Below are 90,431 nucleotides of genomic sequence, written 5' to 3'. Positions count from 1 at the left end.
CGTACTGGTCCTGCCCGTACGGCTGCTGCACCGGCTGCCCGTACTGGTCGTACTGGTCGTACTGCTGCCCGTGCTGCTGCTCGTAACCGCCACCCTGCTGCGGCTGCCCGTACGGCTGGTAGGCCTGCTGGTACTGGTCCTGGCCCTGCCCCGGGTAGGGCGCGTACTGGTCCTGCCCGTACGGCTGCTGCACCGGCTGCCCGTACTGGTCGTACTGGTCGTACTGCTGCCCGTGCTGCTGCTCGTAACCGCCACCCTGCACCGGCTGCCCGTACTGGTCGTACTGCTGCCCGGGCTGCGGGTACTGCCCGGTGGACCATTCGTCCTGCGGTCCCCTGCGATCGCTCATCGGTCGGCCCCTCCGGGGATCAGGTCCCGTGCGGCGCGTAGAGCGCCCGCTTGTCGATGTAGCGGACCACGCCGTCCGGGACGAGGTACCAGACCGGCTCGCCCTTGGCGACCCGGTTGCGGCAGTCCGTGGAGGAGATGGCCAGCGCCGGGACCTCCACCAGGGAGACCCCGCCCACCGGAAGCCCGGCGTCCGAAAGAGTGTGCCCCGGCCGGGTGCAGCCGATGAAGTGGGCGAGCGAGAAAAGCTCCTCCGAGTCCCGCCAGGAGAGGATCTGGGCGAGCGCGTCGGCGCCGGTGATGAAGAACAGGTCGGCGTCCGGGTGCATGGCGCGCAGGTCGCGCAGGGTGTCGACGGTGTACGTCGGGCCCTCGCGGTCGATGTCGATCCGGCTGACCGAGAACTGCGGGTTCTCCGCGGTGGCGATGACCGTCATCAGGTAGCGGTCCTCGGCCGGGGTGACGTGCCGGTCGGTCTTCTGCCACGGCTGCCCGGTCGGAACGAAGATCACCTCGTCCAGGTGGAACGCGCTCGCCACCTCACTGGCGGCGACCAGGTGCCCGTGGTGGATCGGGTCGAAGGTGCCGCCCATCACGCCGAGGCGCTTCTTCACCGGTGCCGGTCCGCCGGGATTCCCGGCCTGCTCTCCCATGGCGTCACACCATACGCGACGCCCGTTACGGTGCGGGAACGCCCGGGTGCGAGCGCCCTGGAGATGCGTGAGGGAGCGGCCGGCACACCTGCCGGACGCTCCCCGAGCGGACCCGAATCGAGGGCCCCGCGTCCCCGAGTGCGAAGACCCGCGGCCCCGAGTGCGAAGGCCCGCGGCCCCGGAACGAGGCCGGGCGGTCCCGGAGCGCGGCTCAGCGGTCCCGGTTGAAGCGGGTGGTCACGTAGAGCAGCAGCAGCAGGATGAACAGCGCGGCGCCACCCGTCAGATACGGGTTGAGGCTCTCGTGGTTGCCCCCCTCGCCCTCGGAGGCGAGCAGGTTCAGGACGGGAAGTGCGGCGGCAGTGCTCATGGTCGGCGGACCTTCTCGGCTCGGATGACGGACCAGGGGGTGTGCGGGCCTGTGAGGGCCCACCCGTCATCGTACGGGGGCCTGCAAGGCAACCGCTCGGCGGCCCACCGCGTCTGATCCGGTGTGAGCCGGGCCCCGGCGGCGAGGCGGGGCGCGGACGCCCGGAGAGCGCGCGGAGCGCGGGGAGGATGCCCGGTGGGGTGCTCAGTTGTTGCGGCCGGCCCGCAGCAGGATCCAGGCCAGCAGGCCGACACCGACGAACGAGGCCACCACGATGACCCGCAGGAAGAGCCCCGGGCCGTTCTCCGTGGAGATCGGGCCGGCCAGGCTGACAAGGGCGTCGGTGGACATCTGCGGGCTCCTCGGACTGCTCGGTACCGCGGCCAGGTCTGGTCTCGGCTCTCCAGGGCATTCAGGGTAAACCGGCCTCACACCCGCGCCGCCCACCGCCCCCTCGGGCCCCGGCCGCGCCGCACCGCGTCCGCGGCGCGGCGGGGGCCGCTCCGGGCCGCGTTCCGTGCCACGTAGGGTGAGCGCGGGGACGAGTACGCAACCACGGACGTTGCACAGACAGTCGTTGCAGGCGAAGACCAGCGGGGGCCGGCCAGCGGCCGGGGCCGCCGTTCGACCAGGAGGTACTCACACCAATGACCGACATCACCGCGAAGACCCCCAGCCGGCGCCGCCAGCGCTTCCCGGAGATCTCCACCAGGGCCTGGGAGCACCCGGCGGACCGCTCCGCCCTGGTCGCGCTGCGCAAGCTGACCGGCTTCGACGACGTGCTGAAGAGGCTCGCCGGCCTGGTCTCCGAGCGCGCGATCCGGCTGATGTTCCTGGCCACCGCCGTGAAGACGTCCGAGCGGCAGTTCCCCGAGCTGTACGAGATGGTGCGCGACGCCGCCTACGTGCTGGACCTCGAGAAGGTCCCGGACCTCTACGTCAGCCAGGACCCGACGGTCAACGCGTACTGCATCGGGATCGACACCCCGATCATCGTGGTCACCAGCGGCCTGGTGGAGCTGCTGGACGAGGAGGAGCTGCGCTCCGTCATCGGCCACGAGGTCGGCCACGCGATGTCCGGCCACGCGGTCTACCGGACGATGCTGCTGATCCTCACCAACATCGCCGCGCGGATCGCCTGGGTGCCGCTCGGCAACCTGGCGATCATGGCGATCGTCACCGCGCTCAAGGAGTGGTTCCGCAAGGCCGAGCTCTCCAGCGACCGCGCCGGGCTGCTCGCCGGACAGGACCTCCAGGCGTCCATGCGGGCCCTGATGAAGCTGGCCGGCGGCCACAACCTGGCCGAGATGAACGTCGACGCCTTCCTGGAGCAGGCCGAGGAGTACGAGAAGGCCGGGGACCTGCGCGACGGCGTGCTCAAGCTGCTCCAGGTGCTGCCGCAGAGCCACCCGTTCGCCGTGGTGCGGGTCGCCAAGCTGAAGAAGTGGGCGGAGAGCGAGGAGTACCGCTCGATCCTGGCCGGTGCCTACCCGCGCCGCACCGACGACGCCGACACCTCGGTCGGCGAGCAGTGGAAGGCCGCCGCCGACCACTACAGCAGCTCGGTGAAGGAGAGCAAGGACCCGCTGATGGGCCTGATCCGCGACGTCGCCGGCGGCGCGGCCACGGTCGGCGGCAAGCTCCGCGACACCTTCGCCGGTGCCGCGCGCGGCACCAACTCCGCGCCCCGCGACGGGCAGGACGGCCGCGACCAGGGCTGACGCCGCTCCGCCCGACGGCCCCCGGCTCCCCGCCGGGGGCCGTCGGCGCGCCCGGGCGCGGAACGGGACCGCTCAGCCGCCCGCCAGCACGCCGCAGACCTGCCAGGCCGGCCGGGCATGGTTGCCCGGGTCGATCGCCGTCGGGCTGGGCGCCGGGGTGCCGTCCGGCCCGGCCAGCACCGGCTGGACGAAGGCCGCCAGCGAGCCGGTGCACGGCACTGGTCCGGCCTGCAGCACCGAGTCCACCAGCCGCAGCTGGGCGGAGGCCAGGTCGATCCGGTCGAACTGGAAGGTCAGCTGCCGCCGCACGGTCTCCAGCGTCACCGGTGCGCCGCTCGGCGCCCCGGCCGGCTTCAACGCGTAGACGAAGGTGTGGTCGGTGGTGATCTGCAGCGTCCCGCTGTCCGCCTCGTCGATCCGCATCGCGCCCGCCACCTTCACGGTGTCGGCCGCCAGCGCGACCTGCGCCGGGTCGAAGCGGACCACCCAGCCGGTCAGCGCGTGGTGCCGGTCGTCGACCGGCCGGGCCACGCTGGTGTCGAACTGGGCCTGCTCGCCGGGTGTGACGAAGACCCGCACGTCGGCGGTGGCCCCCTGGACCAGCGCCACCGGCGCCAGCGAGGAGGCGACCAGGTAGCGCTGCACGGTGTCGAGCGCCTTGGTCACCTCGACCCTGCTGAAGTGCCCGGTGGCCGCCCCCGTGGGCGTCCCGAGACCGAGCGCGCCGTCGCCGTAGCCGGCCGGGAGCCCGGCGAACGGACTGGCCGGGTCGGCAACCGGCCGGACCGTCGAAGCCGGGCTCAACGCCACCAGACTGACGGTCAGTTGGCTGCCCTCGGGACGCGCGGACTGCCGGTTCGGCGCACTGATGCCGAAGTAGACGGCGGCGGAGAAGGCCACCAGGATCAGCAGCAGCAGCGCGAGCGCCTGCCGCGGCACGGTGCCCAGCGGCCCGAGCCGCACGCGCGGGCGGGTGGCCCGGCCGAAGGACCCGGCCAGCCGCTCCCGGGCGGACAGCTCCTGGATGCGGGCAGCCCGGACGAACGATTCGTCGAACACGACGGACCGGTACTCGTCCTCGTTTCCGGAACCACCGTCGGGCGCACCCTCCGGAGGCTCTCGCGGGTCACCCATGACACCAGGGTAAGACGCATCCGCACCCCGCCACGAGGGTCCCCGCGCACATTCCCGGGGACGGTCCGCGACCGCCCGCCCCGGGGCGCACCACCCCCAGAGATCAGCCCGCCGGAGCGGTGACCACGAGCGACGGCTCGGCCGGCGAGGACGCCGGGTCGGCCCCCACACTGCTGCTGCCGGACTCGGGCCGCCGGGGCGTACCGCTGCCGGCCCCGCCCACGCCCTGGTAGACCGCCGCGACCGCCACCGCGACCAGGCTCACGCCCATGATCACGGCGAGCACCCAGGCCACCGGCCGGTGCCAGCGCTGCTGGGCGACGTAGCGCCCGCTCGGCGCCCGCACCGGATCGTAGCCGCCCGCCCGGCCCCACCGGCGGGTCCGGCGCCCGGCCGCCCGGCCGGGGCCCGACCACGGGTCGGGGTAGAGGCGGTCGTCGTCGAGCCCGCTCGGGTACGGGCGCAGCTCCAGCGGGAGCCCGTCACCGACCGGGACGTCATAGCCCCAGCCCGCTGTCGCCGTGTCCGGCTCGAACCGGGCCTCGGCGGCGGCGAGCTGCCGCTCCTTGGCCGTCGGCTCGTGCACGGCGGCGGAGCGGACGAAGGCCTCATCGAAGACCACGGTGGCGAACTCGTCGTCCGCACCACCGTGGTCGGCGCCGTCGGGGTACGGCAAGCCCCCCACATCCTCAGCCACGGATTCAGCGTATTACCGGGCGGGCGTTTTGTCTGTGGCTCCTCGCAGTTGGTCCGTCACACGTGTGACGGAGCCCGTCGCGAAGGGGCTCAGCCGGCGTCGGCCGAGCCGCCCACGGTCTGCGTCGCCTCGCCCCGGACATGGCCGTCACCAGTGACGATGTACTTGGTGCTGGTCAGCTCGGGCAGTCCCATGGGGCCGCGGGCGTGCAGCTTCTGGGTGGAGATGCCGATCTCGGCGCCGAAGCCGAACTCACCGCCGTCGGTGAACCGGGTCGAGGCGTTGACGGCCACCGTGGTGGCGTCGACCAGCTGGGTGAAGCGGCGGGCGGCGGCCTGCGAGGTGGTGACGATCGCCTCGGTGTGGCCCGAGGACCAGCGGCGGATGTGCGCGACGGCGGCGTCCAGCGAGGGCACCACGGCGGCGGCGAGGTCGTAGGAGAGGTACTCCGTCTCCCAGTCCTCCGCGGTGGCCGGCACCACGGTGGCGGGCGAGCCCTCGGCGGCCTTGAGCACCGCGTCGTCGCCGTGCACCGTCACCCCGGCCCCGGCCAGCGCGGCGAGCGCGAGCGGCAGGAAGGTGTCGGCGATGTCCTGGTGGACCAGCAGGGTCTCGGCGGAGTTGCAGACGCTGACCCGCTGGGCCTTGGAGTTCAGCAGGATGCCGACGGCCATCGCCGGGTCGGCCTGCGCGTCCACGTAGACGTGGCAGTTGCCGGTGCCGGTCTCGATCACGGGGACGGTCGAGCCCTCGACCACGGTGCGGATCAGCGAGGCGCCGCCGCGCGGGATCAGCACGTCCACCAGCCCGCGGGCTCGCATCAGCTCCTGCACGGAGTCCCGGCTCTCGCCGGGGACGAGCTGGATCACGTCGGCGGGCAGGCCGGCCGAGGCCACGGCGTCGCGCAGCACGGCGATCAGCGCGGTGTTGGAGCGGTACGCGGAGGCCGAGCCGCGCAGCAGCACCGCGTTGCCGGACTTCAGGCAGAGGGCGGCGGCGTCCACGGTGACGTTCGGGCGGGCCTCGTAGATGATGCCGACGACGCCGAGCGGCACCCGGACCTGTCGGACGTCCAGGCCGTTGGGCAGCGTGTAGCCGCGGACCACCTCGCCGACCGGGTCGGGCAGCCCGGCCACGTCGCGGACGTCGGAGGCGATCGCGGCGATCCGCTCGTCGGTGAGGGTCAGCCGGTCGATCACCGACTCGGCGGTGCCGGCCTCGCGGGCCCGCGCGACGTCCTCGGCGTTGGCTGCGGTGATCTCGGCGCTGCGGGCCACCAGGGCGTCCGCGACCGCCAGCAGCGCGGCGTCCTTCGCCCGGCGCGGCAGCGGGGCGAGCACGGCGGCGGCCTCCCGGGCTCGGCGCGCTACGGCGAGGACGGGGCTGTCGGCGGTGGCGAGGTCGCTGGTCATGCGCCAAGGGTAGCGACTCCGCAACCGCCGCCCTCCGGGCATTTCGCCCGGTGAGACGGAGGCTGGACGGGCCGGCGGGCCGGGGCCCCGGAGGTCAGTACGGGTGGACGCCGCCCAGGTGCGGCGGCGGATCGCCGAAGCCCTCGGCGACCCGCTTGTGGTACGTCGCCCGGTCGACCACCTCCAGGCCGACGATCTCCCACGGCGGCAGCTTCGCCGTCGCCTTGTGCTCGCCCCACAGCCGCAGGGCTATCGCCGCCGCGTCGTGGAGGTCGCGGGCCTGCTCCCAGTAGCGGATCTCCGCGTGGTCGGCGGCGTAGCGGGCGGTCAGGAAGAACGAGTGGTCGTGCGCCAGCCGCTCCAGCCCGGCCCGCAGCTCGGAGAGCGGGGTGACCTGCCCGGAGACGCTCAGCACCACGTGCCAGAGCCGGGCCTGCTCGGGCACGGTGGGCGGCTCGGTCTCTCCCCGCCGGTCCGGCCGGGCGCCGCGTACCGCGCCGGGCCCGTGCGGTGGCGGACCGGCCGGCTCGGCGGCGTCGTCGCTCCCGCGTCCGCCGTCGATGCTGGTCAGCCGCCGGCCCGCCGTTCCTCCGGTCAGCGCTGCCTCGCGCCTGCGTTCCACCGGCGGCCTCCTGTTCGGCGATGTCGTGTCGTCGTACCCGCCGGCCCCGGCCCGGCGCGTACGGCTGAGCCCCTCCTCGCCCGCGGCCTGGCGTGCACCCCGTGCGGAGCCGCCCGTGCCGCCCGCGGCCCGGTCAGCCGCGCAGGACGACCAGGTCGTCGCGGTGGACGACCTCCCGCTCGTACGCGGCGCCGAACTCCTGGGCCAGGTCGCGGGTGGACCGGCCGAGCAGGCGGGGCAACTCCCTCGCATCAAAGTTGACCAGTCCGCGCGCCACGATGTGGCCGTTTTCGGCAAGAAGGTCCACCGGATCGCCCGCGGCGAACTCGCCGTCGACCTTGGTGACCCCGGCCGGCAGCAGCGAGGCGCCCCCGGAGACGACCGCCTCGACCGCGCCGTCGTCCAGGTGCAGGGAGCCGCGCGGACTGCTGGCGTGGGCCAGCCAGAGCAGCCGGTCGGAGGAGCGGCTGCCGGTGCGCAGGAACAGCGTGCCGGTGGGCCGGCCGGCGAGTGCGTCGGCGGCCTGGCTGGCGGCGGTGAGCACCACGGGGATGCCCGCGCCGGTGGCGATCCGGGCCGCCTCGACCTTGGTGACCATGCCGCCGGTGCCGACGCCGGCCTTGCCCGCGCTGCCGATCTCGATGCCGTCCAGGTCGTGCGGGCCGGTCACCTCGGAGATCCGGCTGGTGCCGGGGCGGCTCGGGTCGCCGTCGTAGAGGCCGTCCACGTCGGAGAGCAGCACCAGCAGGTCGGCCCGGACGAGGTGGGCGACCAGGGCGGCCAGCCGGTCGTTGTCCCCGAACTTGATTTCGGCGGTGGCGACGGTGTCGTTCTCGTTGACGATCGGCATGGCGCCCATCGCCAGCAGCTGGTCGAGCGTCCGGTAGGCGTTGCGGTAGTGGGCGCGGCGGCTGGCGTCCTCGGCGGTGAGCAGCACCTGGCCGACGCGGATGCCGTACCGGGCGAAGGAGGCGGTGTACCGGGCGACCAGCAGGCCCTGGCCGACGCTGGCGGCGGCCTGCTGGCGGGCGAGGTCCTTGGGCCGCCTGTCGAGGCCGAGCGGGGCGAGGCCGGCGGCGATGGCGCCGGAGGAGACCAGCACCACCTCGGGGGCGTCCGGGCGGCTGCGGATCTTGGCGAGGGCGTCGACCAGGGCGTCGACCCGGTCGGCGTCCAGGCCGCCGGCCGCCGTGGTGAGTGAGGAGGAGCCGACCTTGACGACGATCCGGCGTGCGGTCAGCACCTCCTCCCGCAGTGAGTCCTCGCTCATCTCGCTGTACGCCCTTCCGGTGTGGTGCGGGTACGACGGGCCGGAGCCCTGCCGTTATCCGCAATCTACGCGATCGGCGCACTCCGCCCGCAGGGCATTTCACCGGCTGGACCCGGCCCGGTCACGGCCTCGCCACAGGGCGTGCGGCAATCCGGCCGACTGGTATGGTCCCTGACCGAAAGCCAGATCGGGGGACGGCTTCTTGCCCGCTGTACCCATGTCTCCAATCATTCGTGGATCGGGCACCGCCGCATGGGCAGGCCGGGAACGGTTCGCGGGCGCGTGCCCAGGAGTTAGCGCACAGATGCGTTCGAACAGCATGAAGCTCACCGTCGCCGTCCTGGCGGCGGCCACCGCACTCTCGCTCGCCGCCTGCGGCCCGGACAACTCCGACGCCGCCGGCGGCGCTGCGGCCGCCACCACGCCGGCCGGTGCCGCGGCGGCCGGCGGGGCCACCGCCGGCGGTGCCGCCACGGGCGGGGCCGGCGGTACGGCCACCTCCCCTGCCGCCGCGGGCGGTGCGGCCGGTGCCGCCGGCGGGGCGACCACCGCTCCGTCCGCGGGTGCGACCGGCGCCGCGGGCGGTGCCGCCGCGGGTGGCGCGGCTGCCGGCGGCGGCGGCGCCGCCGGCCTGCCGAAGGCCGCCACCGCGGTCAAGGTCGGCCAGCCGGCCACCGTCGAGTACATCGACAAGGCGTTCGACATGAACAACAAGCTGGAGATCACCGTCACCGGCTACGAGACGGGTTCCATCGAGGACCTCAAGGCCGCCGGCGTCAGCACCGCGGGCCTGGAGGGCCGCACCCTCGTGTACGTCAGCTACAACATCAAGAACCTCGGCGACAAGAAGCTCTCGTTCAGCGCGCCGAACTCCAAGTTCCTGGTGTTCGACCAGGAGGGCAAGCAGGGCTCCTACGCGGGGAACTCCGCGAAGCCGCTCCCCAAGTGCGCCGCCCCCACGTTCCAGGGCGCGGGCAAGGGCATGGAGGTCAAGGGCTGTGACGTCGTGAGCCTCCCGGGCAAGGCGCCGGCCGCCCTGGTCGCCTACACGGACAACGCCGACCGGACCAAGTACCAGGCCTCCTGGTCGAAGTAACGTTTCGTCACGCCGGAAACGCGCCGCGGCCCCCGCCACCTCGGAAGGTGGCGGGGGCCGCGGCGTTCAGGCTCGTCAGTCCTCGTCGTCGTCGCCCTCGATGGCGGCCTGGCGGCCGCTGGAGAGCGCCTCGAAGGCGAGGAACTCGGACTCGGCCGCGTCCCGCCCCTTCTGCTTCTCGCGGCGGCGGTCGACCGCCGGGCGCGGGTTCTCGAAGCGGTGGTCCTCGCCGCGGCGGCCGAGCATCTCCGCACCGGCGGCCATGGTCGGCTCCCAGTCGAAGACGACGGCGTTCTCGTCCGGGCCGATGATGACGGTGTCGCCCTCGTGGGCGCCGACCTTCCAGAGCTTGTCCTCGACGCCGAGGCGGGCCAGCCGGTCGGCGAGGTAGCCGACGGCCTCGTCGTTGGAGAAGTCGGTCTGGCGGACCCAGCGCTCCGGCTTGGTGCCGCGGATGCGGAAGGCGCCGTCCTCCTCGGTGATGGTGAAGCCCTCGTCGTCCACGGCCTTGGGCCGCAGCACGATCCGGGTCGACTCCTCGACCGGCTTGGCGGCCCGCGCCTCGGCGACGATCTGCGCCATCGCGAAACCGAGCTCGCGCAGGCCCTTGCGGGAGGCGGCGGAGACCTCGAATACGCGGTAGCCGCGCTCCTCCAGGGAGGCACGCGTGAGGTCGGCGATGTCCTGGCCGTCCGGCACGTCGACCTTGTTGAGCGCGACCAGACGCGGCCGGTCGTCCAGGCCGCCGTACTCGGACAGCTCGGCCTCGATGGTCTCCAGGTCGGTCAGCGGGTCGCGGCCGGGCTCCAGGGTGGCGCAGTCCAGCACGTGCACCAGCACCGAGCAGCGCTCGACGTGCCGCAGGAACTCCAGGCCGAGGCCGCGGCCCTGGCTGGCGCCCGGGATCAGGCCGGGGACGTCGGCGACGGTGTAGACGGTGTCGCCGGCGGTGACCACGCCCAGGTTGGGGATCAGGGTGGTGAACGGGTAGTCCGCGATCTTCGGCTTGGCCGCGGAGAGCACCGAGATCAGCGAGGACTTGCCCGCGCTCGGGTAGCCCACCAGGGCCACGTCGGCGACGGACTTGAGCTCCATGACGATGTCGCGGGTCTCGCCGGGCTCGCCGAGCAGCGCGAAGCCGGGCGCCTTGCGGCGGGCCGAGGCCAGCGCCGCGTTGCCCAGGCCGCCGCGGCCGCCGGCGGCGGCGACGAAGCTGGTGCCGTGGCCGACCAGGTCGGCGAGCACGTTGCCCTGCTTGTCCATCACCACGGTGCCGTCCGGCACCGGCAGCACGAGGTCCTGGCCGTCGGCGCCGGTGCGGTTGCCACCCGCGCCCGGCTTGCCGTTGGTCGCCTTGCGCTTGGGCGAGTGGTGGTACTCCAGCAGCGTCGTCACCTGGGCGTCCACGGTGAGGATGACGCTGCCGCCCTCCCCGCCGTTGCCGCCGTCCGGCCCCCCGAGCGGCTTGAACTTCTCCCGGTGCACGGAGGCGCAGCCGTGGCCCCCGTTACCCGCGGCGACGTACAGCTCGACGCGGTCCACGAAGGTGGTCATGGGTGTGCCTCCAGTGCGAAGAAAGTGTTGACCTGCTGTAAAGCAAGAAGGGTGGACCGGATCATTCCGGCCCACCCTTCATTGTGAGTCTTGTCGGACTCAGGCCTCGACGGCCACGATGTTGACGACCTTGCGGCCGCGACGGGTACCGAACTGCACGGCACCGGCGGTCAGCGCGAACAGGGTGTCGTCGCCACCACGGCCGACGTTGGCGCCCGGGTGGAAGTGGGTGCCACGCTGGCGGACGATGATCTCGCCGGCGTTCACGGTCTGACCGCCGAAGCGCTTGACGCCGAGGCGCTGGGCGTTCGAGTCACGGCCGTTACGGGTAGAGCTTGCGCCCTTCTTGTGTGCCATCTCGCTATCCCCTTACTTGCTGACGGAGTCGATGCTCGTGATCCGCACAGCGGTGTGCTGCTGGCGGTGACCCTGGCGACGACGGTAGCCGGTCTTGTTCTTGTAGCGCAGGATGACGATCTTGTCGCCCTTGGTCTGGTCGACCACCTCGGCGTGAGCCTTCACGCCGGCCAGCACCCACGGGTCGGAGGTGACAGCGTCACCGTCGACGACCAGGATGGTGGAGAGCTCCACCGAGTCACCCGGCTTGGCCTCGATACGGTCGATCTCCAGCACGTCGCCGACGGCGACCTTGTGCTGGCGGCCGCCTGCGCGAACGATCGCGTACATGCGGTACCCACTTTCCTAACTCGGTCGGAGCTCCTGATGCCAGCCACCTGGGTACGGACACAGGGACCTCTCCCCGGCATCTCTGACGAGGGCCCGGGAGGTGATGTGCTCGGGAGCAAGGCGTAGACACGCCGAGGGTCAAGAATACGGACCGGCCGCCGCGGGGGCAAACCGGACCGTACGGGACCGGGGGCGGGCGGTCGCCCGCCCCCGGTCCGCGGGCACTACTCGGCTGCCGAATCACCCTCGGCGGCCGCGGCCTTCTTGGCCGCCGCGCTGGTCCGCTTGGTGGCGGTCTTGCGGGCGGTGGTCTTCTTCGCGGCGGCCGCCGTGGTCTTCTTGGCGGCCGTCTTCTTCGCGGCGGTCTTGCGCGCGGCCCGCTTCTTCGGCGCCGGCGCCTCCTCGGCGGGCTCCTCGGTCGCGGCCTCGGCCGGAGCCTCGGTCTCGGCAGCGGCCTCGACGGGAGCCTCGGCCACCGGCTCGGCGACCGGCTCGGCCTCGGCGGGAGCCTGCGCGGGGGTCCCGGCCTCCGCCTCGGCCGGAGCCGGCGCGGGGGTCTCGGCCGGCGTCTCGGCGGCCGCGAAGGCCGCCTGCAGCGCCGCGTCGGCCCTGGCCTGGAGCACCACGATCTCGGCCTCGGCGGGCGCACCCGCCGGAGCCGTCGCCTTGCGCACCGCGCGGCGGCGGGTGCGGCCGGCGGGCGCCGCGGCGGCGGCCGGGATCTCGACCAGGCTCGGGCGGTCGGGCGCCTCGGCAGCGACCGCGGCGGCCTCGGCCTCCGGCTCGGCGACGACCTCGGCCTCCGGCACCTCGATCGCCAGCTGGCCCTCGATCTCCTCGCGCTCGAGCACCTCGGTGAGATCCTCGGCGGCCTCCACGACCGCCTCGGCGGCGTGCGGCTCCTCCTGGCCCGCCCCGCCCTTGCCCCGGCGACGGCGCTTGCCACTGCCCGCGCCCGCCTCGCCGGCCGGAGCCGCCGGAGCGTGGACGTGGGTGCTCGGCTGCTCCATGTGGACGATCACGCCACGGCCGTTGCAGTGCACGCACGGCTCGGAGAAGGACTCCAGCAGGCCCTGGCCGACCCGCTTGCGGGTCATCTGCACCAGGCCCAGCGAAGTGACCTCGGCCACCTGGTGCTTGGTCCGGTCCCGGCCCAGGCACTCCAGCAGCCGGCGCAGCACCAGGTCGCGGTTGGACTCCAGCACCATGTCGATGAAGTCGATCACGATGATGCCGCCCAGGTCGCGCAGCCGCAGCTGGCGCACGATCTCCTCGGCCGCCTCGATGTTGTTCCGGGTGACGGTCTCTTCGAGGTTGCCGCCCTGGCCGACGAACTTGCCGGTGTTGACGTCGATGACGACCATCGCCTCGGTGCGGTCGATCACCAGCGAACCGCCGCTGGGCAGCCAGACCTTGCGGTCCAGCGCCTTCATCAGCTGCTCGTCGATCCGGTAGGTGGCGAACACGTCCACCTCGGAGGTCCACCGCTGGAGCCGCTCGGTGAGGTCCGGGGCCACGTTGGAGACGTAGTCGTGGATGGTGTTCCACGCCTCGGTGCCGGAGACGATGACCTTGGTGAAGTCCTCGTTGAAGATGTCGCGGACGACCCGGACGGTCATGTCCGGCTCGCCGTACAGCAGCGCGGGCGCGTTGCCGGTCGCGGCCTTCTTCTGGATGTCCTCCCACTGCTGCTGAAGGCGCTGGACGTCGCGGGTCAGCTCCTCCTCGGAGGCGCCCTCGGCGGCGGTGCGCACGATGACGCCCGCGTCGTCCGGGACGATCTTCTTGAGGATCTGCTTCAGACGGGCGCGCTCGTTCTCCGGCAGCTTGCGGGAGATGCCGGTCATCGAGCCCTCGGGCACGTACACCAGGTAGCGGCCGGGCAGCGAGATCTGGCTGGTCAGGCGGGCGCCCTTGTGGCCGATCGGGTCCTTGGAGACCTGCACCAGCACGGACTGGCCGGACTTCAGCACCGACTCGATCCGGCGCGGGCCGCCGTGGCCGCCCAGCGAGCCGAAGTTGACCTCACCGGCGTACAGCACCGCGTTGCGGCCCTTGCCGATGTCGACGAAGGCGGCCTCCATCGACGGCAGCACGTTCTGGACCTTGCCCAGGTAGACGTTGCCGACGTACGAGGTGGCCTGCTCCTTGTTGACGTAGTGCTCGACCAGCACGCCGTCCTCGAGGACGCCGATCTGGGTGCGCTGGCCGTTCTGGCGCACCACCATGACGCGCTCGACCGACTCGCGGCGGGCCAGGAACTCGGCCTCGGTGATGATCGGCACCCGGCGGCGGCCCAGCTCGCGGCCCTCACGGCGGCGCTGCTTCTTGGCCTCCAGGCGGGTGGAGCCCTTGATGGACTGCACCTCGTCCGGGTCGAAGGACGGCTCGGTGGAGCGGCGGCGCGGCTCGCGCACCTTCACGACCGTGCGGACGCCGTCCTCGGTGGTCTCGGCGGCCTCGGTGGCGCCGGCCTCACCGCTGCGGCGGCGACGGCGGCGACGGCGGCGGGACGAGGCCAGGCCGGCGGACAGGTCGTCCTCGTCCTCCTCCTCGTCGTCGGCAGCGGCGGCCGGCTCCTCCACGGGCTGCTCGGCCTCGGCGGCCTCGGCCTCGAACTCCTCGGCCTCACCGCGACGGCGGCGGCGGCCACCCCGGCGGCGACGGCGGGACGGACGGCCGTCCTCCTCCCACTCGCCCTCGGCCTCGGGGCCGGTGGCGGCGGGCGCCTCGACGGCGGCGGGCGCCTCGACGGGGGCGGGGGCCTCGACGGCGGGCGCCTTGACCGGCTCCTCGACGACGGGGGCGGCCTGGACGGCCTGGGCCGCCGGAGCGGCGGCCTTGCGGCGGGACGGGGTCTGGACCCGCACCTGGGTGCGGGTACGACGACGACGGCCGACGCCGCTGTACTCGAACTCGTCCTCGTCCGCGGAGGCCGGCACGGCCGGGGCCGGCGCCTGGGCCTGGGCCGGAGCCGCCGCGGCGGCGGGCTGCGCGGCAGGCTGGGCGGGCTGGGCGGACGTGGCGGTGTAGGGGGCCGGCTCCTGGAAGACCGGCGCCTGGAAGATCGCGGTGGACGGGCGGACCGCGCGGCGGCGCACCCGCTGCGGCGGCTCGGCCTCGGCGGCGACGGGGGCCGGGGCGGGCTCCGGGGCGGGCGCGACGGCCTCGGCCTCCTCCTCGGCGCTCTCCTCCTCGGCGGCCGGCTCCTCGACCGGGGTCTCCTCGACGACCGGCGCGGCCTCGACCACACGGCGGCGGCGGGCGCGGCGGGCCGGCGCGGCCGGGGCCTCCTCGGCGGGCGCGGCCTCGACGGCGGCGGGCGCCTCCGCGGGCGCGGCGGCGGGCTCCTCCGCGGCGGCGGGCTCCTCCGCGGCGGCGGGCGCGCTGACCGGCGCCTCGGCACGCTTGCGGGCCCGGCGGGCCCTGGCGGGCTTCTCGGCGGCCGGCTCGGCCTCGGCGGGCGCGGCCTCGACGGCGGCGGGCGCCTCGGCGGCCGGTGCGGTGACGACGATCGGGGTGGCCTCCGGCGCCCCGGCGGGGGCCTCGGCGCGCTTGCGGGTCCGGCGGGCCCGGACCGGCTTCTCGGCGGCCGGCTCGGCCTCGGCGGGCGCGGCCTCGACGGCGGCGGGCGCCTCGGCGGCCGGCGTCTCGGCCGGGATCACCGTCTCGGCGGCCTCGGCGGCCGCCCCCTGCGGGGTGCCCGCCGGGCGGGACACCGCACGGCGACGGCGGCGCGGCGGCGCGGCGGACGCGCCCTCGCCACCGGTGACGGCGGATTCGTTCTGTTCCGTTGCCGCAGACTGCTGCGGATCGGTGTTATCGAGCATGCGGGTGGATCTCCCGTCAGGCCCCCGGGCTCCGTATCCGGGCACGGCAGGGCACCGGTGGCCGGCCGGCATCGCGACGGATGCTCGGGCCGGACCCTTTCTCGGTGCCGCCGTGCGGACGCGAGGCCGCACAGGGGCTCGTAGTCTCGCTCGGCGCCCCGCCCTCGGCGGGGTGTCGAAAGTCTTCTGGTCTGACCAGTCTTCTGAGGTTTTCCCAAGCTGCGCCGTCCCCCAACCCCGGGTGGCTCCCGGACGGGGTCCTCGGGCCCACCGACCATCGGGGTCGGCGGGCCGCAAGAGGCCGGCCTGTGCTTCGACGACGCTCGCTCCCCTGGGGAGCCGCGGGGGCCTGGAGGAACAGCGGGCCCAGTGGGTACTGGCCCCGGCCTCCGCCCGCTAGGCGGACGCGGTTGCGCGCGGCTCGCCGGCCGCCACTGGGCCGGCCGGGGCCGCGGCGCGGTCGAGCGCCAGCGGGTCGGTCACCGTGCCGGTCTCCTCGTCGAGCGGCCCCTGCGCCAGCCTGGTCACCTCTGCGGGGACCGGCGGCGCCAGGTCGGCCGTCGCACGGAGACCGGACAATACGTCGTCGGGTCGTACGGCGGGTGTGGCGTGTCGTACTACCAGGCGCAGTATCGCACAGGGACGGCCGGTCCGAACATCGCGGGCCCCTTCGCCGTCCGTGTCCGCAACGCCGTCGACCTGCGGCGGGAGGATTTCCAGTGCCGCCACAGCGCCGCGCGCGTCGAAGACCCGCACGCCGTTCTTGGTGAGGCGTTCGACCTCGACCCGCTCCTCGGCCAGGAAAAGACCGGCCGCGCGGACCGCCTCCTCCCGGGTGACACCGTCCAGCCGGACCTGCCACTCGGAGGCCTCCAGGCGCTCCACGAAGTTCGGCGTCCGGACCTCGACGGCGTCGATCACGTCCAGGCCGTTCGGCAGCGACTCGTCGAGCTGCGCACGCAGCTCCTCCGGGTCGCGGACCGCGGCGAGCCCGATCTCCAGGTACTCCGCCTCGCTCGCCACCCCGGTCGGAGCGGCGTTGGCGTACGAGACCTTGGGGTGCGGGGTGAAGCCGGCCGAATAGGCCATCGGCACGGCCGACCGGCGCAGGGCGCGCTCGAAGGCGCGCTGGAAGTCGCGGTGGCTGGTGAAGCGGAGCCGGCCGCGCTTGGTGTAGCGGAGACGGATCCGCTGCACCGTCGGCGCGGGCGGCGGACCGTCGGGCGTACGGCGTGCCAGGGTCGCTCAGTCCTTAGTCAGTTGTCCCCGTCCGTCGTGGCGTTTTCGCGCCACTGTCCGGACTCTGTCACCTCAAAGGGTACGCGCCCCGCCGCCCCGCTCGCTCCGCCCCTGGTCAGCCAGGACGCGACGACCCCCGCCCGGAGGGGTCCGGACGGGGGTCGCAGGAGGCGCGGGAACTACTTGACCACGGTCAGCGGCAGCAGCTTCTTGCCGGTCGGGCCGATCTGGATCTGGGTGTCCATCTGGGGGCAGACGCCGCAGTCGAAGCACGGGGTCCAACGGCAGTCGTCGACCTCGACCTCCTCGAGGGCGTCCTGCCAGTCCTCCCAGAGCCAGTCCTTGTCGAGGCCGCTGTCCAGGTGGTCCCAGGGCAGCACCTCCTCGTAGGTGCGCTCACGGGTGGTGTACCAGTCGACGTCGACGCCGGTGCCGGCCAGGCCCTTCTCGGCCGAGGCCATCCAGCGGTCGTACGAGAAGTGCTCGCGCCAGCCGTCGAAGCGGCCGCCGTCGTCGTAGACCGCGCGGATGACGGCGCCGATGCGGCGGTCACCGCGGGAGAGCAGGCCCTCGACGATGCCGGGCTTGCCGTCGTGGTACCGGTAGCCGATGTTCTTGCCGTACTTGCGGTCCCCGCGGATGGAGTCGCGCAGCTTGGCCAGGCGGGCGTCGGTGGCCTCGGCGGAGAGCTGCGGGGCCCACTGGAACGGCGTGTGCGGCTTGGGCACGAACCCGCCGATGGAGACGGTGCAGCGGATGTCGTTCTGGCCGGTGACCTCGCGGCCCTTCTGGATGACGTTCTTCGCCATCTCGCCGATCTGGAGCACGTCGTCGTCGGTCTCGGTGGGCAGGCCGCACATGAAGTACAGCTTCACCTGGCGCCAGCCGTTGCCGTACGCGGTGGCGACGGTGCGGATCAGGTCCTCCTCCGACACCATCTTGTTGATCACCTTGCGCATGCGCTCGCTGCCGCCCTCGGGGGCGAAGGTGAGGCCCGAGCGGCGGCCGTTGCGGCTCAGCTCGTTGGCGAGGTCGATGTTGAAGGCGTCGACGCGGGTGGACGGCAGCGACAGGCCGATCTTGTCGTCGGTGTAGCGGTCGGCCAGGCCCTTGGCGATGTCACCGATCTCGGTGTGGTCGGCGCTGGACAGCGACAGCAGGCCGACCTCCTCGAAGCCGGTCGCCTTGAGGCCGCGCTCGACCATCTCGCCGATGCCGGTGATGCTTCGCTCCCGCACGGGGCGCGTGATCATGCCGGCCTGGCAGAAACGGCAGCCGCGGGTGCAGCCGCGGAAGATCTCGACGGACATCCGCTCGTGCACGGTCTCGGCGAGCGGGACCAGCGGCTGCTTGGGGTAGGGCCACTCGTCGAGGTCCATGACGGTGTGCTTGGAGACCCGCCACGGCACGCCGGGCGCGTTCGGCACGACGCGGGCGATCCGGCCGTCGGCCAGGTACTCCACGTCGTAGAACCGGGGCACGTAGACGCCGCCGGTGCGGGCCAGGCGCAGCAGGATCTCGTCGCGCCCGCCCGGGCGGCCCTCGGCCTTCCAGCCGCGGATCAGCTCGGTGATGTCGAGCACGGCCTGCTCGCCGTCGCCGACCACCGCGCAGTCGATGAAGTCCGCGATCGGCTCGGGGTTGAACGCCGCGTGGCCGCCGGCCAGCACGATCGGGTCCTCGTCGGTGCGGTCCTTCGCCTCCAGCGGGATGCCCGCGAGGTCGAGCGCGGCCAGCATGTTGGTGTAGCCGAGCTCGGTGGAGAACGAGAGCCCGAACACGTCGAAGGCCTTGACCGGGCGGTGGGCGTCCACGGTGAACTGCGGGACGCCGTGCTCGCGCATCAGCGCCTCGAGGTCCGGCCAGACGCTGTAGGTCCGCTCGGCCAGCACGCCCTCGCGCTCGTTGAGCACCTCGTAGAGGATCATGACGCCCTGGTTGGGCAGGCCCACCTCGTAGGCGTCGGGGTACATCAGCGCCCAGCGGACGTCGCAGGCGTCCCAGTCCTTGACGGTCGAGTTCAGCTCGCCGCCGACGTACTGGATCGGCTTCTGGACGTGCGGGAGGAGGGCCTCCAGGCGTGGGAAGACCGATTCGACAGTCATGTACTAGGAACCCTTACGACGTTGAGAGGTGTCGCGCGCATCGAATCCCGGTCGGGGGGTGCTGTGCGACGTCTGGGAGGGGTGACCCTCAAGGGTAGCCGAATCCCGGAGCCGCCCGGCCAGCCTCTCGCAGCGCCGCCGGCGGGCTCCCGGCCCTGCTCACCGGCTGTTGACAGCCCCGGACGGACCGTGCCGTACTTGCTGGGCTCCGCCGCCAGGCCCAGCACACCATCGGGACAAGGAAGTTGACCATGCACGACGGCACCGGCACCGGTCCTCGGGCGTTCCGGACCGGAGCGCCGCGCCAGGACACCCCGGGCTACCCCACGGCGGCCCGTGCCGAGGCCGCCGCCCGCCGGCTGGCCCGGCTCCACCCGGACCGCTGCCGGCTGCGCGAGGCGGGCCGCTCCCGGGAAGGCCGCCCGCTGCTCCTGCTCTCCGTCGACGACGGCGGGCGCGCCGTCCTGGTGGTCGGCGGCCCGCACCCGAACGAGCCGGTCGGCCGGGCCGCCGCGCTGCGGCTGGCCGAGCGGCTGCTGGAGCTGGCCCCGCGCCCCGGCGTGGCCTGGCACATCCTGCTCTGCCTCGACCCGGACGGCGCGGCCCTCAACGAGGGCTGGCTGGACGGCCCGCTCACCGCCGCCCGGCACTACGAGCACTTCTACCGGCCCGCCTTCGAGGAGCAGCCGGAGCAGTTGCCGCCCGCCGGCCGGTGCCGCGCCCCGATGCCGGAGAGCCTGGCGCTGACCGGCCTGATCGACGAGCTGCGCCCCGTCCTGCAGTGCTCCCTGCACGGGGTGGACTTCGGCGGCGCCTTCGTCCAGCTGACCAGGCCCGTCCCGGGCCTGCCCGAACGGTTCTCCGCCTCGGTGGCGCGCGGCGGCCTCCCGCTGGACGTCGACTCCTACGACGCGGTGGGCTGGCACAGCCCGGCCCCGGGGACGTACGTGATGCCGGTGCCGGGCGGCGGCGGCTCCCGGGTGCTGCCCGACCGGCCCGAGCTCTCCACCTGGTCGTACGCCGGGCGGTACGGCGGGGTGACGGCCGTGCTGGAGGTACCGATGTGGGCCGTCGACGCGGTCGGCGACGCCGGCCGGCACCCGGCGCCCGGCCCGGCCGTCGCGGCGGCCGCCCGTACCCTGCGTGAGCGCGCCGAGCGGCTGGGCGCGCTCCTGCCGCTCGTCCCGCCGCCCGCCCGCGCGGCGGGCGGGGCGCTGCTGCGCACCGCCGAGTTCAATCTGGGGGTCTGCCCGCCGCTCGCGGACGAGTGGCTCGCCGACTGGCACGGCCGGCCGCTCTCGGTCTCCCGGGTCACCGCGGCCGGGATCGCCGCCGAGCGGATCCCGCTGCGGGTCGCGTCGGTGCTGCTGCGCCTGCTCGCGGACGCCGGCGGCCCGGCGGCCGGGGCCGCCCGGGAGGAGGCCCGGGCCGTCGTCACGGCGGGCCTGGACGGCCTGCACCGGCTCGGCACCCGCTGGGTGCCGGTGGAGACCCAGGTGGCCCACCAGGTCCGGGCGGTGCGGGCCGCCGCCGACTGCCTGCTGCCCTGACGCGCGAGGGCCGGCCCGGGTCATCCCGGACCGGCCCCGTCCACCGCCTCAGGCCGCTATCGGCCGCTGACTCTGCACCGCCTGCAACAACCCGATCGCCACCCAGGTCGAGAACATCGACGACCCGCCGTACGAGACGAACGGGAGCGGGATGCCGGCCACCGGCATGATGCCCAGGCACATCCCTATGTTCTCGAACCCCTGGAAGGCGAACCAGGCGACCACCCCGGCCGCCACGATCGTCCCGTACAGGTCGGTCGCCTGACGGGCGATCCGGCAGCCCCGCCAGAGCACCACGCCGAGCAGCACGATGATCGCCATCGCCCCGAGGAAGCCCAGTTCCTCACCGGCCACCGTGAAGACGAAGTCGGTCTGCTGCTCCGGCACGAACTGCCCGGTGGTCTGCGTCCCGTGGAACAGCCCCTTGCCGGTCAGCCCGCCCGACCCGATCGCGATCCGGGCCTGCGCGGTGTTGTAGCCCACGCCGGACGGGTCGAGCGCCGGGTTGGCGAAGGCGGCGAAGCGGTCGATCTGGTACTTGCTCAGCACCCCGAGCTTCCAGATCGCCACACAGCCGCCGACCCCGGCGAGGATCAGCCCGAACACCCACCGGTTGGCCGCGCCGGAGGCCAGCAGGATGCCCAGCACGATGACGGCCATCACCATCACCGAGCCGGCGTCCGGCATCAGCATCACGACCGCCATCGGCAGCGTCGCCCAGACCAGCCCGCGGAAGACCGCCCGGTTGGAGGGGAACTCCCGCTCCCCCGCGTCCACCTGGTCCGACAGGACCACGGCCATCGCCAGCACGATCGCGAGCTTGGCGAACTCGGCCGGCTGGACGGAGAAGCCGCCGCCCAGCTGGATCCAGGAGTGCTGGCCGTTGATGGTCGAGCCGAGCGGGCTCAGCGTGGCCGCCAGCAGGAGGATCACACCGGCGTACAGGAACGGCACCACCGTGCGGAACCGGCGGCTCCCTATCCCTATCACCAGCGCGCACAGCACCATCCCGATCACCACGTTGGTGAGGTGCCGGAAGAGGAAGTACTGCGGATCGCCGTGGGTCAGCGAGTCCCGCCCGCGGGTGGCCGACCAGACCAGCAGCGAGCTGCCCAGCGACAGCACCAGCGCGGCCAGCAGCAGTATCCAGTCGATCCGCCAGAGGGGGGAGTCCTTGGCGAGGGCCTTCGAGACCCCGCTGCGCTGCGGGGCCAGCCGCAGCTGCCGGTACGACCCGTAGGAACTCATGCGCCCGCCTCGCTTCGCCCGGCCGGGGCTTCCGCCCACGCGCGCCCTGCAACGACCCGCTCGCTCATGCCCGGCCCCTTCCCGTGCTCCGGACCGGTTCGAGCGCCGTGTCCGCCGCGGTGAACAGGGTCGTCGGGCCGGACGGCTGTGCCGGGTCCAGGAAGACCCTCGGCGAGCTGCCGGTCACGCCCGCGTCGCCCGAACCGGCCGCGGAGTACGCGGCCGGCTTGATGATCGCGGTGCCGTCCGGGTTGAACTTCGGCAGCTCGGCCTGCGGCTTGGGCAGCAGCGCCTTGCCGCCGTCGACGTTGCCCTTGTCGTCCACACCGTACAGCGACTGGTAGATCCGCCGGATCGCATCACCGGAACCGCCGGAACCGGTGCCGCCCTGGCTTATCGTCATCACGACCGCGTAGTCGCCGCTGTAGGTGGTCAGCCACGAGGTGGTCTGCTTGCCCTCGACCTCGGCGGTGCCGGTCTTGGCGTGCAGCTCGATCTTGCCCTGCGGCCACCCGGCGCCGGTGAACTTCCACGCGGCGGTACCGCTGGTGACGACGCCCGCGGTGGCCTGGTCGATGTAGCTGAGCAGCTTCTGGTCGCCGGGGAACTTGGCGTCCTCGTGCGGGGCGATCTCGCGGACGAGATCCCCGCTCGGGCTTATCACCGCCTTGGCCACGGTCGGCCGGTAGAAGGTGCCGCCGTTGGCGAGCGCCGAGTAGATCCGGGCCATCTGGATCGGGGTGACGAGCGTGTCGCCCTGGCCGATCGCGAAGTTGACCGAGTCACCGGCGCGCATCTGGTAGCCGTCGACGCAGTTCTCCCGGGCGATCTGGTCGGAGAAGGTGTTGCCGCCCTTCTCCGCCTGCTTGCACCAGGCGTCCTTGTTGTTGTCGTAGAAGGACTGCTTCCACTGCCGGTCCGGCACCCGGCCGGTGACCTCGCTGGGCAGGTCGATGCCGGTCTTGGCGCCGAGGCCGAACTGGTGGGCGGTCTTGTAGAACCAGTCCGCCGTCTCCTTCTTCGGCTTGATGCCGCCGTCCTTCATCCACTGGTCGTACGCCAGACCGTAGAAGACGGTGTCGCAGGAGACCTCCAGGGCCTTCTCCAGCGTGATCGAGCCGAAGTTCTCGCTCTCGAAGTTCTTGAACTCACGGCCGCCGATGGTCAGGCTCTTCGGGCACGGGTACGTCCCGTCCAGCGAGTAGCCGGCCTGCACGGCGGCGGTGGTGGAGATGACCTTGAAGGTCGAGCCGGGGGCCGACTGACCCTGTATGGCCCGGTTCAGCAGCGGGAAGTTGGACTCCTTGCTGGTCAGCGCCTGGTAGTCCTTGCCGGAGATGCCGCCCTGCCAGAGGTTGGGGTCGTAGGTCGGGGCGCTGGCCATCGCGACGATCCGACCGGTGTGCACGTCCATCACGACGGCGGCGCCGGAGTCGGCCTCGTAGTTGCGGTTGGTCACCTTGTCGAAGGTCTTGCGGGCGTCGTTCATGGCCTGCGCCAGGTTGTCCTCGACGACCTTCTGCACCCGGGCGTCGATGCTGGTCACCAGGTTGTTGCCGGTCTGCGGCTCGACCGCGCCGGCGGTGCCGATCACCCGGCCGAGGTTGTCGACCTCCAGCTTGGTGATGCCGGCGGTGCCGCGCAGGTCGCGGTCGTACACCGACTCCAGCCCGGCCCGGCCGATCTGGTCGGCCGGCAGGTAGCGGTCCAGGCCGCTCTTGTCGGCGGTCTTGGAGACCTCCTCGTCGGTCACCGGCGAGAGGTAGCCGAGCACCTGGGCCATGTTGGCGCCCTCGACGCCGGTGTAGTGGCGTACGGCGGTGGGCTGCGCGGTCACCCCGGGGAAGTCCTCGCGGCGCTCCATCATCTGCAGCGCCTGCTGGGTGGTCGCCTCCTTGGTGACCGGGATCGGCTGGTACGGCGACCCGTTCCAGCAGGGCTGCTGGGTCTTGGCGTCGCAGAGCCGGACCTTCTCCTGGACGTCCTTGGCCGGCATGCCGAGCACCTCGGCGAGCCGGCCCAGCACCGCCTTGCCGCCGTCCTTCTGCTGGAGCAGCGAGGTGCGGCTGACCGAGACCACCAGGCGGGTCTCGTTGCCGGCCAGGATGCGGCCGGAGGCGTCCAGGATCTCGCCGCGCACGGCCGGCTCGACCACCTCGCGGATGTGGTTGCCGGTCGCCTTGGCGGTGTAGACGCTGGCGTTGCGGATCTGCAGGTACCAGAGCCGTCCGCCGAGGGTGGCGAGCAGCGACAGCACCAGGATCTGCAGCACCACCAGACGGATCGTCACCCGCCGGGTACGGCCGGTCTCGGGGATGTTGCTCACGTCTCGTGCGCTCCAGAGTGCGGGGTTCCGGACAAGAGGGTCGGGGTCTTGCGGGCGCCGGGTGTCGCGGGCGCGGGGTGTTACGGGCGCCGGTGTTACGGGCGCTTGGCGAAGCCGAGCGAGCGCTTCTTCTTGTAGCTCGGCCCGGACGACGCCTCACGGGTGGTGCGGTAGCGCGAGAGCGTGCCGAGCCCCGGGCCGCCCTCGTCGTCCCCGGCGGCGGCGGCCACCGGGTCCTTCCCGAAGCGGCGCCCGATCAGCATCACCGCGGGCACCACGAACGGCGCCAGCAGCAGGTCGTACAGGAGGGCGGTGACCACCAGGCTGCCGAGGCCGACGTGGCGGGCGGCGGTGTCGCCGACCAGGGCGCCGACCATCGCGTACAGCAGCGTGGAGGCGACCGCCGCGACGGCCACCACCAGCAGCGCGCTGGAGACCGAGCGCTGCCGGCCGTGGTCGGGGCGGAGCAGCCCGGCGGCGTAGCCCATCAGGCAGAGCACCAGGGCGTAGCGGCCGATGGCGTGGTCGGACGGCGGCGCGAGGTCGGCCAGCAGGCCGGCCGCGAAGCCGACCAGGCAGCCGCCGGTCGGCCCGTAGACCATGGCGAGGCCGACCACCACGAGCAGCAGTATGTCCGGGGTGGCGCCCGGGAGCTGGAGCCGGCCGAAGACGCTGACCTGGAGGATCAGGCCGAGCAGGACGAGGACGGCGGTGACGGGGACGCGGGCGAGGCGCATGGCTCAGTTCCCCCCGGAGGGCTTGGCGGGCGGTGCGGCGGCGGCCGGTACCGCCGGGGCGGCGGGCGCCGCGGGTGCCTGGCCCTGCGCGGCGGGCGCGGGCGGCAGGACGGCGTCGCGCGGGTCGGTGCGCGGCGGCACCACCACCACGCCGACCAGGTCGAGCCGGGTGAACTGGACGAAGGGCTCGACCAGGATGGTCTTGGTGAGCTGGCCGGGGTTGGCCTCGACCTGGACGACCTTGCCGACCGGGACGCCGGGCACGAACGGGCGGCCGCTCTGGGAGCCGAAGGTGACCAGCCGGTCGCCCTCCTTCACCTGGGCCTTGCCGTTGAGCAGGGAGACCTTCATGGCGCTGGTGCCGCCGCCGGAGGCGAAGCCGATCTCGCCGGTGCCCTCCAGCCGGGCGCCGGCGCTGAAGCCGGGGTCTGAGGCGAGCAGCACGGTGGAGGTGGTCGGGGCGACGGTGGTGATCCGGCCGACCAGGCCCTGCCCGTTGATCACGGTCATGTCCCGGGTCAGGCCGTCGTCGCTGCCGGCGTCGACGGTGATGGTCCAGGAGAAGCCCTGAGCCGGGCCGATCGCGATGACCTGGGCGGCCTTGACGGTGTATCCGCCGGCGCCGGCGGTGCGCAGCAGGTCGTCGAGCTGCTTGGTGCGGGCGCCGGCCGCGTCGGAGGAGGCCAGTTTCTGGCGCAGCTCGGTGTTCTCGCGGGCGAGCTGGTCGGTGCGGCCGCTGTGGGTGGCGGCGTCGCGGAAGGCGCGGACGGTGTCGGCGACCGGGTCGACGACCGTGGCGGCGCCGCGCTCGACCGGGCCGAGGACGCCGGCCGCGGCGCGCCGGGCGCCGCCGAGCGGGGAGCTCTCACCGCCCTTGATGTCCACGGTGATCAGTGCGAAGGCGACGGCCACCAGCAGGATGAGCAGCAGCCGGCTCTCTCGTGTGTCCCTCACGGTGCTGGTACTGCCCCTTCGTACCTGGCCGCCCACCCGGGCTGTGGGGCCCGGGCGGGGGGCCGTTTCAGTTTGCTGTCCGGTGTGACGGTCTGTCGGTTGTGCTAACGGCGCGGCTGGGCGTCGAGTACCTGCTGGAGCGCCTCGAACTCCTCGACGCACTTGCCGGAGCCGAGGGCGACCGAGTCGAGCGGGTTCTCGGCGATGTGGATCGGCATGCCGGTCTCGCGGCGCAGCCGCTCGTCCAGGCCGCGCAGCAGGGCGCCGCCGCCGGTGAGCACGATGCCGCGGTCCATGACGTCACCGGCCAGCTCGGGCGGGCACTGGTCGAGGGTGGTCTTGACGGCGTCGATGATCGAGTTGACCGGCTCGTCGATGGCCTCGCGGACCTCGGCGGCGGAGATCACGACGGTCTTGGGCAGGCCGCTGACCAGGTCGCGGCCTCGGATCTCGGCGTGCTCGTCCTTCTCGCCCTCCAGGGCGAAGGCGGAGCCGATGCTCATCTTGATCTGCTCGGCGCTGCGCTCGCCCAGGAGCAGCGAGTACTCCTTCTTGATGTGCTGGACGATGGCGTTGTCCAGCTCGTCGCCGGCGACCCGGATGGACTGCGCGGTGACGATGCCGCCGAGCGAGATGACGGCGACCTCGGTGGTGCCGCCGCCGATGTCGACGACCATGTTGCCGGTGGCCTCGTGGACGGGCAGGCCGGCGCCGATCGCGGCGGCCATCGGCTCCTCGATGATGTGCACCTGGCGCGCGCCGGCCTGCGAGGAGGCCTCGATGACGGCACGGCGCTCGACTCCGGTGATGCCGGAGGGCACGCAGACCACGACCCGGGGGCGGGCCAGGTAGCGGCGGCGGTGGATCTTGAGGATGAAGTAGCGGAGCATCCGCTCGGTGATCTCGAAGTCGGCGATCACGCCGTCCTTGAGCGGGCGGATGGCGACGATGTTGCCCGGGGTGCGGCCGATCATCTTCTTGGCCTCGGCGCCGACCGCCAGGATGCCGCCGGTGTTGGTGTTGACCGCGACGACGGACGGCTCGTTGAGGACGATCCCCTTGCCCCTGACATACACCAGCGTGTTGGCGGTTCCGAGGTCGATCGCCAGGTCGCGGCCGATGAACGACAGGTTGGTTGCCATGGGGTGTAGGTGCCTTCCCGGGCTCGGAGTCATTAGCGGGGGTGGACGAGAAGCGTGCGCCCACGGCTTGGGCGGAAACCAGCTGACCAGCCGTACCGGGCCCTAGAGTCGCGTCCATCGTAGTCACGCCGGCCAGTACGGACGTCGACGTGGGGCATACCGTCCATTGTCCGGAGCGTGATCGCTTCTCCGAGCATTGGGACGCCGTGTCGGCGGCCCCAGTTCCCTATTTCACGATAAGAATGCCCCGGCCGGGCCAATGGTCCCGGCCGGGGCACCCGAAGGTCCCTCGGGCGTGTCGCCCGGGGCGGTGCTTACGCGTGGGCCGGGAAGAAGATCTTGATCTCGCGCTCGGCGGACTCCGGGGAGTCGGAGGCGTGGATCAGGTTCTCGCGGGTGATCGTCGCGTAGTCGCCGCGGATGGTGCCGGCGCCGGCCTCCAGCGGGTTGGTGGCCCCGGCCAGCATCCGGATGCCGGGGATGACCTCCTCGCCCTCGACGATCAGGGCGATCGACGGACCGGAGGTCATGAACTCCAGCAGCGGCTCGTAGAACGGACGGCCGACGTGCTCCGCGTAGTGCTGCTCCAGCGTCGCCCGGTCGAAGGTGCGCAGCTCGACGGCGGTGAGCTGCCAGCCGGCCTTGCGCTCGATGCGGCTGATGATCTCGCCGGCCAGGCCGCGCTTGACGGCGTCGGGCTTGAGCAGGACGAGAGTGCGCTGGGACACGGTGCGTCTCCTGGGGAATCGGTTCGGCATGCACTCGGATCGATGCGCGGAGTGCGACTACCGCAGAGGTTACCTTGCGTGAGCAGGCAGGCCGCCGCCTGGTCCGGGGTCCCGTCCGGCCGTGCGGACACCCGCGTCCCGTCCGGTCGATCCTGCGTCGCGCGCCCGGCAGGACCGACCGGCTGGGCCTACGCCGCAGGTGCCGCCTGGGCGGCGGCGCGGGCGGCCTTGAACTCGTCGATCCTGCGGCCGTAGTGCACCGAGCACCACCAGAGGCCGGCGAAGACCACGCCCAGGCCGAACATGGTCGGCAGGACGAAGCCGCTGGCGATCAGACCGAGCTGTAGCGCCCAGCCGATCGCCACCGCGCCGGGGCGGGTGATCATGCCGCAGAGCAGGACACAGAGCGCCATGGCGATACCGCTGACCGTCCAGACGGTGGCGGTGGGGACGTCGGAGAGCTGCATGGCGACCAGGGCGGCGAACATGATCAGCAACGCCTCGCCGATCAGGGTCGAGGAGCAGAGCGTCCTCATCGTGACTTCCTCCCGAGGAGCAGGCGGGCCTCGCCCACCGTGATGACCGAGCCGGTGACCAGCACCCCGGCACCACCGAGGTCGCCCTCCTCCTCGGCGAGGGTGACGGCGGCGGCGATGGCGTCGTCGAGCCGGGGCTCGACCTGGACGCGGTCCTCGCCGAAGACCTCGACGGCCAGGGCGGCCAGCGCGTCCACGTCCATCGCGCGGTGGGTGGAGTTCTGGGTGATCACGACCTCGGCCAGGATCGGCTCGAAGGCCTCCAGCAGACCGGCCACGTCCTTGTCGCCGCTGGTGCCGATCACGCCGACGAGCCGGGTGAAGCCGAAGGCCTCGCCGATCGCGGCGACGGTGGCCTGGGCGCCGTTCGGGTTGTGCGCGGCGTCCAGGAGGATCGTCGGGCTGCGGCGCACGACCTCCAGCCGGCCCGGCGAGGCGACGCCGGAGAAGGCCTGGCGGACCTTGTCGACGTCGAGCTGGCCGCCGCGCGCGCCGCCGACGCCGAAGAAGGCCTCGACGGCGGCCAGCGCCAGCGCGGCGTTCTGCGCCTGGTGGGCACCGTGCAGCGGGACGAAGACGTCCTCGTACTCCTCGCCGCCGAGCCCACGCAGTGTCATCAGCTGGCCGCCGATGGCGACCTCACGGCGGATCACGCCGAACTCCATGCCCTCGCGGGCCACCGTGGCGTCCACCTCGACGGCGCGCCGCAGGATGGTCTGGGCGGCGTCCAGCTGCTGCTGGGCGACGACGGCGACGGCGCCGGTCTTGATGATCCCGGACTTCTCGACCGCGATCTCGCCGGTGGTCCCGCCCAGCTTGTCGGTGTGGTCCAGGCCGATCGGGGTGATCACCGCGACGGCGGCGTCGATCACGTTGGTGGCGTCCCAGGAGCCGCCCATGCCGACCTCGATCACGCCGACGTCCACCGGGGCGTCGGCGAAGGCGGCGTACGCCATGCCGGTCAGCACCTCGAAGAAGGACATCGGGACCGGCTGCTGCGTGTCGACCATCTGCACGTACGGCTCGATGTCGCGGTAGACCTCGACGAACAGCTCGGGGCTGATCGGGACGCCGTCCAGGCTGATCCGCTCGGTGACGGACTCCACGTGCGGGCTGGTGTAGCGGCCGGTGCGCAGCTCGAAGGTGTTGAGCAGCTGCTCGATCATCCGGGCGGTGGAGGTCTTGCCGTTGGTGCCGGTGACGTGGATGGAGGGGAAGGACCGCTGGGGCTGGCCCAGGATGTCCATCAGCGCCTCGATCCGGTCGAGCGAGGGCTCCAGCTTGTTCTCCGGCCAGCGCTTGGAGAGCTCGGTCTCGACGTCGCGCAGGGCGTCGCCGGTGCCGGCGTCGGCGGGGCGGAGGGTGTACGGGTTCGGGTCGGCCTTGTCGCTCACGTCCACAGTCTACGGAGCCGCGGCCGACGCTCCCCACAGGGCGCCCCGAAGCCGCGGCCGGGCGAGAACGGCCACTTTGCCCTGACTTTCGGATTTAGTCCGTTTACTATTTATTTAGTGAGTTTGATCGCAAAGAAGCATCGATTCGCAAGCCCAGGAGCCACATCGCCTTTGATCGCCAGGAGGACCGCCTCATGCCCGACGCCCTGCACCAGTACGTCCTGGCCCGCCAGGAGGGCTTAGCCCGGGCCGCCGAGCTGCTCTCCCTGGCGCTCCTCGCCTACATGGTCCTCGTGTTCGGCCGCTTCCTGCTCTACTGGGCCGGCTCCCGGCACGCCTTCCGGCACAACCGCGCCGCCGAGCCGGGCGATCCGGCCGCCTTCCAGTGGCACCTGGTGATCCCCTGCCGCGACGAGGAGGCCGTCGTCACCCAGACCCTCGCCGGGCTGCGGCGCTCCGCCCCGGGAGCGCACCTGTGGGTGATCGACGACGACAGCGAGGACGACACCCGCGCCCTGGTGCTCACCGCCGCGCAAGCGGACGACCGGATCCACCTCGTCCAGCGCCGCCGCCCGCACGCCCGGATCGGCAAGGGCGCCGCACTCAACGCCGCCTACCGGGCCATCTCCGACCGGCTGCCCGACACCGCCGACCGCTCCCGGGTGGTGATGGTGGTCCGGCGTCAGCTCCCCGGCGGGCCCGCCCGGGCCGCGCTGCTCGCCCGGCGCGGGGTCGGGCCGGACGGCTACGTCCTGGCCACCGTGCACCGGCCGGAGAACACCGACACCGCCGAGGCGCTCGGCGCCGTCCTCGCCGAGCTGGACCGGATCGCCCGGGCCGGCACCCCGGTGCTCTTCCCGATGCACCCGCGCACCCGCGCCGCCGTCGAACGGTTCGCGCTGGACGGCCTGTTGGCGCGGCTCGCCGTAACCGAGCCGGTCGGGTACGCGGAGTTCCTGGGCCTGGCCCGGCACGCCGCGCTGCTGGTCTTCGACTCCGGCGGGGTGCAGGAGGAGTGCACCGTGCTCGGCCGCCCGCTGCTGGTGGTGCGCCGCTCCACCGAGCGCCCGGAGGCGGTGGACGCCGGATTCGCCGCCCTGGTGCGGCCCGGCGCCGAGCTTGGCGAGTCGGCCCGCGCCTGGCTGGCCGACTCCCCCGAGCGGCTCGCCCGGCTGGCGGCCGCCCCGAGCCCGTACGGGGACGGGCTGGCCTCGGCCCGGATCGCCCGGCTGACTGCGCGGCTCGCCGGGGAGCCGGCGGAGCTGCTCGCCGCCTGAGTGGCCGGTCCGCGTGGCCGGTCCTCTTGACAGCCGGATTGGTCTACTCCACCTTGTGAGGCAAGTCTCCTACCCCGACAGGGACTTGAGTTGTCGGTAGCTCCCGCACGCACACCCATCGACACCCGGACGGCTCCCCGCGCACGCGGGACACCCGAGCCGCCCGGCCTCCCCCACAGGAGATGGAGCCATGCCATCTGCCCGACACGCGCGCCCGCGCGCCGTCCACAGCCTGCTCGCCGGGGCCGGCGCGATCGCGCTGGGCCTGAGCGGCCTCGCCCTCGCCGGCGGCGCCGGCGCCCAGGCCGCCGACATCGACCTGATCACCAACGGCGGCTTCGAGTCCGGCAACCACCTCGCCGGCTGGACCTGCTCCGCCGGCGCACCCGAGACCGCCACCGTCCACTCCGGCTCGTCCGCGCTGCGCTCCACCCCGGGCGCCGGCGACACCGGCGAGTGCGTCCAGACCGTCACCGTGAAACCGTCCTCGACGTACACGCTGAGCGGCTGGGTCCAGGGCTCCTACGTCTACCTGGGCGCCCGCGGCACCGGCGGGACCGACCCCAGCACCTGGACCACCTCGACCGGGTACTCCCGGCTGAGCACCACCTTCACCACCGGGGCGGGCGCCACCAGCGTCACCGTCTACCTGCACGGCTGGTACGGGCAGCCGGCCTTCCTGGCCGACGACGTGTCACTGATCGGCCCGGGCGACCCGAAGCCCTCCCCCAGCTCCACCTCCCCGACCCCCACCCCGACGGCGACCACCACCGCGACCGCCTCGCCGACCGGAACGGCGTCCCCCACCGCCACCCCGACCGGCCGGCCGCCGGGCCTGCCCAGGCACATCCTCACCGGCTACTGGCAGAACTTCGACAACGGCGCCACCGTCCAGCGGATCAGCGACGTCCCGGCCGCCTACGACGTCATCGCGGTCTCCTTCGCGGATGCCACCAGCACGCCCGGGGGCCTGAGCTTCACGCTGGACAGCACGCTCTCCTCGCGACTGGGCGGCTACACCGACGCCCAGTTCAAGGCCGACATCGCGGCCAAGAAGGCGGCCGGCAAGAAGGTGGTGCTCTCCGTCGGCGGCCAGAACGGCACCGTCTCCGTCAACAGCTCCGCCTCCGCCACCACCTTCGCCGACACGGCCTGGGCGCTGATGCAGAGCTACGGCTTCGACGGGATCGACATCGACCTGGAGAACGGGGTCAGCGCCACCTACATGGGCCAGGCGCTGCACACACTGGCGGCAAGGGCGGGCAGCGGGTTCGTCCTCACCATGGCGCCACAGACCATCGACATGCAGTCGACCGGGACGGAGTACTTCAAGCTGGCGCTGAACGTGAAGGACGTCCTCACCATCGTCAACATGCAGTACTACAACTCCGGCACGATGCTCGGCTGCGACGGCCAGGTCTACGGGCAGGGCACCGAGAACTTCCTGACCGCGCTGGCCTGCATCCAGCTCAAGGGCGGGCTGCGGCCCGACCAGGTCGGGCTCGGCGTGCCGGCCTCCACCAGCGCGGCGGGCGGCGGCTACGTCAGCCCGGGCGTGGTCGACAACGCGCTCGACTGCCTGGCCTCCGCCACCAACTGCGGGAGCTTCAGGCCCGACACCACCTGGCCCGGGATCGGCGGGGCGATGACCTGGTCGACCAACTGGGACGCCAAGGCGGGCGGCGGGATCGCCGGCACCATCGGCTCGCACCTGCACGCGATGCCGTAACCGGCCCGGGGGCCGGGTACCGGGGTGTCAGACCCCGGCCCGGGCCTCGGGGATCTCCGGACACGGGCCGCAGTGCCGGCGGCGCAGCTCGGCGGCGATCTCGGCGAGCTCGCCCTCGGGCAGGAACGGCAGCATCATGGCGACCCCCTGGAGCAGACCGCCGAGCAGGAAGGTGGTGTCGGCGGTGGCCGCCACCAGCCCGCGGACCTCGGTGACCCGGCCGCCGGCGACGGCCTCGATCAGCCGGGCCGCGTCGGCGGTCTCCTCGTCCACGTCCACCGCTGCGGTGTCGGCCGGGGCGCGGCGGGCCATGGCGCGCAGCACCCGGTCGCCGACCTCGGGCGCGTACGCCTTGCGGACCGCCTCGGCGGCGATCCACGTGAGCAGGGTGGTGACCTCGCGGTGCGCGTGTTCCTCGAAAATCCGGTCCAGCTCGTCGTCGAACGCCAACTGGTTTCCGTGCCGGAACGCGAGCAGCAGCGTCGCTGCCCGGGCTTTGGCCTCCTCGACCGCCTCAGCAGGCAGTTCGTCGGCCAACTCCTTGGTCACCACCACGCCATGCCCTCCCGTTCGGTGCCGTCGGCTCAGCGGAACTCCTGCACACCGTACACATCCCACCTGCTAACTTCCGCGAACCCGCGCGGGCAAGACCGGAATGAATTCGGGCGGAATAGGACTTCACCCGGTCCAGGATGAATATTCGCCGGAACAGAGCAATGACCGTGCGCTATTCGGGGCAGGAACCGCGGAAATGGCCGTCGCCACGGGGCACCGCCGCGGGCCGCCCCGGAAACGCCGAGGGGCCGCACCCCGCGTCGGCGGGATGCGGCCCCTCGGGAGCTGCGGTCCGTCAGGCCTGCGGCAGCGCCGCGAGCTGAGCGGTGATCCGGGCGATGTCGGCCTCGGCGGCCTCCTGGCGGACCCGGATCTTGGCGACCACGTCGTCCGGCGCCTTGGCGAGGAACGCCTCGTTGCCGAGCTTGGCGGTGGTCTGGGCCTTCTCCTTCTCGGCGGCCGCGAGGTCCTTGGCCAGGCGCTTGCGCTCGGCCGCGACGTCGATGGTGCCGGAGAGGTCCAGCGCCACCGTGGCGCCGGCGACCGGGAGCGAGGCGGTGGCCGTGAAGCCGTCCTCGGGCAGGGTCAGGCGCAGCAGCGAGCGGATCGCGTCCTCGTGGACGGCCAGGACGGTGCCGTCCAGGCCGAGCCGGGCGGGGACCTTCTGCGCGGGCTGCAGGCCCTGGTCCGAGCGGAACCGGCGGACCTCGGTGACCACCTGCTGGAGCGTGGCGACCTCGGCCTCGGCCTCGGCGTCCCGGAAACCGCTGTCCTTGGGCCACTCGGTGACCACCAGGGACTCGGCACCGGTGAGCGTCGTCCACAGCGTGTCGGTGACGAAGGGGACGACCGGGTGGAGCAGCCGCAGCGTGACGTCCAGGACCTCGCCCAGGACCCGGCGGGAGGCGTCGGCCTGCGCGCCGCCCTTGGCCAGGGTGGTCTTGGAGAGCTCGACGTACCAGTCGAACACCTCGTCCCAGGCGAAGTGGTAGAGCGCGTCCGAGACCTTGGCGAACTCGTAGTCGTCGTACAGCGCGTCCACCTCGGCGACGGTGGCGTTCAGCCGCGACAGGATCCAGCGGTCGACCGCGGTCAGCTCCTCCGGCGCGGGCAGCGGGCCCTCGACGGTGGCGCCGTTCATCAGCGCGAAGCGGGTCGCGTTCCAGATCTTGTTGCAGAAGTTGCGCGAGCCCTTGACCCAGTCCTCGCCGATCGGCACGTCGGCGCCGGGGTTGGCGCCACGGGCCAGGGTGAAGCGGACGGCGTCGGCGCCGTAGGCGTCCATCCAGTCCAGCGGGTCCACGGCGGTGCCGGAGGACTTCGACATCTTCTTGCCGAACTCGTCGCGGACCAGGCCGGTCAGGGCGACGGTCTTGAACGGCGCCTGACCGTCCATCGCGTACAGGCCGAACATCATCATCCGGGCGACCCAGAAGAAGATGATGTCGTGGCCGGTGAGCAGGACGTCGGTCGGGTAGAACTTCGCCAGGTCCGGGGTCTTCTCCGGCCAGCCGAGGGTGGAGAAGGGCCAGAGGCCGGAGGAGAACCAGGTGTCCAGGACGTCCGGGTCCTGGTGCCAGCCCTCACCGGTCGGCGGCTGCTCGTCGGGGCCGACGCAGACGACCTCGCCGTCCGGGCCGTACCAGACCGGGATCCGGTGGCCCCACCAGAGCTGGCGCGAGATGCACCAGTCGTACATGTTGTCGACCCAGTCGAAGTAGCGGCGCTCCAGCTCCTTCGGGTGGATCTCCACCTTGCCGTCGCGGACGGCGTCGCCGGCGGCCTGGGCCAGCGGGGCGACCTTGACCCACCACTGCAGCGACAGGCGCGGCTCGACCACGGTGTGGCAGCGCGAGCAGTGGCCGACGGCGTGCATGTACGGGCGCTTCTCGGCGACGATCCGGCCCTGCTCGCGCAGCGCGCCGACCACGGCCGAGCGGGCCTCCAGCCGGTCCAGGCCGAGGAACGGGCCGTGCACGGTGATCGCGCCGTGCTCGTCCATCACGCTCAGGTTCGGCAGGTTGTGGCGCTGGCCGATGGCGAAGTCGTTCGGGTCGTGCGCCGGCGTCACCTTGACGGCGCCGGTGCCGAACTCCGGGTCGACGTGCTCGTCGGCGACGACCGGGATCTCCCGGTCCGTCAGCGGCAGCTTGATGGTCCGGCCGACCAGGTGCCGGTAGCGCTCGTCCTCCGGGTGGACGGCGACGGCGGTGTCACCGAGCATCGTCTCGGCGCGGGTGGTGGCCACGACGATCGAGTCGTCGCCCTCCCCGTAGCGGATCGAGACCAGCTCGCCGGGGACCTCCTCGTGCTCCACCTCGATGTCGGAGAGCGCGGTGAGGCAGCGCGGGCACCAGTTGATGATGCGCTCGGCCCGGTAGATCAGGCCGTCGTCGAAGAGGCGCTTGAAGATGGTCTGGACGGCCTGCGAGAGGCCCTCGTCCATGGTGAAGCGCTCGCGGGACCAGTCGACGCCGTCGCCGAGACGGCGCATCTGGCCGAGGATCCTGCCGCCGTAGTTCTCCTTCCACTCCCAGACCTTCTCGACGAAGGCCTCGCGGCCCAGGTCGTGGCGGGAGAGGCCGGACTCGGCGAGCTGCTGCTCCACCTTGTTCTGGGTGGCGATGCCGGCGTGGTCCATGCCGGGCAGCCAGAGCGTCTCGTAGCCCTGCATGCGCTTGCGGCGGGTCAGCGCGTCCATCAGCGTGTGCTGGAAGGCGTGGCCCAGGTGCAGGGCACCGGTGACGTTCGGCGGCGGGATGACGATGGTGTACGGCGGCTTCTCGCTCTTGGCGTCGGCCGTGAAGTAACCGCGCTCCACCCAGCGCTCGTACAGCTCGCCCTCTACCTCCGCCGGGGCGTAGGTCGTCGGGAGGGTGGCTGCGTCGTCCCCGGCATGGCTGCTCACGGGGCGCTGGTTCTTGTCGGTCACGACGCACAGTTTACGTAACCGGGGACCTGGGTTACGAACCGCTTTCGGTCCGCGCGCTGCGCGCGTCCGGTCCGGACGGCCGTCGGCCCGGTGCGGTAGCGTGCCCGCACACTCGTCCGGTCCTTCGTACGGACACGGACGACTCCAGATCGCGACAGGCCGCAGGTGCGGCGGGGGAGCACAGAGGCAGATGTACGGCCAGGGTCAGCAGTATCCGCAGGGTCAGCCGCAGCAGCCCTACGGGGCACAGCCGCCGTACGGGGCGCCGCAGCCGCAGCCGCCGTACGGGGCGCAGCCCCCCTATGGCGCGCCGCAGCCGCAGTACGGCTACCCGCAGCAGGGCGCCCCCGCTCCGCAGTACGGCGCGCCCCAGCCGCAGTACGGCGCCCCGCAGCCGCCCTACGGGGTGCCGCCGCAGCAGGCCCCGTACGGCCAGCCGGGCTACCCGGTGGCGCCTGCGCCGAAGAAGGGCAAGGGCGGGCTGGTCGTCGGCCTGGTGATCGGCGCCCTGGTGCTGGGCGGTGGCGGCTTCGGCCTCTACAAGCTGCTCGGCGGGGACTCCGGCGGCAAGTACAAGATCACCGCCGCGCAGTCGCTGCCGGACGGCTACACCCAGAAGTCGGCCAAGGAGCAGGCGGCCGACCCGAGCAAGGCCGAGACGTCCAAGCTCGGCTCCGACCTGAACGTGCTGGTCGCCAGCTACGCCAAGGGCTCCGACGCGCTGGACACGATCAGCGTGATCGGCGTCTACGGCAACCTCAGCGACCCCGACAAGATCATCGAGGACTCCAAGAAGCCCAGCGAGGGCGGCAGCTGGGCCACCCCGCTGACGGACTTCCCGGCCCAGGACAGCCACAACTCCTCCGGGAAGCTCTCCTGCGGCGTCTTCAGCGTGCTCGGCGGCAAGTCCCAGTCCACCGTCTGCGTCTGGGCCGACAAGTCGACCACGGCCCGGGTCACCTTCTTCAAGTCCAGCCTCAGCGGCGCCGCTTCGACGCCGCTCACCCCGGCCCAGGCCGCCGACAAGACGCGGGCGATCCGTTCCGCGATGGTCGTCGCCAAGTAGCCGGCGCCACCGTCACACCCGCGCGCGGTCGTCACACCCGCGCCACCGTCACACCCGCGCGCCACCGTCACACCCGCGCCACCGTCACGCCCACGCGGCCGCCGCGACTGCCGCCCCGTCCCGGGCGGGAGTGCGCCGCGGCCGCAGGTCGGCTCCCGTCCGTCCCGTCCGTCCCGCCCCAGAAAGGGCCATCGTGACCGAGCAGAACCCCTACGGCACCCCGCCGCCGCCCGCCGGCCAGCCGTACGACGGCGCGCCCGTGCCGCCCCAGCAGCCCGGCTACGGGGCGACGCCCCCGCCGCCCGCCGCCGCACCCTACGGTGCCGTGCCGCCGCAGGGCCCGCCGCCCGGCGGCCAGCCCGGCCTCCCGGGGTACGGCGCCTACGCCCCGGTGCCGCCGCGCAAGTCCCGTAAGACGCTCTGGATCCTGCTCAGCGTCTTCGCCGTGCTGCTGGCGCTGATCGGCGGCGCCGTCGCGTACTTCGTCTTCGACGTGACGTCCAACGCGGGCACCCAGAAGATCGTCCTGCCGGCCAAGTTCAAGGACCTCTCCAAGGACGACGACAACGAGATCGCCCGGAAGATGGAGGAGGAGATCACCTCCGAGTTCGGCAAGGGCGACGGCGCCTGGCACCCGACCGGCGTGAGCGCCGTCTATCTGGACCCGTCGGACGACCCGAAGCTCATCGTGGTCGGCGGCTACGGCAAGGTGCTGCTGCCCAAGCAGGAGCTGGACGCCATGTTCAAGGGCTTCTCGGCCGGTGGCCCGACCGTCAGCAACCGGCACGCGGTCGACGCCGGCCCCAAGGGCGGCACCATGGAGTGCGCCAAGGCCACCCAGGAGGGCACCGACCTGGGCATCTGCGCCTGGGCCGACAACAGCAGCCTGATCCTGATGATGCAGGCGCCCGAGGAGGGCAAGCAGCCGGACCTCGACAAGCTGGCCGCCGACGCCCGCGACCTGCGCGCCGCCTCCGAGGTGCCGAAGTAAGTCCGGCGGCACCCCGTGGAACAGCGAAGGGCCCCCGGAGACCGTGGTCTCCGGGGGCCCTGTCACATGCGCACCGACGCCGGGGGCGCCGGCCGGGTCAGGCGCTCTTCTCGCGCCGCTCCCGCTTGATCATGTCCCGCGGGACGAGCGTGGGGATAGCGTGCTTGGAGACGACGTCTCCGGTGACCACCACGCGGGCGACGTCCTGGCGCGAGGGCACCTCGTACATCACGGACATCAGCACCTCCTCCATGATGGCCCGCAGGCCACGCGCGCCGGTGCCGCGCAGGATCGCCTGGTCGGCGATGGCCTCCAGCGCGTCGCGGGAGAACTCCAGCTCCACGCCGTCCAGTTCGAAGAGCTTGCGGTACTGCTTGACCAGCGCGTTCTTCGGCTCGGTGAGGATCTGCAGCAGCGCCTCGCGGTCCAGGTTGTGCACGCTGGTGATCACCGGGAGACGGCCGATGAACTCCGGGATCATGCCGAACTTGACCAGGTCCTCCGGCATCACCTGACGGAAGTGGTCGCTGGCGTCCAGCTCCCGCTTGGAGCGGATGTTGGCGCCGAAGCCGATGCCCTTGGCACCCGCGCGGCCCTCGATGATCCGCTCCAGGCCCGCGAACGCGCCGCCCACGATGAACAGCACGTTGGTGGTGTCGATCTGGATGAACTCCTGGTGCGGGTGCTTGCGGCCCCCCTGCGGCGGCACCGAGGCGGTGGTGCCCTCCAGGATCTTCAGCAGCGCCTGCTGCACGCCCTCGCCCGAGACGTCGCGCGTGATCGACGGGTTCTCGCTCTTGCGGGCGACCTTGTCGATCTCGTCGATGTAGATGATCCCGGTCTCGGCCTTCTTGACGTCGTAGTCGGCCGCCTGGATCAGCTTGAGCAGGATGTTCTCGACGTCCTCGCCGACGTACCCGGCCTCGGTGAGCGCGGTGGCGTCGGCGATCGCGAACGGCACGTTCAGCATCCGGGCCAGCGTCTGCGCCAGCAGCGTCTTGCCGGAGCCGGTCGGCCCGAGCAGCAGGATGTTGGACTTCGCCAGCTCGATGGCGTCCTCACGGCCGTTGCCGCCGCTGCGGCCCGCCTCGCCGGCCTGCACGCGCTTGTAGTGGTTGTAGACGGCCACCGACAGCGCCTTCTTGGCGAGGTCCTGGCCGACCACGTACTGGTCCAGGAACTCGTAGATCTCGCGCGGCTTCGGGAGCTCCTCGAAGCGCACCTCGGAGGTCTCGGCGAGCTCCTCCTCGATGATCTCGTTGCACAGGTCGATGCACTCGTCGCAGATGTACACGCCTGGGCCGGCGATCAGCTTCTTCACCTGCTTCTGCGACTTGCCGCAGAACGAGCACTTGAGCAGGTCGCCACCGTCTCCGATGCGTGCCACGAGGTGCTTCCCCTTCGCCAGGGGCCCCGCGGGGGTTCCGGGGCCTGGTGCTGTGGACCGTCAACGCCGACGGCGATCGGTCTCGCTATCCGACGGTACTCTGCCGGGCCCCTGATTCCGTCCTCTTCGCCAGGTCTGCCCTACGCCCTGGGCGAATTGATACCGAACAGATGCCGTCGCCGGTTCCGCCGATGTGCCGGGGGCGGGGCGCGCAACGGCGTGCGCGCCCCGCCCCCGGCAGGGTGCCGACCTCAGGAGGTCAGCGAGGCCTTGCGGGTGGAGATGACCAGGTCGACGAGACCGTACTCGACGGCCTCCTCGGCCGTCAGGATCTTGTCGCGCTCGATGTCGTCGCGGACCTGCTCGACGGACTTGTTCGAGTGCTTGGAGAGCATCTCCTCCAGCTGCTCGCGCATCCGGAAGATCTCCCTGGCCTGGATCTCCAGGTCGGACACCTGACCGCGGCCGGTCTCGGTGTACGGCTGGTGGATCAGGATACGGGCGTTCGGCAGCGCCATCCGCTTGCCGGGGGTGCCGGCGGCGAGCAGCACGGCCGCGGCGGAGGCCGCCTGGCCCATGCAGACCGTGGTGATGTCCGGCTTCACGTACTGCATGGTGTCGTAGATGGCCGTCAGGGCCGTGAACGAGCCGCCGGGCGAGTTGATGTACATCTGGATCTCGCGGTCCGGGTCCATGGACTCCAGGCAGAGCAGCTGGGCCATGATGTCGTTCGCGGAGACGTCGTCCACCTGCGAGCCGAGGAAGATGATGCGCTCCTCGAACAGCTTGGCGTACGGGTCGTACTCGCGGATGCCCTGCGAGGTGCGCTCGACGAAGCGCGGGACGATGTAGCGGCCCTCGGCACGCATGTCCTCGACGCGTGCCTTGGCGCTGGACAGGCTGGGGATGTTCATGGGGGTTCTAGTCCTCCGGAGCGATGGGGCTGTGGTCTCGTGGGATCCGGGGCCGAGGCTCAGGCGCCCGTGCCGCCGCCGCCCGGAACGTCCGCGGCGCTGTGCATGATCGCGTCGATCAGGCCGTACTCCAGGGCCTCCTCGGGCGTGAACCAGCGGTCGCGGTCGGAGTCCGCGGTGATCTGCTCGAAGGACTGGCCGCTGTGGAAGGCGATCAGCTCGGACATCCGCTTCTTGGTGCGGAGCAGCTGCTCGGCCTGGATGCGGATGTCGGTGGCCGAGCCGCCGAGACCGGCGGACGGCTGGTGCATGAGGATGTTGGCGTTCGGCAGCGAGAAGCGCTTGCCCTTGGCGCCGGCGGTCAGCAGGAACTGGCCCATCGAGGCGGCCATGCCCATCGCGATGGTGACGACGTCGTTCTTGATGTACTGCATGGTGTCGTAGATCGCCATGCCGGCCGAGATCGAGCCGCCCGGGGAGTTGATGTAAAGGAAGATGTCCTTGTCCGGGTCCGCGGCCAGCAGGAGCAGCTGGGCGGTGATCTTGTTGGCGATGTCGTCGTCGACCTGCTGGCCGAGGAAGATGATCCGCTCGTTGAGCAGCCGGTTGTAGACCTGGTCGCCCAGGCCGCCGAGCACGTCACCAGAGGCGGCGTGCGGCGCCATCGGGCCAGGCATCTGCATCTGCGGGAACGTCACTTAGCCACCTGCTCAGTCGATTTGGACGGTCGCTCCGCGGCCGTCACGGTGTCGCACAGCTTCCGGGTATCACGTCGTGATTGTTGCTGTCCATGGACCCTAACGCGCAGGCCGGGCCGCAGAATCCCTCACGCAGAACTGTTCGCTGTGAGCGCAGGGTTCGCGGCGGGCCCCGCCCGCGACCGCGGGGAACACGGCGGGCCCGGACACCGTGTACGGCGTCCGGGCCCGCTGCTGCGTCAGGGCGACCGGGGCGGTCAGGCCTCGGTCTTCTCCTCGGCCTCGGCCTCGGCGGCCGGGGCCTCGGCGGCGACGGTCTCGCCCGACTCGTCGGTCTCGTCGTCGTCGAAGTTGATCTCGTTGCCCTCGGTGTCGACGACCTTGGCGGCCTCGACCACGGTGGCCAGCGCCTTGCCGCGGGCGACCTCGCCGACCAGCAGCGGCACCTGGCCACCCTGGACGACCTGCTGCGCGAACTGGTCCGGGGTCAGGCCCGAGCCGGCGGCGCGGCGGATGAGGTGCTCGGTGAGCTCCTCCTGGTTAACACCCAGCTCCTCGTCGGCGACGATCTGGTCCAGGACGAACTGGGTCTTGATGCCCTTCTTCGCCTGCTCCTCGGTCTCCGCCAGGAACTCCTCCTCGGTCTTGCCCTGGGTCTCCAGGTACGTCGCGAGGTCGAGGCCCATCGGCTCCAGCTGGTGGTGCTCGAGGTTGTGCTTGCGGGTCTCGATCTCGTCCTTGAGGAGCTTCTCCGGGAACTCGATCTCGACCAGCGCCAGCAGCGCGTCGAGCACCTTCTCCTGGGCCTGGGTGGCCTGGTCGTACTCCTTCATGCGCTCGAGGCGCTTGCGGGAGTCGCCGCGCAGCTCCTCCAGGGTGTCGAACTCGCTGGCCAGCTGGGCGAACTCGTCGTCCAGCTCGGGCAGCTCCTTCTCCTGGACGGCGGTGACGGTGACGGTGACCTCGGAGGTCTTGCCCGCCTGGGTGCCACCCTTGAGCTCGGTGTCGAAGGTCGCGGTGCCACCGGCCTCCAGGCCGACGACGGCGTCGTCGATGCCGTCGATCAGACGGCCCGAGCCGATCTCGTAGCTGACGCCGGCGGCGGTGCCGTCCTCCGGCACCTCGCCGTCGACCTTGGCCTCGAGGTCGACGACCACGATGTCGCCGGCGGCCGCGGCGCGCTCGACGTCCTTGACCGAGGAGAAGCGCTCACGCAGCTGCTCCAGGGACTTGTCGACGTCCTCGTCGGTGACGACGATCGGGTCGACGGTGACCTCGATGGTCGAGAAGTCCGGGAGGGTGATCTCCGGGCGGATGTCCACCTCGGCGGTGAACTTCAGGTCACCACCGTCGGCGATCTTCTCGACACCCTCGATGTTGGTGATGTCGGGCTGTCCGAGAACCTCGATCTTGCCCTCGTCGACTGCCTGCGTGTAGAAGCGCGGGAGGGCGTCGTTGACGGCCTCCTCCAGCACGGCGCCACGACCGAAACGCTGGTCGATGACCCGGTTCGGGATCTTGCCCTTGCGGAAGCCCGGGACCGAGACCTGCTGGTTGATCTTCTTGTACGCCGCGTCGAGGCTGGGCTTGAGCTCCTCGAAGGGCACCTCGACGGTGAGTCGAACCCGGGTCGGGTTCAGAGTCTCGACGGCGCTCTTCACGGTTTGGTCTCCTATGGGCTTGCGGTCAGGTTGCCTCCGCCCTCCCCATGCCGCCGGCCGGGGCCGGTACGGGCGGGTCGGGCGAGACGGGCGATGGGCGGTTGGAGCTGCATCTCCCGTGGGGGGTGGACGGTGAGCGTGACTCCTCGCCCTCGTGCGGTTGACCTGGGTGGACGCCACAGGGACTACCGCCAGCGCCCCATCCTACCGGTACCACGAAAGGCGGATGCCAGGACGCCGCCGCCTGCGGCCGCTCAGGCCGCCCCGGCGGGCTCCGGGGCGGCCTCCGCGGACGGCTCCCCGGTACCCCCCGCCGGTACCGGGCGCATGGTGGCGGCGGCGTCGGAATCCCGTACCAGCAAGGCGATCGCGGCCGCCACGAGGGCCAGGACGGCCGCGGTGAGGAAGGCGGCGCGGTACGCGGTGAGGTTCGCCACGGGCGTACCCGAAGCGTTCACGGTGAGGGGTCCGACGGCGGTCAGCACGGTGCCGAGCACCGCGACGCCAAGCGCGGAGCCGAGCTGGCGCTGCGCGTTGTAGAGGGTGGAGGCGGCGCCGGTGGCGCGCGGGGTGATGGTGGCGAAGGCGGCGGTCTGCGAGGGCATGAAGACGTGCGACATCGCGTAGCCGGTGACGAACATGAGGGCCCGCACCGCCCAGAGGTTGCTGTCGGGCCCGATGGTGGCCATCAGGGCGAGGCAGCCGGCCACCACGGTGGCCCCGGCGACCAGGATCCGGCGCGGGCCGATCCGCGGGTAGAGGCGGGCCGCCACCTGGGAGGCGAGCATCACGCCGAGCGCCTCGGGGAACACCATGAGGCCGCTGTGCAGGGCGTCCATGCCGAGCGCGTCCTGCATCAGCAGCGGGAAGAGGTAGAGCATGCCGAGGAAGGCGGCGCCGGAGAAGAGCGAGAGCAGGTTGGTGGTGCGGAAGATGCGGTCCCGGAAGAGCCGCAGGTCGAGCATCGGTTCGGGGCGGCGCAGCTCGACCACGACCAGGACTGCCAGCGCGAGCAGGCCGCCGAGCGCCGAGGCCAGGATCCGCGCGCTCCCCCAGCCCTCCGACGCGCCCTCGGAGAGCGCGTACATCGCGGCACCGAAGCCGGCCGCCGCGAGCAGGAACCCGGCCGCGTCGAACCGGCCGGCCCGCTCGGCGCGGTAGTCGGGCAGGAAGAGCAGGCCGAAGACCAGGGCGGCGATGCCGACCGGCACGTTGACGATGAAGACCCAGTGCCAGGACCAGCCGTCCACCAGCCAGCCCCCGAGCACCGGCCCGGCAGCGGGCGCGACCGCGGTGGGCAGCATCAGGACGCGGGTGGCCCGCATCCGCTCCTCCTGCGGGAAGGCGCGGAAGAGCATGGTCATCCCGACCGGGGTGAGCAGGCCGCCCGCCGCGCCCTGGAGGATGCGGTAGAGGGTGAGCGAGGTCATCGAGCCGGCCGCGCCGCAGAGCAGCGAGGCGACGGTGAAGAGGGTGAGGGCGGCGAGGAACACCCGGCGGGTGCCGTAGCGGTCCCCCAGCCAGCCGGAGAGCGGGACGAAGACGGCCAGGCTGACCAGGTAGCCGACGTTGATCACTCCGACCCCGGCGGGATCGGTGCCGAAATCGCGGCCGATCGCGGGCAGCGCCACGTTGACGATCGTGGTGTCCATGATCGACATGAACAGCGAGGCGACGAAGACGACTCCGACCGCGATCTTGGGGTTCATCCTCATCGGGGCTCCAGCTTTGGGTGAAAAATCAACCACCCACCATGCCGGACCCGCTCCGAAGATGCCAACGGAGCCCGGAGACGCCAACAGGGCCCCGCCGAGGACGAGACCCTGCCGCACTGTCGGGGTGACCGGATTCGAACCGACGGCCTTCCGCTCCCAAAGCGGACGCGCTACCAAACTGCGCCACACCCCGTGGTGCCGAGAGGAAGCGTACACGCCGGGCCCTGCCGGTTCGCCGACATATCCGAGGCCCTCACGACGAATCCGGTGTGCACGGAGCCGACCGGACCAGGTACGCTGTTCCCGACCTTCCGTCCGGCAACGGCCGGGGGATCACGCGGGCGTAGCTCAATGGTAGAGCCCTAGTCTTCCAAACTAGTCACGCGAGTTCGATTCTCGTCGCCCGCTCCAACCGTCCGGCCCCGGAGAGACGTCACCGTCCCTCCGGGGCCGTTCGCTTTCCGGGAGACACCCCTCGACGGACCGTCAGCCGGTCAGAGGCCGAGCCGTCCGGCCCGGGCGGCGGCCCGGTCGAGCAGGCGGTGGACGTCGGCCTGGCGGGTGGTCGGGCGGTCGTTGTACTCGTCCGGGGAGTTCGCCGGGCGGCCGGTGGCGTGCAGCACCTCCATCAGCTGGACCCGCGCGGTACGGACCGTCAGCGGGGTCCCGTAGCCGTGTGCGAGGACGGCGGCCTGGGCGCCGAGCAGGCAGACCCGGCCGGCCTGGTCCCACATCGCGCCCTGCAGCCAGCCGTGGGCGCCGATGTAGCGGGAGGCGAGCCGCAGGTGGTCGGCGGCGGTGACGGGCACCGGGCGGGCCGGGCGGCGCAGCGCCCGGTCCAGCAGGGTGGCCTGGGGCAGCGGGTGGCCGGCGTGCCAGGGCTGCAGGGTGGAGCCGTGCAGCGGGACGTACGGGACCGGCGTGCGCGCCGGGGCGGGCAGCGAGGCGAGGTAGGCCTCGATCTCGGCGACCAGGCCGGAGCCGTCCGGGGTGAGGAGCAGTGGCGGAGGGGGCGTCAGGTCGGTGAGGGGCATGCGGTTCTCCAGGCGGTGGCCTACGGTTGCCGCTACCCAAACTGGGGCATTCAGGACATTCTCGCGACCGGAGAGGCCGGGGGCCCGGCTCCGGGGCGGTTTCCCGGCAGGGCTCCGGGCCGATAGCCTCGGCGGCGTTCGAGCGCAGTTTCGAGAACACTGCGAGCCGAGGCGGCTGCGAGCCCTAGGTGGAGGAGTACCCGTGCGTCCCCAGGACCGACTGGCCGTCATACAGCGCTGTGTGGTCCAGGAGATGGCGCGCTTCGGGCAGGTGTTCACGGTTGACGGCGAGGTGGTGCGCGGCCCGGGCACGACGGCGGTGGCCGTCCGCGAGCACCCCGGCCAGGACGGCGCCGGCCACGTCGACCTGGGCTACGTCCTCCAGCTCGGCCGCGCGGACGCGCCGGTGGTGTGGGACTGCGCGGCCGGCCTCGGCAAGACCGAGGAGGAGAAGCTCGCCAACGCGGTGCGGATGTGGGCGACCACCACGGCCTCGGCGCTGGTCGAACAGGAGCAGGGCCGGGGTGAGCACGGCGACCACGCCGACCACCCGGAACTTCCGGGCTGGCACGCCGTCCAGGGGCCGGCGGCGGTGTTCGGCTTCGGCAACGAGAGGCTGGCCGGCTGGCTCGCGGAGCACCGGGTGCTGCCCGCGCTCGCGCCCGCGCTGCTGCCGGACCTGGCCGGGGGCGGGCCGAACGGGGTGAAGCTGTTCCTCGGCGGCAAGGCGGGGGACGACGTCGCCGAGGTCCGGGTCAACGGCGAGGTGTCGGAGGCCGCCTCGGCGGCGCTGCGCGCGCTGGACTGGCCGCGTGGCGAACGCCTCTGCTGGGCCCGGCTGTTCGTGCTGCTGACGGCCCGCGGGACGACGCTGCGGCCCGCCACGCCGACGGGCGCCGCGGCGCCCGCGGCGGTCCGGGCGCCGGCCGTGGCGGCGGCGCGGCCCCGGGGGCTGTTCGGGCGCTGGCGGCAGGCCAGACGGGCCGACCGGTGACAGCCGGCTTCCGCCGCACCCGCCCCGGGCCCCGGACGAGGCCCCCGGGGGTCAACTGGCGATGCTGGAGATGCTCTTGGCGATCTGGGTCAGGAAGTCCTGGATCGGCTTGGCGGCCGTGCTCTGGTTGAGCATGAAGCCGAACAGGGCGGCCAGGATGAAGTGCCCGGTCTTCAGCTGCTTGTTGCGGATGAAGATGAAGCAGATGATGCCGAACAGGACCAGCGCGGAGACGGAGAGTGCCACCCGGACTCACTTCCTCGTTTCATAGCGGGGTGCCAGCGCCTGACAGCCCCTGCGAAGCCGGACCCCGGTCTGTCCGACGGTCCCGAGGCGGAACAGCAGTTCGTCCGGCCTGTCCCGGCCGGAGGGAGAGCCCGCTGCGGCCGCACGGTGCCCGTCGTGCCGCACGTGACGCCCCCCATCCCCCGAATCCTGACCAGTCCCGCCCGGACTCAGTGTGGTCGACCGTGCCGGTTGCGTAAAGGTCTGGCCGTCAGCCGAACGCCGATATCCTGCGATGCGAGACGAGTTTCCGCCGACCGAGACCATAGCCGAGACGTTCTGACGAATCGTCGGCGGGGCCGCGCTGAGCGGCGGGGAAACGCCCGGCGGGCGGGAGCGGAAGCGGCAGGTCCGGTCCGGTGACGGCAGGTCCGAAATGGCCGAAGATCAGCTCCCCGGCTTGACAGCACCTGCCCGCGGCATGTGCCGGGGCGGAAGCGGCCCGTCAGGACGGCCGGCGGGTGGTCAGTCGCGCCAGAGCAGCAGCACCGCGCGGTCGTCGTTGATGTCCCGGGCGACCGTCTCGATCAGCCGGGAGGCCGCGCCGACGCCGGCGCCGGGGCCCGCGCCGGGGACCAGCCGGTCGGCCTCGCCCATCAGCCGGTCCATGCCCTCGGAGAGGTCCCGGCCGGGGGCCTCGACCATGCCGTCGGTGCAGAGCAGCAGGACGTCGCCGCGGTTCAGCCGGCCGCGCACGCCCTCGAACTTGGCGCCGTCGTAGATGCCGAGCGCCGCGCCCTCCGAGGCCTCCTTCATCTCCCAGCGCCCGGCGCCGGCCAGCCGCTGCATGCCCGGCAGGTGGCCGGCCGAGAGCAGCTCGTACTCGCCGGTGTCCAGGTCGAGCACCAGGTGGACGGCGGTCGCGAAGCCCTCCTCCCAGGACTGCCGGAGCAGGTAGCCGTTGGCGGCGGGCAGGAAGTCGTGCGCGGGCAGCGAGCCGAGCAGGCCGCCGAAGGCCCCGGAGAGCAGCAGGGCCCGGGAGCCGGCGTCCATGCCCTTGCCGGAGACGTCCGCGAGGACCACCTCCAGCACCCGCTGGCCGGGGCCGGTCCGGGCGGCGACCACGAAGTCACCGGAGAAGGACTGCCCGCCGGCCGGGCGCAGCGCCATGTCGGCGTGCCAGCCGTCCGGCAGCCGGGGGACGCGGCTCTGCACCCGCAGCCGCTCGCGCAGGTCGAAGAGCATGGTCGAGCCGCCCCACCAGGGGACGCCGACCCGGCTGCGGAACTGGGCCAGCAGCAGGCCGCCGACCCCGGCCGCGCCGACCACCAGGGCGGCGCCGGGGGTGACGCCGTAGGTGTAGGCGTCCGGGTCGGCGCTGGCGACCCGCTGGCCGGTGTGGATCACGGACTCGGCGGAGAGGCCGAGCGCGGCCAGCGCGTACAGCACCACCAGGCTGCCCGGGCGCAGCAGCAGCGCGGCGGCCAGGATCGGCAGGACCAGCGAGGTGGGCGGGGCCCAGGCGGGGATCCAGATGTTGAGCAGGATCAGCAGTGGGACGAGCAGGGCGAGCGCGCAGAGCACCGGCCAGTCGGCGGCGCCGCCGCGGAAGTAGTCGACCCCGGCCGTGCGCAGCCTTCGGCGGACCCGGCGGATCCTCTTGCGCAACCGGGCCGTCACGGGGTCGGACGCCGTGGCGGCGCCGGGCCTCGTCGCAGTCGTCTGGGGCGGTGTGCCCGGCGCTCTGCCAGCCATGGGGACCGACCATATCCACGGTTGCGGCCCGGCGTCGACGGCTCGGGCACGGGCGGCGCCGCCGTGGCGCGGGCGCGTCAGCGGGTTTCGGCCGATTGCGGCGGGCACCGCCCGCTGCGTCAGGAAGCCTGTGCCGGTTGGGCGTACGAACCACGCGGGCGGCGCATGCGCCCCGCACACAGGGCGGTTCGTACGCCGGTCGGACGGGGCGGGCGCTGTGGCCGATCACACAGGGGCGCACGCCCGCACAGACGCGCCGGCCGGCCGCGCTGCGGGAGCGCGGCCGGCCGGCGGGAGGGTTCGACGGAGGTGGCTCAGCCCTGCTGCGGGTGGTGGGCCGGGATCGGCGGGAGCTCGCCGGTGGTCTCGTACTCGCTCAGCATGGCGATCCGGCGGGTGTGCCGCTCGTCGCCGCTGTACGGGGTGCTGAGGAAGATCTCCACGAACTTGGTGGCCTCCTCCTCGGTGTGCATCCGGCCGCCGATGGAGATCACGTTGGCGTTGTTGTGCTCGCGGCCGAGCGAGGCGGTCTGCTCGCTCCAGGCCAGCGCGGCACGCACGCCCTTGACCTTGTTGGCGGCGATCGCCTCGCCGTTGCCCGAACCGCCGATCACGACGCCCAGCGCCTCCGGGTCGGCGGCGGTGCGCTCGGCGGCCCGCAGGCAGAACGGCGGGTAGTCGTCGAGGGCGTCGTAGATGTGCGGACCGCAGTCGACCGGCTCGTGGCCGGCCCCCTTCAGCCACTCCACGAGGTGGTTCTTCAGTTCGTATCCGGCATGGTCGGAGCCCAGGTAGACGCGCATGCCACGAGTGTGGCATGCGCGGTCACCCGGGCCGTGCAGGGGGCAGCGCCCGCCTTCAGCGGCGGCCGAGGAGCTTCCAGGCGAGCGGCAGGGCGCCGGCCGCGAGGGCCGCCTTCAGGGCGTCGCCGACCAGGTACGGGTAGAGGCCCAGCTCGGCCGCGCGGGCCAGCGGGACGTCCAGCGAGAAGGCGAGGTAGGGCACGCCGACGGCGTAGATGGCGAGGCTGCCGAGAACCATGGTGACGGCGGTGTTCGCCGGGGTGCGGTCGGCGCCGCGTCGGGCCAATGCGCCGGTCAGGGCGGCCGCCACGACGAAGCCGAGCACGTAACCGAGCGACGGCATCGACCAGCCGGAGGTGCCCTCGGCGAACCAGGGCAGGCCCGCCATACCGGCCAGCAGGTAGAGGCCGAGCGAGGCGACGCCGCGGCGGGCCCCGAGCGCGGTGCCGACCAGCAGGGCGGCGAAGGTCTGGCCGGTGACCGGGACGGGCGAGCCGGGGACGTTCACCGAGAGCTGGGCGGCCAGGCCGGTGAGCGCGGCGCCGCCGGCCACCAGGGCGAGGTCGCGGGCCTGGGCGCCGAGCCGGGTGGAAGCGGCGGGCAGCAGGTCGGCGAGGACGCCGCGGCCCAGTGTCGGGGTGCTGGCGGTCGGGGTGCTGGCAGTGGCCATCGGGGATTCCTCTGATGATCAGGTGAGTGAACACCTGTGAACCTACGCGGTGATCGCCGCCGGCACCGCCGGGGAACCGGACAAAGCCCGGAAGTCGCTCCTTGTCGGGTCCGACCCACCGAGAGCGACGGAACGTGAGGGTTCCGGCCATTCTCCGTCACGATCCGGTCCGCATTCTGGGCCCGGGCCGGACATTCTTGGCACGGGCAACCGCGTCCCCGGATATTGGGCAACTCGCACCGCCATCCGAACAGTCTGGATCCCCACCCCATGGCCCGTACCTCCGCGCCCCCGGCGCCCGGGACGACCTCCCCCGCCGACACCCCCGCCGACGGCGGCCGGCAGCTCTCGCACGGCCTCAAGCAGCGCCACCTCTCGATGATCGCGCTCGGCGGGGTCATCGGCGCCGGTCTCTTCGTCGGCTCCGGGGCGGGCATCGCGGCGGCCGGACCCGCCATCATCCTGGCGTTCACCCTGTCCGGCCTGCTGGTCATGCTGATCATGCGGATGCTCGGCGAGATGTCGGCCGCCCGCCCGGCCTCCGGCTCGTTCTCGGTCCACGCCGAGAAGGAGATCGGCACCTGGGCCGGGATCACCGCCGGCTGGATGTACTGGGTGATGCTCTGCTGCGGCGTCGCCGCCGAGGCCACCGCCGCCGGGAAGATCGTCAACGGCTGGGTCCCCGGCGTCTCCGCCTGGGTCTGGGTCGGCCTCTTCATGGTCTTCTTCTGCGCCAGCAACCTGACCGCGGTGAAGAACTTCGGCGAGTTCGAGTTCTGGTTCGCCGCGATCAAGGTCGCCGCGATCATCGCCTTCCTGGTGCTCGGCTCGCTCGGCGTGGCCGGGGTGCTCGGCGACGGCTCCCCCGGCACCACCAACCTCACCGGCCAGGGCGGTTTCCTGCCCACCGGCGTCAGCGGACTGATCGTCGGCCTGCTCGCCTCGGTCTTCGCCTACGGCGGCCTGGAGACCGTGACCATCGCCGCCGCCGAGTCCGACGACCCCAAGCGCAACGTCGCCAACGCGGTGCGCACCGCGGTCTGGCGGATCGCGATCTTCTACATCGGCTCGATGGCCCTGGTCGTCACCCTGGTCTCCTGGAAGGACCCGTCGGTCGTCGAGAACGGCCCGTACGTGACGGTCCTCCAGCACCTGGGCGTGCCCGGTGCCGGCACCATCATGGAGACCGTGGTGCTGATCGCCCTGCTCTCCGCGATGAACGCCAACATCTACGGCTCCTCCCGGATGGCGTACTCGCTGGTCTCCCGCGGCCAGGGGCCCAAGGCACTGGCCAAGGTCAGCGGCGGGGTGCCGCGGGCGGCCGTGCTGGCCTCCTGCCTGTTCGGCTTCGGCGCGGTGCTGGCCTCCAAGTTCTGGCCGGACACCGTCTTCACCTGGCTGATGAACACCACCGGCGTCGCCATCCTGGTGGTCTGGTTCTTCATCTGCGTCGTCCAGCTGAAGATGCGCCGCCGGCTGGAGCGCGAGGCGCCCGAGCTGCTCACCGTCCGGATGTGGGGCTACCCCTACCTGACCTGGATCGCGATGGCCGCCGTGGCCGGCATCCTCGCGCTGATGACCACCACCGAGGGCAACCGGCAGCAGCTGTACGCGGCCGGCGTGCTGGTCGCCCTGCTCATCGGCGCGGGCCTGCTCAAGCAGCGCCGGGACGCCGCGCGCACCGCGTAGCGCACGCGGGAGGGCCCGGTACCGCCGAAGCGGTACCGGGCCCTCCCGTTCGCGCGGAGCCGCGCGGTCTTCCCGCGGACCCGCGCCGCGTCACTACTCGAAGGACGGGCCGGCGGTGCGGGTGCGCTTGATCTCGTAGAAGCCCGGGGTGGAGGCGACCAGCAGGGTGCCGTCCCAGAGGCGGGCGGCGGCCTCGCCGCGCGGCGTCGGGGTGACCACCGGGCCGAAGAACGCGACCTGCTCGCCGTCCGCGCCCTCGACGGCGATCACCGGGGTGCCGACGTCCTCGCCGACCAGGGTGATCCCCTCCTTGTGGGACAGGCGCAGGGCCTCGTCGTACACGTCCGTGCCGGCCGCGTCGGCCAGCTCGGCCGACAGGCCGGCGGCGACCAGCGCCGCCTCGATCGTCTCGCGGTTCTGCGGCAGGCCCTGGTTGTGGAACCGGGTGCCCAGCTCGGTGTAGAGCCGGCCGAGCACCTCGTCGCCGTGCTTCTCGGCGGCGGCGATGCAGACCCGGACCGCGCCCCAGGCGTTGTCCAGCAGCGTGCGGTAGTGCTCCGGCAGGTCGCGGCCCTCGTTCAGCACCGACAGGCTCATCACGTGCCACCGCACGTCCACCGGGCGCACCTGCTGGACCTCGATCAGCCAGCGGGACGTCATCCAGGCCCACGGGCAGGCCGGGTCGAACCAGAAGTCGGCGGTCTTGCGGTCAGCGGCAGTCGTCACAGCGGTGGTCTTCCTCGGAGGTGGGGCGGCAGAGAGAGGGGGCGGTGCCCCGCACGGGGCTCCCCCGCTCCCAACATCCACTCGGCGCCGCTGATTCCGGGCCCACACCGCGACTTGTGCAATGGTACCGGCGCAAAGGGCGTGAAAGGATGCCCCCGCAGCACTACAGCGCAGCACCTGACCGCAGCAGCGAAGACCGCACCACCGTGCGTGCCGGACAAAGGAGTACCGCCGTGCCGGGCAAGAACCTGAGCCGCGACGAAGCCCAGCAGCGGGCCAGCATCCTGGCCGTGGACAGCTACCAGGTCCGGCTGGACGTGACCTCGGCCCCCGACCCGGCGGCCGCCACGTTCCGCTCCACCACCACCCTCGCCTTCCGCTGCGCGGAGCCCGGCGCCTCGACCTTCCTCGACCTGCTGGCCCCCGCCGTCCGCTCGGTCACCCTGAACGGGCGCGCGCTCGACCCGGCCGCCGCGTTCGACGGCGCCCGCGTCCACGTCGACGGCCTCGCCGCGGAGAACGTCCTCGTGGTCGAGGCCGACTGCGCGTACAGCCGCACCGGCGAGGGCCTGCACCGCTTCACCGACCCGGTCGACGGCGAGACCTACCTCTACACCCACTACGAGCCGGCCGACGCCCGCCGGGTGTTCGCCACCTTCGAGCAGCCCGACCTGAAGGCGCCGTTCTCCTTCACCGTCACCGCTCCCGCCGCCTGGGACGTCCGCTCCAACGCCGTCCACGAGAGCGTGACCGAGGACGGCAGCGGCGACGACGCCGCGCGCACCTGGCAGTTCGCGCCGACGCAGCCGATCTCCACCTACCTCACCGCCGTCGTGGCCGGCCCGTACCACGTGGCCCGCGACCACTACAGCCGCGCCCTCGCCGACGGCACCGTGCTGGAGATCCCGCTCTCCGCGCTCTGCCGCAAGTCGCTCGCCCCCTACTTCGACGCGGACGAGATCCTCGGCGTCACCAAGGCCGGGCTCGACTTCTTCCACGAGGTGTTCGACTACCCGTACCCGTTCGGCAAGTACGACCAGGCGTTCGTCCCCGAGTACAACATCGGCGCGATGGAGAACCCGGGCTGCGTGACCTTCCGCGAGGAGTTCGTCTTCCGCTCGAAGGTCACCGAGGCCGCCTACGAGGGCCGGGCCAACGTCATCCTGCACGAGATGGCGCACATGTGGTTCGGCGACCTGGTCACCATGCGCTGGTGGGACGACCTCTGGTTGAAGGAGTCCTTCGCCGACTTCATGGGCTCCTACGGCCTGATCGGCGCCCGCACCCGCTACTCCTCGGCCTGGATCACCTTCGCCAACCAGCGCAAGGCCTGGGCCTACCGGCAGGACCAGTTCCCCACCACCCACCCGATCACCGCCGACATCCGGGACCTGGAGGACGCCAAGCTCAACTTCGACGGCATCACCTACGCCAAGGGCGCCTCGGTGCTCAAGCAGCTGGTGGCGTACGTCGGTTCGGAGGCCTTCTTCGAGGGCGCCCGCCGCTACTTCAAGCAGCACGCCTTCGGCAACACCGAACTGGGCGACCTGCTGGGCATCCTGGAGGAGACCAGCGGCCGCGACCTCACCGCCTGGGCCGCCGCCTGGCTGCAGACCGCCGGCGTCAACGCGCTCACCCCGCAGGTCACCGTCGACGCCGAGGGCCGGATCACCGAACTCGCCGTCCTCCAGGACGCCGGCAACGGCAACGTCCTGCGCCCGCACCGGATCGCGGTCGGCCTCTACGACCGGGACGCCGACGGCGCACTGGTGCGCACCGACCGGATCGAGCTGGACGTCACCGGCGCCCGCACCGTCGTCACCGGGGCCGCCGGCCGCGCCCGGCCCGCCCTGGTGCTGCTCAACGACGACGACCTGACGTACTGCAAGATCCGTTTCGACGGCGAGTCGCTGGAGACCCTGCGCACCGGCCTCGGCGACATCCGGGACGACCTGGCCCGGGCACTCGCCTGGTCCGCCGTCTGGAACCTGACCCGGGACGGCCTGATGCCGGCCCGCGACTACGTCGCCCTGGTGCTGCGCTTCGCCGGCCAGGAGTCCAACATCGGCGTGCTGCAGTCGCTGCACACCCAGGCCAAGAGCGCCGTCGACCTGTACGCCGCGCCGGCCTGGCGCGGCGAGGGCGGCCGGCTGCTGGCCGACGGCGCACTGCGCGAGCTGCGCGACGCCGCCCCCGGCAGCGACCACCAGCTGGCCTGGGCGCGTTTCCTGGCGCAGACCGCCAACGGCTCCGAGCACCTCGGCCTGGTCCGCGGCCTGCTCGCCGGCACCGCCCGGATCGACGGCCTGGACGTCGACCAGGAGCTGCGCTGGTCGCTCTGGCTGACGCTGGCCGCGGCCGGCCAGGCCTCCGACGAGGAGCTGGCCGGGGAGCTGACGGCCGACAACACCGCCAGCGGCAGGCGCCAGTACACCCAGTGCCTGGCCGCCCGGCCGACCCCGGAGGCCAAGGCCGCCGCCTGGTCCGCCGTGATCGACTCGGACGAGCTGCCCAACGCCCTGGTCGAGGCGAACATCGCCGGCTTCGCCCTGCCCGCGCACCGCGACCTGACCGCGCTGTACGCGGCGCCGTACTTCAAGCTGCTGGAGCGGGTCTGGTCCGAGCGGACCATCGAGATCGCGATGCGGATCGTCGGCGGCTTCTTCCCGCACGCCCAGATCAGCGAGGCGACGCTGGCCGAGGCGGACGCCTGGCTGAGCGGCCACCCGGACGCGGCGCCCGCGCTGCGCCGGCTGGTGCTGGAGCGCCGGGACGACCTGGCGCGGGCGCTGCGGGCGCAGGCCTGCGACGGGATCTGACGCCCCTGCGGAGCAGAACGGCCGGGGCCCGCCGCGATCACTCGCGGCGGGCCCCGGCCGTTTCTCCGGCCCGCGTTCCTTCGGTGTGCGCGCCTGCGGTGGGCGCGCCTTCAGCGGTGTGCGCGCCTGCGGTGGGCGCGCCTTCAGCAGTGCACGCGCCTTCGGTGGGCGCGCCTGCCGTCAGCCGCGCTGGAGGCCGCGGTCGATGGCGGCGACCATCGTGCCCTTGGCGTCGTCGCCGTCCAGCGCCCAGACCATCACGCCGCCCAGGTCGTTCCGCCGGGCGTAGCGGGCCTTCTGGGTGACCACCTCGGGGGTGTCGTAGCTCCAGAAGGTGGTGCCGTCGTACTTCCAGCTCGCGCCGTGGTCGCGGTCGGTGTGGACCGTGCCGGGCTGCGCGGCGACCTCCTTGTAGGTGAGGTCGGCGGTCGCGGCGCCGGCCGGCTGGTACAGGCCGTTCCGGTCGCCGGCCGGCACGCCCGTCCAGCCGTGGGCGTAGAACGGCACGCCGAGCACGAGCTGCTCGGAGGGCAGGCCGCGCTCGATGTAGTGCTCGACGGCCGTGTCCGCGCTGCGCCGGCGCGGCTCCGGGTCGGTCGGGTCGGAGTAGAGGTTGGCGTGGTGGTTGGTCGGGCCCTTGCCCTCCCACGGACCGTGCAGGTCGTAGGTCATCAGGTTGAGGAAGTCGACCGAGCGGGACAGCTGCGGCAGCTCCAGCCGGTCCGCGACGGTCTCGTTGGCGGCCACGGCCGCGGTCAGCAGGTAGTGCGGGCCCCTGCGGCCGCTCAGCTGGTCCAGCTGGCGGCGGAACTCCTGCATCAGCAGGGTGTAGTTGCGGCCGTCCTCGGGGCGCACGACGTTGCCGGCGTCACCGCCGCCGCCCGGGTACTCCCAGTCGATGTCGATGCCGTCGAAGACGCCCGCGCCCGCGCCGGTGCCGCCCTCGGAGGAGCCGGCGAGCTTCGGCAGGTTGCCCTTGATGTACAGGTCGATGCAGGAGGAGACGAACTTCCGGCGGGAGGCGTCGGTGGCGGCCGCGTCCGAGAAGTACTTGGACCAGCTCCAGCCGCCGAGTGAGATGACCGCCTTCAGCTGCGGGTTCTTCGCCTTGAGCTTGCGCAGCTGGTTGAAGTTGCCCTTGAGCTTCTGGCCGGCGGTGTCGGCCACGCCGTCCACCGACTGCTCGGCCCCGTACGGGCGCTGGTAGTCGCTCAGGGCGTCGCCCAGGCCGGCGTCATTGGTCTCGAAGCAGGTGCCGTCGGCGGAGACGTTGCCGAAGGCGTAGTTGATGACGGTGAGCTTTCCGGCCTGGCCGGACTCCTGCACCCGCTTCGCGGAGCTGTCGGCGCCCCACTGGGTGAAGTAGCCGACCCGCTGCCCCTTCAGCTTCGGACCGTGGCCGTGGTCGTGGGCGGACGCCGTGGGGGCGGCGATCGCGGAGGCCACCGTGACGGCGGCGAGGAGGGCGGCGGTACGACTGAGCATGCGCATACGAGAAGACCCGTGGCTTTCTCTGAGTCAGCATCAAGTGGTCTGGACCAAGCTGAGACAGAGGTTTAGTCCATTTGGTCTGGACATACAAGAGGCCGGACCGCGTGGACGCGGTCCGGCCTCTTGGCGCTACTGCTCGGCTCAGCCGATCAGGCTGCGCAGCACGTACTGCAGGATGCCGCCGTTGCGGTAGTAGTCCGCCTCACCGGGGGTGTCGATGCGCACGACCGCGTCGAACTCGACATCGCCGGCCTTGACCTTGACGGTCGCCGGGGTGCGGCCCTCGTTGAGCTCGGTCACACCGGTGAAGGAGAAGGTCTCCTCGCCGGTCAGGCCGAGGGACTCGGCGTTCTGGCCCTCCGGGAACTGCAGCGGAAGGACGCCCATGCCGATCAGGTTCGAGCGGTGGATGCGCTCGTAGGACTCGGCGATGACGGCCTTGACGCCCAGCAGCGCGGTGCCCTTGGCGGCCCAGTCGCGGGACGAGCCGGAGCCGTACTCCTTGCCGGCCAGGACGACCAGCGGGATGCCGGCGGCCTGGTAGTTCTGCGAGGCGTCGTAGATGAACGACACCGGCGCGTCGGCCTGGGTGAAGTCGCGGGTGTAGCCGCCCTCGGTGCCCGGCGCGATCTGGTTGCGCAGGCGGATGTTGGCGAAGGTGCCGCGGATCATCACCTCGTGGTTGCCACGGCGCGAACCGTACGAGTTGAAGTCGCGCTTCTCGACACCGTTGGCGGTCAGGTACTGCGCCGCCGGGGTGCCCGGCTTGATGTTGCCGGCCGGGGAGATGTGGTCGGTGGTGACCGAGTCGCCCAGCTTGGCCAGGACGCGGGCGCCGGCGATGTCGGTCACCGGGCTCGGGGTCTTGGCCATGCCCTCGAAGTACGGGGGCTTGCGGACGTAGGTGGACTCGGCGTCCCACTCGAAGGTGTTGCCGGTCGGGACCGGGAGCGACTGCCAGCGGTGGTCACCGGCGAAGACGTCCTGGTAGCCCTTGTCGAACATGGCCTCGTCGATGGAGCCGGCGACGACCTCGGCGACCTCCTTCTCCGACGGCCAGATGTCGGCGAGGAAGACGTCGTTGCCGTCGGCGTCCTGACCCAGGGCGTCCTTGGTGATGTCGACGTTCATGTTGCCGGCGAGGGCGTAGGCGACCACCAGCGGCGGGGAGGCCAGGTAGTTCATCTTGACGTCGGGGTTGATCCGGCCCTCGAAGTTGCGGTTGCCGGAGAGCACCGAGACGACGGCCAGGTCGGCCTCGTTGACGGCGGCCGAGACCTCCTCGGGCAGCGGGCCCGAGTTGCCGATGCAGGTGACGCAGCCGTAGCCGACCAGGTTGAAGCCCAGCTTCTCCATGTACGGGAGCAGGCCGGCCTTCTCGTAGTAGTCCATGACGACCTTGGAGCCCGGCGCCAGGGTGGTCTTGACCCAGGGCTTGACGTGCAGGCCCTTCTCCACGGCCTTCTTCGCCAGCAGGGCGGCGCCCAGCATGACGGAGGGGTTGGAGGTGTTGGTGCAGGAGGTGATCGAGGCGATCACGACCGCGCCGTTGTCGATCTGGTAGCTCGAACCGTCGGGGGCGGTGACGGTGGTCGGCTTCGAGGCCTCGGCCGAGTAGGTCGGCAGCGCCTCGGCGAACCTCTCGGCGGCCTCGGCCAGGATCACGCGGTCCTGCGGGCGCTTCGGGCCGGAGATCGACGGGACGACGGTGGAGACGTCCAGCTCGAGGTACTCGGAGTAGACCGGCTCGACCGACGGGTCGTGCCAGAGGCCCTGCTCCTTGGCGTACGCCTCGACCAGGGCGAGCTGCTGCGCGTCGCGGCCGGTGAGCTTCAGGTAGCTGATGGTCTCGGCGTCGATCGGGAAGATCGCACAGGTCGAGCCGAACTCCGGCGACATGTTGCCGATGGTGGCGCGGTTGGCCAGCGGGATCGCGGTGACGCCCTCGCCGTAGAACTCGACGAACTTGCCGACCACGCCGTGCTTGCGCAGCATCTCGGTGATGGTGAGCACCAGGTCGGTGGCGGTGGTGCCGGCCGGCAGCTGGCCGTTGAGCTTGAAGCCGACCACGCGCGGGATCAGCATGGAGACCGGCTGGCCCAGCATCGCGGCCTCGGCCTCGATGCCGCCGACGCCCCAGCCCAGCACGCCCAGGCCGTTGACCATGGTGGTGTGCGAGTCGGTGCCGACGCAGGTGTCCGGGTAGGCCTGGCCGCCACGGACCATGACCGTGCGGGCCAGGTGCTCGATGTTGACCTGGTGGACGATGCCGGTGCCCGGCGGGACGACCTTGAACTCGTCGAAGGCGGTCTGGCCCCAGCGCAGGAACTGGTAGCGCTCCTTGTTGCGGCCGTACTCGATCTCGACGTTCTGGACGAAGGCGTCCGGGGTGCCGAACTTGTCGGCGATGACGGAGTGGTCGATGACCAGCTCGGCCGGGGCCAGCGGGTTGATCTTGGCCGGGTCGCCGCCCAGCTCCTTGACGGCCTCACGCATGGTGGCGAGGTCGACCACGCACGGCACACCGGTGAAGTCCTGCATGATCACGCGGGCCGGGGTGAACTGGATCTCCTGGCTGGGCTGCGCGGTGGCGTCCCAGTTGCCGAGGGCGCGGATGTGGTCGGCGGTGATGTTCGCGCCGTCCTCCGTGCGGAGCAGGTTCTCCAGCAGCACCTTGAGGCTGTACGGCAGCCGCTCGGAACCCTCGACGGCGGAGAGCTTGAAGATCTCGTACGACTCGTCGCCCACCTGCAGCGAGCTGCGGGCGTCGAAGCTGTTCGCGGACACGACTGACTCCTTCTAGGTGCTTCGTGCGGTATCCGGCCGCCACGGTGGTAAGGTCAGCCTTACTTAGGCTTACCTTGCCCGCACCGCCGGTGAGCGCCTCTCGGCAAGTATCTTGATGTCGAGATATATCGTAAGGGGCAGTTATCTCGATGTCGAGATAAACCATAGTGCATGGCGCTGCGGACACCACCGCAGGCATGCCCCTCAGGACTGTCCTACCGCGTGTGACCGGCCCGGCGCTCGTCGGGGGGTCTCACCCCCCGCCGGGACCGCGCTTCTTGCGCTCCAGCCGGATCAGCCAGACGGCCCCCGCCACCACGGCGGCGGCCACCAGCAGCACGGCGATCAGACTGCCGTCGGAGCCGCTGGGCTCGGGGGCGATGTCGGCCAGCAGGGCGGTGGTGCCCGCGGTGATGGATGCGGTGGTCATCGGGTCTCCTCGGTCGGGTCGGTCGGTCGGGGTCGGGTCGGGGTCGGTGCTGTCGGGGTCGGGTCGGCGTCGGGGTCGGTGCTGTCGGGGTCGGGGTCGGGGTCGGTGCTGTCGGTGCTGCCGGAGTCAGCTCCGCCGGGCGGCGGGTCCGCCGGCGTCAGGTCTGCCCGGTCGGTGGGGCGGGCGGCTCGGCCCGGGTGCTCCCCAGACCGAGAACGAGCATCAGCAGCACCGGGAACTCCAGGTAGGCGTGGTAGCTGGCCAGCGCCGCGTACAGCGTCCGGCCCTGCGCGTAGTCCGCCGCGAACAACACCGCCAGCAGGCCGCCCGCCACCGCGCCCAGCAGCCAGGCCCGCGCGCCACGCAGCGCCGGCAGCCGCTGCTCGAACGCCCCGGTCGCGTCCGGCGCGTACCTCGGCAGGAACCAGACCCAGACCACGTAGTGCATCGACTGGAGGAAGGCGAAGACCGCCAGGAAGCGAAGCCCCACCCCGGGCGTCAGCCACCCCGGCGGGGTGTACGCCACCGTCAGCTTCGCCGTCCAGCCCGACCAGCCGGCCCCCGGCGACAGCCAGCCGTCCAGCGCCCCGGCCAGCAGCAGCACCGGCACCAGCACCACCCAGCCGCACTGCAGCACCAGGAACGCCGCCCGGCCCCGCACCAGCCGGCGCGACCACTCCCACAGGAACAGCAGCGGCACCACGTTGTGCAGATGCGCCAGCACCACGAAGTGGTACGCCGGGAACGCCAGCGAACCGGCCGTCGCCACCGCCAGCACCGCCCCGCTCCCGGCCAGCAGCAGCGGACGGCGGCGCAGCGCGAACCAGCAGGCCGCGGCCAGCAGCCCGTAAGCCAGCAGGATCTCCGCGTCCTGGGCGACCGGGTGCGGCACCAGCGAGGGAGGCACCAGGCGGCAGAACACGATGCCGGTCACCAGGACCAGCAGCAGCCGCAGCAACGGCCCTGCCAGTACGGCGGCGAACCGGCCGGCCACATAGCGCAGCTCCAGCACGTTGTGCAGCACCCCGAACGTGGCCAGGCCGAGCACCGCCAGCCCCGCGGGCGCGCGCAGCGCCAAGGCCAGCGCCAGCACCGCCGTCAGGGCGAACCCGGCCAGCGGCGCGGCTCCCAGCCGGACGGCCGGGCCGGCGACGGTCCGTGCGGCCGTCCCCTCCACGGTGGCGATGGCCACGCTCCCCCTCCTCGTGGCACGATCCGCGCCGTGCCCTATCCCCTGGCCCTCGCCCTCACCCTGCTGGTCGAGGTACCGCTGTACACCGCCGCCCTCACCCGGGCCGGCGGTGTCCGCCCGTCCCGTGCGGTGGCGGCCGCCGTCCTGGTCAACCTGGCGACGCACCCGCTGCTCTGGTGGTCCTTGAGCCACGGCTCCTGGTCCACCGGATCCGCCGCAGCGTACTGGACGGCCTTCGGGCTGGGCGAAGCCGCGGTCTGCGCGGTCGAGGCGGCGCTGCTGCGGCCGCTCGCCGGGCTGAGCCTGCGCGGGCCGCTGCCCTGGGCGGCCGCCGGGACGGCCAACGCGGCCTCGGTGCTGGCGGGGCTGCTCGTCGCCGCGGCGTCGTAGGCCGCGGCTTTCTCCTCGGGGCCGTGGACCGACGCCCCCACGGCGTCGTAGACCGCGGGTCCCCCCTCGGGAGCCGTGGACCGGCGGACTTCCCACCGCGGCGTCGTAGTCCGCGGCTTTCTCCTCGGGGGCCGTAACGCGGTCGGCCGGCTCGGGCGTCTAACCGTGAGCAGGCGGCGAACAGCCACGACGAGACGGTTTTCGGGGGCAGCGGTGATCGGTAAGGCGCGACGGGCCGTGGAGTCCGCGGAGTTCGAGACCTTCGCCTACAGCCGGGGGCACCACCTCTTCCGGACCGCCCTGCTGCTCTGCGGCGACTGGCACCTCGCCGAGGACCTCACTCAGGTCACCCTCGCCAAGCTCTACGCCGCCTGGTCCAAGGTCCGCCGCGCGGAGAACCAGGACGCCTACGCCCGCAGCGTGCTCGTCCGCAGCCACCTCTCCCACCGGCGGCTGCGGCGCAGTGGCGAACAGCCGGCGCTCGGCGACCTTCCCGAGGGCATCGCCCCCGAGGGCGACCCGGCCCTGCGGGTCACCCTGCTCGCCGCCCTGGCCGAACTGCCGCCCCGGGACCGGGCCGTGCTCGTGCTGCGCTACTGGGAGGACCGCAGCGTCGAGGAGACCGCGGCCGAACTCGGCGTCAGCGCGGGCGCGGTGCGCAGCCAGGCGCTGCGCGCCCTCGGCCGGCTGCGCGCCGTCCTGAAGGCGCAGGGTTCGGAGCAGCCGGCCGCGTTCTGACGGGCCGCCGGACCGTCCGCCGGCCCGCCGGCCGTGCGCGACGTCACGAAGCATTTCGACACCACTCTCAGCTGGAAGGAACCAGGAGCATGGACGAGCTGGAATCCGACGGCCGACGGCTGTCCACCACCTTCGACCGGGCGATGCGCGGGGTCGGCCCCGAACTGGGAACGCTGGTCGCCGGCGCCGCCGAGCGCGGACGGTCGATCCGACGCCGCCGTCGGGCCGCGGTGACCGGTGCGGTCGCCGCCGTCACCGTGCTGGCCGTCGGCGGCGCGCTCGCCCTGCAGCCGGGGGGCGGCCCCCGTGCCGCCGCCGGGCCGGCGAGCGGGACCGCATCGCCGTCCGCCGCTGCCGCCACCGCGTCACCCTCACCGACCGCCGTCCCCACCACCACCAGGAAGCCCCGCTCCACCTCCACCCGGGACCCGCAGGCCGACGACGGCCCGGAGAAGCGGTACCCCGGTGACGGAGCCAACGCCGGCAGGGTCGCCCTCACCGGCCACGCGGCCGTCCTGGCCGTGGTCGAGGGCCTGCCGAAGGGCGGTACGACCGGCGGCTACGCCGGCTACCACGGTCCGGTGGGCTGGAAGGGACCGGAGCCGGTCGACGTGCTGTCCGCGGGCACGCTCAGCTACGACGACGGCAAGGGCCCGGTCCAGGTGGACGTCAAGTTCGAGGGCGGGCTGGGCGCGCTGTTCCGCCCCGGGTCCAACCCGCCCGGGCCCGGGCGCGACCCGTACACCATCGGTTACGACGACCGCTACACCTGCGAGAAGGTCAACGTCTCCCGGCAGTACAGCCACTGCGAGGTGGGAAAGCTCCCCGACGGCAGCACGCTGATGCTGACCGAGCGCTCCGACGACGGCTTCCGATCCCGCACCGCCGACCTGCTGCGCAAGGACGACAACCGGATCACCCTGACCGTCTTCTCCGGTGGCGTCCTCGGTGACCCGCGGGAGCTGCCGCTGAGCCTGGAGCAGCTGAAGGCCGCGGTGACCGGCCAGGGCCTCCAGGAGTGGATAACGCCGGAGCGGGCCGACCAGGCGGACCGGGCGATCCGGCCGTTCCACGACGACACCCCCGGACGCGACGCGCCCGACCCCACCGCCTCGGCCACCGCCGGCTGAGCCGGTCGCGGCCGGCCCGGGTACGGTGGCCGGTGAGCTGACACGCTGGGACAGGCCGGGGGCCGACTGATGATCGTGGTGGACGCGTCCGCACTGGTGCTCGCGCTGGCCGACGAGGGCGAACGCGGGGCCGCAGCCCGGGCCGAACTCGACACGGGCGGCGAGTGGGTGGCCCCCGAGCACATCGTCATCGAGGTGATGCAGTCGCTGCGCGGCCTCTACCTGGCCAAGGAACTGACCGCCGAACGGGTCGGCGAACTCGCCGCACAGCTGCCCGGGTTGGCCATCCGCAAGGTCGAGGTGGCGCCGCTGCTCGGCCGGATCTGGGAGCTGAAGGACAACCTCACCCCGGACGACGCCGCGTACGTCGCGGTCGCCGAGCAGTACGGGGTGCCGCTGGTCACGGCGGACCTGCGGCTGATGCGGGCGAGCGGGCCACGCTGCGAGATCCGGGGGATCCAGGGGGCCCACCGCCGGACCGGGTGACCAGGTCCCGGCGAGGTGAGCCCAGGGCCATCGGGTCGAGGTGGGCCCGTCAGGGCCATCGGGCGGAGGTGGGCCCGGCAAAGGCATCCGGCCGAGGTGGGCCCGGCAAAGGCATCGGGCGGAGGAATGTCCGACAGGAGCCATCGGGCCGAGGGGTGTCCGTCCGGGCCCGGCGGCGTTGAGCAGGGCGTCCGCCGCACCGCCTCGGAAGGCCCCTGCCGATGTCCGCTCCGTTCGCCGCCACCGCCCTGATCCCGCTCGCCCTGCTGACCTCCGCCTCCGTACCGGCGTCGGCCGCTCCGGCCCCGCCCGGCACGCCGGCCGCTCCGGTCTCGGTCGTGGACGCCGACTTCGACCCGGCGACGGCATTCGTCCCGCCGGCCGCGATCAGTCACGCGCCCGACCTCGTCCCGTACGGCTCGCACGTCCGGGTGGTGGTCGACCGCACGGTGCCCGGCCGGACGGTGCTGACGCTGACCGCGGCCGGGCTCGCCGCCGACCACGCGTTCCCGGCACACCTGCACACCGGCTCCTGCGGAGCCGACCCGGCCGCCTCCGGCCCGCACTACCAGGACGCCGTGGACCCGGTCCGGCCGTCCACCGACCCCGCGTACGTCAACGACCGCAACGAGCTGCGGCTGACGCTGCGCACCGACCACCGGGGCGACGGCGCCACGGCCACTGCGGTGGCCTGGCAGCCACGGCCGGGCGAGGCCCGCTCACTGGTGCTGCACGCGGGCAGCCCGGCCGGTCCGCACGCGGCGGGCGACCGGGCCGCCTGTGTGAACCTGGCGCCGTGACGAGCCCTTGCTGGACGGGGCCTGGTTCGGGAAGGGTCTGGGGTCCGGACAAGGCCTGGGGTCCGGACAGGGCCTCGGCGCTGGCAGGGCCTAAGCGCCGAGGGTCGCGACCAGCACGGCCTTGATGGTGTGCAGGCGGTTCTCCGCCTGGTCGAACACGACGGAGTGCGCCGACTCGAAGAGCTCGTCGGTGCACTCCAGCTCGCTCATCCCGGTCTCCTCGTACATCTGCCGCCCGACCACCGTGCCGAGGTCGTGGAAGGCGGGCAGACAGTGCAGGAACTTCACGTCCGGGTTTCCGGTTGCCCGGACGGTGTCCATCGACACCTGGTACGGCTCGAGCAGCGCGATCCGCTCGGCCCAGACCTCCTTGGGCTCGCCCATGGAGACCCACACGTCGGTGTAGAGGAAGTCGGCGCCGGCCACGCCCGCGTCCACGTCCTCGGTCAGGGTGATCCGGGCACCGGTGCTCCCGGCCAACTCCTGCGCCGCCTTCTGCACCTCCTGGGCGGGCCAGAGCGCGCGCGGCGCGACGATCCGGATGTCCATGCCGAGCAGGGCGCCGGTGACCAGCAGCGAGTTGCCCATGTTGGAGCGGGCGTCGCCGAGGTAGGCGAGGGCCACCTCGGTGAGCGGCTTGGCGGTGTGCTCCCGGACGGTCAGCACATCGGCGAGCATCTGGGTGGGGTGCCACTCGTCGGTCAGGCCGTTCCAGACCGGGACACCGGCGTACTCGGCCAGCTCCTCGACGATCTCCTGGCCGTGGCCCCGGTACTCGATGCCGTCGAACATCCGGCCGAGCACCCGGGCGGTGTCCTTGATCGACTCCTTGTGGCCGATCTGCGAGCCGGCAGGGTCCAGGTAGGTCGTGGTGGCGCCCTGGTCGTGGGCGGCGACCTCGAAGGCGCAGCGTGTCCGGGTGGAGGTCTTCTCGAAGATCAGCGCGATGTTCTTGCCGCGCAGCCGGGGCTGCTCGGTGCCCGCGTACTTCGCCGCCTTGAGCTGGGCGGCGAGGTCCACCAGGAATCGGAACTCCTGGGGCGTGAAGTCGAGCTCCTTGAGGAAGTGCCTGTTCCGGAGGTTGAACGCCATGCCGGGCTCCTGGGGTGACGGGGCGGGAAACGGGAAGCGGCAATTGTATACGACACTCGGAATTTATATGCAAAGCCTTTCGCGGGCACCGGGGCCGGGGGAAGGCCAGGGCCCCGCGGAGACTCCGCGGGGCCCGTCCGCCGCACTCGCCGCACTGTCTAGAGACGCGGGTCCACCGGCTCCGACTCCAGCGCGAGCACCGCGAACACCGGCTCGTGCACCCGCCACAGCGGCTCGCCCGCCGCCAGCCGGTCCAGCGCCTCCAGGCCGAGCGCGTACTCGCGCAGCGCCAGCGAGCGCTTGTGCCCGAGGAAGCGCTGGCGCAGCTGGTCCAGGTACTGGGTGTAGTCCGGACCGTAGATGATCCGCAGGTACTCGCGGCCACGGACCTTGACGCCCGGCTGGACCAGCCCGCCCGGGCGCCCCTCCCCTGCCTTGCCGCGGACCAGCGACGCCAGCGGCTTGACCACCATGCCCTCGCCGCCGGCCCCCGTCAGCTCCTCCCACCAGGCCACGCCCGCGGCGACCGACGCCTCGTCGGCGGTGTCCACCACCAGCCGCCCGGTCCGGTGCAGCACCGGGGCGTCCCGGTGAGCAGCCAGGTCGGCCTCGGCCAGCCCGTCGATCCAGGCGAGGTGCTCGTCGTGCGGACGCACCGCCAGGTTCGCCCCCTCGGCGGCCAGCACCTGGAACGGCGCCAGCCGGATCCCCGACAGGCCCTCCGTCGGCCAGCAGTACCGCCGGTACGCCTCGGTGAACGCCTGCGCGTCCGCGGCGCGCTGCCGCTGGCGGGCGGTCAGCCCGGCGAGGTCCAGCCCGCGCCCGGCCGCCTGCTCCAACGCGGCCAGCACCTGCGGCAGCGCCGCGCCCGCCGCCGCGCCGACCGCGGCGTACTGGCGGCGCAGCAGCTCCGCGGCCTTCAGCGACCACGGCATCAGCTCGGCGTCCAGCAGCAGCCAGCCGGTGCCCAGCTCGTCGAAGAGCCCCGAGCGCTCGGCGGCGGCCCGCAGCCGGCCCAGGACGGCGGCGGTCAGCCCGTCGTCGCCGAGGAACGCCCGGCCGGTCCTGGTCCAGATCGCGCCCGGCCCGGCCAGGCCGAACCGCTTCTCCAGCGCCGTGTCGTCCCGGGCCACCAGCACCACCGCGCGGGAGCCCATGTGCTTCTCCTCGCAGATCACCTGCCGAACGCCGTCCTCGCGGTAGGCGGAGAAGGCCTCCTCCGGGTGTTCGAGGTAGCCGGGCCGTCGCGAGGTCGCGCTCGGCGCCATAGTCGGCGGCAGGTAGGCGAGCAGCCTCGGGTCGATCGCGAACCGGCTCATCACCTCCAGCGCGGCCGCCGCGTTCTCCTCCCGCACCGCGACCCGGCCGTGCAGCGCCGTCTCCACCACCCGGCGGCCCGCCACGTCGGCGAGGTCCAGCGGCCTGCCCTCGCGGGCACCCGGCGCGTCCGTGTGCAGCGGGCGCACCGGCGCGTACCACTCCTGCTCGGCCTCCACGCTCACCAGCTCGCGCTCCGGGTAGCGCAGCGCGGTGAGGCTGCCGCCGAAGACGCAGCCGGTGTCCAGGCAGATGGTGTTGTTGAGGAAGCTCGCCACTGGCACCGGCGTGTGCCCGTAGACCACCAGCGCCCTGCCCCGGTACTCCTCCGCCCACGGGTAGCGCACCGGCAGCCCGTACTCGTCGGTCTCGCCGGTGGTGTCCCCGTACAGCGCGTGCGAGCGCACCCGGCCGGAGGCCCGGCCGTGGTACTTCTCCGGCAGGCCCGCGTGGCAGACCACCAGGGCGCCGCCGTCGAGCAGGTAGTGGCTGACCAGGCCGCGCATGAACGCCCGGACCTCGGCGCGGAACTCCTCCGACTCCCCCGCCAGCTGGTCCAGCGACTCCTGCAGGCCGTGCGAGACGGTGACCTTCTTGCCGTCCATCGCCCGGCCGAGCTTGTTCTCGTGGTTGCCCGGCACACAGATCGCGTGCCCGGCCGCCACCATGCCCATCACCAGACGCAGCACGCCCGGCGTGTCCGGGCCGCGGTCGACGAGGTCGCCGACGAAGACGGCGGTCCGGCCCGCGGGGTGTGCGGCGTCCACCGGGCGGCCGGCGTCGTCCCTGGTGAGCGCATAGCCGAGGCGGGTGAGCAGGGTCTCCAGCTCGGAGCGGCAACCGTGGATGTCGCCGACGATGTCGAACGGGCCGGTGAGGTGGCGCAGGTCGTTGAACCGCTTCTCCGGCACGATCTCGGCGGCCTCCACCTCCGCCTCGCCGCGAAGGATGTGCACCTTGCGAAAGCCCTCGCGCTCCAGGCCGCGCAGGGAGCGGCGCAAGTCGCGGTTCTGGCGGGGGATCACGTGGGCCGGCAGCTGCCGGTCCGGGCGGGTCCTGTTCCGCTCCGCGCAGACGCCCGGCGGGACGTCCAGGACGATCGCGATCGGCAGCACGTCGTGTTCCCGGGCGATCGCGACCAGCTGCTTGCGGGCCTCCGGTTGCACGTTGGTGGCGTCCACGACGGTCAGCCGGCCGGCGGCGAGGCGCTTGCCGACGATGTAGTGCAGCACGTCGAAGGCTTCGGCGGAGGCCGACTGGTCGTTCTCGTCGTCCGCCACCAGGCCGCGGCAGAAGTCGGAGGAGATCACCTGGGTGGGGAGGAAGTGCTTGCGGGCGAAGCTGGACTTGCCCGCGCCGCTGGTGCCGATGAGGACGACGAGCGAGACGTCGGTGACGGGGAGACGGCGGGGCTTGGTGCCGGCCTGGGCGTCGACGGGCAGGTCGGCGGGCGCGGCCCCGGTCGGGGCCTCCGTGGTGGGCGCGGCCCCGGTCGGGGCGTCCGTGGTGGGGGCGGCCCCGGCGGGGGCGTCCGTGGTGAGCTTCGGGGACTGTGCGTCGTCGGTCATCGGGTCTCGCCCCCTTCGGGCGTCGTGGTGGCTTCGGCGGCCGTGGCGTCGGTGGTCGTCGCGTCGGTGGTGACGGCCGTCGCGTCGGCGGTCGTGGGCTCGGGCGGCGTGCCGATGCGGAACAGGGCGAGCTGTGTCGGCGCGCCCACCTCCGGGTCCTCCGGCCCGACCGGGCGGATCACCACGGTGTAGCCGTACGCCTCCGTGACCCGCTCGGCCCAGGCACGGAACTCGGCCCGGTCCCACTCGAATCGGTGGTCGGCATGCCGGACGTGACCGGCCGGCAGGCTCTCCCAGCGGACGTTGTACTCGGCGTTCGGCGTCGTGACCACCACCGCGGCCGGGCGGGCCGCCCCGAAGACGGCGTACTCCAGGGCCGGCAACCGGGGCAGGTCCAGGTGCTCGATCACCTCGGAGAGCACCGCCGCGTCGTAGCCCTTCAGCCGCGCGTCCGTGTACGTCAGCGCGCCCTGGACCAGCTTGACCCGGGCCGCCTGGCGCTCCGTCATCCGCTCCAGCCGCAGTTTGCGCGCGGCCGCCGACAGCGCCCGGGCCGACACGTCCACGCCGAGCACCTCGGTGATCCGGGCATCCTTGAGCAGCGCGCCCACCAGCTCGCCCTGCCCGCAGCCGAGATCGGCCACCCGGGCCGCACCGACCTCGCCCAGCGCGGCCAGGATCGCCGTGCGGCGCTGCTCGGCCAGCGAGACCTTCTTCTCCTCGCCGGGCTGCTCCTTCGCCTCCGGGCGCCCGGTGTCCCCTGCGGTGTCGTCGGTGGCCTCCTCGGCCGTGTCGTCGACCGCGTTGTCGATCTCCTCGACCTCGCGGTCGTCCGCCTCCGCCAGCCGGGCCAGCTCCAGCCGCTCCATCGCCCGCCGGGTGAGCGCCCAGCGCCGGGACAGGTAGCGGCGCGCGATCAGCGCCTGCTCCGGGTGGTCCGCCAGCCAGCCCTCACCGGCGGCGAGCAACTTGTCGACCTCGTCCGGGGCGACCCAGTAGTGCTTGGCGCCGTCCAGCACCGGCAGCAGCACGTACAGCTGCTGCAGCGCGTCCGCGAGGCGGACCTCCGCACCGGACAGCTCCAGCCGGACGTAACGCGACTCGCCCCATTCGGGGAACGCCTCGTCCAGCGGGATCGCCGACGCCTCGACCTGCCAGCCCAGCGGCTCGAAGAGCCAGCCCGCCATCGCGACCCCGCCGCCCTCGCTGGCGCCGTTGGCCGGCACGGCAGGCAGCACGATCCGCAGGGGCCGGGGCCGCTCGGCCAGCCCGGGGCGGGCCTCGCAGACGCCCTTCATCGCCGTCCGGAACACCGTCCGCAGCGCCACCGCGAGCAGGGAGGACGCCGCGTACGGGCGGTCGTTGACGTACTGGGCGAGCGCGAAGTCCGGCGAGCCGCCGCGGCCCTTGCCCCGGCCCCTGCGGACCAGCGCGATCGGGTCGACATCGAGCAGCAACGCGGCCGTGCAGGCCTCGTCGCCCGCCTCCGGGTAGAAGACGTGCGCCTCGCCGTGAGACGTCGAGAACTGCTGGACCTTGCCCGGGTGCTTGTGCAGCAGGAAACCCAGGTCGGTGGCCGGGCTCCCGGCGGTACCGGTGGTGGAGATCGACATGAACACCCGCCCGAGTATTGCCCACGACGCGCCCGCCCAGCACCGGGTTTTGCCCGGTGCCCGCCCCTCGCACCGCTCGGGCGCCGCCGGCCGGGCGCCGTGTCCGCCCGGTGAGCGTGTTCGGCACCGGCGGCCCGCATTCGTTAACGTGCACGATGTGACAGCAGAATCCACCTCCCTCGCAAACGGCGCCGTCGCCGCAGGTCTGGCCACGATCGCCGCCGACGGCACCATCCTCGACACCTGGTACCCCGCCCCCGCGCTGGCCGCCGAGCCCGGCCCGGCCGGCACCGTCCGCCTGACCACCGAGCAGGCCGAGGCCGAGCTGGGCGCCGGCGCGGCCGAGGCGCTGCGCGCCGACGCGCGCCGCGGCGTCGAGGTGGTCGCCGTACGCACCACGATCGCCTCGCTGGACGAGAAGCCGATCGACGCGCACGACGCCTACCTGCGCCTGCACCTGCTGAGCCACCGCCTGGTGCAGCCGCACGGCCAGAACCTGGACGGCCTCTTCGGTCTGCTCGCCAACGTGGCGTGGACCAGTATCGGCCCGGTGCAGGTGGACAAGGTCGAGCAGGCCCGCCTGGCGGTCCGCACCCAGGGCGGCCAGCTCGCCGTCTACGGGATCGACAAGTTCCCGCGGATGACCGACTACGTCGCCCCGTCGGGTGTGCGCATCGCCCACGCGGACCGTGTCCGCCTCGGCGCGCACCTCGCCTCCGGCACCACCGTGATGCACGAGGGCTTCGTCAACTTCAACGCCGGCACCCTCGGCACCTCCATGGTCGAGGGCCGGATCAGCGCCGGTGTCGTGGTCGGTGACCACAGCGACATCGGCGGCGGTGCGTCGATCATGGGCACCCTGTCCGGCGGCGGCAAGCAGGTCGTCTCGGTCGGCGAGCGCTGCCTGCTCGGCGCCAACGCGGGCATCGGCATCTCGCTCGGCAACGACTGCGTCGTCGAGGCCGGCCTCTACGTCACCGCCGGCACCCGGGTCACCACGCCGGACGGCAAGGTGGCCAAGGCCGTCGAGCTGTCCGGCCAGGACAACCTCCTCTTCCGCCGCAACTCCCAGACCGGCGCCGTCGAGGTCATCGCCCGCTCCGGCTCCTGGGGCGGCCTGAACGCGGAGCTTCACGCCCACAACTGACCTCCTCCTCACCCGAGGTCCCCGGGCCCCCGGCGCCGCAACGGCACCGGGGGCCGTGCGCGTCCCGGCGCCGTCACCCGGCACCCCGGTGCGCCGTCACCCGGCGCGTCGTCACCCGGCGCGCCGCCTGCCGCCCAGGTCCTGTCCGGTCGATCGCGCGCCCGGCAGGGCCGGCCGAACGGGATCGGCCCGACAGGACCGGCCGGACGGGAGCGGCAGGACCGGCCGGACGGACCTAGCCGAGGCGGCAGGTCAGCGGCAAGCCGGGATCACCCGGGAGGCTTACCGCTCACGGGAGTTGGACCGCATTGGGTGGTGGTCGGTGACCCGGTATCGGGCGGTTCGTTGGTTGCAGCGGCGGGGCCCCTGCCCCGGTGGCGCGGCGCCGCGCGCCGAGCCGCCGCCAGCCGCTTCACACCGCACTACCGATCCGAAGAGGTCCGCTCATGTCCGATCCCCGGTCCGAGGCATCCGCCGTGCAGCAGCATCCCGCTGCCGACGCGTCGGCGGTGCCGGCCACTCCGAAGAGCCTGCTGGAGCAGATGCAGGAACTGCTCGCCTCGGTGACCGCGGACCTCGCGGAGCTGCAGTCGTCCGGCGCCCGGGCGTCCGACCGGTCGGACGGCGGGCCGAGCCTGAGCACGAGTAACGGGCTCTCCTCCTCCGAGGCCTGAGGCTTCGCCGGAGGCGAGCCGGCCGCTGCGGGCTCGGCCGGCTCCGGCCGGCTCTCCCCGGCCGCCCGACGGACCGCCTGCCCCAGCCGGGTGACGAGGTCCTTGCAGTCGGCGCCCGCGTCGACCCCGTCGATGCACGTCCAGTACAGGCTCTCGGTGTCGGCGCCGCAGGCCAGCACCACCAGCGTCTCGCCGGCGTCCCGCAGCAGTGCCCCGAGTTCGGCCAGCATCGGGGCGAGCGGGCCGAGTTCGGTGAGCCGCCCGGCCCGCCCGCCGACGCCCAGGCCCAGCAGGGCGGACGAGTCCCCCGAGGAGTGGTCGAGGCAACCGGCCGCGTGGCCGCCGGCCTCGGCCAGCTGCTGGCCGAGGCCGGCCAGGTCGCCGTCGTCCAGCTCCGCCAGCCGGGCGCCCACGGCCTCGGTGAGCAATGCTGCCTGCCGTGCCTCGGCCAGCACATCCGGTACGTTCCTGGCCTCCGCCAGGGCGTGCCGGGCCGTCTTGATCAATCGCAGCGCCTCCATCGGCCGCCACCCCTTCCGCTTCCGCGCGTTCTCGCGGTGTCCGGGCGGTCGCTCGACCGCGGGGACACCTGGTCACGGCGAAAGCGTGCGCCGAAGGACGGATCGGCGCAGCCACCCCCTCGAAACCTGTGGAAAACCCGGGGGTGTGGATAACTTCCTTCCCTCATAAGGGTTATTCGCCCACGTCCCGCTTGACGTCGGACGCCTCCCCGCACCCCGGACCGGCCCCCGCCCCCTGACCACGTCCGGCCTCCTGCCCGGCCGCAGGCCCCTCGCCTCGCCCGGCCGCGGGCCCCTCCCCCCGTCCTGCCCCGGGGGCCGGGAAGCGCAGCTCGTTGCGCTCGATCTTGGCGGCCAGCGCGGGCAGCGGGTCCACGCCGACCGCCGTGCAGAACTGCAGCAGGTAGGCGAGGACGTCGGCCACCTCGTCCCGCACCCGGTGCGCGCTGTCCGGGTCGGACATCACCGCCGCGGCCTGCTCGGGCGTGAGCCACTGGAAGATCTCCAACAGCTCGCCGGCCTCCACGGTCAGCGCCGCCGCCAGGTTCTTCGGCGTGTGGAAGGGCTCCCAGCTGCGCGCAGCGGCGAAGTCCGTCAGCCGCTGCCGCAGGCTCTCCAGGGTCGGGTCCGCGGGGCCCGTCACTCGTTCAGTCACCCTCCAGGTCTACCGCATCCCCGGCCACGGCCCCCGCCCCGGGAACGCCCACCCCGGGCATCCCCGCCCCAGCTGCCCCGGGCGCCATCGCCCCGGCGGCCCCCGCCCCGGCAACGTCCCGCGCGCCGCCCTGGGCCGGCACCCGCGCCGTCTCGGTGCGCAGCACGGTGTGCCCGGAGCCCGGGTCCCGCCGGCACTCCACCAGCGCGACCCCGGGCGGCAGCTCGCCGGCTCCGCCGAGCGCCTCCCGGGCCGCGGCCGGCTCCTGCAGCGCGCCGAGCACCCGCAACTGGTGGCGCCCGCACATCTCGCGGGCGAGCCGCAGCAGCGAGGCGGCCTGTTCGGTGCCGAGCCCGGCCCCGAGGTCCTCGGCGAGCACGGTGAGCTGCCGGTGCGCCCAGGGCACCTCGGCGGCCACGTCCAGGTCCAGGACCCCGGCCCCGGTGAGCAGCACCGCGGCGAAGGCGAGGTGGCGCAGCATGCCGTCGGAGGCCTGGTCGGCACCGGTGCGGCCGCGGACGCCTTCGTCGAAGACGGCGAGGACGCGTTCGCCGGCCCCGGTGCCGCGGCGGGCGAGGTCGAGTCCGAGCAGGGGGTACGGAGCGGCGGACTGGACGACGCGGAGCAGCCGGCCGTACCGGCGGGCGCATTCGCCGCTGAGCCGGGCGATGACGGAGGAGATGTTGGCGGCGGTGCTGAGCAGCCGGGCCTGCGGGTCGGGGCGGGCCCAGTCGCGCATCAGGGCGGGCACGGGGTGGACGGGGAAGACCTCGCGCAGGGCGGTGAGCAGGTGCTCGGTGGCGGCGAGCACCTTGCGTTCGCCGGGTGAGGAGCCGGCGACGCGCAGCGGGATCTGTGCGGTGACCAGGGTGGTGTTGGGGAAGGGCGCGCGGATGTCGCCCTGCCGGGTGTCGTTGTGCCAGCTGACGTTGGTCCGGTGGTGCCGAAGGTCCTGTTCGCCGGTCTCGACCAGGGTCCGGCCGTCGAGGGTGAGCTGTTCGCGGGCGATCCGGACGGGGCCGTCGGTGCGGATGACGACGTCGAGGCCGATCGGGCCGTCGGCGGAGCGGACGGTGCAGCCGAGGATGAGGGCGTTGCGGCCGTGCGGCACGCAGCCGGCCAGGCCGCCGCGCACGGGGGTGCCGAGCGGGCCGCGCCGCCCGGGGAGGCCGTCGAGGGAGTCGGTGATCTCCTCGCCGAGGGCGAGGCGGGAGAGGACGGCGAGGGCGTCGAGGGCGTTGGACTTGCCGACGCCGGCCGGTCCGTGCAGCACGGTGAGGGGGGCGAGCGGCAGGGTGGCGCGCCGGTAGGACTTGAACGAGGTGAGCCGGAGTTCCTCGAGGGTGGGGCGCTGGGCGGGCGGCCGCCCCGGGTCCGAGGTGTGCTGGTGGGGGTGGGCCGGCACGGCGGGCCGGGTGGCGTCGCGGTTCACCCGTGGGACGTTAGCCGCCGTCGGGGCGGCAGAAACGTGCCTGCCCGGCAGATTCATCCCAACGAGGTGGGCGGTCCCCGCCGGGGCGCCGACCGGGAACGGCCCGCTCAGCGCCGGTAGGCGGCGATCGTCACGGAGGCGGTGACCTCGACCGGGTCGGGCAGCCCGGCGAGCCGGGCGGCCAGCCGGTCCGGGTCGGTGTGCCAGGCGCTCGGGCCCATGCCGACGACGGTGCGGACGTCGGCGGCGGAGAGCCGCATGGTGAACTCGACCTGCTGCTGCCCGGCCGGGGTGAGGTGGGGGCCGAGCTTCTCGTCGATCCGGCGCTGCTTCTCCTCGTCGACCGAGAGCAGCCCGAGCTCGGTGACGAGTTCGCGCAGGTGGTGGGCGGTGGGCGAGACCAGGAGCAGGGTGGCGCCGGGGCGCAGGACGCGGCGGATCTCGGGGCCGTTGCGCGGGGCGAAGACGTTGAGGACGAGGCCGGCGGTGGCGTCCAGCAGCGGCAGCGGGCGCCAGGCGTCGCAGACGACGGCGCCGATCCGGGGGTGGGCCTTGGCGGCGCGGCGCAGCGCGTACTTGGAGATGTCGAGGGCGGCGCCGGGCCGGCCGGGCAGAGCGTCGAGGACGTGGGCGAGGTAGTGGCCGGTGCCGGCGCCGAGGTCGGCGACGAGCCCCTCGGGCGCCACGGCCGCGGCGGCGCCGGCGAGGGCGTCGGCGATCGGGCGGTAGTGGCCGGCGGCGAGGAAGTCACTGCGGGCGGCGACCATGTCGGCGGTGTCGCCGGTGCCGGTGTGGGCGTCACCGGCGAGCAGGCTGACGTAGCCCTGCTTGGCGATGTCGAAGCTGTGCCCGCCGGGGCAGCGCAGGGTGCGCCCGTCGGGGGTGAGGGCCTGCGCGCAGTGCGGGCAGGCCAGGTAGGGCTCGATGTCCTGCAGCAACGTCCGTCTTCTCTCGCCATCCGGTCGTGCGGTCCGGCCGGAAGGGCAAGCCTAACGACCGGCGGTGCGCGGCCGCCCGTCCCGCTGGCCGGGGACGTGCGGAAGGCCCGGGAGGCGCGGGGTGCCGCCACCCCGGCGGGCGGCGCGCAGGGCGAGCTCGGCGAGCGCCTCGGGGGCGCCGACCTGGCCGCGGATGCCGGGGAAGGCGTTGACGTCGACGATGACGGGCTCGGCGGGCCCGTCGAGCAGGTCGACGCCGTAGACGTCGAGGCCGAAGACCCGGCCGACCCGCAGGGCCAGCTCGGCGCGGTCGGCGGGGAGTTCGGCGGGGCCGAACCGGCCTCCGGCGGGCCGGTCGTCGACCGCGAGTTCGGAGCGGCGGCGCTCGCAGAAGACCTGACCGTCGACGACCCAGAGTTTCTGGTCCCAGCCGGTGTTGGCGAGGTAGGGCTGGGCGATCACGGGTTCGCCGGGCCACCGCTCGGCGAGGGCGGTCAGCCGGTCGGGGCCGTCGACGCGGGCGACGAGGTCGTGGCGGCGGCTGTGGCGGCTCTTGACCACCATCGGGTATTCGGCGTCGGCCAGTTCGGCGAGGCTCGCGGCGGTGCGGGTGGCGGCGAACGGCAGTCCGGCGCGGTGGGCGAGTTCGGCCATGGCGGTGCGGTCCTGGCAGAACGCGGTCGCGGCGGCCGAGTTGACGACGGGGGCGCCGTGCTCCTCCAGGTGGCGGGCGAGCGCGAGGGCCTGCGGGGTGCGGGCCTTGAGCAGGTAGACGTCGGCGAGCGGACCGGGCCCGAGCCGTTCGGCGGGCGGGGTGTCACCACCGGTGGGGTCGACGGTCTCGACCTGGTGGTCGGCGGCGAGCAGGGCGGCGGTGGCGGCGAGCAGCGGGTGGCCGGGGTCGGGGGTGAGCAGGCAGATCCTCATATCGCGCCGCCCATGCCGCCGCTGACGAAGCCGGCGCCCCCGAAGCCGCCGTCGACCAGGCCCGCACCGCCGACGCCCACGGCGCCGACGGAACCACCGACGCCGACTCCGGCCCCCTGCGCAGGAAGCCGCAGCGGCTCCGGCGCCGACGGCACCGACACGGCCGACACCACCGACGACGCCGACGACGGCTCCCGCACCAGCGCGGGCGCCGGCACGGAGACCGCCGTCCCGGTGCGGGCCAACCGCAGCACGGCGCGGGAGACCCGGGCCACCGCGTCCGGCACCTGGCGGAAGCTGGGGAAGTCGTTGATGTCCACGACCACCGGCCCGTCCGGGCCGAGCAGCACGTCCACGCCGTACAGGTCGAGCCCGAACACCTCTCCCACCTGCCCGGCGATCCGCGCCACCTCGGCGGGGAGCGGCACCTGCCGCTCGCGCACGCCCTGCCCGGGGTGCAGCGGCGAGCAGCGCTCGGTCGCGTACAGCTCGCCGTCGACGCAGTACACCTTGAGGTCGGTACCGGAGTTGGGCACGTAGGGCTGGGCGATCAGCAGGCCCTCGCCGGCGAGCAGGGGGCCGAGTTCGACCAGGTGGTCGGGGGTGGGGACGAGCCGCACGGCGCGGCCGGAGCTGCCGTCGGCGGGCTTGACGACGAGCGGGTACTCGGAGGCGGGGATCTCGGCCAGCCGCTCCCACCGGGCCGCCGCGTAGGTGACCGGGACGGGCAGCCCGCGGGTGCGCGCGATGACCGCGGCGAGCGCCTTGTCCCGGACCCCGCGGATGGACCGGACGTCGTTGACGGTGGTGAGGCCGACGGCGGCGGCCGCCTCCAGGAGGGTGAGGCCGGGGCCGCCGGAGACGGTCTTGAGCACCCAGGCGTCGTGGCTGCCGGCCCGGACGGCCTCGGAGATCGCCATCAGCGAGTTGCCGGGGCGCAGCACGTCCACCCGGTGTCCCCACGCGGTGAGCCGGCGCACCACGTCGAGCGGCATGCCGTCGTGCCGGTAGTGCTCCTCGACCAGAAAGCAGAGCCTCATGAGCCTGTCATCCCCCTCGCCTCGCCCACGCGGACGTCCGCCGTTCCCGTCCGGCAGAGCTGTAAAGGCCCCAGAATGCCATGGCGCCTGCACGCAAGATCGCCCGGCCTGTAAGCATTGGGCAACAATCGGGCCGAAATGCCCGGGCTCCCGGCCCCGCCCGGTGGCGGCCGGGCGGTAGCCCGGCGGCGGCCGGCCCGGTGACCCAAATCAGTGGCAGGCCCGCGACGGGCCTGCGAGGATGCACGGCGTGACCTCTGACGATCTTGATCCCGCCCGCCGCGCCTTCCTCGACCTCCTCGCCGGGATCGAGCGGTACTACGACGCCGTGCCGCGCTCCGCCGCCCGCGTCGAGGACTTCGGCCCGCTGAGCCTGTTCGTCCGAGAGGGCGAGGGCTGGCCGTACTACGCCCGGCCGGCACTCGGGTACTCCGGCCCGGCGGCCACCGCCGAGGACGTCCGCCGGGTGCTGGCGCGCCAGCGCGAGCTGGGTGCGCCGGAGGCCTTCGAGTGGGTGGCCGAGCAGAACCCGCAGCTGCGCGCGGCGGTGGAGGAGGCCGGGCTGGCGGTGCACGAGCACCCGCTGCTGGTGCTCGGCCCGGAGGACGAGCCGGCCGGGGCGGCGTCGGCGCTGCCCGAGGGCGTGGAGGTCCGGGTCCTGGCCGCCGACGCCCCGGAGCTGGCGAGTGCGGTGGCCGTCCCGCACCTGGCGTTCGGCGAGCCGGGCACCGCCACGGGCACCGCCGGGGTGGCGGAACTGGCCGTGGCCGCCGAGAAGGTGGCGGCGGACGGCTCGCTGGCGCGGATCTCCGGGCGGATCACCGCCGGGCAGACGGTGTTCGCCGCGGCCCTCCGCGACGGTTCGGCGCTCTGCGCGGGCCAGTACAACCCGGTCGGCAGGGTCTGCGAGGTGGCCGGTGTCGGCACCCTGCCGTCGGCACGCCGACAGGGGCTCGGCCTCGCGGTCACCGCGGAGCTGGTCGCGCACGCGCGGGCCAACGGCGTGCGGACGGTGTTCCTGTCCGCCGCCGACGAGGACGTCGCCCGGATCTACCGCCGGGCCGGCTTCCGCCCGTTCGCGACGGCCCTGATCGCCGAGCCCGCGGCGGACGGGGCCCCCGCTGCATAACCGGTCCGACCGGCCCGACGGCGCGCCCGGTCCCCCCGGCACGCCCGGTCCGCTCCGACCGGCCGGTGTGGCGGCCTCAGTCCGAGTCCTCGTCCTCCTCACCGCTGACGCCCTCGCCCTCGGCCTCGTCCACCACCCACGCCGCCAGCCGCTCGGCGACCCCGGACACGCCGAGCCGCCCCTCGCGGATGGCCCGGGCGAGGCTGCGCACCTCACGAGCGGTGGTCGCGACCGTGCAGCCGCTGGCCACCAGGTAGGCGTAGGCGACGGCGGTGGCGAACAGCTCGTTGGTCTTCTCCAGGGCCGGCACCCGGATCAGCTGGTGCATCAGGGCGGCGGCACGGTCCTGCGGTTCGGGGTAGACGGCGATGTCGAAGATCTCGGCCTGGTGGCGGGAGACCGCCGCGAGCAGCGATCCGTAGTCGGTGACCTGCGGGTCACCGGGCGTGTACTGCTCGGCGGTCATGAGCAGCCACGAGAGGTCGACCTCCAGGTTCAACGGCGCACGTCCTGGAGGTCGGCCGTGCCACCGAACTCGGCCAGGAACGCCGTCTCGTACTCCTTCATGAACTGCGCGGCGGCGTCGACGAACGCGCGCCCGGCCTCGCCCATGTCCTGCTGGACCAGGCGCTCGATGTACTGGTTCATGCTGATCCCCTGCTGCTCCGCCCGTTCCCGGGCCATCTCCGCGGTGGTGGCGTCCACCCGGACGTTCAGCTGCTTCTTGCCCATGAACCTCAAGCTAGCGCCAAAGCGCTAGCACAACAAGGGCGCACGTACGGCCCCCGCGCGCCCTTCCCGCCTCTGGGCCATGCCCCCGCCACGCGGGCGTGAACCCCCGGAGGCCGACCCGGGCCGCCATCCCCGCGCGGTGAAGCGCGGTGAGCGGGCGCGGCGAAGTGAAGCGCCGTGGGTCCTTCCCGGGCGCGGCGCCCCCGCCGCCCGCCGCCCCCGCCGCCCCCTCGGCCCGGCGCCGCCTGCCGGAACAACCCTCGTGAACCGGCGCGGGGAGCCCTGCGGATCCAGCCGGAGGAGCGAGACTTGAAGAGTTCTTCACCTTCCGAGACTCTGAACTACTCCGAGCATTCCCTGGAGCGGCACCGACCGGTGTGGAGGCCGGCAATGACAGCCATGTTCGACCAGGAGCTGCGCGAGCAGCTCGCCCTGGCCCGCAAGGACCTCGCCGCCGCGCGGGCCGACGGGGACGCCGACGGCGTCCAGGCGTACGAGGGCCGCATCGCCGGGCTGCTCCGGCTCGCCGCCCAGCACGGCATCGCCCTGCCCCACAGCGCGGACGAAGAGGAACAGAACCTGCGCTGAACGGCCCCCGGAGCGCCCGGCAGCACCCGCACGGCCCCGCGACAGCCCGCACGAGCCCGCAACACGAGCCCTCAGACAGACCGACGGCAGGGAGGCGGCCCCCGGAACCCCGGTGCCGCCTCCCTGCCGTTCAGCTGTGGTCGTGCCCGTCCGGCTACTCGCCGACCGGCTCCAGGATCGCCACGCACTCGAAGTGGTGGGTCATCGGGAACAGGTCGAAGGCCCGCAGCGAGACCGGCCGGTACCCGCCCTCGCGGAAGAACGCGAGGTCACGGGCCAGGGCCGCCGGGTCGCAGGCCACGTAGGCGATCCGGCGGGCGGAGAGGCCGGCCAGGTGGGCGACGGTCTCACGGCCGGCACCGGCCCGCGGCGGGTCGAGGACGATCAGGTCGGTGGAGGTGATGCCGGTGCGCGGCAGCAGCGTCTCGACCCGGTCGCACTCGATCCGCACGTTGTCCAGCACGGCCAGGTTGTGACGGGCGTCGACCACGGCCTGCTTGGAGGACTCGATGCCGAGCACCGCGCCGTCCTCGCCGACCCGGTCGGCCAGTGCGCCGGCGAAGAGGCCGACGCCGCAGTACAGGTCGAGCGCGTTCTCGCCCCACTGCGGGTCCAGACCGTCCAGCACGGCATCGACCAGGGTGTCCGGGGCCTCCGGGTGGATCTGCCAGAAGCCGCCGTTGCTGACCCGCCACGTCCGGCCGGCCGCGCGCTCACGCACGAAGGAGCGGCCGTGGACCTTGTGGATGTTGTCGTGCTCGTCGATCCGGGCGATCGACACCGGCTTGTCGAGCTCGACCAGCGGCAGCTGCGCGCCCGGCGACGGGGTGAGCACCACCTGGCGGTCGGAGGAACCGGCGGCGGCGATCACCTCGACGGTGGCGACGCCCGGCCAGTCGCGGGCCTCGATGCCCAGCTCGGCGACGCCCTCGGCGGCGATCAGGCAGCGGTCGATCGGCTGGATCTCGTGCGAGCGGTGCTTGCGCAGGCCGACCTTGCCGGTCTCCTGGTCGACCGCGTACTGCACGCGGGTGCGCCACGCCGGCACCTGCCCGGCCGGGAGCTTGCCGCCGACCGGCTCGACGCTGCCGTCCCAGCCGGCCTCGGCCGGTGTGAGGCCCGCCAGCTTGGCCAGCTGCTCGGTGAGCACCTGCACCTTGAGCTTGCGCTGCCCGCCGGGGGTGACGTGCTGCCAGTCGCAGCCGCCGCACTTGCCCGGCCCGGCGAACGGGCAGGGCGGGGCGATCCGGTCCTTGGCGGGCTCCAGGATCTCCACCGCGTCGGCGCGCAGGAAGCGCGACTTGGTGGTGCCGTCGGTGACCTGCACGACGACCTTCTCGCCGGGCAGCGCGTGCCGGACGAACAGCACCCGGCCCTCGTGCCGGGCCACGCAGTGCCCGCCGCCGTGCGCGACGGGGCCGACCTCGACCTCGTAGCGCTCGCCGACCAGCGGGTCGCCGCCGGGGCCCCGGGGGGCCGCCTCGGCGCGCGGGGCGCGGGTGGTGCGCAGCGTCTTCGGCGGGCGGACGGCCTGCTTGCGCGGACGCTCCCCGCCCTTGGGCTTCTCCTTGGCCTTCTCCTGGCGCGGCGCGCCGGCGGCCGGCCGCTCGGCGCGAGCGGGGCGCTCCGCCCGCGCGGGGCGCTCGTCACGCTCCGGCTCCGGGGCGCGCTCCGCCGGCGCGAGCGGCGCCGTCTGCGCGGTGAAGCCGTCGCGGTCGGTGGCGGCCGGACGGACGGGCTTGCCCCAGCGCGGCCGGGCGACCTGCCCGGGCTTGCCGGCGCTGCCCTTGCGGGCGCCCTTGGCTGAGCCCTTGCCGGAGCCGCCGGACGAACCGGACGAGCCGTGGGAGCGGGACGGGGTGTTGCGGGTCACTGGGAGGAGTCCTTGCTGCTGTCAGCGGAGGCGGCGGTCGTACCGTCCGGTGTACCGGAGACCTTCGACTTTACGGCCTTCGGCGCCCGGGGCTCACCACGCCGGACGGCACCCGGCGCCGACCAGGCCTTCTGCGGCCTGCGCCGCTCGGAGGACTCCAGCTGCCAGGGTACCGAGGTCACCATGACCCCGGGCTTGAACAGCAGCCGCCCCTTGAGGCGCAGTGCGCTCTGGTTGTGCAGCAGGTGCTCGTACCAGTGGCCGACCACGTACTCCGGGATGTACACCGAGACGACGTCGCGCGGGCTGCTGCGGCGCAGGTTCTTGACGTAGTCCAGGACCGGCCCGGTGATCTCGCGGAACGGCGAGTCCAGCACCTTGAGCGGCACCTCGATGCCGCGCTCGTCCCACTCCTGGCGCAGCGCCGCGGTGTCCGCCGGGTCGACGTTGACGGTGACGGCCTCCAGCGTGTGGGCGCGGGCGAGCCGCGCGTACGCGAGGGCGCGCAGGGCGGGCTTGTGCAGCTTGGAGACCAGCACGATGGCGTGCACCCGGGTGGGCAGCACCACGTCGTCCGGCTCCTCGGCGGCCACCAGCTCGTCGGAGACCCGGTCGTAGTGGCGGCGGATCGCCTTCATCATCACGAACAGCACGACCATCGCGGCGATCGCGATCCAGGCGTGGCTGATCTTGGTGGCGAGGACGACGATCAGCACGGCCATGGTCATCACCAGGCCGAAGGTGTTGATCGCCCGGCTGCGCTGCATGTGGCGGCGCTTGGCCGGGTCGGTCTCGGTGCGCAGCAGCCTGGTCCAGTGCCGGATCATGCCGGACTGGCTCATGTTGAAGGAGACGAAGACGCCGACGATGTAGAGCTGGATCAGCCGGGTGGGGTCGGCGTCGAAGGCGATGATGAACAGGATCGCGGCCAGCGCCAGCAGGATGATGCCGTTGGAGAAGGCCAGCCGGTCACCGCGGGTGTGCAGCTGACGCGGCAGGTAGCGGTCCTGGGCGAGGATCGAGCCGAGCACCGGGAAGCCGTTGAAGGCGGTGTTGGCGGCCAGCACCAGGATCAGGCCGGTCACTGCGGCGACGAAGTAGAAGCCGGGCGTGAAGTTGGAGAAGACGGCCTCGCTGATCTGGGCGAGCGCGGTCTTCTGGTGGTAGTCGCCGGGGGCGCCGCCGAGCTGCTCGACGGGGTTCTCGGCCATCTGGACGCCGGTGAGACGGGCCAGCCAGATGATGCCCATGAACATCACCACGGCGATGGACGCCATCATCAGCAGCGTGGTCGCCGCGTTCTTGCTCTTCGGCTTGCGGAAGGCCGGCACGCCGTTGGAGATCGCCTCCACGCCGGTCAGCGCGGCACAGCCCGAGGAGAACGCCTTGAGCAGCAGGAACACCATCGCGAAGCCGGCCAGCGACTCGTTGCCGGGGGTGGCCTGGAGGTGGAAGCCGGCGCTCTCGGCGGGCATGTCCTGGCCGAGGCCGAAGTGGCGGACCACGCCGTACACCACCATGCCGAGCACGCCGATCATGAAGGCGTACGTCGGGACGGCGAAGGCGCTGCCGGACTCACGGACCCCGCGCAGGTTCATGCCCATCAGCACGATGACCACGACCACCGAGAGGGTCAGCTCGTGGCCTCGCAGCGCGGGCACCGCGGAGACCACGTTGGCCACCCCGGAGGTGGTGGACACGGCCACGGTGAGGATGTAGTCGACCATCAGCGCGCTGGCGACCACCAGGCCGGAGTTGGCGCCGTGGTTGACGGTGGCGACCTCGTAGTCGCCACCGCCGCTCGGGTACGCGTGCACGTTCTGCCGGTACGAGGCCACCACGGCGAGCATCACGATGGCGACGACGACGCCGATCTGCCATGAGAAGTGAATGGCCGAGGCGCCCGCCAGGGAGAGCGTCAGCAGGATCTCCTCGGGCGCGTACGCGACCGAGGAGAGCGCGTCCGAGGCGAAGACGGGCAGCGCGATGCGCTTGGGGAGCAGCGTTTCCCCGAGCTTGTCGCTGCGTAGCGCACGCCCGATCAGGATGCGTTTCGGAAGGTCAGTCGGCATAGGCACGGTAAGGAATCGTAGGGGCTGTTCGCCGTGCGGTCCGACTTACGTCCCCCCCTTCGTCGCGACTGTGTTCGGTGGACCGGCTAGCGTGTCGGATACGAGCAGGCGGGCAACACTCAGGTTGTCGAGCCGCGCGACCACGAGAACGCTCGCCCCGGACGGCGGGGCGGGGAAGGATGACGAACGGTGTTTGCGCAGGTCAAGAACCCAACGGGACGGGTGAGGTAGCGCCGGTGCACATCGTCATCATGGGCTGCGGCCGCGTGGGCTCCGCCCTCGCAAGAGCACTGGAGAAACAGGGCCACTCGGTCGCCGTCGTCGACCAGGACCCGACGGCCTTCCGCCGCCTGGGCGCCGGATTCAACGGGCGCCGGGTCACCGGTGTCGGCTTCGACCAGGACACCCTGAAGGAGGCGGGCATCGAGGAGGCCGGCGCGTTCGCCGCCGTCTCCAGCGGTGACAACTCCAACATCATCGCGGCCCGGGTGGCCCGGGAGAACTTCGGCGTGGAGAACGTCGCGGCCCGGATCTACGACCCCCGCCGCGCCGAGGTCTACCAGCGCCTGGGCATCCCGACCGTGGCCACCGTCCGCTGGACGGCCGACCAGATGCTGCGCCGGCTGCTGCCGAGCGGCGCCGAGCCGCTCTGGCAGGACCCGAGCGGCACCGTCCAGCTCGCCGAGGTCGCGTACTCCCCGCGCTGGATCGGTCACCGGGTCAGCGCGCTGGAGGAGGCCTCCGACACCCGGGTGGCGTTCGTCACCCGGCTCGGCGAGGGCGTGCTGCCCACGCCCCAGATGGTGCTGCAGGAGGGCGACCTGGTGCACGTGATGCTGCGCCGGGCCGACCTCGCGGCGGTCGAGGCCGCGTTCGCGCAGGGGCCTGACGAGGAGGGTCACTGATGCGGGTCGCCATTGCCGGAGCCGGTGCCGTCGGCCGCTCGATCGCGGGCGAGCTGTTGGAGAACGGCCACGAGGTCCTGCTGATCGACAAGAACCCCAACTCCATCTCGGTGGAGCGGGTCCCCATGGCGGAGTGGCTGCTGGCCGACGCCTGTGAGATCACCTCGCTGGACGAGGCGGCGCTGCAGCGCTGCCACGTGGTGATCGCCGCGACCGGTGACGACAAGGTCAACCTGGTCGTCTCGCTGCTCGCGAAGACCGAGTACGGGGTGCCGCGGGTGGTCGCCCGGGTGAACAACCCGAAGAACGAGTGGCTCTTCAACGAGTCCTGGGGCGTGGACGTCGCCGTCTCCACCCCGCGCCTGATGTCCGCCCTGGTCGAGGAGGCCGTCAGTGTCGGCGACCTGGTCCGGCTGATGCGCTTCAGCCAGGGCAACGCCAACCTGGTCGAGCTGACCCTGGCCTCCGACACCGAACTGGTCGGTACCCGGGTCGGCGACGTGCCGTGGCCGCCGGACACCTCGCTGGTGACCATCATCCGCGAGGGCCGGGTGCTCACCCCGGGCAAGGACGACACCCTGGAGGGCGGCGACGAGCTGCTCTTCGTGGCCGCGCAGGAGCGCGAGGAGGAGCTGGAGAACCTGCTCTCGGCGTCCTCCGGCGCCCAGTAGCGGGAACGAACGCGAGAGGGCCCGCACTCGGTTTCGAGTGCGGGCCCTCTCGCGTCCCGGGCGCCGTCCTGGCGGCCCGCCAGACGGGGGTCCTAGTCGCCGGGCTCCTCGTCCAGCTGCGCCTTGATCGGCGGCGGCGCCTTCAGCAGGATCTGCCAGGTGACGTACATCGCCAGCAGCATCGGCGGGATGCCGAGGGCGACCTTGAGCCAGCCGAGCAGGTTGACGTTGTGCGTGAAGTACAGCGGGAAGAGGATCAGCGGCTTGATGCCCATGATCATCACCCAGGCCCAGGTGGCCTTGGTGTAGGCCGCCAGCCTGCCCGGGTTCTCCTTGCGCCAGGTGAACATCTCGCCGGTCACCGGGCCGAGCATCACACCGATCAACGGCCAGCGGACCAGCGCCGAGACGGCCAGGCCGATGCAGTAGCCGACGTTCCAGAGCAGGCCGGGCAGGTAGAAGTTCTCCGCCTTGCCGGTCTTCATCGAGATCCAGGCACCGATGGCGACCCCGAACACACCGCTGAAGGCGTGCTGGACGGTCTCCCGCTTGGCCAGGCGCGCCACCACGAACAGGGCGCTCAGGCCGAGCGCTGCCCAGGCGGCCGCCGGGACCTGGTGGGTGATGTTGTAGGTGACGATGAAGACCAGGCCGGGCAGGGTCATGTCGACCATGCCGCGCACGCCGCCGAAGGCCTGCATCACGGTGTCGGCGGCCTCCTTGGAGGCGGCCGCCTGCCGGGCCGCCTCGGCCTCGGCGCTGTCCCGGTCGCTCCCGGCCGGGTCGGGCTTGGCCAGGTCGAGCTGGGCGGCGGACTCGCCGCCGGGCTGATTGCTCACGCTCATTCGCTCCCGTGTCCAACCGGACGCAGCTCGTAGCGGGGGTTGAACAGCACGCGGCGCCCGCGTGCGTGGCCGATCCGACCGCTGGCGACGAGCCGGCGGCCGGGCTCTATGCCCACGATGGAGCGACGGCCGAGCCAGACCACGTCCAGCGCCTCGGTGCCGTCGAAGAGCTCGGCCTCCAGCGCGGGCACGCCGGCCCGGGGGCGCAGGGTCACTGTGCGCAGGGTGCCCGCGACGGTGACCAGCTCACGGTCCCCGCAACTGGCGATCGGAGTGCAGCCCGACTCCGCCGCGCTCTCCTGGCGCAGCTCCTCCGCCTGCAGCTCCTCCTGGGAGGAGGTCAGCCGGCTGAGCATACGGCGGAAGCGGCCCTGCGGCTGGTCGCTGCTGATGTCACCACTCATGTCGGAAAGGCTACCGGTATCGGGGCCGGCTGCGGCAGGTCACGAGGTCAACGGGGTACCGGACCGGCCCGCCGCCCGGCCCGGTCCCGCTCGACCCGGCCCGACGCGGCCCGACTCAGCTCGGCTCAGCCCGGCTCAGCTCGGCTCAGCTCTCGAAGCGGTAGCCCATGCCCGGCTCGGTGATGAAGTGCCGCGGGTGCGAGGGGTCGCGCTCCAGCTTGCGGCGCAGCTGGGCCAGGTAGACCCGCAGATAGTTGGTCTCGGTGCGGTAGGCGGGGCCCCAGACCTCCTGGAGCAGCTGGGTCTGGCTGACCAGCCGCCCGGCGTTGCGGACCAGCACCTCCAGCAGGTGCCACTCGGTCGGAGTGAGGCGGACGTCCGTGCCGTCCCGGTTGACCTTCTTCGCGGCGAGGTCGACGGTGAAGCTCTCCGTGACCACCAGGGAGTCGTCCTCGCCCGCAACCGGCTCGGCGCGGCGGACGGCGGCGCGCATCCGGGCGAGCAGCTCGTCCATGCCGAACGGCTTGGTGACGTAGTCGTCCGCGCCGGCGTCGAGCGCCTCGACCTTCTCGTCGGAGGCGTGCCGGGCGGAGAGCACGATGATCGGCACCCTGGTCCAGCCGCGCAGGCCCTTGATCACCTCGACGCCGTCCATGTCGGGCAGGCCCAGGTCGAGGACGACCACGTCGGGGTGGCGGGCGGCGGCCAGCTCCAGCGCACTCGCGCCGTCGTGGGCCGCGTCGACCTCGTACTTGCGGGCCTTGAGGTTGATCACCAGCGCGCGGACGATCTGTGGTTCGTCGTCCACGACGAGGACCCGGGTCATGCGGGCTCCGCCTTTCACAGCTGTCGGAAGAGAGGTGGTCATACGTGGGTGGGGCGGTCCGTGGGTCCCGGCGGTGGGACCGGCTCGGCCGGGCGGTCGGCGGCGGGCAGGGTGACGACCATGGTGAGGCCGCCGCCGGGGGTGTCCTCGGCGGTGACGGTGCCGTCCATCGCCTCGACGAACCCACGGGCCACGGCGAGCCCGAGGCCCACCCCGGAACCGCGCGGCGCGTCCCCGTACCGCTGGAACGGCGCGAAGATCCGCTCCTTGGCGTCCTCGGGCACGCCCGGCCCACGGTCGACGATCCGCAGCTCGACCCGGCCGGGCCCGCCCGCCGGGAGAAGCGCGTCCGCCTTGACCAGCACCTTCACCCCGGCCGGGCTGTACTTGACGGCGTTCTCGACCAGGTTGGCCAGCGAGCGCTCCAGCAGCCCGCCGTCGGCCCGGATCATCGGCAGGGTCTCCGGGACGTCCAGCCGGACGGCCTCCAGCGGGACACCGCCGAGCGCGAACGGCACCACCTCGTCCAGGTCGGTCTCCTGGATCAGCGGCGTGACGGTACCGGTCTGCAGCCGGCTCATGTCGAGCAGGTTGTTGATCAGGTGGTCGAGCCGGTCCGCACCGGCCTCGATGCCGGCCAGCAGCTCGGCCTCGTCCGCCTCGTCCCACTCGACGTCCGCGGAGCGCAGCGAGGTGACGGAGGCCTTGATGCCGGCCAGCGGGGTGCGCAGGTCGTGCGAGACGGCGGCGAGCAGGGCGGTGCGGATCCGGTTGCCCTCAGCCTCGCGGCGGGCCGCGGCGGCCTCCCCGGCCAGCCGGCGGCGCTCCAGCAGGACGGCGGCCTGCGCGGCGAAGGCGCCGAGCAGGCGGCGGTCCTCGGCGGGCAGCACCCGGCCGCGCAGCGCCAGCGCCAGGGTGTCCCCGACCGGGACGTCCACATCGGCGGTCTCCGGCCGTTCCGGCGGGTGCGGCCCGGCCACCGCGACCGGGTGCCACGGGCCGAGCGGGTCGGGCCGCTCCAGCAGCACGGCGGAGTCCTGCTGGAAGGTCTCCCGGACCTGCTCCAGCAGCGCGGTCAGCACGCCGTCCCCGCCCGGCGCACCGCGTAGCACGGTGCCGGCCAGGGCACTGAGCGTCTGGGCCTCGGTCTGGCTGCGCGCGGCCTGGTGGGTGCGCCGGGCCGCGAGGTCCACCACGGAGGCGACCGCGATGCCGACGGCGGTGAATATCGCCACCGCCATGATGTTCTGCGGCTCGTCGATGGTGAAGGTGTGGATCGGCGGCGCGAAGTAGTAGTTCAGTGCCGAGGACCCGACCAGCGCGGAGGCGATCGCCGGGAAGAGCCCGCCGACCAGCGCCGCGCAGACCGTCAGCGACAGGAAGAGCAGCATGTCGGTCGAGAGCCCGAGGCCCTCCACGTGGGTGAGCAACAGGGCCAGCAGCGGCGGCCCGCCGAGGCCGATCATCCAGCCCGCGACGGCGCGCGTGCGGCCGAGGTCGGTGACCTTGCGGATCGGGATCCGGCCCAGCCCCCGGGCGGCGTGCTCATGGGTGACGATGTGCACGTCGATGTCGCCGGACGCCCGGGTCACGGTGGTGCCGACGCCCGGGCCGTAGATGTACTGCCAGGCGGGCCGGCGGCTGGTGCCCAGGACGATCTGGGTGGCGTTGACGCCCCGCGCGAAGTCCAGCAGTCCCGCTGCCGGGTCGTCGCCGAGGACGGCGTGGAAGGAGCCGCCGAGGCTCTCCACCAGCGCCCGCTGCTCGATCAGCGTCTGTGAGGAGCCCGATCCCGGGCCGGCCAGGCCGTCCGAGCGGGAGATGTGGACGGCGAGCAGCTCGCCGCCGGAGCCGCGGGCGGCGATCCGGGCGGCGCGCCGGATCAGCGTCGCGCCCTCCGGGCCGCCGGTCAGGCCGACCACGATGCGCTCGCGGGCCTGCCAGGTGCCCTTGATGCCCTGCTCGGCCCGGTACTTCTGGAGGTACTCGTCGACCCGGTCGGCCGTCCAGAGCAGTGCCAGTTCGCGCAGCGCGGTGAGGTTCCCCGGGCGGAAGTAGTTGGCGAGGGCTGCGTCGATCTTCTCCGGCGCGTACACGTTGCCGTGCGCGAGGCGGCGGCGCAGCGCCTGCGGGTCCATGTCGACCAGCTCGATCTGGTCGGCCCGCCGCACCACCTCGTCCGGCACGGTCTCGCGCTGCCGGATCCCGGTGATGCCCTCCACCACGTCACCCAGCGACTCCAGGTGCTGGATGTTCACCGTCGAGATGACGTCGATTCCCGCCGCGAGCAGCTCCTCGACGTCCTGCCAGCGCTTGGCGTTGCGACAGCCTGGGACGTTGGTGTGCGCCAGCTCGTCCACCAGCACCGCCTGCGGCCGGCGGGCCAGCACGGCGTCCAGGTCCATCTCGGTGAAGGAGGCGCCCCGGTGGACCATCTCCCGGCGCGGCACGGTCTCCAGGCCGGTGACCAGACCCGCGGTGTGCCGGCGCCCGTGGTCCTCGACGAAGCCGACGACCACGTCGGTACCGCGCTCCAGCCGCCGGTGCGCCTCGGCGAGCATGGCGTACGTCTTACCGACCCCGGGAGCCGCCCCGAGGTAGATCCGCAGCCTGCCGCGTCCCATGTGCACCATTCTTGATCCGGCCGGCCCGGGGGACCACCCCGGACACCTGTTCCCCTCCCTTGGAGACTACGGCGTAGCAGGCGATTCTCCACCGATCGGGGCACTGATCAGGCAGTTTTAGCGGCATATTGACGGTCGACGAGGCCCTCCGGGCCACCCCGAACACCTCTTCGGACCACCCCCGCACCACACACCGATGGGCGCACCATCCGCATGCTCTCCTCTGCGGTGCCGCCCTCCGCCGGAATTCTCCGGGAAACGCAAAGAACCCCCACCCGGGATCCGGGTGGGGGTTCTTTGTGAATGATTGTTCGGCGGCGTCCTACTCTCCCACAGGGTCCCCCCTGCAGTACCATCGGCGCTGTGAGGCTTAGCTTCCGGGTTCGGAATGTAACCGGGCG

General features: G+C 72.8%; 75 protein-coding genes, 2 tRNA genes, 1 rRNA gene and 2 pseudogenes. 21 read left to right on the top strand and 59 right to left on the bottom strand.

Annotated features, from left to right (window positions below; all coding sequences use genetic code 11):
• The 4 genes and pseudogenes from ACZ3YO_RS25580 to ACZ3YO_RS25565 form a co-directional block, all read right to left on the bottom strand.
• Positions 1-349, bottom strand: a pseudogene (locus ACZ3YO_RS25580) (LytR family transcriptional regulator); the annotation flags it as partial.
• 19 nt (positions 350-368) lie between these two features.
• Positions 369-1,001 (bottom strand): nicotinate-nucleotide adenylyltransferase, encoded by a 633-nt coding sequence (gene nadD, locus ACZ3YO_RS25575; protein ID WP_465548734.1) that lies wholly within the window; start codon positions 999-1,001, stop codon positions 369-371.
• Positions 1,002-1,212: 211 nt separating this feature from the next.
• Positions 1,213-1,371 (bottom strand): hypothetical protein, encoded by a 159-nt coding sequence (locus tag ACZ3YO_RS25570; RefSeq protein WP_396323192.1) that lies wholly within the window; start codon positions 1,369-1,371, stop codon positions 1,213-1,215.
• Between the two features lie 204 nt (positions 1,372-1,575).
• A complete protein-coding gene (locus tag ACZ3YO_RS25565) occupies positions 1,576-1,722 on the bottom strand; it encodes a hypothetical protein (RefSeq protein WP_396323191.1) in 147 nt (48 codons plus the stop codon).
• 296 nt (positions 1,723-2,018) lie between these two features.
• Between ACZ3YO_RS25565 and ACZ3YO_RS25560 the strand changes: the two genes are divergently transcribed.
• Complete coding sequence (locus tag ACZ3YO_RS25560; RefSeq protein ID WP_465573372.1) at positions 2,019-3,092, top strand: M48 family metallopeptidase; 1,074 nt, start codon at positions 2,019-2,021, stop codon at positions 3,090-3,092.
• 72 nt (positions 3,093-3,164) lie between these two features.
• Here ACZ3YO_RS25560 and ACZ3YO_RS25555 read toward each other — a convergent pair whose 3' ends face one another.
• From ACZ3YO_RS25555 to proB, 5 genes are all read right to left on the bottom strand, one after another.
• A complete protein-coding gene (locus ACZ3YO_RS25555) occupies positions 3,165-4,226 on the bottom strand; it encodes an SCO2583 family membrane protein (RefSeq protein WP_465573370.1) in 1,062 nt (353 codons plus the stop codon).
• 103 nt (positions 4,227-4,329) lie between these two features.
• Entirely contained in the window at positions 4,330-4,923 is a 594-nt protein-coding gene (locus ACZ3YO_RS25550; protein ID WP_465548731.1) for an SCO2584 family spore wall biosynthesis protein, read from the bottom strand.
• Between the two features lie 89 nt (positions 4,924-5,012).
• The gene (locus tag ACZ3YO_RS25545; RefSeq protein WP_465573368.1) at positions 5,013-6,335 is read right to left on the bottom strand and encodes a glutamate-5-semialdehyde dehydrogenase; all 1,323 of its coding nucleotides are present in this window, start codon (positions 6,333-6,335) and stop codon (positions 5,013-5,015) included.
• Between the two features lie 94 nt (positions 6,336-6,429).
• Positions 6,430-6,957, bottom strand: coding sequence for a hypothetical protein (locus tag ACZ3YO_RS25540; protein WP_465573366.1), 528 nt, complete (start codon positions 6,955-6,957; stop codon positions 6,430-6,432).
• 133 nt (positions 6,958-7,090) lie between these two features.
• Positions 7,091-8,227, bottom strand: coding sequence for a glutamate 5-kinase (gene proB, locus ACZ3YO_RS25535; protein WP_465573364.1), 1,137 nt, complete (start codon positions 8,225-8,227; stop codon positions 7,091-7,093).
• Between the two features lie 304 nt (positions 8,228-8,531).
• Here proB and ACZ3YO_RS25530 point away from each other — a divergent pair, with 304 nt between their 5' ends.
• Positions 8,532-9,323: a hypothetical protein gene (locus ACZ3YO_RS25530; RefSeq protein ID WP_465573362.1), complete on the top strand. Its 792-nt coding sequence runs from the start codon at positions 8,532-8,534 to the stop codon at positions 9,321-9,323.
• Between the two features lie 75 nt (positions 9,324-9,398).
• On the opposite strand, the gene obgE is transcribed toward ACZ3YO_RS25530, so the two are convergent.
• The 6 genes from obgE to ACZ3YO_RS25500 form a co-directional block, all read right to left on the bottom strand.
• A complete protein-coding gene (gene obgE / locus ACZ3YO_RS25525; RefSeq protein ID WP_465573359.1) occupies positions 9,399-10,877 on the bottom strand; it encodes a GTPase ObgE in 1,479 nt (492 codons plus the stop codon).
• Between the two features lie 99 nt (positions 10,878-10,976).
• On the bottom strand, positions 10,977-11,234 hold the full coding sequence (gene rpmA / locus ACZ3YO_RS25520) for a 50S ribosomal protein L27 (RefSeq protein ID WP_148645173.1): 258 nt from the start codon (positions 11,232-11,234) through the stop codon (positions 10,977-10,979).
• A gap of 12 nt (positions 11,235-11,246) precedes the next feature.
• Positions 11,247-11,564: a 50S ribosomal protein L21 gene (gene rplU / locus ACZ3YO_RS25515; protein WP_045696828.1), complete on the bottom strand. Its 318-nt coding sequence runs from the start codon at positions 11,562-11,564 to the stop codon at positions 11,247-11,249.
• 224 nt (positions 11,565-11,788) lie between these two features.
• Positions 11,789-15,394, bottom strand: coding sequence for an Rne/Rng family ribonuclease (locus tag ACZ3YO_RS25510; protein ID WP_465573356.1), 3,606 nt, complete (start codon positions 15,392-15,394; stop codon positions 11,789-11,791).
• Positions 15,395-15,790: 396 nt separating this feature from the next.
• Positions 15,791-16,591 (bottom strand): TIGR03936 family radical SAM-associated protein, encoded by an 801-nt coding sequence (locus ACZ3YO_RS25505; protein WP_405365817.1) that lies wholly within the window; start codon positions 16,589-16,591, stop codon positions 15,791-15,793.
• Between the two features lie 221 nt (positions 16,592-16,812).
• Positions 16,813-18,738, bottom strand: coding sequence for a TIGR03960 family B12-binding radical SAM protein (locus tag ACZ3YO_RS25500; RefSeq protein WP_465573353.1), 1,926 nt, complete (start codon positions 18,736-18,738; stop codon positions 16,813-16,815).
• A 251-nt stretch (positions 18,739-18,989) separates the two neighbouring features.
• On the opposite strand from ACZ3YO_RS25500, the gene ACZ3YO_RS25495 reads away from it, so the two are divergent.
• On the top strand, positions 18,990-20,288 hold the full coding sequence (locus ACZ3YO_RS25495) for a M14 family zinc carboxypeptidase (protein WP_465573350.1): 1,299 nt from the start codon (positions 18,990-18,992) through the stop codon (positions 20,286-20,288).
• A gap of 48 nt (positions 20,289-20,336) precedes the next feature.
• On the opposite strand, the gene rodA is transcribed toward ACZ3YO_RS25495, so the two are convergent.
• The 8 genes from rodA to folC all read right to left on the bottom strand — a co-directional run bounded on the left by rodA (position 20,337) and on the right by folC (position 29,353).
• On the bottom strand, positions 20,337-21,536 hold the full coding sequence (gene rodA, locus ACZ3YO_RS25490) for a rod shape-determining protein RodA (protein WP_465573348.1): 1,200 nt from the start codon (positions 21,534-21,536) through the stop codon (positions 20,337-20,339).
• Between the two features lie 64 nt (positions 21,537-21,600).
• The gene (gene mrdA, locus ACZ3YO_RS25485) at positions 21,601-23,862 is read right to left on the bottom strand and encodes a penicillin-binding protein 2 (protein ID WP_465573345.1); all 2,262 of its coding nucleotides are present in this window, start codon (positions 23,860-23,862) and stop codon (positions 21,601-21,603) included.
• 95 nt (positions 23,863-23,957) lie between these two features.
• Entirely contained in the window at positions 23,958-24,599 is a 642-nt protein-coding gene (mreD, locus tag ACZ3YO_RS25480; RefSeq protein ID WP_396323173.1) for a rod shape-determining protein MreD, read from the bottom strand.
• 3 nt (positions 24,600-24,602) lie between these two features.
• The gene (gene mreC, locus ACZ3YO_RS25475) at positions 24,603-25,553 is read right to left on the bottom strand and encodes a rod shape-determining protein MreC (RefSeq protein WP_465573341.1); all 951 of its coding nucleotides are present in this window, start codon (positions 25,551-25,553) and stop codon (positions 24,603-24,605) included.
• Between the two features lie 104 nt (positions 25,554-25,657).
• On the bottom strand, positions 25,658-26,683 hold the full coding sequence (locus tag ACZ3YO_RS25470) for a rod shape-determining protein (RefSeq protein ID WP_305067939.1): 1,026 nt from the start codon (positions 26,681-26,683) through the stop codon (positions 25,658-25,660).
• Positions 26,684-27,009: 326 nt separating this feature from the next.
• Positions 27,010-27,423 (bottom strand): nucleoside-diphosphate kinase, encoded by a 414-nt coding sequence (gene ndk, locus ACZ3YO_RS25465; RefSeq protein WP_396323171.1) that lies wholly within the window; start codon positions 27,421-27,423, stop codon positions 27,010-27,012.
• Between the two features lie 188 nt (positions 27,424-27,611).
• Positions 27,612-27,959: a DUF4233 domain-containing protein gene (locus tag ACZ3YO_RS25460; RefSeq protein ID WP_396323170.1), complete on the bottom strand. Its 348-nt coding sequence runs from the start codon at positions 27,957-27,959 to the stop codon at positions 27,612-27,614.
• Positions 27,956-29,353 (bottom strand): bifunctional tetrahydrofolate synthase/dihydrofolate synthase, encoded by a 1,398-nt coding sequence (gene folC, locus ACZ3YO_RS25455; RefSeq protein ID WP_465548718.1) that lies wholly within the window; start codon positions 29,351-29,353, stop codon positions 27,956-27,958. The genes ACZ3YO_RS25460 and folC overlap by 4 nt, the downstream gene beginning before the upstream one ends.
• A gap of 194 nt (positions 29,354-29,547) precedes the next feature.
• Here folC and ACZ3YO_RS25450 point away from each other — a divergent pair, with 194 nt between their 5' ends.
• Together ACZ3YO_RS25450 and ACZ3YO_RS25445 are read left to right on the top strand one after the other, a co-directional pair.
• Positions 29,548-30,630, top strand: coding sequence for a UDP-N-acetylglucosamine 2-epimerase (locus ACZ3YO_RS25450; protein WP_465573336.1), 1,083 nt, complete (start codon positions 29,548-29,550; stop codon positions 30,628-30,630).
• A gap of 190 nt (positions 30,631-30,820) precedes the next feature.
• Positions 30,821-32,359, top strand: a complete 1,539-nt coding sequence (locus ACZ3YO_RS25445; RefSeq protein ID WP_465573333.1) for a chitinase — start codon at positions 30,821-30,823, stop codon at positions 32,357-32,359.
• Between the two features lie 27 nt (positions 32,360-32,386).
• On the opposite strand, the gene ACZ3YO_RS25440 is transcribed toward ACZ3YO_RS25445, so the two are convergent.
• Positions 32,387-32,914: a hypothetical protein gene (locus ACZ3YO_RS25440; RefSeq protein ID WP_465573331.1), complete on the bottom strand. Its 528-nt coding sequence runs from the start codon at positions 32,912-32,914 to the stop codon at positions 32,387-32,389.
• 295 nt (positions 32,915-33,209) lie between these two features.
• Entirely contained in the window at positions 33,210-35,846 is a 2,637-nt protein-coding gene (locus ACZ3YO_RS25435) for a valine--tRNA ligase (RefSeq protein WP_465548714.1), read from the bottom strand.
• A 190-nt stretch (positions 35,847-36,036) separates the two neighbouring features.
• Between ACZ3YO_RS25435 and ACZ3YO_RS25430 the strand changes: the two genes are divergently transcribed.
• Positions 36,037-36,912, top strand: coding sequence for a hypothetical protein (locus tag ACZ3YO_RS25430; RefSeq protein ID WP_465573327.1), 876 nt, complete (start codon positions 36,037-36,039; stop codon positions 36,910-36,912).
• Between the two features lie 193 nt (positions 36,913-37,105).
• Positions 37,106-37,903, top strand: a complete 798-nt coding sequence (locus ACZ3YO_RS25425; protein ID WP_396323163.1) for a hypothetical protein — start codon at positions 37,106-37,108, stop codon at positions 37,901-37,903.
• 97 nt (positions 37,904-38,000) lie between these two features.
• On the opposite strand, the gene clpX is transcribed toward ACZ3YO_RS25425, so the two are convergent.
• The 6 genes from clpX to ACZ3YO_RS25395 form a co-directional block, all read right to left on the bottom strand.
• Positions 38,001-39,290, bottom strand: a complete 1,290-nt coding sequence (gene clpX, locus ACZ3YO_RS25420) for an ATP-dependent Clp protease ATP-binding subunit ClpX (RefSeq protein WP_030309676.1) — start codon at positions 39,288-39,290, stop codon at positions 38,001-38,003.
• A 251-nt stretch (positions 39,291-39,541) separates the two neighbouring features.
• Entirely contained in the window at positions 39,542-40,204 is a 663-nt protein-coding gene (locus tag ACZ3YO_RS25415) for an ATP-dependent Clp protease proteolytic subunit (protein WP_327676905.1), read from the bottom strand.
• 59 nt (positions 40,205-40,263) lie between these two features.
• Positions 40,264-40,881 carry an ATP-dependent Clp protease proteolytic subunit gene (locus ACZ3YO_RS25410; protein WP_305067940.1) on the bottom strand — a complete coding sequence of 206 codons (618 nt, stop codon included), beginning with the start codon at positions 40,879-40,881 and terminating at the stop codon, positions 40,264-40,266.
• 278 nt (positions 40,882-41,159) lie between these two features.
• Positions 41,160-42,563, bottom strand: coding sequence for a trigger factor (gene tig, locus ACZ3YO_RS25405; RefSeq protein ID WP_405365813.1), 1,404 nt, complete (start codon positions 42,561-42,563; stop codon positions 41,160-41,162).
• Positions 42,564-42,817: 254 nt separating this feature from the next.
• Positions 42,818-44,278 carry an MDR family MFS transporter gene (locus tag ACZ3YO_RS25400; protein ID WP_465573322.1) on the bottom strand — a complete coding sequence of 487 codons (1,461 nt, stop codon included), beginning with the start codon at positions 44,276-44,278 and terminating at the stop codon, positions 42,818-42,820.
• Between the two features lie 119 nt (positions 44,279-44,397).
• Positions 44,398-44,471, bottom strand: a tRNA-Pro gene (locus tag ACZ3YO_RS25395).
• A 144-nt stretch (positions 44,472-44,615) separates the two neighbouring features.
• Between ACZ3YO_RS25395 and ACZ3YO_RS25390 the strand changes: the two genes are divergently transcribed.
• A tRNA-Gly gene (locus ACZ3YO_RS25390) sits at positions 44,616-44,689 on the top strand.
• Between the two features lie 83 nt (positions 44,690-44,772).
• On the opposite strand, the gene ACZ3YO_RS25385 is transcribed toward ACZ3YO_RS25390, so the two are convergent.
• Positions 44,773-45,312 carry a DUF6197 family protein gene (locus ACZ3YO_RS25385; RefSeq protein WP_465573319.1) on the bottom strand — a complete coding sequence of 180 codons (540 nt, stop codon included), beginning with the start codon at positions 45,310-45,312 and terminating at the stop codon, positions 44,773-44,775.
• A 202-nt stretch (positions 45,313-45,514) separates the two neighbouring features.
• Here ACZ3YO_RS25385 and ACZ3YO_RS25380 point away from each other — a divergent pair, with 202 nt between their 5' ends.
• On the top strand, positions 45,515-46,306 hold the full coding sequence (locus tag ACZ3YO_RS25380) for a DUF6348 family protein (protein ID WP_465573316.1): 792 nt from the start codon (positions 45,515-45,517) through the stop codon (positions 46,304-46,306).
• A gap of 51 nt (positions 46,307-46,357) precedes the next feature.
• Here ACZ3YO_RS25380 and ACZ3YO_RS25375 read toward each other — a convergent pair whose 3' ends face one another.
• From ACZ3YO_RS25375 to ACZ3YO_RS25360, 4 genes are all read right to left on the bottom strand, one after another.
• Positions 46,358-46,552: a hypothetical protein gene (locus tag ACZ3YO_RS25375; RefSeq protein WP_380326353.1), complete on the bottom strand. Its 195-nt coding sequence runs from the start codon at positions 46,550-46,552 to the stop codon at positions 46,358-46,360.
• A gap of 504 nt (positions 46,553-47,056) precedes the next feature.
• Positions 47,057-48,286 carry a PP2C family protein-serine/threonine phosphatase gene (locus ACZ3YO_RS25370; protein ID WP_465573313.1) on the bottom strand — a complete coding sequence of 410 codons (1,230 nt, stop codon included), beginning with the start codon at positions 48,284-48,286 and terminating at the stop codon, positions 47,057-47,059.
• 314 nt (positions 48,287-48,600) lie between these two features.
• A complete protein-coding gene (locus ACZ3YO_RS25365) occupies positions 48,601-49,089 on the bottom strand; it encodes a ribose-5-phosphate isomerase (RefSeq protein WP_465548707.1) in 489 nt (162 codons plus the stop codon).
• Positions 49,090-49,144: 55 nt separating this feature from the next.
• Positions 49,145-49,759, bottom strand: coding sequence for a biotin transporter BioY (locus ACZ3YO_RS25360; protein ID WP_465573310.1), 615 nt, complete (start codon positions 49,757-49,759; stop codon positions 49,145-49,147).
• Positions 49,760-50,029: 270 nt separating this feature from the next.
• On the opposite strand from ACZ3YO_RS25360, the gene ACZ3YO_RS25355 reads away from it, so the two are divergent.
• On the top strand, positions 50,030-51,448 hold the full coding sequence (locus ACZ3YO_RS25355; RefSeq protein WP_465573307.1) for an amino acid permease: 1,419 nt from the start codon (positions 50,030-50,032) through the stop codon (positions 51,446-51,448).
• Positions 51,449-51,541: 93 nt separating this feature from the next.
• On the opposite strand, the gene ACZ3YO_RS25350 is transcribed toward ACZ3YO_RS25355, so the two are convergent.
• A complete protein-coding gene (locus ACZ3YO_RS25350; protein ID WP_465573304.1) occupies positions 51,542-52,174 on the bottom strand; it encodes a mycothiol-dependent nitroreductase Rv2466c family protein in 633 nt (210 codons plus the stop codon).
• 233 nt (positions 52,175-52,407) lie between these two features.
• On the opposite strand from ACZ3YO_RS25350, the gene pepN reads away from it, so the two are divergent.
• Positions 52,408-54,993, top strand: coding sequence for an aminopeptidase N (pepN, locus tag ACZ3YO_RS25345; RefSeq protein ID WP_465573301.1), 2,586 nt, complete (start codon positions 52,408-52,410; stop codon positions 54,991-54,993).
• 180 nt (positions 54,994-55,173) lie between these two features.
• On the opposite strand, the gene ACZ3YO_RS25340 is transcribed toward pepN, so the two are convergent.
• From ACZ3YO_RS25340 to ACZ3YO_RS25325, 4 genes are all read right to left on the bottom strand, one after another.
• Positions 55,174-56,478 (bottom strand): glycoside hydrolase family 18 protein, encoded by a 1,305-nt coding sequence (locus tag ACZ3YO_RS25340; RefSeq protein ID WP_465573298.1) that lies wholly within the window; start codon positions 56,476-56,478, stop codon positions 55,174-55,176.
• Positions 56,479-56,625: 147 nt separating this feature from the next.
• A complete protein-coding gene (gene acnA, locus ACZ3YO_RS25335) occupies positions 56,626-59,271 on the bottom strand; it encodes an aconitate hydratase AcnA (RefSeq protein WP_465573296.1) in 2,646 nt (881 codons plus the stop codon).
• Positions 59,272-59,524: 253 nt separating this feature from the next.
• Entirely contained in the window at positions 59,525-59,701 is a 177-nt protein-coding gene (locus tag ACZ3YO_RS25330; RefSeq protein WP_465573293.1) for a hypothetical protein, read from the bottom strand.
• Positions 59,702-59,858: 157 nt separating this feature from the next.
• The gene (locus ACZ3YO_RS25325) at positions 59,859-60,893 is read right to left on the bottom strand and encodes a hypothetical protein (RefSeq protein ID WP_465573290.1); all 1,035 of its coding nucleotides are present in this window, start codon (positions 60,891-60,893) and stop codon (positions 59,859-59,861) included.
• 30 nt (positions 60,894-60,923) lie between these two features.
• Between ACZ3YO_RS25325 and ACZ3YO_RS25320 the strand changes: the two genes are divergently transcribed.
• The 5 genes from ACZ3YO_RS25320 to ACZ3YO_RS25300 all read left to right on the top strand — a co-directional run bounded on the left by ACZ3YO_RS25320 (position 60,924) and on the right by ACZ3YO_RS25300 (position 64,437).
• On the top strand, positions 60,924-61,283 hold the full coding sequence (locus ACZ3YO_RS25320) for a hypothetical protein (protein WP_465554809.1): 360 nt from the start codon (positions 60,924-60,926) through the stop codon (positions 61,281-61,283).
• A 237-nt stretch (positions 61,284-61,520) separates the two neighbouring features.
• A complete protein-coding gene (locus ACZ3YO_RS25315; protein ID WP_465554807.1) occupies positions 61,521-62,021 on the top strand; it encodes a SigE family RNA polymerase sigma factor in 501 nt (166 codons plus the stop codon).
• A gap of 89 nt (positions 62,022-62,110) precedes the next feature.
• Positions 62,111-63,151 (top strand): hypothetical protein, encoded by a 1,041-nt coding sequence (locus tag ACZ3YO_RS25310; protein ID WP_465573285.1) that lies wholly within the window; start codon positions 62,111-62,113, stop codon positions 63,149-63,151.
• Between the two features lie 69 nt (positions 63,152-63,220).
• Entirely contained in the window at positions 63,221-63,637 is a 417-nt protein-coding gene (locus ACZ3YO_RS25305) for a type II toxin-antitoxin system VapC family toxin (RefSeq protein ID WP_465554803.1), read from the top strand.
• A 221-nt stretch (positions 63,638-63,858) separates the two neighbouring features.
• Positions 63,859-64,437 carry a superoxide dismutase family protein gene (locus ACZ3YO_RS25300; RefSeq protein ID WP_465573282.1) on the top strand — a complete coding sequence of 193 codons (579 nt, stop codon included), beginning with the start codon at positions 63,859-63,861 and terminating at the stop codon, positions 64,435-64,437.
• 90 nt (positions 64,438-64,527) lie between these two features.
• Here ACZ3YO_RS25300 and argF read toward each other — a convergent pair whose 3' ends face one another.
• The 3 genes from argF to ACZ3YO_RS25285 all read right to left on the bottom strand — a co-directional run bounded on the left by argF (position 64,528) and on the right by ACZ3YO_RS25285 (position 70,033).
• Positions 64,528-65,529 (bottom strand): ornithine carbamoyltransferase, encoded by a 1,002-nt coding sequence (gene argF / locus ACZ3YO_RS25295; protein ID WP_465573279.1) that lies wholly within the window; start codon positions 65,527-65,529, stop codon positions 64,528-64,530.
• Positions 65,530-65,687: 158 nt separating this feature from the next.
• The gene (locus ACZ3YO_RS25290; protein ID WP_465573276.1) at positions 65,688-68,414 is read right to left on the bottom strand and encodes a polynucleotide kinase-phosphatase; all 2,727 of its coding nucleotides are present in this window, start codon (positions 68,412-68,414) and stop codon (positions 65,688-65,690) included.
• Positions 68,411-70,033 (bottom strand): 3' terminal RNA ribose 2'-O-methyltransferase Hen1, encoded by a 1,623-nt coding sequence (locus ACZ3YO_RS25285; protein WP_465573274.1) that lies wholly within the window; start codon positions 70,031-70,033, stop codon positions 68,411-68,413. The genes ACZ3YO_RS25290 and ACZ3YO_RS25285 overlap by 4 nt, the downstream gene beginning before the upstream one ends.
• A gap of 151 nt (positions 70,034-70,184) precedes the next feature.
• On the opposite strand from ACZ3YO_RS25285, the gene dapD reads away from it, so the two are divergent.
• Complete coding sequence (dapD, locus tag ACZ3YO_RS25280) at positions 70,185-71,174, top strand: 2,3,4,5-tetrahydropyridine-2,6-dicarboxylate N-succinyltransferase (RefSeq protein ID WP_465573272.1); 990 nt, start codon at positions 70,185-70,187, stop codon at positions 71,172-71,174.
• A gap of 412 nt (positions 71,175-71,586) precedes the next feature.
• Here dapD and ACZ3YO_RS25275 read toward each other — a convergent pair whose 3' ends face one another.
• The 6 genes and pseudogenes from ACZ3YO_RS25275 to ACZ3YO_RS25250 form a co-directional block, all read right to left on the bottom strand.
• Positions 71,587-72,369: a DUF6099 family protein gene (locus tag ACZ3YO_RS25275; RefSeq protein ID WP_465573269.1), complete on the bottom strand. Its 783-nt coding sequence runs from the start codon at positions 72,367-72,369 to the stop codon at positions 71,587-71,589.
• Positions 72,370-72,661: 292 nt separating this feature from the next.
• A pseudogene (locus ACZ3YO_RS25270) lies at positions 72,662-73,012 on the bottom strand (nucleotide pyrophosphohydrolase); the annotation flags it as partial.
• Positions 73,013-73,016: 4 nt separating this feature from the next.
• Entirely contained in the window at positions 73,017-74,456 is a 1,440-nt protein-coding gene (locus ACZ3YO_RS25265) for an AAA family ATPase (protein WP_465573266.1), read from the bottom strand.
• Between the two features lie 107 nt (positions 74,457-74,563).
• Positions 74,564-75,394: a putative RNA methyltransferase gene (locus tag ACZ3YO_RS25260; protein ID WP_465573264.1), complete on the bottom strand. Its 831-nt coding sequence runs from the start codon at positions 75,392-75,394 to the stop codon at positions 74,564-74,566.
• Between the two features lie 51 nt (positions 75,395-75,445).
• Positions 75,446-76,321 (bottom strand): ATP-grasp domain-containing protein, encoded by an 876-nt coding sequence (locus ACZ3YO_RS25255; RefSeq protein ID WP_465573261.1) that lies wholly within the window; start codon positions 76,319-76,321, stop codon positions 75,446-75,448.
• Entirely contained in the window at positions 76,318-77,361 is a 1,044-nt protein-coding gene (locus tag ACZ3YO_RS25250) for an ATP-grasp domain-containing protein (RefSeq protein ID WP_465573258.1), read from the bottom strand. Before ACZ3YO_RS25250 ends, ACZ3YO_RS25255 begins: the two co-directional genes overlap by 4 nt.
• 250 nt (positions 77,362-77,611) lie before the next feature.
• Here ACZ3YO_RS25250 and ACZ3YO_RS25245 point away from each other — a divergent pair, with 250 nt between their 5' ends.
• Complete coding sequence (locus ACZ3YO_RS25245; protein ID WP_465573255.1) at positions 77,612-78,490, top strand: GNAT family N-acetyltransferase; 879 nt, start codon at positions 77,612-77,614, stop codon at positions 78,488-78,490.
• A 76-nt stretch (positions 78,491-78,566) separates the two neighbouring features.
• Here ACZ3YO_RS25245 and ACZ3YO_RS25240 read toward each other — a convergent pair whose 3' ends face one another.
• Entirely contained in the window at positions 78,567-78,989 is a 423-nt protein-coding gene (locus tag ACZ3YO_RS25240; protein WP_148645130.1) for a fic family toxin-antitoxin system, toxin component, read from the bottom strand.
• Complete coding sequence (locus tag ACZ3YO_RS25235; RefSeq protein WP_360185064.1) at positions 78,986-79,222, bottom strand: toxin-antitoxin system HicB family antitoxin; 237 nt, start codon at positions 79,220-79,222, stop codon at positions 78,986-78,988. The genes ACZ3YO_RS25240 and ACZ3YO_RS25235 overlap by 4 nt, the downstream gene beginning before the upstream one ends.
• A gap of 390 nt (positions 79,223-79,612) precedes the next feature.
• Between ACZ3YO_RS25235 and ACZ3YO_RS25230 the strand changes: the two genes are divergently transcribed.
• Positions 79,613-79,810, top strand: a complete 198-nt coding sequence (locus tag ACZ3YO_RS25230; RefSeq protein WP_396323132.1) for a hypothetical protein — start codon at positions 79,613-79,615, stop codon at positions 79,808-79,810.
• A 154-nt stretch (positions 79,811-79,964) separates the two neighbouring features.
• Here ACZ3YO_RS25230 and ACZ3YO_RS25225 read toward each other — a convergent pair whose 3' ends face one another.
• The gene (locus ACZ3YO_RS25225) at positions 79,965-81,320 is read right to left on the bottom strand and encodes a class I SAM-dependent RNA methyltransferase (RefSeq protein ID WP_465573596.1); all 1,356 of its coding nucleotides are present in this window, start codon (positions 81,318-81,320) and stop codon (positions 79,965-79,967) included.
• Between the two features lie 359 nt (positions 81,321-81,679).
• Positions 81,680-83,761 carry an APC family permease gene (locus ACZ3YO_RS25220; RefSeq protein WP_465573249.1) on the bottom strand — a complete coding sequence of 694 codons (2,082 nt, stop codon included), beginning with the start codon at positions 83,759-83,761 and terminating at the stop codon, positions 81,680-81,682.
• 230 nt (positions 83,762-83,991) lie between these two features.
• Here ACZ3YO_RS25220 and ACZ3YO_RS25215 point away from each other — a divergent pair, with 230 nt between their 5' ends.
• Both ACZ3YO_RS25215 and ACZ3YO_RS25210 read left to right on the top strand, forming a co-directional pair.
• Positions 83,992-84,660, top strand: a complete 669-nt coding sequence (locus ACZ3YO_RS25215; RefSeq protein ID WP_396323130.1) for a potassium channel family protein — start codon at positions 83,992-83,994, stop codon at positions 84,658-84,660.
• Positions 84,660-85,331: a potassium channel family protein gene (locus tag ACZ3YO_RS25210; protein ID WP_396323129.1), complete on the top strand. Its 672-nt coding sequence runs from the start codon at positions 84,660-84,662 to the stop codon at positions 85,329-85,331. The genes ACZ3YO_RS25215 and ACZ3YO_RS25210 overlap by 1 nt, the downstream gene beginning before the upstream one ends.
• A 92-nt stretch (positions 85,332-85,423) precedes the next feature.
• On the opposite strand, the gene ACZ3YO_RS25205 is transcribed toward ACZ3YO_RS25210, so the two are convergent.
• From ACZ3YO_RS25205 to rrf, 5 genes are all read right to left on the bottom strand, one after another.
• Positions 85,424-86,170: a DUF3159 domain-containing protein gene (locus tag ACZ3YO_RS25205; RefSeq protein WP_396323128.1), complete on the bottom strand. Its 747-nt coding sequence runs from the start codon at positions 86,168-86,170 to the stop codon at positions 85,424-85,426.
• A gap of 2 nt (positions 86,171-86,172) precedes the next feature.
• On the bottom strand, positions 86,173-86,580 hold the full coding sequence (locus tag ACZ3YO_RS25200; protein ID WP_396323127.1) for an OB-fold nucleic acid binding domain-containing protein: 408 nt from the start codon (positions 86,578-86,580) through the stop codon (positions 86,173-86,175).
• Positions 86,581-86,725: 145 nt separating this feature from the next.
• Positions 86,726-87,406 (bottom strand): response regulator, encoded by a 681-nt coding sequence (locus ACZ3YO_RS25195; protein WP_465554777.1) that lies wholly within the window; start codon positions 87,404-87,406, stop codon positions 86,726-86,728.
• A gap of 38 nt (positions 87,407-87,444) precedes the next feature.
• Positions 87,445-90,030, bottom strand: coding sequence for an ATP-binding protein (locus ACZ3YO_RS25190; protein ID WP_465573243.1), 2,586 nt, complete (start codon positions 90,028-90,030; stop codon positions 87,445-87,447).
• A gap of 309 nt (positions 90,031-90,339) precedes the next feature.
• A 5S ribosomal RNA gene (gene rrf, locus ACZ3YO_RS25185) occupies positions 90,340-90,431 on the bottom strand; the annotation flags it as partial.

This window comes from Kitasatospora sp. NPDC022785, from assembly GCF_055561295.1.
This window is presented reverse-complemented; position numbering and strand designations above follow the sequence as displayed.

What these genes read in the sequence shown, in the direction of transcription:
- nadD (WP_465548734.1), bottom strand. Translation starts at nt 1,001, where the DNA reads ATGGGAGAGCAGGCCGGGAATCCCGGCGGACCGGCACCGGTGAAGAAG.
- ACZ3YO_RS25570 (WP_396323192.1), bottom strand. Translation starts at nt 1,371, where the DNA reads ATGAGCACTGCCGCCGCACTTCCCGTCCTGAACCTGCTCGCCTCCGAG.
- ACZ3YO_RS25565 (WP_396323191.1), bottom strand. Translation starts at nt 1,722, where the DNA reads ATGTCCACCGACGCCCTTGTCAGCCTGGCCGGCCCGATCTCCACGGAG.
- ACZ3YO_RS25560 (WP_465573372.1), top strand. Translation starts at nt 2,019, where the DNA reads ATGACCGACATCACCGCGAAGACCCCCAGCCGGCGCCGCCAGCGCTTC.
- ACZ3YO_RS25555 (WP_465573370.1), bottom strand. Translation starts at nt 4,226, where the DNA reads ATGGGTGACCCGCGAGAGCCTCCGGAGGGTGCGCCCGACGGTGGTTCC.
- ACZ3YO_RS25545 (WP_465573368.1), bottom strand. Translation starts at nt 6,335, where the DNA reads ATGACCAGCGACCTCGCCACCGCCGACAGCCCCGTCCTCGCCGTAGCG.
- proB (WP_465573364.1), bottom strand. Translation starts at nt 8,227, where the DNA reads ATGAGCGAGGACTCACTGCGGGAGGAGGTGCTGACCGCACGCCGGATC.
- ACZ3YO_RS25530 (WP_465573362.1), top strand. Translation starts at nt 8,532, where the DNA reads ATGCGTTCGAACAGCATGAAGCTCACCGTCGCCGTCCTGGCGGCGGCC.
- obgE (WP_465573359.1), bottom strand. Translation starts at nt 10,877, where the DNA reads ATGACCACCTTCGTGGACCGCGTCGAGCTGTACGTCGCCGCGGGTAAC.
- rpmA (WP_148645173.1), bottom strand. Translation starts at nt 11,234, where the DNA reads ATGGCACACAAGAAGGGCGCAAGCTCTACCCGTAACGGCCGTGACTCG.
- rplU (WP_045696828.1), bottom strand. Translation starts at nt 11,564, where the DNA reads ATGTACGCGATCGTTCGCGCAGGCGGCCGCCAGCACAAGGTCGCCGTC.
- ACZ3YO_RS25510 (WP_465573356.1), bottom strand. Translation starts at nt 15,394, where the DNA reads ATGCTCGATAACACCGATCCGCAGCAGTCTGCGGCAACGGAACAGAAC.
- ACZ3YO_RS25500 (WP_465573353.1), bottom strand. Translation starts at nt 18,738, where the DNA reads ATGACTGTCGAATCGGTCTTCCCACGCCTGGAGGCCCTCCTCCCGCAC.
- ACZ3YO_RS25495 (WP_465573350.1), top strand. Translation starts at nt 18,990, where the DNA reads ATGCACGACGGCACCGGCACCGGTCCTCGGGCGTTCCGGACCGGAGCG.
- rodA (WP_465573348.1), bottom strand. Translation starts at nt 21,536, where the DNA reads ATGAGTTCCTACGGGTCGTACCGGCAGCTGCGGCTGGCCCCGCAGCGC.
- mreD (WP_396323173.1), bottom strand. Translation starts at nt 24,599, where the DNA reads ATGCGCCTCGCCCGCGTCCCCGTCACCGCCGTCCTCGTCCTGCTCGGC.
- ACZ3YO_RS25460 (WP_396323170.1), bottom strand. Translation starts at nt 27,959, where the DNA reads ATGAGGACGCTCTGCTCCTCGACCCTGATCGGCGAGGCGTTGCTGATC.
- ACZ3YO_RS25450 (WP_465573336.1), top strand. Translation starts at nt 29,548, where the DNA reads ATGCCCGACGCCCTGCACCAGTACGTCCTGGCCCGCCAGGAGGGCTTA.
- ACZ3YO_RS25445 (WP_465573333.1), top strand. Translation starts at nt 30,821, where the DNA reads ATGCCATCTGCCCGACACGCGCGCCCGCGCGCCGTCCACAGCCTGCTC.
- ACZ3YO_RS25430 (WP_465573327.1), top strand. Translation starts at nt 36,037, where the DNA reads ATGTACGGCCAGGGTCAGCAGTATCCGCAGGGTCAGCCGCAGCAGCCC.
- ACZ3YO_RS25415 (WP_327676905.1), bottom strand. Translation starts at nt 40,204, where the DNA reads ATGAACATCCCCAGCCTGTCCAGCGCCAAGGCACGCGTCGAGGACATG.
- ACZ3YO_RS25410 (WP_305067940.1), bottom strand. Translation starts at nt 40,881, where the DNA reads ATGCCTGGCCCGATGGCGCCGCACGCCGCCTCTGGTGACGTGCTCGGC.
- ACZ3YO_RS25400 (WP_465573322.1), bottom strand. Translation starts at nt 44,278, where the DNA reads ATGAGGATGAACCCCAAGATCGCGGTCGGAGTCGTCTTCGTCGCCTCG.
- ACZ3YO_RS25385 (WP_465573319.1), bottom strand. Translation starts at nt 45,312, where the DNA reads ATGCCCCTCACCGACCTGACGCCCCCTCCGCCACTGCTCCTCACCCCG.
- ACZ3YO_RS25370 (WP_465573313.1), bottom strand. Translation starts at nt 48,286, where the DNA reads ATGGCTGGCAGAGCGCCGGGCACACCGCCCCAGACGACTGCGACGAGG.
- ACZ3YO_RS25365 (WP_465548707.1), bottom strand. Translation starts at nt 49,089, where the DNA reads ATGCGCGTCTACCTGGGCTCCGACCATGCCGGATACGAACTGAAGAAC.
- ACZ3YO_RS25360 (WP_465573310.1), bottom strand. Translation starts at nt 49,759, where the DNA reads ATGGCCACTGCCAGCACCCCGACCGCCAGCACCCCGACACTGGGCCGC.
- ACZ3YO_RS25355 (WP_465573307.1), top strand. Translation starts at nt 50,030, where the DNA reads ATGGCCCGTACCTCCGCGCCCCCGGCGCCCGGGACGACCTCCCCCGCC.
- ACZ3YO_RS25340 (WP_465573298.1), bottom strand. Translation starts at nt 56,478, where the DNA reads ATGCTCAGTCGTACCGCCGCCCTCCTCGCCGCCGTCACGGTGGCCTCC.
- ACZ3YO_RS25330 (WP_465573293.1), bottom strand. Translation starts at nt 59,701, where the DNA reads ATGACCACCGCATCCATCACCGCGGGCACCACCGCCCTGCTGGCCGAC.
- ACZ3YO_RS25310 (WP_465573285.1), top strand. Translation starts at nt 62,111, where the DNA reads ATGGACGAGCTGGAATCCGACGGCCGACGGCTGTCCACCACCTTCGAC.
- ACZ3YO_RS25305 (WP_465554803.1), top strand. Translation starts at nt 63,221, where the DNA reads ATGATCGTGGTGGACGCGTCCGCACTGGTGCTCGCGCTGGCCGACGAG.
- ACZ3YO_RS25300 (WP_465573282.1), top strand. Translation starts at nt 63,859, where the DNA reads ATGTCCGCTCCGTTCGCCGCCACCGCCCTGATCCCGCTCGCCCTGCTG.
- argF (WP_465573279.1), bottom strand. Translation starts at nt 65,529, where the DNA reads ATGGCGTTCAACCTCCGGAACAGGCACTTCCTCAAGGAGCTCGACTTC.
- ACZ3YO_RS25290 (WP_465573276.1), bottom strand. Translation starts at nt 68,414, where the DNA reads ATGACCGACGACGCACAGTCCCCGAAGCTCACCACGGACGCCCCCGCC.
- ACZ3YO_RS25275 (WP_465573269.1), bottom strand. Translation starts at nt 72,369, where the DNA reads ATGGAGGCGCTGCGATTGATCAAGACGGCCCGGCACGCCCTGGCGGAG.
- ACZ3YO_RS25255 (WP_465573261.1), bottom strand. Translation starts at nt 76,321, where the DNA reads ATGAGGATCTGCCTGCTCACCCCCGACCCCGGCCACCCGCTGCTCGCC.
- ACZ3YO_RS25250 (WP_465573258.1), bottom strand. Translation starts at nt 77,361, where the DNA reads ATGAGGCTCTGCTTTCTGGTCGAGGAGCACTACCGGCACGACGGCATG.
- ACZ3YO_RS25235 (WP_360185064.1), bottom strand. Translation starts at nt 79,222, where the DNA reads ATGGGCAAGAAGCAGCTGAACGTCCGGGTGGACGCCACCACCGCGGAG.
- ACZ3YO_RS25230 (WP_396323132.1), top strand. Translation starts at nt 79,613, where the DNA reads ATGACAGCCATGTTCGACCAGGAGCTGCGCGAGCAGCTCGCCCTGGCC.
- ACZ3YO_RS25210 (WP_396323129.1), top strand. Translation starts at nt 84,660, where the DNA reads ATGCGGGTCGCCATTGCCGGAGCCGGTGCCGTCGGCCGCTCGATCGCG.
- ACZ3YO_RS25200 (WP_396323127.1), bottom strand. Translation starts at nt 86,580, where the DNA reads ATGAGTGGTGACATCAGCAGCGACCAGCCGCAGGGCCGCTTCCGCCGT.
- ACZ3YO_RS25195 (WP_465554777.1), bottom strand. Translation starts at nt 87,406, where the DNA reads ATGACCCGGGTCCTCGTCGTGGACGACGAACCACAGATCGTCCGCGCG.
- ACZ3YO_RS25190 (WP_465573243.1), bottom strand. Translation starts at nt 90,030, where the DNA reads ATGGGACGCGGCAGGCTGCGGATCTACCTCGGGGCGGCTCCCGGGGTC.